Genomic DNA, 115343 nt, shown 5'->3' with positions numbered 1-115343 from the left:
CTAGGTGATGATTGATAATACCGCGCAAATGCTCTTGGTGAATAGTTAAGTCAGTTAACTCAACAATCTCGATTGACTCACCATTAATGCACGAATCTAAATTATTATCTTCATCAAGTACGTAAGCAAAGCCGCCGGTCATACCTGCACCAAAGTTAAGACCAACCTTACCTAGGAAGGTAACGATACCACCAGTCATATATTCACAAGCATGATCACCTGCGCCTTCAATAACTGCATGACAACCTGAGTTACGTACCGCGAAACGCTCGCCTGCACAACCCGCTGCATATAAATGACCGCCAGTCGCGCCGTATAAACAGGTGTTACCCATAATCGGTGTAAGATGCGTTTGGTATGTGACACCTTTTGGTGGCATTATGTTGATAGTACCACCAGCCATACCTTTACCGACGTAATCGTTGGCATCACCAGTTAGGGTAATGTTTAAACCGCCAGCGTTAAAACAGGCAAATGATTGGCCCACAGTACCGGTTAAGTGCAAGTGAATCGGCGCAGACGCCATTCCTTGATTACCGTGCAATAAAGCAATTTGACCAGAGATTAATGCACCTACTGAACGATCAGTATTTTGTGTGCTGAAATGGAATTCACCACCAGACTTATTTGAGATAGCTGTTTGAGTTTCTTTCAATATCTTGTTGTTCAAAACCGCCTTATCAAATGGCTCATTACGTTCACTGTTAAATAATGCAGTGTCATCTGAAGCTTTAACAGGAGCGATAATAGATGATAAATCAAGTTTTTGCTGCTTAGCAGTTATACCTTGTAAAGGCTCTAACAAATCAGTGCGACCGATCAAGTCAGTAAGTTGCTTAACACCTAGCTCTGCCATAATCTCACGCACTTCTTGAGCGACAAAACGGAAGTAATTCATTACTTGTTCAGGTAAACCCTTAAAGTATTCATCACGCAATAATTGATCTTGAGTTGCAATGCCTGTTGCACAGTTGTTTAAGTGACAAATTCTTAAGAATTTACAACCTAAAGCGACCATAGGTGCGGTACCAAAACCGAAGCTTTCAGCTCCTAATATTGCTGCTTTCACAATATCAAGGCCAGTTTTTAAACCACCATCGACCTGTAATCTAACTTTATGACGTAAGCCATTTTCAACAAGTGCTTGATGAGCTTCGGCTAAACCGATTTCCCACGGACAACCTGCATATTTAACCGATGTTAATGGACTCGCACCAGTGCCACCGTCGTAACCAGAAATTGTAATGAAATCAGCGTAAGCTTTCGCGACACCAGAAGCAATAGTACCAACACCTGGGCCACTTACTAATTTAACTGAAACAATACATTTAGGATTGACTTGTTTTAAATCGAAAATTAGCTGGGCTAAATCTTCAATCGAATAAATATCATGATGTGGCGGTGGTGAAATTAAAGTTACACCTGGAACTGAATAGCGAAGTTTAGCAATCAATGGCGTAACTTTATCGCCTGGTAATTGTCCCCCTTCGCCAGGTTTTGCGCCTTGTGCCACCTTAATTTGTAGTACATCAGCATTGACTAAGTAATGTGGTGTAACGCCAAATCGACCAGATGCGATTTGTTTAATTCTTGAGTTTCTAACGGTACCGAAACGGCTTGCATCTTCGCCACCTTCTCCTGAATTTGAACTACCCCCAAGGTGATTCATTGCAATCGCCAGTGCTTCGTGTGCTTCAGGGCTTAATGCACCAATACTCATCGCTGCACTATCAAAACGTTTGTACATTTCACTGCTATCTTCAACATCATCAATATTGATGCCGTCAGTATCAGATTTTAAACCAATCAAGTCACGTAAAGTCGCAGCTGGACGAGTATTTACAGCATCTGCATAAACCTTGTAATCTGCATAAGTTCCTGTTTGCACAGAACGTTGTAGGCTAGACACCACATCTGGATTAAAGCAATGATATTCTTCACCGTGTACATATTTTAATAAACCACCGTGCGTCATTTTTTGATGTGGTAACCACGCTTTACGAGAAAGGTTAATCAGATCTTGTTCAATATCGCTAAAGTTACTACCTTGAATTCGACTAGGAATACCAGGGAAACACAATTCCATAATCTCTTGATTCAAACCGATAACTTCATATAAGCCGGCACATCGATAACTGGCGATAGTCGATATCCCCATTTTCGATAAAATCTTTAGTAAGCCTTTATTAATGGCGTTACGGTAATTTTGTAGTGCTTGTTTAGCTGGTACATCAATTTGTTTGTTTTCCACTAATACTTCGATGGTTTCATAAGCCATAAATGGATATATAGCAGTTGCACCTAAACCGAGTAATACAGCAAACTGATGTGGATCTCTTGCTGAGGCAGTTTCTACAACAATATTAGAATCACAACGTAAGTTAGAATCAACCAATCGTTTTTGCACTGCACCAACAGCCATAGCCGCAGGGATAGGTAATTTGTTCGGAGCAATATCGCGGTCGCTTAAAATTAGAATAACCGTTCCTTGCTCTCGAACCAGCTGTTCCGCTTCATTACATATGCGCATTACGGCTTCTTTCAAGCCTTCGCTAGGTAGGTAATTTAAGCTAATAGTGTCACTACGGTAATGTTCACTATCGAGTTCGCGCAATTGCTTAATACCTGTGTACATTAAGATAGGCGTATCAAATTGAATGCGATCAGCGTGACCTGTGGTCTCATTAAATACGTTATGCTCACGACCAATACAGGTACCCAATGACATAACGTAACGTTCACGTAATGGGTCAATAGGTGGGTTTGTCACTTGTGCAAATTGTTGGCGGAAATAATCAAACAGACTACGAGATTTACTCGATAATACCGCCATTGGCGTATCATCACCCATAGAGCCAGTCGCCTCTTGAGAGTTTTCAGCCATCGCCTTAATTACTTGTTGAATTTCTTCGTAAGAGAAATTAAACATCTTTTGATATTGCGCCATTTCTTGATCATCAAACACACGTTGACCAACCAGTTCAGCGTCAAGTTTTTCGAACGGTACTAAATGTCGAATATTACTATCGAGCCATTTTCGGTACGGATGACGTTTCTTTAATTCGTCATCAATATCTTTTGATTTTAAAAGTTCACCGGTATAGGTATCGACAGAAAGCATCTCACCAGGTCCCACTCGACCTTTTTCAATGACTTCATCTTCACCGTAATCCCAAATGCCAACTTCCGATGCTAGGGTAATAAAACCATCACGGGTACGAACATAACGAGCAGGGCGCAGACCATTTCGGTCCAAGTTACAGGCAACATGACGCCCATTCGTCATTACAATGCCGGCAGGACCATCCCAAGGTTCCATGTGCATAGAGTTAAATTCATAGAACGCTTTTAAGTCGTCATCCATCGCTGGGTTGTTCTGCCATGCCGGCGGCATTAATAAACGCATACCACGGTATAAATCCATACCACCGGCAAGGAATAGCTCTAACATGTTATCTAATGAGGAAGAGTCAGAGCCTGATTCATTTACAAACGGTGCTGCTTCGAGCAAATCTGGTATTAACGGAGTTTTGAAACGGTAAGTTCTTGCACGGCTCCATTGACGATTACCACTAATGGTATTGATTTCACCATTATGAGCTAAATAACGAAATGGTTGTGCTAAGTGCCATTGCGGAGATGTGTTTGTCGAGAAGCGCTGATGGAATACACAAATTGCTGATTGCATACGAATATCAGCTAAATCCAGATAAAAATTTGGTAAATCTTTAGGCATTACCAAGCCTTTATAAATCGTAACTAAACAAGATAAGCTAGCAATGTAAAACTTGCTGTCCTCAATTTTCTTTTCAGCACGGCGTCTTGCCATATATAAGCGGCGTTCAAAATCTTGATTGCGCCAGCCAGACGGGCAATTTACAAATAGGTGTTCAATTTTTGGTAAATTACCCTGAGCTATCGGACCTAACACGTTAGTATTTACAGGTACTTCGCGCCAGCCAACAACCTCTAATGTTTCTTGCTCTAGTTCGTTCTCAAGGATATTTCTAGTTACAGCTGCCAGTTCATCATCTTGGTTTAAAAAGATAGTACCTACAGCATATTTACTACTTAAAACCCAGTTTTTTTCGTCCGCAATAGCGCGAAAAAATCCATCAGGTTTTTGCATTAATAAACCACAACCGTCGCCTGTTTTACCGTCGGAGTTAATACCGCCACGGTGTTGCATACGATCAAGCGCAGAGATTGCCGTTTTTATTAACTTGTGGCTCTTCTCACCTTGCTGATGAGCGATTAAGCCGAAACCACAGTTATCTTTCTGAAAATTTGGGTCAAACAATTGCATTAACTAATTCCTCTTAAATCTCCCCGTGAACCTTTTATTGAAGAATGAAAATCATAAAATAATGAATAATTATCATGGTTTTTAACTAGGGGAATCATCTAACATAAAGATATGTGAATAAAAGGTCAACATAAATTAGAGTTTTTGCTCTTGTTATTTTATCTTGTTTTCAGCAGCGATGCCCAAAAGTAGTGCAATGCTAATTTCAATAGTCCTATATAAGACAATGGCTACAGAGATGTGTAATAAAAAGTGAAAGTTTTTAATTTTCACTACAAACAAGTAGGAATAAATTTTCTAAAAAAATGTAATTTTTAGTGATTACTTAATAATGCACATAATTTTCCAAATAAGTGAATAAAAGATCAGCTGGAATTATTAAAGACAGCTTTAATATGTACATAATTTTATATGGCTATTATGAGTCTATTTTTTGAATGAAAAAAAGACATTAAAAAACCGGCAATTTGAGTTACCGGCTTTTTAAAATAGGATTACAAGGTTGACGATAGGGGTAACTAAGGTTTGTAACCGTTTTCAACGCCTTTTGTCGTTACCGCTACTGCATCATGGGCATGCAATGATTCAAGGTGGTTTATTTTTACCCAAAAGTCATCGTAACCTTCAATTAAATTCATTGCGTGTTGTACGCGACGTGCAGCGTCTTCACAAAACATTAGGTTTTGTCCATTCAAACGAGCAAATTCTTGCTCATCTTCTCGTTTAACCGCTGCTTGTACAGGTGTTTGTAATGCCGCTTCAACTGTATCAACGATATCTGTAATTGGGAAAGTATTAACTAAAGAGTTAAGTTTCACTTTTATTTCGGCGATTGAGCGCTGCGAGTGCGGTGTAGCAACAATCCCTTCTGTTGTCCCCAACCATTGATGAACAACGTCTTTGTCGACAACATCAGCAGCAGCAAATTTGTCACTGAACGATTGCTGAATCAGCTGTCTGGCAAGCGCCGCAGAACATGGACAAGTCGATGAGTAAGCGATATCTACACATAGTTCAATATCAAACTGTCCTTTCTCTAATTTACCAATGATGGTTACTGGGTAGATGCGCCAGCCTTGCTTGCCGCTAATAAGCGCTTCACGACGCATTGGGTAATCAAAATGGAATTTCACATATGCTGTATCACTTAAATCGTGATGAGAACTAATGAACTCATTAAGTAAGGCGACTAATGATTGGTAGTTAAGGGTGTTATTACACGCTAAATCATCAAGCAATAAAAACAAACGAGACATATGAATGCCTTTTGCTTTTGGCTCTTTTAGATTTACAAATGCATCGATATGGGCAGAAACAATACGTTCAGCTTCATCTTTTGCTGCAACCATCACGGGCATTTCAATATTCCCCATACCTACTCTATCTAGAGTTCCCTCGGTTTGAGCCGTGGTGTGGTTGGCGATATCTGGCATTGATGTCGGCATTGTTTCTCCGCTTAATTTTATTTAGTCAAAATGGTCGATTTTCAAGGCGCATATTCTATCGAATTTTGCCGTGTATTTTTACTATTTTTTGCCTTTTTCCTCTGATTTATTACAGCGAATGTAAAGACCTAGTAAAATGGTCGGCTATTCTGAATGAAAAACTTGATAAAATCAATGTTTCATTAGTATTCGAGGCGTAAGCAATAGTTAAGAATTCGTTACCGTTTGATTTGAGTTGTAAATGTCTGGTTAACGCATGGTGGTATTATTGTTTTATCGGCTCTAAATGTAATTTAATTAAGGCACAGGCTGATTTTTCGTGATATGTTTTTCACTTATTCAACGCAGGTCAGATGGCTTTATTTCCGCAAAATTAAAAAGGACAGCACAGTGCCAATACTAAACAAAGCATTGATTGAGCAATATCGAGATGCTTTAGGCAATGACGTGTTTTTAGAAACGATTAATTTATACGTCGAGCAATCAGCGATATATCTTGAGCAGTTAGCACAATCAACTAAAGACAAAGACTATAAATATTGGCAAGAAAGTTGCCACATCTTAAAGTCGGCATCGGGTAATTCAGGTTTAGAGCAAGTCTTTAAAAAAGTGGCAGATTTGGAGTACAGCAAAGAAGAATTTAGCCAATTAGAAAAACAGCTAGCAGAATTGAGCGAGCTTAATGAAATTGGTATTCGAGAAATTAAACAATTTCTTCAACAATAGAATAAATAAAAAGCGCAAATAGAAAGAGGGCTATGTTATTACATAGCCCTCTTTTTTTAGATTGTATATGTTGTTTATTGATACTTAACTAAGCGTTCAATGAACCAACAAAACGGTAACCTTCGCCGTGAATTGTGTTAATAAATTCTGGGCTAGCTGTGTCTGTTTCAAAATGCTTACGTAAGCGACGGATAGTCACGTCAACGGTACGGTCATTTTCACGTAAATCACGACCAGTCATTTCTTGAATTAATTCCTGACGAGTAACAATTTGTCCTGATCTTGCCATTAATAGGCGTAAAGCACGGTACTCACCACGAGGGATTGGGAACGTTTCACCTGCTGGCGAAGTCATACGACGCGAATTAGGGTCCAACTTCCATTCATTGAAGCTGATTAACTCGTTATCAGTTACTTTTTCAGCGCCGTCTGTGTGTTGTACACGTTTCAATAAGTTACGAACACGGATTGTTAATTCACGTGGGTTGAATGGCTTAGTTATGTAGTCGTCTGCACCGATTTCTAGACCTAATACTTTATCTACATCGCTATCGCGACCGGTGATAAAAATTAAACCAGTATCATCTTTCTCTAATAACTCACGTGCTAACAATAGGCCGTTTTTACCTGGTAAGTTGATATCCATTAATACCAAGTCAATATCATTACCTTGTAATTTTTGAGCCATTTGCTCGCCATTAGCTGCAACAAGAGTGTTGTAACCTTCAGCGTCAAATAAATTCTTAAGATTTAAGCGTGTTACTTCTTCGTCTTCAACTATTAAAATGTTAGCTTGGGTTGTCATACGTACCTCTATTAAATTTTGAAGCAAGAGAATTATTCACCTTGCAAAATCTGTAACTATTGAATGGCGATATGTCGTACTCAATAGATGTTTTAAATATATGAAGCATATGATAGAGAAAGTTTAAAACTAAACAATGGTGAAATTGTTGTAAAAATGTAAGCGAAAAAATCTAAAGGAAAGACCTTTCTTTTAAGTTAAGTGGTTGTATTTGCTGTGTTATTTTGTTTTTTGTTGTGAAGTTGTAAAAAAATGGTTTTGCAACAAATTGTAATCAGAGGCTGTTTTTTAGGTTATTTGAACATTAATTTTGCAATTAGGGGGTCAAAATAGGGTTAGTGCAATGTTAATATTAACAGTCAGTAAACATGCGATAAAATACTAGTTTACGTTAGCAACAAACCCTTAATAGAATGTTGGACACCAATTCTAATCGGCAGAGAAAACTACTGCTTTTGACAATGATGAATCGCAAAGCCTTGGCTATTGATGAGTAATTGAGGTTCGGCAATTTCAGCTTTGATGATTGGTGCATAACGTAAAAAATTGTTGGCGACTATTGTCAGGCTTCCGTTTTTAGCAATATGGCCTTTGATGCCCTTTAAGAAACTCTCTGTGGCATGGTAATTGGTCTTTATACCTTGATGAAATGGCGGGTTTGATATGACGGTATTATATTGTCCGCTGACATTGCTTAAGCTGTCCGAGGCAAATACTTTTCCTTCAAGACCATTTAGAGTCAGAGTTCGTTTCGCACTAGCAATCGCTAATGCATTAACATCGAGCATCTCTATATTGGTGCCTTGGTATCGTTTTTTCACATAACTGCCGATTACTCCAGCGCCACAACCAAAATCGAGCACCTTGCCATTAATCGATTTCGGCAGATTCTCAAGCAGCAAACGAGTGCCTTTATCTAACTCACCATTACTAAATACACCGGGTAAGCTTGCTACGGTAATTGTGGTTGCTGCGATTTCTACGGAAAATTGTTCGAACCAGGAATCAAGATTAAATTCTCTGCGCTGATTGTTAAAAATAGCTTCAACTAATAAGCAATGTCTTGCACTGTCTACTTTATCGCAACGTACTACATGCTCTTTACTAAGTTTTGCTGCGGATTTAACACCACCTTTGTTTTCTCCAACAACTAATATAATACCGTTGTCACTGATGATTGGTGTAAGCATTGCCAACAAAAAGTTAAATTCTTTCTTTGATTTTGGAAAGTAAATAATTACTAGATCATGTAATTGAGTTGATTGGTAGTGGGCACTAAACTGGCAATCAAGAGCGGAGAACTTCTTCGATAATGCCTGGTGTTCAGCATAATTAACGTTATAGCAGCTAATATTCTGGTGCGCATTTATTGCAACGAGTTCAGAAATCAATCCACTATCAGGACAATTTACCACAAGTGGTGCATCTGCTTTTAGCAAATCTGCATTGCGTAATAATAGTTGTGTAGGGTTTGATAATGACATATTGGTGATATTCTGTTTTATATATATAACTGTGTATTCTGATAACAAAGCTTAGCTTAGTAAAGTAAATTTACCTATTTGTGATAAATAGTTGTTTTCATGTGTATCTGTGCAGGTTTAAGGCTAAGCTTTAATTGAAAACCACAACATTAAGTGTTTAAATATCGGCACATTTCACCAGTGTTTGAGCTGGATACAAAGATTCATTTTATTGGCGACGAAAGGGTCAATAAATTAATAGAGAATAAAAAATGACAACCGCCCACATCGATATAAATAACTTTGCCCTTTGGACTGCTTTAATTACTCCATTTCATCCGGATGGTAGTGTTGATTATGAATCATTGCAAAAAGTCGTAAAGCAGCAGGAGTCTGCAGGTAACGCAATTTTAATATGTGGCAGTACCGGCGAAGGTTTGGCGATTGAGCAAAATGAGCAGTATGAAATAGTAAAGTTTGTTTGCAACATGCAGCCAAGCGTACCACTAATGGTTGCAATTGCGGGTTCTAATTTACCTGCGCAAAAAGCTTGGATTGAGCAATGTAATGAATTACCTATTCATGCCTACCTTGCTGTATGCCCAATTTATGCCAAACCTGGTGTTATTGGTCAAACCCAATGGTTTGAGACTTTGCTTGATGCATCGCAGCATCCGGTTATGATCTACAACGTGCCTTCTCGCTGTGGAACCGGCATTCCTGTAGAAACGGTTCGAAACATCGGCAACCATAAAAATCTATGGGCGATGAAGGAAGCGAGTGGTGATATCAATGAATTTTTAAAATATGCTGAAGCGGCACCTAAGATGCGTATATACTCTGGTGAAGACCCGTTAATGCCGTATTTAGCCTCAGCAGGTGCTGTTGGTTTAGTCTCTGTCTGCGCCAATGTTTGGCCAAAAGCAACCAATTTATATGTTGAGAAGTCATTAACTGTAAGAAGTTTTGAGCTATTTTCGGTTTGGTATACCGCTACTAATGCTTTATTTGAAGCGGCTAACCCAATTCCAGTCAAGGTATTGATGCACCAGCAGGGAATGATCGCCTCTCCAACTTTGCGCGCACCATTGACGCACTTAGAATTAACCTCAAAAACTGGTATCAATGCGGCAGATGAAGCGATCAGTGAGTGGTATCAACAAAAATCATAAGTAACGGTTATATCGATGAATAAATTTAGTAAGCAACTATTAACTGTCGGAGAAATGGCTAGTGGAGTGTCCTTAACCGTTCCTGTATATCAGTTAAAAGGCAGTGGTAGTGGTCCATCGGTCTATATCCAAGCAAATATTCATGGCGCAGAAGTACAGGGCAATGCGGTAATTTATCAACTGCTAGAGCAATTACAATCGATTGAACTATTTGGTGATATTACATTAGTGCCTTATGCTAATCCGGTAGCGTGTAATCATAAGAATGGCGAATATACTTTAGGCCGGTTTGACCCTATCACCGGGGTTAACTGGAACCGCATGTATCATTTTAATGAATCCTTGATTGATAGTGTTATTGAACAGCATCAAGACAGTGATGTAGATACTATCAAAAAAGCATTTAAACAATGCATGCTTGCAGATATCCAAGATCAGATTGACCACAACAACTATGGTTTAAGCACCGGACGCCGAATTGCTTACCAGTTGCAACAAATGGCTCACAGTGCCGATATTGTACTCGATTTACATACCGGACCAATTTCTTCTAAACACCTTTATTGTCCTGAATATTTAACAGGCAGTGCAAGCCATTTTAATATTCCCCATACAATTTTGATTCCCAACACTTTTGATGGGGCGATGGATGAAGCGTGTTTTTGTCCTTGGTGGTCACTCACACAAAGGTTTCAAAAACTAGGTCGAAATTTAGATTTTAACCAAGAAAGCTTTACTGTTGAATTGGGCTCACAAGAACTAATTGATTTAGATGAAGCCTTGGTCGATGCCAACAGTATTTTATCTTACCTTCAATATAAAAATGTAGTGAATAGCAAGCGGTATGTTGCTGAAAAAATGACTCGTCATGCCTGTTATTTGAAAGACTATAAAGTTTATTATGCGCCTATGGGCGGAATGGTCGATTACTTAGCGACCTTTGGTGAAGAATTAAAAGCAGGTGAACCGTTAGCTCGTATATTACGCATGGATAACTATGGTGATGGAAATGCATTACATTACTTAACTCTAGAACAAGACGTCATCCCAATTTTGCATTTTGCTTCTGCAAGCGTAAATCAAGGCACGCAACTATATAAACTGTTTACTAATTATTTTACCTTATAAGCGCTTGGCTAATTACAAGAAACTGAATTGATAAAATCAAAATGAATAAAAAAACAAATCCAGTCAAGAAACCATAGATGCAGCAGCGGCTGTAGCTGCTAGCATAAAAAAGCCTGGCCAAAACAAAGAACAAACCAAGCTCATTTCCCAAGGTATTCAAAAAGGCATTGAGCTATATAAGAAACAGCAAAAAGAAAAAGCACGAAGCGCAAACAAAGAAAAAAAGAAAATGCAAAAAGCCAAGCAGCAGTTGGTTGAAAGCGAACACGATAATGTACAAGTTAAAAATAATCGCTTACCTTGGGTTTTACTTTCTCTGTCGTGGTTGCTTTTTATAGTATATGTTAGCGTCAACTAGTAATAGAAACGGTATATAAACTTTAAAGGAAGTAGGAATTAATAATGAAACTTGTTATTGCATTTGTTTGGCTAGGTTGTCTGTACAATCTATTTGTTCCATTTGGCGATGGACTCGATGTCATGCTGCACTGGGTCTTAATCGCCTTGCCATTAGCACATTTATTGGAATGTATTATTTTTAGAAAGCGAGTTGAAGCTGCAGAAGGCGATAATATGCACCATTACATTCAGATTTTCTTTTTTGGTGGCATACATTTAATGCATATGACCAAACAAGAAAATAAAAAGAAATAGACAGCTACCATTTTTTACGTGGCAAATATGGATGTTCTTTTTTGCTATCAAGTTGGCGTTTAACTGCAATTTGTTGGTTTTTACCAAGTAATATTTGCAGTTGATACCAGCTTTCTTGCGCCAACATCCATGGACTATTACGCTGCCAATTATTGTTAAATAAAGCTTTCACAGCGCCAACTGTGTCTGGAGAACGTTGACTGCACTCAGAAATTAATTTAGCAGCTCTTGCACCTGCGTCTTTATCTACGCTTGAAATTAATCCTATTTTCTCTGCTTCAACAACATCTATGATTTTACCTGTCATCGCCAACTCTTTAGCTTTATCTATAGCGATAAGTTCTGTTAAAGCCATGTTTGCACCCATATCAGGAATTAACCCCCATTTACTTTCCAGAATTGAAAAGGTTGCATCAGGATAAGCAATTCTAAAGTCAGCGCCCAAGATAATTTGTAGTCCGCCGCCCCAACATTTACCTTGTATTACGGCAACAACAGGTACTGGGATTTTACGCCAATTAGTGGTGACACGTTGCGCTAGGTTGCTATTTCCTGGCCACCACTTAAAAAGTATTCTTAAAATATTGGTCTTTTTCTTCATCATTGCTTTTACATCAAGACCAGTACAAAACTCATTACCAGCGCCCGTCAATAGCACTGCTCTTATGGTTTTATTACGACGTAAATGTTTACTAACATGATCTAATTCATGGAACATTATCAAATCAAGGCAGTTCATTTTTTCCGGCCTGTTTAATTGAACGGTAGCAACATCGTTTTCAATATTAAGAGAAATAGTTGTATATGGCGTCATTAAAATTTGTACCTTCGTATTTAGCTTTTACTTATAGATAAGCAAGAACAGTAATAATTAGCATTGACCATAAGCATAAGCTGGCGACAAAGTATGGAATAAAACGATGGATTACTGTGTTGTAACTACAGTGTATTATGCTATGTATAATACGAGCGACGACAAAGCACCAGGCTAAATATTGTAAACTGGCGTCGATGTTATTGGTAAATATTGCTAGTAGGCATAATACATAGAAGACAATAGGCAGTTCAAAAAGGTTTGCTAAATTATAGGCTGGGCGATTTACAGATTCAGGGATCACTTGCTGCAGTTGCTGAGGTGATTGCAACTCTTGAGCATCAATTCCTTTTGTAAACAAAAAACTTAGCCGCCTTATATACATATAAATCCATACCGACATAGTTAGAAGCAGCAAGGTTAGCATTGGTAAAATTAACGGGTGTTGATTCATCTTGTTATTAATATTTTCAATTAGTTGCGGTGAGTGATTATTAAAACTTTAGCCTAATTTTTAAATACAAGCGAAAGTTACGTTGCCATTCGTGGTTTTTTTATGTGATAATATAACAAAATAACGATTGGGTTCTAGATCAACTACTGGATTGCCAACAAAAAACGAAATTATGAATTTACTAACACGCACTCACCATAACAACAGAATAATCTGTGCAATTGTTTTAACAATTGCACTGCTGTTTGCGCCGTTTGTAAAAGCTACCCATCATCATGAAGATGGTCTTAATCATGGCGTAGAGTGTCAGGTTTGTATGTACTCTGCTATCGATAATGACGATAGTGCTATCGATGCTAAACCGTTTCAAAAATTCAATGCAGTAAGCAATAAAAACATAATGACAAAAAGTCATTATGCTCCTGCTTTTAACTGCTCATTTCACGCCCGTGCACCGCCGCTAACTTTCTTCATTTAATACATCCTTTAGGTCAGTATGTTATGGCCTAAATTTTTACACTTTAAAATTAGAAAGAATTAGAGAAAATTATGAAATTAAGATTTTTGACGTCAGCGATCCTTGCAGTTATCGCTGGCAAACAGGCTGTTGCACAAGATAACGCATCAAATATAAACGTAAGTGCGGTGATTAATGTTGGTTATACCGATAGAGAAGAGTTCTCTGGTATTGCCGGCTATGGCGTAGATGAGCATGCGGCGGGGTTAGATTCTGGCTTTTGGACAGACCATACAGAGCTAGCAATAAGTGCACCAATAGATGATATGTTTTACGGTAAAGTTACCATGGTGCTTGATGAGCATGATGGCGAAACGGAAGTAGAACTAGAAGAAGCATTCGTGCAAACAATGGGTTTAGACTATGACTTGTCGGTTCGCTTTGGTCGCTTTTTGTCAAACGTAGGTTACCTCAACTCGAAACATGCGCATACCGATAGCTTTGCCGATCGCCCATTAGTTTATCGTGCGTTTATGAACGGTCATTATTACGATGATGGCGCAAGACTGTCTTGGTTAGCACCGACAGATACCTATATCGAAATAGGTGCCGAAGCATTTAAAGGCGGCACTCGACCTGCTTACAGTGACGGTGAAGGTATAGGCGTGCACACAGCGTTCATCAAAACAGGTGGCGACTTTAATGTTGAAAATAGTTGGCAGTTAGGATTTTCATACTTAAATGCGCAAAATGATGAAGGTTATTGTGACAGCCATGGCCATGAAGAGCATGAAGAACACGAAGAACATGCGCTAGAAGAAGAGCATGGACATGAAGCGTTTGACGCTTGTGCATTCAGCGGTGAAAAAGATTATTACATTGTAGATGCTACGTGGAAGTGGGCACCTAATGGTAATTATAAGTACCAAAACTTTACGTTATCAGCTGAGTACTTCTTTGTTGAAGAGAAAGGTGAGTTGGCTCATGAAGAAGATCATGATGACCACGAAGAACACGTTTCTATGATGGAAGAGCATCATGATGAAGTCTCTTTAGAACACAACGGCTTTTACGTGAGTGGTGTTTACCAATTTACGCCGAATTGGGCCGCGGGTGTGCGTTATTCTCAAATTGATTTTGATGAACCATATTCAGATGGCTTCAAGCCGAAAGTAACGACGGCAATGGTAGAATATCGCCATTCTCATTTTTCGACTATTAGATTTCAATATAGCCAAGATGAATCAAATGAAGAGTTTACTGACGACCAGATCACTTTACAGTTTTCAATGGCATTAGGAGCACATGGTGCGCATCAATTCTAAACGTATATCAGCAGCATTAATGTCGGCAGCGGTACTCTTATCGTTCCCGGCAACTGCGGCATTAAATATTTTTGCCTGTGAGCCAGAATATGCGGCTCTTGGCAAAGAACTTGCGCTAGATAATGCCAAGATCTCTGCTGCGACCACCGCGTTGCAAGACCCGCATTTTGTGCAAGCGAGACCAAGTCTAATTTCGAAGATGCGCCGCGCAGATCTAGTGATCTGTGCTGGCGCTGATTTAGAAATTGGTTGGCTGCCAATGTTGCAAATGAAGTCAAATAATCGAGATGTACAATCGACGAGTAAAGGTCTATTTTACGCTTCCGATCATATTGAAAATTTGGATATCCCGAAAACTGTAGACCGTTCGATGGGGGATGTTCATGTCGGTGGTAATCCACATCTACACTTAGATCCTGAGCGATTACTGACTGTTGCTGGCGCTTTGACAAAAAAATTACAAGCTCTCGATGCTGATAACAAACAGCAGTATCAACAGAACTATGATGATTTTAGTAAACGCTGGCAAGCCGCTATGGCACAATGGCGTGAGCAAGTGAAACCATTAAATGGTAAAAATATTGCTGCTTATCATTCATCATTCAGGTACTTATTTGAGTTCTCTGGGCTAAAACAGGTTGCAGATCTTGAGCCTAAACCAGGGCTACCGCCAACGACATCACATTTGCTCGAAGTATTAAAAACTGTAGAAAGTGATAACGTCGCTGTGGTTGTTTATACTGGTTATCAGGATGATAAAGCAGCTAAGTGGTTAAGCAGTAAAACGGGTATCAATGCTGTGCAATTGCCGTACACTGTAGGTGGTAATGAAAGCAGTACTGATCTATTTAAACTGATGGACGAACACATCAGATTGCTAACAAGTGCATTTGCGAGCAAATAAATTTTATTTATTAAACGAGTAACCAATTAATATGATTGAGCTATTTGAAATTTTACTGCCGGCGCTAGTCGCAGGATTAATTGTACTGTTAACTCATGTTCCTTTGGGCTTTCAAGTACTAAAGCGCGATATCATATTTATTGACCTGGCGATTGCGCAAATGGCCGGATTAGGTGCCGTTGTGATAGCGAGTACTGATATTGGCCATCATTTGCCTGGGGCGAGTTACATCATGGCGGCAGTATTTGCGTTATCTGGCGCTGCTATTGTTGCCTGTTTTGAAAAGTTTGCACAACACCACTTAGAAGCGCTTATTGGTTGTTTATATGTTTTAGCAGCAACCGGAGCGTTTTTATTGCTCGCTAACGACCCGCATGGCGGTGACTTATTAAAGCAAGTATTGTCGGGGCAAATTCTGTGGGTAACGTTTGCAGATTTATATCTACATATGATTGTCTATGCGCTATTAATTGCGTTAATGTTAATGAAACCTCAGTGGCTAAATGGTAAGGCATTCTATTTTATATTTGCTATCGCGATAACGTCATCGGTACAAATGGTTGGTGTATTCTTAGTATTTAGTACTTTAATTATTCCTGCTTTAGTGACGTTTAAGTTAGCAAAAAACAAGTTTCAACACGCCTATCTGGTAGGCTTTAGCGGCTATGTTTTAGGCCTTATTGCTTCAGCTATGTGGGATTTGCCGAGCGGTGCTACCATTGTTTGGGCATTAGCTGTGTGTGGGCTTGGTTATACGATAATATTCAATACCAAACCTAAATCAGCATAGGTTAATAGTTTTAGTGGCAGCATAAACCCACTAAGATTGAGAAAATTGCAGAGACAAAAAGAGCCGCTATTATGAAGTGACCCCAGAAAGTTGGACACTTTATTAAGCGGCTCTTTTTTTGTTTGCTAGAAACCTAAGACTAACGTTTAAACGTCTTTGGTTTGCCACCTTGGCTTTTATTAGACGCTGGTCGTTTATGCTTATTCAGCGGTTTGTCGCCGCTTGGCTTTTTGCGATCAGCGCTGTTGCCATAAGTTTTTTGTTTTTCTTTTTTAGGTTTAGCTTTTACTACAGGTTTATCTTGTACTCGAATACCGTCTTGCTCTATGGTTATTCTACCGTGCTTAAGCAAATTACCAACAGTCGACTTAAATGCCTTTTTACTGACGCCAAAAGTTTTACTGATCAGTTCCGGTGAGCTCTTGTCATTGATGCTACAAAAGCCGTCATTGTCTTGTAAATATTGTAATAATACAGGAGCAAAATCGTTAACTTTCCCTATGCCGCCACGAGTCAAAATTAAATCAACTCGACCATCGCCACGGACATTCTTAATGTAGCCTTGCATTTTCTTACCGACGCGAAGTGGCTGAAATATTTCGTTGTCGTATAACAAGCCCCAGTTTTTCTCATTGATGATGGCCTTAAAACCTAAGTCAGTTTTGTCGCCAATGGTAAGCTCAACTCTTTCACCGATTTCATAATTAGCTGGCCAGATATCTAAATATTTATCTAATTTGCTTGAAGCAGCAATGCGGTCGGTATGTAAATCGCGGTAAATCTTAACTAAGTAATATTTACCTTCGATCATCTTATGGTGCTGTTGATTATAAGGAACTAGTAGGTCTTTCGATAAACCCCAATCTAAAAAAGCACCCATTTTGTTTACTTGGATACATTTTAAACTAACAAAGTCATCGACTTGGCCTTTGGGTGTTTCAGTAGTCGCAATTAAGCGATCGTTTGAGTCAAAATAAATAAATACAGCAAGATCGCTTCCTTCTTTGCACTCTTCTGGTAAATAACGATTTGGTAATAGAATTTCCCCTAAATCGCCACCATCTAAATATGCGCCAAACTCTGTCAGCTTTACAATATTTAGGTTATTTATTTTGCCTATCTCAGCCATTATTTTTCCTAATAAATCGAAATTGCGCGTAGTGTAACACGGTCGCTACTAACAACTTGTAGTTTTTTTGTTTATAAAGGCTAGTCTGCGGGGTGTTGATTTTGTATTTTTAATTTGCATTGAATATATTCACCGTGGTTTAAGTGTAGCAATTCGGCAATTTTTCGAATGATGTGTTCTTCAATGACATCTAAGTGACCGTCAGCATAGGCAACTTTCCACAATAGTCCGACAATTTTAATGCGATCTTCTAGTGAATAATTATTGTTAATCATTGAAGTATATTGATAAAAATCATTAGCATGATGAGACTCATCTTCAGCTAATGCTAATATGTCGAGCACTTCTGCTTTATCCAGTTCAAAATGTTGTTGTAACAGGCTAACGATTTGTTGTTTTTCTTCTGGTTCAAATTTTTGGTCAGCGCGCATCACTTCAAATAATAATACTGCAGTAGCTATTTCTAAAGATAAGGTATTGTTATGTACATTATCGGTTTGCAAATTGCGTATAAAAACTCTAATTCTTGTAAGCATAATAGGGGATCTTATCGTTGTTTTTTTTGATTGTAGTCGGTTATTCGTTAATAGCAATTTCGGCGCGATTTCGACCGTTATTTTTGGCGGTATATAACGCGTTATCAGCGATGCTCATTGCTTTAATTAAATTCGACTTTTGATTATTATCTTTAGTCGGTCTCATCAAGGTAGCACCTAGGCTAATGGTAACATGATCGGCAATCTCCGATGCAGGGTGGGCAATATTTAAATTGTTAATACTGTCTATGATTTGATCAAGTTTCATCTTCAGGTCTTTAAGTTCAATACCACTAAATAATATAACAAATTCTTCACCGCCATATCTAGCAACAATATCATTGATACGTCTCGCTGATTTTGCCAGCGTAGTTGCGACAGTTTTTAGTGCTTCATCACCTGCAAGGTGACCTAAAGAATCATTATACTTCTTAAAGAAGTCGATATCACACATGACAATCGCAAACGTTATATTATGTCTTTGCAGGTGCGCCCATTCTTTTTCGAAATGTTGCTCAAACGCAAGACGATTTGCGATTTGCGTTAGAGAGTCAGTCATCCCCAACTCTGTTAAACGCATGCGCTGTTTTTCAACCATATCGACTAGTTGGTTAAATTGCTTTTCCATATCATTGATTTCAGCAAAAATAGTATTATTTTCCAGTCTTTGAATTGATGTAATATCGGTCATTTTTTTAATATCTTTGTTGGTGACCACAATGGGTTTAACTACATACTTTTCAACAAGTAAGTAAAAAGCAACCATTATTAAGAATTGTAAAGACAGGGTGATGACCATTGCTTTAGTAATGATAGTGCTATCTACTTCATTTTGATGAGTGATATCAATAACCTTTATCGGAACGCCTTTGTAATCGTCAACAAGTCGTTGGCGGTTTTTACTCGATGAGCGAGCGACATATATATTTTTAATTGCTTGTAAATTTCTATATTGGTCACTGTATGGAATTAGCTTTAATTCAAGCTGTGTTATTGCTGAAATACTATCTAAATCTGCCTGGTTAAATACTCGAAGAAAGATGAGGTGTCCTGCATACTCGCCACTGGTATCGGTTTTAAATATTGGGGTAGCAGTGACGATTACTATATCGTTGTTAAAGTTGATTAATTCAGAGATAGAAATAGGTTTTATATTTTTGCGTTGTAATAAATCCGAGTATTTAAATTTGTTGTTTGTGTTTAGAGCTGAAATATCGATAGGTTTTAACTCTTTAGAGTTAAAACCGTCGGAATAAATTATATTATCTGAGCTGTCAGTGATGATAACCCCTTCAATGTTTAAATTTTTAAAGGTTTCGACAGAGAAGTTGCTCTTTATATAGTCGCTATCTTGGCTATGAATGAAGTTATATGTATCATCCCAAACGGCATAATCGTAATTACTTTTCTCCAAATTCTTCGTATATTCATCAAACGTCTTTGATAAAATTGTTAACTCTTTATTGTATACAGTTTCAATGCTTTCTTCGGCGAGCGGAATTTCCACCAATATCCGATAGCCAATACTGACGATAAACACAATAACCAAAACGATTGTGAAAAATAGATTTAAAAGACTGCTTATTCTAAATTGTTTACTCATAAATAGATGTTATTCATACCTGATATTTTTGGCTATCTTTGACTATCTTTAGGTTGCTTCAATCCGTTTTCTTACGGCTCAAAAGATTATACTCGTTATCCAAATAGCTTAATTTATACAGAGGTTTATGCTATTTTCCATTCTTCAATGAGTATAGGCTAGAAAACTAAATTAGAAAGACTCATATCGAAAAATACAATCAATTTAATTAAAGAGAGTGAATCTTGGAAAAAACAAATCAATCACTAAATCAATCAACTGACGCTAAACCAAAACGCATTCGCTCTCTAGATGCGTTACGCGGGTTTGATATGGTTTGGATTTTGGGCGCTGAAGGATTATTTCTAGCGTTGTTCCTGATAACGGGTTGGTCTGTGTTTAATGTTGCTGACCAACAAATGCAACATTCACAATGGCATGGTTTTACCATGTATGACCTTATCTTTCCACTGTTCATCTTTCTCGCTGGCGTGAGTCTTGGGCTAGCAGCAAAAAATATCAATGTTTATAGTCAGCAACAACGCAGCGAAAAATACAGACATGCATTTAAGCGCTTAGGCTTATTATTTTTACTTGGTATTGTTTATAACCACGGGTGGGGCGGAGGAATTCCTGCCGATTTCGAAAGTATTCGTTATGTTAGCGTGCTTGGCCGTATAGGTCTTGCCTGGTTTGTCGCTGCTATGGTGGTGTGGCATTTTGCAAATAAATATCAAGCTCTAGTAACCTTAGGAATATTACTAAGCTATTGGTTAATACTCGCCTTTGTCAGCATTGGCAATTTTGGCGGCGGTAACTTTGGACCAGATTTCTCAATCAACGCTTGGTTTGACCAAACCTTCTTGTACGGTATTCGTTATCAAAACCTTGCTGTTGACCCTGAAGGTATATTGTCGAACCTAGGGTCAATTGTAAATTGTCTGCTTGGTGTTTTCGCCGGTAGAATGTTGAAACAATTACAAAGTACGCCAAGCAAGTTAATTATTCAATGGGTTATCGCAGGAATTGTTTCAGTAGCTCTGGCTTTAGCGCTTCATCCGATTATGCCTATTAATAAAACGCTTTGGACGCCGACTTTTGTATTACTCACTTCCGGTTTAAGTATTTTATTCCTAACACTATTTTATTGGCTTGTTGATGTGCTGAATTGGCAACGCCTACCACAATTTTTTATCGTCATAGGCATGAATTCTATTGTGATCTATTTAGCAACTTCAATCGTAAAATGGCAGTACATAGTAGATAGTTTATTCGGCGGTGTATTAGCGAGCCTAAGTACACCATGGCAATCATTGTTATCAGTAATATGTTTAGTGGCAGTGCAATGGTTATTTTTAGCTTGGCTATATAAGCATAAGATATTCATCAAGATATAATTTAGTCGTGACCTATAACGTTAAGGTTGGACAATTGTTTCAAATGTAATAAATCGTAACATTTTAACAATATACTTGTTTTAACATCCTGCTAACATTAGCGCTAAGAAGTAAAGTTTAAGGTGATGTTGTGGCGACAAAAAAACAAATTATTATTCCTATTGTAATCGTGGCACTTGGTTTTGGTGGTTTTTCCACTCTTTCTTCGATGAAGAAACCACCACAAGAGAAAGCTAAAGTGGATACGGTTCCGCTCGTGTCAGTTAATGAAGTTGAATTACAATCACTTAACTTAGATGTAGAATCTTACGGGGTTATTAATCCAAAATATCAAACAGAACTAATTGCGCAAGTAAGCGGTGAAATAGTTTCTCTTTCTGAACATTTTGTTAAAGGCGGCTTTATTAAAAAAGGTCAACTGCTTGCAACAATCGACCCGAATGATTATGAGGCTGCGCTAATTGAAGCTGAATCTTCTCTTGCCTCAGCTCGTTCATCTTTAGAATTAGAAAAAGCCCAGGGTAAAGTTGCAGAACGCGAATGGCAACGAATTAAAGATACCACACCGTCAGAATTGAGTTTACGTAAACCGCAGCTTGCTCAAGAGATGGCAAGAGTAGACGCTGCTGAAGCAATGGTTAAACGTGCGAGACGTAACTTAGAGCGTACTAAAATAGTGGCGCCATATGATGCAATGATCAGTGGCCGTCAAATAGGCCTCGGATCTTATGTAAGTTCAGGTCGAGTTATTGGCGAAATCCTGAATGTTGCCATTGCTGAAGTTCGATTGCCTGTAGCTGATAATCAATTGCAATATCTTATTGATGGTGGTTTAAACTCATCGGTAATTTTAACTAGTAAATACGCTGGATTAGATCACACTTGGAATGCGACCATTGTTCGCTCCGAAGGTGTCATAGATACTGATTCTCGTATGAACTATCTTGTCGCTGAGATTCAAGATCCGTATGGTCTGAAAAGCGGCGATAAAGCATTGCGTTACGGTAGTTATGTAAATGCAATTATCGAAGGGGTAAGTATTCCTGATGTTGCTATGCTACCAAGATATTTGGTTGATAATAATCAAGTCGCAGTGATGGATATAGATAACAAATTACTATTCAAAAACGTCACGATTTATCGTCAACAAGGTAAAAATGTTGTTATTTCTGATGGTCTAGATGCTGGTGATTTAGTTATCACTTCAGCCTTGGATTTTCCTTTGAATGGCATGCAGTTATCTTTAATCGATGATGTTCTGAGCAACGATATAGAAGCTGACACAGAAGTCATTGATTCGCAATTAGCGCTGAAGGACTAGAACTATGATCGATACTAATAAAGGTTTAATCGCTTGGTTTGCGAGAAACCCTGTAGCTGCCAATTTGTTGATGATTATTATCATTGTTGGTGGCTTACTTACCATGGGGACTATCCGTAAACAGTTTTTCCCGCAAATCGAAATCAACTGGTTAGAGTATCGCACTGCTTATCCTGGCGCTGCCCCACAAGAAGTAGAAGAGGGCATCACTATCAAAGTTGAAGAAGCTTTGAAGTCTGTCCAAGGTTTAGAGCGAGTAATCACTTACTCTGGGCGAAATGCTTCCTATGGTTGGTTTCGTGTTTCTGAATCTTACGATCCACAAATTGTATTAGAAGAAGTTAAATCGCAAATTGACTCCATTTCTTCATTCCCTGCTGGTATGGAAAGACCAACAGTTGAACGCATTAAAATGCGTCAGGAAGTTATGTATATCAGCTTGTATGGTGATATGTCGCAAAAGCAACTTAAAGAGCTTGGGCGCAATATACATAACGAGATACAGCAACTTCCGTTGATAAGTATTTCAGATTATTATTCTGGCTTAAATTACGAGATCGGAATTGAAGTAAGTAAGGATAAGTTAAGAGAATATGATCTATCCTTCCAAGACGTTGCTAATGCAATACGTAATTGGTCGCGAAATATGTCGGCAGGGCAAATACGCGCTGAAAATGGCTATATAAATCTGCGTGTAGAAAACCAAGCATACATAGGTCATGAGTTTGAAAACTTACCAATCATTACTCGTGCCGATGGTAGTAAGGTCTATTTAGGTGATTTAGCCACTATCAGCGATGAATTTGAACAAGGTATACAATATTCTAAGTTTAATGGTAAAAATTCAGTAACGTTCTTTGTTGGCGCCGCTAACGATCAAAGTATTACTGATGTTGCAAAAGTAATTAGAGGCTATGTAGATCGAAAAAGTGCTGACTTACCTGAGAATGTCGAGTTAGAGACTTGGGTAGATATGACTGAATATCTACAAGACCGCCTTGATATGATGCTATCAAACTTAATGAGTGGTGCGCTTTTAGTATTCTTAATGCTCGCTATTTTCTTACGTGTCCGCTTGGCATTTTGGGTAATGATGGGGTTACCTGTTTGTTTCCTCGGTACACTGTTATTAATGCCAACATCAATGATTGATGTCACCATCAATATCACCAGTTTATTCGCCTTTATACTTGTCCTTGGTATCGTCGTTGATGATGCCATTGTGATGGGTGAAAGTGCCCACAGTGAAGTCGAAAATAAAGGTCACAGCATTGATAATGTCATTCGTGGTGTTAAGCGTGTGGCGATGCCTGCAACGTTTGGTGTATTAACAACGATTGCAGCGTTTTTGCCGTTTACTTTAGGTGATGGTCCATCGGCTGCTTTCGGTCAGGCTATAGGTTTTGTCGTTGTTCTTTGTCTAATTTTCTCATTAATTGAATCTAAGTTAATTTTACCTGCGCATTTGGCGCGAATGAAAGTGAAGACATTTAATCCTCGAAATCCACTAGATCGACTGCGCCGTCTTATCGATACTGGCTTGAAAGGTTTTATTGAGAATAAATATCGTCCAGCATTAAAAAAAGCAGTAAATTATCGATACTCTATCGTGTGTTTGTTTGTTGCCATTATATTAGTGTGTGCAGGTTTATTCGAAGCAGGGTTTGCTCGTTATGTTGGACAACCCAAAATACCTCACGATTTCCCTCGCATTCAATTAGAAATGAACTTAGATACATCGGAGCAAGCTACCTTATCTGCGGTAAAAGAGATAGCTCGTTCTTTGTATGAAGTGGATGATGCTATTGAGCAAGAGTTTGGATTAAGAACGATATCAGATATGCAGGTAGATTTACGTTCTCGTACATCAGCCCGCGTTATGGTTAAGCTTATTGATCCTGAAATTCGTCCGTTAAATACTTTTGAAATAGCAGAGCGATGGCGCGCTAATATGCCAATGATTGCGGGCATGAAGAGCTTGAATACTCAGGATAGTCTGTTTGGTAATGACCGAGATGACGGTGATATCAGTTTCCGTCTAGAAAGTACTGATGATCAGCAACTACTGTTAGCCTCGCGTGATTTAAAGAAAAAACTTAACTCACTACTCGGTGTCAGTGATGTGAATGATTCAAGCATGAACAGCGCTAAAGAAGTACAGTTTGACTTGAAGCCTGTTGCTTATTCAATGGGGTTAACCCTAGCGGATGTTGCTCGTCAAGTCGGTTACAGTTTCTATGGTATTGAAGCACAACGTATCTTGCGTAATGGCGAAGAGATTAAAGTTATGGTGCGTTACCCATTAGAGCAGCGAAGTTCAATAGGACATGTTGATGATGTCATGATTCAAGCACCAAATGGTGCTGAGATCCCATTATCGGAAGTCGCAGACATTCGCGTAACGGATGGGGTAACGCAAATTCGTCGTGAAAACGGTAATCGTACCATTAATGTTTGGGCAAAAGTTGATGCGGAGCAGGCTGAGCCGTTCAAGATTGCGGAAGATATTAAAGAAAATTATATCCCGCAATTGTTAAAGCAATATCCGCTGGTTAAGAGTGAAGTAGCTGGTCGTATTCAAGAAGAAATTGAAAGTGCCAACACTCAAATGCGTGACTTTATCATTTCGCTATTGATAATCTACAGCTTGTTAGCAATACCATTGAAGTCTTACTCTCAACCTTTAATTATCATGTCAGTGATTCCATTTGGTGTTATTGGTGCGGTGGTTGGACATATGGTACTTGGAATGGATTTAAGCGTATTATCAATATTTGGTATTATTGCCGCAGCCGGGGTTGTGGTGAACGACTCCCTTGTTATGATTGATTATGTTAATAAGGCACGATCGGCAGGCATTAGTAAAATGCAAGCTGTGGTTGATGCAGGGTGTAATCGTTTCAGAGCAATATTGTTAACTTCATTGACGACATTTATTGGTTTAGTACCAGTTATGCTTGAGACCAGTTTGCAGGCTAAACTTGTAGTACCGATGGCGGTATCGTTAGGTTACGGTGTTCTTTTTGCAACCGTTGTGACCCTAGTCCTTATCCCTTGTTTGTATATTGTCATTGAAGATATAAAGACTTTAATCAAAAGGTTTATAAGATTTTTCAGAACGACCTATTTGGGTCATATCGAGCCGGAGTTAGACGTTGACCTGGTTAATGACGCTATCGTAGATAATGATTTGGCCAAAGATAACTAAGCGTTAAACGCAAAAAACGGGACTGAAAAGTCCCTTTTTTATAAGTAATTTTTACCTAGCGACTATTTACGCTCATACACTTTAAAGTTGTACCCATGAGGGTTTTTCTCATCGGCCAAATGCGGTTCTTCACTTACACAGTGCCAGTCATTATTCGCGTTGTAGTTTGGAAAACATGTATCTCCATCAACGTCTAGATCTATCTCGGTAATATAAAGGCGTTGTGCAGCCTTTAAGCAATGTTCGTATATGCTACCACCACCAATCACCATGATCTCTTCAACGTCGGTAACCATTGCCAATGCATCGTCGACAGAGGTAACGGTTTCAATACCTTCTGCTTGGTAATCAGCACTGCGACTTATTACAATATTTCTTCTTCCAGGTAATGGAAAACCTATAGATTCAAAGGTCTTGCGACCCATAATTACCGGCTTTTTCATAGTTGTTTGTTTGAAGTATTTTAGGTCTGCAGGCATATGCCAAGGCATTTGATTGTCTTTGCCAATTACGCGGTTATCAGCGTGGGCAACAATCATAGATAAGATAGTCATGGAAACACTCTAATTAATGTTATGTATTTTTATTAAACGCAGAATAGCATAACAACAAAAAGGTCACTAATCATAATTCAGCCTTAGATTAAATTTATATACTAAGTATTTCAGCAAAAATAATCACAATAAAGACAAGGTCAACTCAGATGGAAAAATACGGTAGTACACTAAAAAATATGGCGTTGATTTTGTGCGGGAGTTTGATTACTTTGCTCATATTAGCAGTCGCTGACAGACAAATTACAACCAATATGAATGATCAGCGGCCTGTATATTTAGTCGGTGCAGCAACCATTACTGATTACAGTCGCTTGCCTGAATATCGGAAAATAGCTGAGCCTCTGGCTCGCAAAGGAGGTTATGAAGTCATTGCTGCTGCTAATGTTGATACTAGTAAAGGCGTATTATTAGAAGGTGAATGGCCTGCTCAAGGACTATTTTTTATCGAACGATACGAGTCAATGGAAAAACTACAATCTTTCGTCAACTCAGAAGAATTTCAACAAGCGAAACTGCTGCGGGATCAAGTTGCTGATGTACACTTTATGTTTGCACTTGAACAGGGCGAGAACATGGGGCACTAAATAGGTCTAAGACAAAAAAACCAGAATGATATTCTGGCTTTTTATAGGTTCGTCATGTAACTAAAATAGAATGACACTGTTATAGGCTTAGATGATTACTTGCGGTACTCAACTTCTACGTCGTAATCGTCTTCGTCCCAATCTTCATCATCCAGATCATCGTCGTAATTATAATTATCAACGGTTTCCTGGTGGTAAGTATCCCATTTAAATTCAACATTTTCTTCTTCCGCTTCTTCTTCAAAGGTTTGCTCTGGAAGCGACTCGATAAATGTCATAACATCTTGTGTTAAATCTTTTGTGCCTTCACGGTTGAACGCTGAAATACTGCGTACTTCACCTTCCCAACCAAGTGCATCGATTACTCGTTGTTTCACTTCTTCAGCTTCATCATCAAGTAATAAATCTAGCTTGTTAAATACTAACCAACGAGGCTTTCCAGCAAGCTTTTCTGAGTATTTCTCCAGCTCTTTGGTAATGGTTAATGCATTTTCTGCTGGATCAGATTGATCAGCAGGTAATACATCAACTAGATGAATCAGAATACGACAACGCTCTAAATGCTTTAGGAATCGAATCCCTAAACCAGTTCCTTCAGACGCGCCAGAGATAAGCCCTGGGATGTCGGCAATAACAAAGCTGCGCTGTGAATTTAAACGAACTACACCTAAGTTTGGTACCAATGTTGTGAAAGGGTAATCAGCTACTTTAGGTTTAGCGGCTGAAACACTGCGGATTAATGTAGATTTACCAGCATTTGGTAGACCTAATAAACCAACATCAGCCAATAGCATTAACTCAAGCTTTAAGTTACGAACTTCACCTGGTGTACCAAGAGTTTTTTGACGTGGAGCTCGGTTTGTACTGCTTTTAAAGCGAGTGTTACCTAAACCGTGCCATCCGCCTTTAGCAACTAACAGTTTTTGTTTGTGCTTAGTAAGATCACCAATTTGTTCGCCAGTATCAACATCCATCACGCGCGTACCAACAGGCACCTTTAAGGTACAATCTTTACCGCCACGACCGGTACAGTTACGACCTTTTCCGTTTTCACCACGCTGAGCGTTATGGAAACGTTCAAAACGATAGTCAATCAGAGTGTTAAGGCTTTCGTCGGCGATTAGATATACTTCACCACCATCACCGCCGTCACCACCATCTGGTCCACCGAATTCGATGTACTTTTCACGACGGAAACTTACACAACCGCTACCACCGTCACCGGCTTCTACGCGTATTTCAACTTCATCTACAAATTTCATTAGCTTTAATTAAGCTCCAAACATAAATATATGTATTTATTAAATAATACAGTGAGTACTAAATTATAGACCAAATGTACATTTAATGGCGTAAGATTTGTTATAAATCTTACGCATAAAAAAACTCGCTAAGAAGCGAGTTTTTTATGATTCTGTCGCTTATTGCTATTATTCAGCAATAATAGATACGAACTTACGGTTTTGAGGACCTTTAACGTCGAACTGAACTTTACCGTCAGTTAGAGCGAATAATGTGTGGTCTTTACCAATACCCATGTTAGTACCTGCGTGGAACTTAGTACCACGTTGACGAACGATAATGTTACCCGCTAATACAGATTCACCACCGAAACGCTTAACACCTAATCGTTTCGCTTCTGAATCACGACCGTTACGAGTACTACCTGCTGCCTTCTTATGTGCCATCGTTAATTACTCCTATTAACCGTTGATGCCAGTAATCTTCACTTCAGTAAACCACTGACGGTGGCCTTGCTGCTTACGTGAATGCTTACGACGTTTAAATTTAACGATTTTAACTTTGTCACCACGACCTTGGCTTACAACTTCCGCTGTAACTTTGCCACCAGCAACGTAAGGTGCACCTACGTTGATGTCATCGCCATTAGCAACCATTAAAACATTTTCGAATTCTACTGTTGAACCAATTTCTAGTTCTAGTTTCTCTAAGCGAACAGTTTGACCTTCGCTTACACGGTGTTGTTTACCACCGCTTTGGAATACAGCGTACATTTGCTACTCCGTACCGCGCCACTTATTAAGGACGCACAAATTAAAATAATAGGTCGCGGATTCTACGCGAAGAATTTGACCTTAGCAAGTGTAAATACAAAAAATCATGTAATTATTTATGAAAATAAAGTTACTTAATCGTACATAGCTGCTTTTTGATACAAAACTGCAAGAAAACCGAACTTTGATGGCGTTTATTTTACCGTTAATTAGCTAAGATATCTTATGTTTTTCTTAAAATAGTGTAAAATCAGCAACAATAAGTTATAACTAACTCAAACACGCTCATAAGTATTTGATAAACAAATAAAAGCTCGTATAAATATGAATATCACTCAGATCCAGGAACTTGCCAGCAAAGACATGCAAGCTGTCAACGAACTTATCTACGGACAATTAGACTCCGATGTTGCCTTAATTAATCAATTGGGTATGTATATCGTTAATGCTGGTGGAAAGCGCATGCGTCCTCTATTAACAGTGTTAGCTGCAAGAGCGATGGGTTATAACGGTGATAAGCATATTTGTTTAGCTGCGATTATTGAGTTTATTCATACCGCAACATTATTGCACGATGACGTTGTTGATGAATCTGCACTGCGTCGTGGGCGAGAAACCGCCAACGCATTGTTTGGCAATAGTGCTAGTGTATTAGTCGGTGACTTCTTATATACCCGTTCGTTTCAAATGATGGTAACGCTTAATGACATGTCGATTATGCGCGTACTTTCAAATGCTACAAATGTCATTGCTGAAGGTGAGGTCTTACAATTAATGAATTGTAATGATCCAGACACCACCGTCGATAGTTATATGCAGGTAATTTATTGTAAAACTGCGAAGTTATTTGAAGCAGCAACACGACTTGCTGCGGTAGTGACTGATCAAGATGAAACTATGGTTAAAGCAATGACTGCATATGGCATGCACCTTGGCACTGCGTTCCAATTAATTGATGATTTACTCGATTATACAGCTGACGCCGATGAAATGGGTAAAAATGTCGGTGACGATTTAGCCGAAGGTAAACCAACGTTACCGTTATTGCATGCCATGCACAATGGTACAGAGCAGCAGGCTGCGATGATCCGAGATGCCATCGAACATGGTAATGGTATGGACCATTTAGATGATGTATTACAAGCAATGCGTGATACCGGTGCGTTAGAACTTACTCAACAAATGGCAGAGCAAGAAGCGGAAAAAGCGATTTCTGCACTAACTATTTTACCTGAATCAGATTATAAGAAGTCATTGGTCGCTTTGGCGCATTTATCAGTAGACAGAAACGCCTAATTATTTATTTCAAGCTCTTGAGCAAGTACTTGCTCAAGTTCTTGTAAAAGCGCTTCTGCGTTAGGTAAAATTCGTGATAATCGAAAACGAAAATGACCAATTCTATTTTGATGGCGCTTGATAAATCTAAGTAGCTGTTGCGATTTGTAGTCATCACCTTTATAGCTATCCATATAAACACCTAAATTACCTTCGCCATCATCCTTTATTTTATAATTAAATAGTCGCCAAGCCAATTCAGTATCGGCTTGGCGAGTGATTTCGTTGTTAGTTATTTGAATAAGCTCTTTAACACGTGGTAATGAATAGTCGTAATGAAATACTAGTCGTGAGCGTAACTCGTCATTTTGGACTTTTTCAATACCTGATGATTTTAATGCGTCAAATGCACCGCGATTATAACTAAATAAATAAGCTACAGTGCTGTCGGACAATAGTTGGTCAAGCTTTTGTTGAGTAGCCTGTTCTAATTGAACTGCTTGGTCGCTAGCCAATAGTTTGATTATTTGCTTAATTGCCTGATCACCAGCAGTTACTCTTTGGTCTAGCATTTTAAACGTCACGATATCGTCTTTAAGGTTTAAATAGATTTCATGAAGCATGATTCGTTCAAACTGTTTGGCTTTGCGTGTTTCATTCCATGTATTAATTTGCAAAGCGATTAATATGCCAATGACCACAAGCACGATTTCACCTAAGGCGTATCGGAAATAATTACCAGCCTTATTCTTGAGCACTATATTCATCCTTATTTTTCTAAATAATCCAAGCATTTAGATATCCTGTCAGTGGTGTGTCGTTAGTCGTTTGTTAATAGCATTGATTAATTATTAGCACATATCTTCAGCAATAAACAATTGCGTTGCCATTAACGTTTCTTAAATAATTTAAAAGAAGAGAAATTAAATTCTTACTAACCGGTCTTATTTGCATCTTTTACTCAATTGTTGAATTTTAATGACCCCATTACATTTACGAATAGTATTGATATTGGTCGCTATATCTACCACTTTACTTGGTCTTAGCATGCTGCTGATTGGGCCGCACCGACATATCACTTTAACCACGGACTTTTATCGGCTGACAGACTTGTTGCCGGCAAATACTTCTAACATTATTGCCGCAGTGGCTTTTTTAGGCTGCGCTGTCTTGTCAATAATCGCAATTAAAAAAATAAATCTTCGCCCTTGGTTAGGATACTTGCTGATGGTCATAAGCCTTGTACCGCTTGGGTCATTGTTTGCAAGTACAATGTGGATAGAAGCACTAGGAGGGTTTCCTGTTATCGGTTCAGGGCAAGGAGTGATTAAATACTTCGCATTGTTCTCCATTGCTTGGTTTTTAATTAAACCAAATTTGAGTGGTTATCAAGCTGCTTATATAAGTTTATTCCCGGTACTATTAGTTTTGCTGTGGATAGGCGGCATGAAGTTTACTTTGTTCGAAGCACAAGGCATAGAAGGCTTAGTAAACAGTTCACCATTGATGAGTTGGATGTATAGTCTTTGGGAATTACAGACGGTATCTAATCTTATCGGTGTTTATGATCTTGTGGCGGTTCTTTTATTGATCGTTGCCATATATAGACGAGAACTACTTTATCCTGCAATGTTAATGTCTGGGGCGGTTTTTATTGTGACTCAAACATTTTTGCTTAGCTTTTCTAGCTCACTTTCTGGCACTACATTATTGTCGACAACAGGGCATTTCTTAGTGAAGGATTTATGGTTTTTGGCAAATCTGATTTGTTTTTATGCAGTGGCTCAAACATTAACTTCGAAACAACGAATTGAACATATTGAAGAAAACATTTCTTTTCCAAAGTAAGTAACAATCTGCTATGTCAAAATTAGCTCGGTAAAAAGCTAATTACAAAAAAGCCGATCATAAGATCGGCTTTTTTATGCACTCTTATCAATTATTGATTGATAAAATCGATACCTTCTTGGATATCTTTATTAAGTGTCGCTAACATTTCTTCTTTAGCGTTTTGCTCATATGCACTTAATTCACCGTAAGGTAGGTATTCTTCAACACCATTCTTACCAAGAAGGACTGGTTGTGCAAAGTACTCTGCATCACCTGTGTTGCCTTGAACGTATGCGTAATCGATAACGCCTTCTTCGCCCTGTAAACCTTTAACTAAAGATAGACAAAAACGAGCTGCAGCAGCGCCCATTGAAAGAGTTGCAGAACCGCCACCAGCTTTTGCCATAACAACTTCAGTACCAGCATTTTGGATACGAGGAGTTAAAGCATCAACTTCTTCTTGTGTGAACTCAACACCTTCAACTTGTGAAAGTAGAGGAAGAATTGTTGTACCTGAGTGACCACCAATAACTGGAACAGCAACGTCTGATGTAGACTTACCTTTCAGTTCAGCTACGAAAGTTTCTGAGCGAATAACATCAAGAGTTGTTACACCAAATACACGGTTAGCTTCGTAAGTTCCTGCTTTTTTGAATACTTCAGCAACAATTGGAACAGTGCCGTTAACTGGGTTAGTGATAACACCAACTAAAGCTTTAGGACAGTTAGCAACAATGCCTTCTGCCAATGTTTTAATGATACCAGCGTTAACTGCAAAAAGGTCAGCACGGTCCATACCAGGCTTACGAGGCATACCGGCTGGGATGATTACTACGTCACAACCAGTTAAAGCGCCTGCTAAGTCGTCAGCACCAAAACCTTTAACAGTTACGTCAGTAGGGATGTGAGATAAATCTACAGCAACACCTGGAACAACTGGTGCAACATCGTATAAAGATAACTCAGAACCAGCTGGTAATTGAGTTTTTAGTAGTAATGATAATGCTTGACCGATACCACCGGCAGCACCTAAAACAGCAACTTTCATGGACTCTCTCCAAATTTGTAGTTATATAAGCAACTAAATAAACGAAATTATCTTAACGATAAAATGTTGAGTAATTACTTTAGAAATTAATAAACGCCCAAAAGATACAGAATTAGGGCTTAAAATACAATCAATTTTGTCATATGACCGCATAAGTTCTTACATCTTTTCTCAGATAATGTAATATAATCAAACCATTGAAGAGCAATTAACACAATAAGACAAAAGTATGAGCCTACAACAAAAGCAAGAAGCGTTAGTTAATGCATTTAAAGAGTTATTAAAGCAGGAACAATTTGGTTCGCAAGGCGATATCGTCGATGCCCTGAAAAACCAAGGTTTTGATAATGTAAGCCAATCAAAAGTTTCTCGTATGCTAAGCAAATATGGTGCAGTACGTACTCGTAATGCTAGACAAGAAATGGTTTATTGTTTGCCAGCTGAGCTTGGTGTTCCAACCGCTAAAAGCCCTCTTAAACAATTGGTGTTGGATATTGAGAGTAATGAAGTGATGCTTATTATTCGCACTAGCCCAGGCGCGGCGCAACTTATTGCTCGTCTATTGGATTCATTAGGAAGTGCAGACGGTGTGCTAGGAACAATTGCTGGCGATGATACTATCTTTATCGCACCGTCTTCAGTTGCAGAGATTGAGTCGACTAAAGAAAAGCTTCATTTGTTATTTCAAAAGATGTAATAAAAGAGGTTTATGGCCTCGTTTGAGCTATTTTTTGTCGCTCACGTCCCTACAAAATTTAGATAAAGAGCACCGCCATTGTTTCTATTATTGCTTAAAGTATCTGGCTGAAAGTGGCACTGAGTAGTCAACAGAACTATCTTAAAACGGAAAGAAAACCCACAAAAAAAGCGACCATACGGTCGCTATTTTAATGTCTATATTATCGGAAACGGTCAGCGCTTAATTTGTTGCTGGCGTTAACCCTTTGTTGATAGCGGTAATATCTGCTTCCGAGATTGTACCGGCTGCTTCTTTAAGACGTAACATATTAATAATGTATTGGTAACGTGTTTGCGAAAGGTTTCGTTTGGCATTATATAAGTTACGAGTACTATCAAGTACTTCTACTACCGTACGGATACCCACTTCAAAACCCGCTTCAGTTGCTTTTAATGCAGATTCTGCTGAAACAACCGATTGTTCTAATGCCTTGATACCAGATACTGTAGCAGTAATAGTGTTATAAGCATTACGAGATTCACGAACAATACCACGATAAGTGATCTGCATATCTTGACTTGCTGCTACGTAATTTTCTTGCGCTGCTCTAACTTGTGAGCTTGTATTACCACCAGAGTAAATTGGTACATTTAACGTAATACCAATAGATTGAGTATCCTGTTCAATACCCGTGACGTCAGTGATGTTGTCGTCAACTTCAGATTGCTTAATCTGACCTGATAACGTCAATGTCGGTAAATGACCTGCTGACTGAATATCGATGGTTTCTTTGGCAATATCCATACTAATTTTTTCAGAAATCAAACGCAGGTTTTTCGCTTCTGCAAGTTTTTGCCATTCATCAGGGTTGTTAGGTGTAGGCAATACTGGGCTGAAGCGAGTAGTATTAAGAATACTTAGATTATTTGGATAAATACCAGTAATTTCACGAAGAATTTCTTCCGCTGTAAAAACTGCGTTTTGTGCGCCAATTTCTTGAGTAATCGCATTATCATATAACGCTTGTGCTTCATGTACTTCAGTGATTGCGGTTAAGCCAACTTGGAAGCGCTGTTTAGTTTGCTCTAATTGACGAGAGATCGCTTTTTTCTCTGCAACAGAGAACTCAAGGCTATCGTATGCGGCTAAAACATTAAAATAAGCTTCGGTCACACGAGTAACCATTTGTTGTTTAACAAATTGATAATTGATGTCACTTTGGTGGGCTTGTTTTTTTGCTACATCAAGACCTAACCAACTGTTGTGATGATACAACTGCATGCTTAAATTAAGAGCTAATTCACTTCCTTCAGCATCAATATCCGTAGTACCTTCAGTTTCTCTTTCTTGTGCAGAGTAAGAAGCTGTTGCGTTTAATTGTGGCAATAATACCGAGCGTGCTTGCTCAATATTTTCTTGTGCCGCTCTGTATTGCGCACCGGCTTTTAATACAGTCGGATCATTGTTTAATGCTAATTGATAAATTTCTTCTAAGTTTTGCGCATTGACTACTGAACTCGTGCTAGCTAATGCTACACCAATAAATAATGCGTTTAATTTTTTGCTCATGAGTTGTTTCCTTTGTTTGCACCCACTTCAACAATTTGTGCAAGTGTACCTCTAATTAATGCTATGCTGAACAGTAATAAATCATTTCAACCTGATTAAAGTGTAACAGAAAGTTATGCTAACGCGTTGTTATCTTTACTAAGTATTACAAATTATGGGCCTAAATAACAATTTTAAACAGTTTTATCCACGTGACGTTGAAATTAAGGCACGTGATATTAAGTATCAGGGATTTTTCCGTATTGATCAGTATCAACTAAAGCATAGATTATTTAGTGGTAACTGGAGTAATTTTTTTTATAGAGAAATTTTCGAGCGAGGCGATGCGGTAATTTTGGTTCCTTTCGACTCAAAGAGTCAGCAAGTGCTGTTAATTCAACAGTTTAGAGCTGGAGCTGTGCGAACCGAAGATAACCCATGGTGTATTGAGTTTATCGCCGGCATGTTTGAAGAAAATGAAAGTCCGATAGAAGTTGCGATAAGAGAAGCTCAAGAAGAAGCGGAATTAGACATAAAGCGCGAAGATATTACTCATGTGATGAATTACTTGTCGAGTCCTGGTGGTACAAGCGAAAAGCTTTATATGTATATCGCAGACATAGATTTAACCAACGTTAAATCAGGTACTGTTGCTGGCCTTGACGATGAAAATGAAGATATTAAAAGTTATAAAGTGAGTTTAGACGTTGCCTTACAATGGTTGGCAGATGGTAAGATTAACAATGCCTCTACGATAATTGGGCTGCAATGGCTGGCGATCAATGCTAATAAATTGGCTGAAACGCCTGACCAGGAATAGCGGACATAACTATCTCTTTCTATAAAGGGAAAGAGAAAGACAAAGAGAAAGAATTAACCAAGATGAAAAAATATCGCCCGAGCCTAAAAGGACTGATAAGTAGTTGTGAGAATAATTACATGCTGTTATTGCGCTTATTAGCCAATATAGACGATGTTGATAGTGAAAGGCAGTTTTTTATCAATGATCACCTTTGTTATTCTATTACCATAATCGAGAAATCTAAATATACTCATGTAGTTGAATTTAAGCAGTTAGTAGCAGAATCAGAATCATTGGCTTCTAAAGTACACTTACCTAAGCCAAGTATGCTTATTCGTTTATACCATGATGCGCGCTTGGCTGAAGTGATCAGCAGTCAAAATATCAGACAAGTAAAACCACGTTATGATTACCCAAATAGTGATATGCATTTACCAGATGAGAAGCAACAAATTCAACATTTTTTAGGCGAGTGGTTGCAACTTTGTTTACGTGATGGGCGAGCGAATATCATTTTAAGTTATGACAACAGTTGATTAATCACTGCTTAATTAATATCAACCTTACTAACTAAGAATCAAAATTAAATACAGATAATCTATGCCTTCAATTACCATTGCACAATTTTCAGATAGTCACTTATTTGCCTTGCCTGAGCAACGTCATTATGGGGCTAATGTGTTGCAAAACCTAAATCATATATTGCAGCATATCAATCAAAATCAACAGGTAGAGCATGTCATATTTACCGGTGATTTAAGTCAGGATCATAGTCTGGAATCTTATCAGCAGTTTAATCAGTCTATTGCTAATTTTTTAACTAAGCCTTTGGCATATATTGCAGGCAACCATGATGATTTACCTGCACTATCAAACGAATTGACCGCCACAACCATATCCCATGACGCACAACTTGCTTTAGGTAAGTGGCAGATACTGTTATTAAACTCTAAAAGTAATACACCGGCAGGATTGGTCGCAGAGTCCGAGCTTGAACGTATTGTTGAAGGCGCTTCAAATTCGGCCAATCAATTGCTATTTATGCACCATCACCCAAGAGATGTGGGATATTTTATTGACCGCCATGGACTGGAAAATAAGCAACAATTTTGGTCGGCAATCGATCAAAATAACAGGATTAAGTTAATTTGCTGCGGTCATGTACATCGAGCGGAAAAAATTGCGGGCGACAACCGTTATAAAGTCGACGTACTAACTTGCCCGGCGACGTCGATTCAATTTGATCCTAAAGTAGACGGCGTCGCCGCATTGCCAATAGGACCAGGGTATCGTTTAATTACATTGCATGACGATGGCAGTTATGACACTGAAACCGTATTTTTAACAGCACAATGATGCGAAGCAATTAATCAGAAGACACTCAACACCAAAGATAAAAAACAAAAAACTAAACACAAAAACTAAATACAAAAGATTAAACGCAAGCCAATTGCGCTAAAGAAACACTAAGCTAATTTCATCGACAGGTCTTTTAAATAATGAAACAAAAAGTATTAGTACTGCATGGATTTAACAGCTCTCCGCTGTCGTTCAAAGCACAATTATTAATAGATTATATTAACGCTAACTTCCCCAATGTTGATGTTGTTTGTCCACAGCTAATGTCAGACCCAATTAATGCGATTGAGCAAATTACCGACATTATCGAACAAGACAAAAATTGCTCTTGGTACGTTACCGGCTCATCACTGGGTGGATATTTTGCAAATTACTTGGTTGATAAATTTAAAATTCCCGCTGTTTTGATAAACCCTGCAGTAAAACCTTATGAAATATTAACCGATGTAATAGGGCCACAAACCAATCCATATACTGATGAACATTACATTGTCACCGAGCAACATCTGCAACAATTGAAAGAATTTGAACGTGATGTGGCAATAGATGATCGTTATTTGGTGCTTGTACAAACTGGTGATGAAGTTTTGGATTACAGGCAAGCGGTTGAAAAATATGAAAATTATGATGTTATTGTGCAGCGAGGGGGCGATCACAGCTTTATAGATTTTGATAAAATGCTGCCAGATATTGTGAAATTTTTCCAATTAGAGAATAATGGTGTTAGTAGTCATTGAAATTTGCTCAAATAGTCGGGCGTAAGCTCGTAAGAAAAAGCAATGAAATGCAATCATCAGTGAAACAATAATAATAACGCTATAGAAGTTAGCGAGAGTATTCATGACAGACCAATATAATTCCGAATCCATTGAAGTATTAAGCGGCCTTGATCCGGTGCGACGTCGCCCGGGTATGTACACAGATACAATCCGTCCCAACCACTTAGGCCAAGAAGTAATCGACAACTCTGTCGATGAAGCATTGGCTGGACACGCACAAAATATTCAAGTTATTTTGCATGAAGACCAATCCCTTGAAATTATCGATGACGGTCGAGGAATGCCTACCGACATTCACCCTGAAGAAGGGGTATCAGGTGTGGAACTTATCTTCTGTAAATTACATGCTGGCGGTAAGTTCTCCAATAAAAACTATCAATTTTCTGGTGGTTTGCATGGGGTTGGTATTTCCGTTGTAAACGCTCTATCGACACGTGTTGACGTTACTGTTAAACGCGATCAAAAAGTTTATGAGATGGCGTTTGAAAACGGTGAAAAAGTTCAAGAGTTAACGGTTGTTGGCGAAGTTGGTAAACGCAATACAGGCTCTCGAGTGCGTTTCTGGCCAGATGCAAGTTACTTTGATTCATTTAAGTTTTCAGTAAGTAAACTTAAACACATATTAAAAGCAAAAGCCGTCCTTTGTCCTGGTCTTAATATAAAATTCAATGACAAAGTTGGTGGTGAAAAACACCAGTGGTGTTATCAAAATGGACTTAAAGATTATCTAACGGAAGCACTTGATGGCTATGTTAAATTGCCGGAAGAGCCATTTATTGGCGACTTTTCTGCGACCAATGAAGCGGTCGATTGGGCAGTATGTTGGTTGACCGAAGGCGGCGAAAGCGTTGGCGAAAGTTACGTGAATCTTATTCCCACCATTCAAGGTGGAACTCATGTAAATGGTTTACGTCAAGGTTTACTCGATTCGATGCGTGAATTTTGTGAGTTTAGAAATTTAGTGCCTCGTGGTGTAAAACTTACACCAGATGATATTTGGGATAAGTGTTCTTATATTCTTTCGGTGAAGATTCAAGATCCTCAGTTCGCTGGACAAACAAAAGAACGTTTATCGTCTCGTCAGTGTGCCGCATTTGTTTCCGGTGTGGTAAAAGATTCATTTAGTTTGTGGCTGAACGAACACACTGAAATCGCTGAAGCATTGGCAGAGTTTTGTATTTCAAATGCCCAACGCCGTATGCGTGCTAGCAAAAAAGTCGTGCGTAAAAAAATTACTCAAGGGCCCGCTTTACCAGGCAAGTTAACCGATTGTGGCTCGCAGGATCTATCTCGAACTGAACTGTTTTTGGTAGAGGGTGACTCAGCCGGTGGTAGTGCGAAACAGGCAAGGGATAGAGATATTCAGGCAATTATGCCGCTACGAGGAAAAATCCTAAATTCTTGGGAAGTTGAGTCAGGGCAAATTCTCGCATCACAAGAAATTCATGACATATCTGTTGCTTTGGGAATAGATCCAGACTCTGAAGACTTATCAGATTTACGTTACGGTAAAATTTGTATACTTGCCGATGCCGATTCCGATGGTTTGCATATAGCGACGCTTTTATGTGCTTTATTCACCCAGCATTTCTTACCTCTAGTACAGGCGGGTCATGTCTTTGTCGCCATGCCACCACTTTATCGAATTGATGTTGGCAAAGAAGTCTTCTACGCCTTAGATGAGCAAGAAAAAGATGGTATTTTAGATCGCATTGAAGCTGAGAAAAAACGCGGTAAAGTTAATGTACAACGATTTAAAGGTTTGGGTGAAATGAATCCATTACAGCTTCGAGAAACAACCATGGATCCAAATACACGACGATTAGTACAACTAACCGTTGATGAATTTGATACGACAATGGAAATGATGGATATGCTGTTATCTAAAAAACGTTCTGGTGATCGTAAAGAATGGCTGCAAGATAAAGGCAACTTAGTTGAGTTAGATTAGTTGAGTTAGATTAGCTGAGCCAGAGTAGCCGCAGAGAATACGAATATTAAATAACAGCAAAAATAGCAATCGCCACTTTAAGTGGCGATTTTTGCATTTAATCTTTAACAAAAGTGATTATTTATGTTGAAAATAGCACACTCGGTAACTGCTCTTATCCAGAGAATTAAATGGTTAAGTCTAACTTCAGCCGCACACAGAGAATGTGCTGAAACCGCAATCGAAACGAAAAAATCAATAGCAAACTATGAAAAAATTGAAGTGTTTGAGCAGTCGATTTATGCAGTTTGTGAATCAGTTGAAGTAAAAAACCTCACTATAGTAAGCGACTCAGTTGAATCTAGTTCAGGTCACAATAATGCTCAGTTGGTAAAGTCAGCGATACGATTTTTGAAATCTAAAGTTTCACTGTTTAGCGCACAATATTCTAGTGATTATCTAGGGCCAGAATATAGAAAACAATTTATTGAGTATATCAATAAAGTAAGAATTGAATTTGACCAATTCAATTATGATCCTGATGGCGTTGGAGCAGGAACCATCACTGATGTCGTGTTTCGACTAAAAGAGTTAAGCGATTAACGCCTTGTTAAAAACGACGCACAGTTATTAGCTTTCAGTGGTTACCTTTTATTTGTTTCTGTTGTGCCTCATTACAAAAGATTACAAATCTAAACTGTTTACATACAGCTAACATTTTTTTAACGGCTATACTGGAGCTAAGTAACTGAAAACATACTTTTTAATGATTTTAATATTAACTAAACAAAAATAACTAGGTGACGTATGAAAAAATTATTTATCGCTTTTTTAACTGTCGTTTTAACTGCGTGTTCAGCAACTGGTGAAAATCCAGAAGAGCAGCGTGCTGCAATAGCTCAAATGAATCAGCAAGTACTTGCTGATGTTGAAAAAGCAAGCCCTGGTGCGATGGCCCAAATTAAATCTGCACCAGGATATGCGACATTTAGTAATGCCCAAATTAACTTGATATTCATTGCCGCAGGTGGTGGTTATGGCGCAGTTCACAATAACGCTACAGGAGAAGTCACTTATATGGATATGTATGAAGGCGGTGTTGGTTTTGGTTTAGGTGCAAAAGATTTTAGAGCTGTATTTGTTTTTAATACTGCAGAAGCATTAAATAACTTTACCGAACACGGTTGGGCATTTGGTGGTGAAGCCGATGCTGCAGCAAAAGCTGATGAAAAAGGTGGTGAAGTAGGTGGCGGTGTGACTATTGGTGATATCACTGTATACCAACTTACTGAAACTGGATTAGCATTACAGGCGACACTAAAAGGTACCAAGTATGTTAAGAATGAAAAGTTAAACTAAGTATTTCACAGGCAGTATAGGCTAAGTAATAGTCTTTACTGCCATATTCGTATATCATCCCCGCCATAGATATCAAACATACAGCTAGTCGCGTATAATTTAATAAGTTTGTTTGATAATTCATCGTTATATTTAGCCAAGGTATTAAAAGACATGAGAAAAGTTCTGTTATCGTTAATTGTTGTCCTAATCGCTAGTTGTTCTTCACACGAAGAAACTCGCATGTCGGTTGCTACTGAGCATATGAGTATTTTATCAGAGATCGAATCTAGAGAGCCAGGCACGATGATGATGGTAAACGATGCGCCTGGTTTTGCTATTTTTAGTAAGTCTGAAATAAACTTAGTTTTGATTTCTACTGGCTCAGGTATTGGTACCGTATATAATAACCAAACCGGTGAAAGAACCTATATGGATGTATTTGAAACTGGCGTTGGCGTAGGCCTTGGTGGAACAGACATCAATTATTTGATTGTATTTAACGATGAAGAGTCGATGACTCGATTTGTGACAGAAGGTTGGACCTTTAGATCGCAATCAGATGCAACAATGATCATCAATGATGATAAAAGTGTCACAATTGACGGTATGAGAGTGTTCGAACATACAGAAGCTGGCGTCGATTTGCACCTGATGCTAAGCGGAATTCGATTTAGCAAAAACCCAGATCTTAATTAGTTCTATTTAACTTTATTTGGTTCAATAGAGTTAACTATCAGAACATTTCTCCGGTTTTTTTATAGATAGATTTCAAGCCAATGCTTTAATGTGAAGCGTTGGTTTTTTTTATCAATTAAATTTTCATTTAAACCATAGGTTCTAACAATGTTTGGTTCTTGCGGCAATTTCAGCTATTATTTTATTAATGAGACAAAAGTGTTTTTTAATAATAAAAATAATAGGTTAGATTATGAAGGTTTTCTTTTGTTTGGTGCTATCAGTCATGCTTTTTGCATGTTCAAGTGACGTAGCCCAACCAACCCATCAACGTGCAGACTTGCGAAACCTCAGAGATAAAGTAGTCATCAACATTGAACAAAACAACCCAGATTTATGGCATAAAATTAACCGTTCCAAAGGATATGCAGTGTTCTCTAATGGTGCTACCCAGACCATTACGCCGCCAAATGGTTTGGGGGTTGGTGTAATCCATAACAATGTTAATGGTGAAAATCATTATTTAATAATGGAAAGTGATCTACTTAATTCTAACAGTCAAATTGTGGTATTGTTCGCCAAAAAAAAACAACTAGAACGATTTGTCGAATATGCGAAAATAATTCAATATAAAACGGATATAGAAAAGCATCCTATTTATGATTTTTCACAGATTGATGTCGAATCCTATTATTTAATCGATGATCAATATATAGAACAAGTAGATCTTGAATCGGCAAAGTTTTGGCAATCAAAGCAATTGAGTTCATTTGACTAACGTTTTATTCACCTAAGAGTATATTTCAATGCTTCAGCAACATGACAAAACCATTTGCCATTTGTCGATTGGTACAAATCAATTTGAATTGGCCGTTAAATTTTACGATACGGTATTGGCGACATTAGAAATTTCAAGAGTTGCCGAGCATGACCATGCAATCGCTTATGGTAAAGGTTATCCAACGTTTTGGGTCCAGCAACCTTTTGATAAACAACCCGCGACAGTTGGCAATGGATCACACATAGGTTTTATGGCAACCAGTAAACAACAAGTGGATGATTTTTATCGCGTTGCAATTGCTAATGGCGGCATATGTAATGGTAAGCCAGGTGCGCGACCTGATTATGGTGAACCATATTATGGCTGCTTCATTATAGATCTTGATGGACATCGTATTGAAGCAAGCTTTTGGGATGTTGAGCTAGCCGCCAAAATTTACGCAAAATAACTGACTTTCCATACACATTTTTTAAGCTACTCGGCTTAATATCAATTAATAAATGTAAATAGCGCCGCAAGACGCTATTTACACTTTTTTAATGTTTCATTTTCCGCTAGAGTAAAGCTATTAAAATAAAAATAAACCGTTAGTGCCTACTAAGGGAAGATAATATATGTCTGACGCAATAGAAATGAGTCTCGATGGTGTAGAACAGTTGCCAATGCGACGTTTTACCGAAGAAGCCTACCTAAATTATTCCATGTACGTAATTATGGACCGTGCCTTACCTCATATAGGTGATGGATTAAAGCCGGTACAACGACGTATTATTTATGCGATGAGTGAACTTGGTTTAAATGCAAGTTCAAAATATAAAAAATCAGCACGTACTGTTGGTGATGTATTAGGTAAGTTTCACCCTCATGGCGACTCCGCATGTTACGAAGCAATGGTATTAATGGCGCAACCGTTTTCTTATCGTTACCCTTTGGTTGATGGTCAAGGTAACTGGGGTGCTCCCGATGATCCAAAATCCTTCGCAGCGATGCGTTATACAGAAGCTAAATTATCTAAGTTTTCAGAAGTTCTTTTATCTGAGTTAGGGCAAGGTACCGCAGACTGGTTACCAAACTTTGACGGCACGATGAAAGAGCCAAAAACATTACCAGCACGATTACCTCATATTTTATTAAACGGTATCACCGGTATTGCAGTTGGTATGGCAACGGATATTCCACCGCACAATGTACGTGAACTAGCGGCAGCATGTGTTCAGTTAATTGAATCGCCTAAAACTGAATTAAATGAATTACTCGAACATGTAAAAGGCCCTGATTATCCAACTGATGCAGAAATCATCACCTCTAAAACTGATATTGAAAAAATCTACCAAACTGGACGCGGCAGCATTAAAATGCGCGCTGTTTACGATATTGAACATGGTGATGTTGTAATTACAGCTTTACCGCATCAAGCATCCGGCGGTAAGATCCTAGAGCAAATAGCAGCTCAAATGACGGCAAAGAAATTGCCAATGGTTGTCGATCTACGTGATGAATCAGACCACGAAAACCCTACACGATTAGTTGTTGTTCCGCGTTCAAATCGCGTCGACATTGAACAACTGATGGCGCATTTGTTTGCGACCACAGATTTAGAAAAAAATTATCGCGTTAACTTGAATATGCTAGGTCTTGATGGGCGACCTGCAGTGAAAAATCTAAAACAGATCCTTGCCGAGTGGTTAGAGTTTCGCCGTGAAACGATTCGTCGTCGCTTACAATATAGACTGGATAAGATCTTAGCAAGACTGCATATTCTTGACGGTTTATTAGTTGCCTATTTAAACATTGATGAAGTTATTCGTATCATCCGTGAATATGATGATCCGAAAACGGAGTTGATGGAACGCTTTGAGTTAAGTAAAACTCAAGCAGAAGCTATTTTAGAGATTAAACTTCGTCAGTTAGCAAAACTTGAAGAAATAAAAATTAGAGCTGAGCAGGACGAGCTAGCGAAAGAGCGCGATTCAATACAACAAACCTTAGGTTCAAAAGCGCGCATGGGCACGCTAATGAAAAAAGAAATCCTTGCGGCAGCTAAAGAGTACGGTGATGAGCGACGTTGTCAGTTAGTTGAACGTGGTGAAGCCAAAGCGCTTAATGAAAAAGATCTGATGCCATCTGAGCCAGTTACCGTTGTGGTTTCTGATAAAGGTTGGGCACGAGCAGCCAAAGGCCATGATATTGATGCACAAGGACTTAGTTACAAAGCCGGTGATAGTTATCTATGTAGCGCTAAAGGTCGTTCAAACAACCCTGTAGTATTTATTGATAGTTCCGGTAGAGCATTTGCTACCGATGCGCATACATTACCGTCAGCGCGGAGTCAGGGCGAACCATTAACCGGGCGATTTAATTTGGCGGTTGGGGTAAATATTTGCCAATCAATAATGGCCGATGACGAGCAGAAGTTCTTACTTGCAAGCGATAGTGGTTACGGATTTATCGGTAGCTTTGCCGATATGGTGAGTCGCAATAAGAATGGTAAAGCATTATTGAGTTTACCTGTTGCGGCAGAGGTACTAGCACCAAGTGCTGTTAACGATATTGAAAAAGAACTGTGTTTGGCAATCACTACCGAAGGTCGGATGTTGCTATTCCCAATTCAAGATTTACCGCAATTGAGTAAAGGTAAGGGTAATAAGATAATCGGAATTCCGACGGCTCGAGCTAAAGCTAGAGAAGAGTATGTCACGATTCTTGCTGTAGTCGCCGAAGATCAACCGGTAACCTTGTTTGCTGGTAAACGTAAACTAACACTCAAGCCAGCTGACTTAGCGCATTATCGCGGTGAACGTGGCCGTCGCGGTAATAAACTGCCTCGTGGTTTACAGCGAGTAGAATCAATAAAAGTTGGTGATCTAGAAGAGAGCTAAGCGTTTATTTATTTAACCAAATCAAAACCCGATATTTTGTTAATATCGGGTTTTATTGTTTTTGTACTTTATCGGTATTTTAAACGTCAAAACGTTAATGTATCGAAGATTTTTAAAACTGTGTATAATTGCCGCCGTTATTCTTAGATTTGGGGTTATTTGTGTTAGCTGCTGTTCGTATTATTCTTGTTGCCATTTTATTAACTATCATATGTACATTATCGATTTTGATGTGTGCGATTATTCCGTTAAATCGTAATAAAGCTTACTATACTGCTAAGTATGTGGGTAAGTTAGCGATCTTATTTGGTATTGATGTAGAAATTAGAAAGCCAAAAGGTCATGACGATAATGGACCTGCTGTTTATGTGGCGAACCACCAAAACAGCTACGATATTTTTACCGTCAGTGCGGCATTACCAAGAAAAACCGTTAGTGTAGGTAAAAAGAGTCTGCGTCTGATCCCATTTTTTGGCCAAATGTATTGGTTTACCGGCAACATATTGCTTGATCGTGGCAACCGTTCAAAAGCACATGGCACAATATCAGCGACTGCAGATAAAGTAAAAGAACGCAAAATTTCAGTATGGTTATTCCCTGAGGGTACCCGCAGTTATGGTAAAGGCTTATTACCGTTTAAAACAGGTGCGTTCCATACCGCAAAACAGGCAGGCGTTCCTATCATTCCTGTTTGTGTGAGTAATACTCACGATATGGTTGATCTAAACCGCTGGGATAATGGAAAAATGATTATCGAGTATTTGCCGCCAATCACAGTTGAAGATAGTACTCGCGAATATATTCGTCATTTCGCTAATAATACTCATGAGCTGATGTTAGCAAAAATTAAAGAACTGAGTATTGAAGCAAACAATGAATTGGTTGATGCCTCACAAGATAAAACTGTTAAAGCAGGGTAAATGATAATGACTGAATTAAACGATGCGCAAACGCAAGAACTTCAAGAATGGTATGCTCATACTGATGCACTAATTGATGAACTTGCAGAAGACGGTTCAAACCCTGAAGTGATGCATACCATAGAGCATCACTTTGCCAGCAGTAATTTTGAAACCTTAGAAAACGCTGCTATCGCTGCTTTTAAACTTGGTTTAGAGGTTGAAGAGCCTGAAGAAGCCGTATTAGAAAATGGCGCTCGAGTATTTGCATTTGATATTACCACGGAACAATATTTAATCGCAGAAGACTTGAAAGCAGAAACTAAAGAGATGTTTGAATTCGCAATTAAATGCAATGTCGACTACGATGGTTGGGGAACCTATTTCGAAGAATAATAAGTAAATAGTAATTTGCTCGTATTTTGAGGAAAGTAGTTTGAGGAACGCATTTTGAGGAATATATTATGAGTTGGTTATCAAGTGTTATGCGACCTGAAGTCTTAGCACTATTAATTCCGGTTATTGCAGTTATTGCAGTGTTTGGTAATAAGGCATTGAAATCACATCATCAGCATATTGAGCGCATGGAAAAGATACGCAACGGCATCGACCCTGACGCGAATAAAGAAGAGAAATAAAAGACAATCAACGTCGTTTTATTGAAGAAATAAAAAAGAGCTGCAACAGCAGCTCTTTTTTTGACTAAATTTCAAATCAGAGTTCTGATTTAGAATGAATATTTCAATCCAACGACAAATAAAACATCCGTCTTCTCAGGGATTTCATCATTTTCATCGGCAATAGGCTCTTTAACATGGTCAATTATTGTTTTCAGTTCAATATCGAAATCTTTAATCACTTCTATTTCAATACCAGTCTCTAAATTATGAACCACACTTCCTGACTCTTCTGATACAAACTTAGCTCTATAGTCAAAATAAAATTCAATATCATTGGTAATATCGCGTTCGTAATGGGTTCCTAATATAATAACCGGCGAGGTATCATCTTCATCTTCACCTACCGCAACTTGTTCAAATTCAGTGTATTGTACTGAAGGACCAGCAAACACATCCCATTTAAAACCTGATTCATCGGCAATTAGATAACCGGCAGCAACACCGATGGTGGCTTGGTTAGCAATATTTTTAAATTCATCGGTATAATACTCAACCTGAGGCATTCTAAAAAACACCTTACGAGAATAGAACCAATCATAAGATGCCAATATTCGGTGGTTTTCTTCAGTTTTTACGTTTTCTTCAGTATCAGGATCTTCAACTTCCGAGAATAAGCCAGTGTATGAAAATAATATCCTATCGGTTGATGTCAATCGGCGAGCATTGAGTTGTGCAGTGTAATCAAAGCGCTCCGAATTACCTGATTTAAAGTTCAAACCAATACTCAAGTCGCCGTCCCAGAGTCCTTGATCACTTTTTTCAGATGGGGCAATTGATAACAACATCGAGCGTGGAATTTTTACGCCAGGTTGATCTGCAAAATGCACGGTATCTTGAGTAATAATTAACTGTCCATCGAGAACTGTATTGTCATCTTGTCTGATACTCATCACATTTTTAGTTCGTATTTGGCGGACATCCTCTAAATCTATTTTTAACAGGCCAGCTTCTTCACTATCAAATTCAACAGTATCTTGATACATCGACACTAATTCGCCCGCTAAAATTTCACCTTTTTTTGTTAGTAACCAATCGTATTTTGTTGGCACTTCAGGTACTTCCATCGGCCATGAACCCACTTTAGAGTCGGCTGCTAAAGCACTAAAAGTGGTCACCGAGGCTAGAATTGCCGTTAAAACAGTCATGGCAACTTTAGACTTAAAATTCATACTACTTACCTATATTATTAATCTGTATCTACTATACATAAAAATTTAACAAAAAAAAGCCAGAAAATCTCTGGCTTGATTATAATTGACTACCTATTTAAATTGTATTGATTGTTACAAATTCGAGATAGTTTGTTTCTGCTCTAATAACTTATCAAGAAGAGATTCTGCTTCACTAAGCTTCTCTTTTTCTTTGTTAATGACCGCCTCAGGTGCTTTACCTACAAAGTTTTCGTTGCTCAGTTTGCCACGTGTGCGTTGTACATCTTTTTCAAGCTTTTCGATAGCTTTAGTGATACGAGCTAATTCAGCTTCAACATCGATTAAGCCAGCCATTGGAATTAATACGCTCATTTCACCAATAACGGCAGTCGCAGATACTGGACCATTATCTTCATCGCTGAGAATATCAATGCTTTCTAATTTCGCTAGTGAGCTTAAAAATGCACTATTTTGCTCTAGACGACGCGCATCTTCAGCACCCACATTTTTCAAAAACACCGGTAATGGTTTACTTGGAGCAATATCCATTTCACCACGAATGTTACGAATAGCAACGATGAAATTTTTCACCCATTCCAAATCGCTTATCGCTGTTTGATCTACTTGTGATTGATCAAATTGCGGGAAGCTTTGCGTCATGATGCTATCACCATTTACGCTGGCATTGGTCAGTGATACCACGCGTTGCCAAATAGTCTCGGTGATATATGGCATAATTGGGTGCATTAAGCGTAATAGTTGCTCTAAAATTGTCACTAAAGTATGACGTGTGCCACGTTGCTGCGCTTCGTTACCTTTAAATAATACCGGCTTAGTAAGCTCAAGGTACCAATCACAGAACTGGTTCCAAGTGAACTCATACAAAGCTTGTGATGCAAGATCAAAACGGAAGGTATCAAACGCTTCATGAACATTTTGTACTGTTTGTTGGAATTGCCCAATGATCCAACGATCAGCAAGTGAAAGCTCCATATCACCGCCATTGAGACCACAATCATGCTCTTCTGTATTCATTAATACATAGCGACTTGCATTCCACAGTTTATTGGTGAAATTACGGTAACCTTCTAAACGTTTCATGTCCCAGTTAATATCTCGGCCGGTTGACGCTACCGCAGATAAAGTAAAACGCAATGCGTCTGTACCGTGCGCTTCAATACCATTTGGGAATTCTTTTTTAGTAAGTTTAGTGATTTTGTTTGCAAGCTTTGGCTGCATCATATTACCTGTGCGCTTTTGCAATAAATCTTCGAGAGAAATACCGTCAATCATATCCAATGGATCGATAACGTTACCTTTAGATTTACTCATCTTATCACCGTGATCATCACGAATAAGCCCAGTCACATAAACTTTCTTAAATGGTACTTGCGCGGTACCATCTTCATTTTTTACAAAGTGCATGGTCATCATGATCATGCGTGCTACCCAGAAAAAGATAATATCGAAACCGGTAACTAACACATCGGTCGAGTGGAACTTCTTAAGAGCATCAGTATTTTCTGGCCAACCTAATGTAGAGAATGTCCAAAGCGCTGATGAAAACCAAGTATCTAGAACATCGCTATCTTGATTTAATACAACATTAGCATCAAGATTATTGTTTGTGCGCACTTCTTCTTCACTGCGCCCAACATAAACTTTACCGGTATTGTCATACCATGCTGGAATACGATGTCCCCACCAAAGTTGACGAGATACACACCAGTCTTGAATGTCACGCATCCAAGCAAAGTACATGTTTTCGTATTGCTTCGGTACGAATTCAATGTCGCCATTTTCAACTGCCTTGATTGCAGGCTGCGCTAATGTTTCAGCGCGTACGTACCATTGGTCAGTAAGTAGAGGTTCAATAACAACACCAGAGCGATCGCCATAAGGCACGGTTAAATCGTGATCTTTTACTTCATCTAAGAGACCAATTTCTTCGAATTTAGCAACGATAGCTTTACGCGCTGCAAATCTGTCCATACCTGCAAATTCTTGCGGTAAGGCTGGACTGTAAACATCGCTCACTTCACCGTTAACATCAAAAATTTGTGCTGCTGACAGTATTTCGGCATTGTTGGTTAGGATGTTTATCATCGGTAAGTTATGACGCTTACCAACTTCATTATCATTAAAGTCGTGAGCAGGCGTGATCTTTACACAACCGGTACCTTTATCCATATCTGCATGTTCGTCACCAACAATTGGAATTAAACGATTTACTAATGGCAATAGGATATTTTTACCAATAAGCGCTTTATAACGCTCATCTTCAGGGTTCACAGCAACACCGGTATCACCTAACATGGTTTCAGGACGAGTGGTAGCTACGACGATATAATCTTTACCATCAGCTGTTTTTACGCCATCAGCAAGTGGATAGCGGAAGTGCCACATGTGACCTTTCTTGTCTTTATTTTCTACTTCTAAATCAGAGATAGCAGTATGAAGTTTAGGATCCCAGTTTACTAAACGTTTGCCACGATACAGTAAATCATCTTCAAACAAACGAACGAATACTTCTTGTACGGCATTACTCATGCCATCATCCATGGTAAAGCGTTCACGTGACCAATCGATAGAGTTACCTAATCGACGCATTTGTTTGCCAATGGTACCGCCGGATTCTTCCTTCCATTGCCAGATTTTATCGATGAAAGCATCACGGCCGTAATCATGGCGAGATTTTTCTTCTTCAGCAGCAATTTTTCGCTCAACAACCATTTGTGTTGCGATACCCGCATGGTCAGTACCAACTTGCCACAAAGTATCTTTGCCTTGCATACGCTGATAACGAATTAGGGTATCCATAATAGTTTGCTGGAACGCATGCCCCATATGTAGGCTACCTGTCACATTCGGTGGTGGAATGGCGATACAGTAACCGTCACCTTCACCGGTAGGACTAAAATAACCTTTTTCTTCCCAAGAAGAATAAAGAGCTTGTTCAATTGCTGAGGGATTAAATGTTTTTTCCATGATATTACTTTTTAATTACGCTAGTTGACCAATTTGCTCAGTGCTTACTTGTAAGCCAAGTTGCTGATATCCGCGATAACGCAGACGAGCTAACTTTTTAAGAGTTTCATCGTTTGGTACAAAATCATATGTCTTGTTAAATTGACCGGCAAAGTTTGGAACTTCGCTGGCCAAGTTTATTAATACATTTCGCAGATTCGTTGGCGCTTGCCAACTAATCTCTACAGGTGAGCCTTTAAATTGGCCTTCACCGGGTAAGTTATGTGGAACAAAGCTGTCGCTATCAAATGACCATAACATTTCATCGATTTTATGAGCCATCTGCTGGTCATCACAAAAAATAAATACCCGTTGATTGTTACGATAAAAATCAGCCGACAGCTGACAGGCAAGCATCAGGTGATCTTGTTCACTATCGAGTAAATTAAAGATTACCTGTTTTGCCATTTTATTCGCCTTGTTCCTGACCACTACGGTTTAATAAGAATTGCGTTAACATGCTCACTGGACGACCGGTAGAACCTTTATTTGCGCCACCACGCCATGCAGTGCCAGCAATATCAAGGTGAGCCCAATGATACTTCTTAGTGAATTTAGATAGGAATATACCAGCAGTGATTGTACCTGCCGCACGACCACCTAAGTTAGTAAAGTCAGCAAAAGGACTTTCAAGTTGGTCTGCATAGTCGTCCCATAAAGGTAAACGCCATGCGCGATCACCTGATTGATCAGAGGCATTAAGGAGTTCATGTGCTAACGGATTGTGAGAGCTCAATAAACCAGTCGCATGAGCGCCGAGTGCGATAACACAAGCACCAGTTAAGGTTGCAACGTCAATAACTAACTCAGGATCAAAACGTTCGACATACGTTAGTGCATCACATAGTACTAATCGACCTTCGGCATCGGTATTTAAAACTTCAACCGTTTGTCCTGACATGGTGGTTAAGATATCACCTGGACGATATGCATTAGCATCGGGCATGTTTTCACAGCCAGCTAAAACGCCAATAACGTTTATTGGAAGTTGTAGTTCAGCAAGTGAATGCATGGCGCCAAGAACACCTGCAGCACCACCCATATCGTATTTCATCTCATCCATGGCTTCACCAGGCTTAAGCGATATACCACCTGAGTCAAAGGTTAATCCCTTACCAACGAATACCACTGGTTTTGAATCATCACCTGCGCCGTTGTATGTGATTACGCTCATTAGTGATTCATTTACACTACCGCGACCAACCGCTAGGTATGAACCCATGCCCAATTCTTCCATTTCTTTTTCATTAACAATATGTGTTTCGATGTTGTCATATTGCTCGGCAAGTTGATTTGCACGATCAGCAAGATAAGCAGGGTTACAAATGTTTGGTGGAAGGTTTGCGACATCTTTACATTCTTTGATACCTGCCGCTACGCCTAAACCATGGCTGATAGCGCGCTCGCCCATAGGTAATTCACGTCGTGTTGGTACGTTAAATACGATTTTACGTAGCGGACGGCGAGGTTCTTCTTTGCGAGTTTTTAAGCTGTTAAAGCTGTACAAACAATCTTGTGTTGCTTCTACTGCTTGACGCACTTTCCAATAAGTGTCGCGGCCTTTAACGTGCAATTCAGACAAGAAACAAACGGCTTCCATCGAACCTGTTTCGTTTAATGTATTGATTGTCTTACTGATGATTTGACGATACTGACGTTCATCAAGTTCACGTTCTTTACCACAACCAACAAGCAAAACACGTTCGCTTAAAATGTTTGGTACTTGATGTAATAACAACATCTGGCCAGATTTACCTTCTAAGTCACCACGACGAAGCAGGTTAGAAATATAACCACCACTAATTTCGTCAAGTTGCTCAGCTACAGCTGACAAACGACGAGGCTCATATACACCAACGACGATACATGCACTGCGTTGCTTTTCTGGGCTGCCACTTTTTACACTGAACTCCATGAACACTCCTATTTAATGCTTAATTACTTGTTTTTGGCTAAATTTGTTCGTTTGAACTTGCTAAAATAAGGTTCAAGACGATAGACTAAATAATACAAATTTTGTCGCGTTAGGCTATTATTATAGCTAGATTCAGCGGCAAAGCATTGTTGCTTGTATTCTTGCCAAAATTTAATTGATTTATGAAAACGGTAAGTTTACTTAAAAATTCGTCTGTTGTCAGATAAAAACTAGGTTTTTTGGATAAAATCATTGATTATTTTTCGTTATTTGTTAAATGAAGTAGGTCGTACCCAGTTAGGGGTTTTCGTTGTCTTAATGACCATCTTTATTAGCCAAAAATTTGTTCGAATTCTGGGGGATGCATCCGATGGCGACTTCCCTGCAGAAATGGTATTTACCTTTATGGGACTTACTATTCCTCACCTTATGGGCATAATGCTGCCATTAAGCTTGTTTTTGGGTATTTTACTCGCTTATGGTCGGATATACGCCGAGAATGAAATGACCGTGCTCCATGCTTGTGGCGTTAGTGAGTGGTATGTCGTTCGTGTTACTTTAATTGCAGCGATTTTTACGGCAATTCTTACCGGTTTTTTTACCTTGTATTTATCTCCATGGGCTGCAGAACGGGAGTATCAAGTAAAGGAAAAACTCTCCAAAGATGTTGGCATTTCAGCGCTAATTGCCGGAAGATTCCAAAAAACCAGTAACAGCGATGCCGTGGTCTATGTACAAAGTAAAAACCAAGACCAAGAATTGGAAAATATATTCGTCGCTCAATTACCGAAGAAAAATGCAGATTCAAAACACGATAAAGTCAACGTGATTTACGCCAAAAAAGGCAAAGTAATTGAAGATGACAATGGCTCACAGCGGTTGATCATGGATATGGGCAATCGATACGAGAAAAATAAAAAGACCAATGAATTTCAAATAATGAGTTTTGCTAACTATGAGCTGCAAATTCAGGATCAAGAAATTGAAGAGCGTCGCCGAAAAATGACGGCAATATCTACCTTCGAGCTGTTGAATGACCCGTCACATGAAGCGGCAACTGAAATTCAATGGCGATTATCATTTCCATTATCAGTCATTATATTAACTTTGATTGCTGTGCCGCTGTCTGTCGTAAATCCAAGGCAAGGTAAGTTCGCAAAAATGTTCCCTGCATTATTACTATTTCTTGGTTATTTCTTGTTATTAACCAGTGCTCGTTCTGCGATGGATGATGGCAAAATAGCGACTTCGGTAGGTTTGTGGCCAATTCATTTAACGGCATTATTTGTTGGTTGGAGCTTTCTACTTAAAAGTAGAGGCAGCGGTAAACGCTTTAAAGCAAAACTTTCGAGAGGCAAAAGTTAATGCGCATTCTCGATATATATATTGGTAAAGTCATTGCCACTACAACGTTTTTAACGCTTGCTGTGTTAGTCAGCTTAAGTGGAATTATCAAGTTTGTTGAGCAAATGAAAGCCGTCGGACGGGGCAGTTATGATGTGTTAGATGCAGCCTTATTTGCCTTTTATTCCATCCCTCGTGATTTGGAAATATTCTTTCCTATGGCTGCTTTAGTTGGAGGTTTAATTGGCTTGGGGATGATGGCAAATAATAGTGAACTTGTGGTGATGCAAGCCGCTGGATTATCTAAGTTAAAAATTATTCAATCGGTAATGAAAACTGCGGTTATATTAATTTTGTTAAGCATGGCGGTCGGCGAGTGGCTGGCGCCAGAAGGTGAAAGAACGGCCAGGGAACTTCGTGCACAAGCTATTTCAAGTGGTAGCTTGATATCATCGAGTTCCGGCGTCTGGGCTAAAGATGGCGAATTTATCGTTCATATTAAAGAGGTTGAAGATACTGGAACATTAAAAGAAATATCGCTGTATAAATTTGATGAAGAGTTAACTATGCAAACTTGGTTAACCGCCAAGTATGGAAAGTGGCAAGGTGGTGAGTGGTTATTAACTGATATCGAAACCTCTGAGTTTACACCTAAATTGATTTCGACTACGACAGAAAATAGTAGGCTTTGGACGTCATCTTTGACACCTGACAAACTTGGTGTTGTAACGGTAAAACCAGAGTCGTTATCTGTTCAAGGTTTAATTAGTTATTTAGATTACCTTGAAGAAAATAAGCAAGATACAAGTCGCTATGAACTGGCATTTTGGCGCAAAATTATGCAGCCAATTACGGTGGCAGTGATGCTATTAGTGGCAATGTCATACATTTTCGGGCCATTGAGATCTACTTCGATGGGGGCTCGGATTATGATGGGTATAGGTACCGGTATCACCTACGACTTCGTCAATCGAATGTTTGGTTCAATGAGTCAAACTTTTGAGTTGCCGCCAATTCTTGGGGCAATATTACCCAGTGTATTGTTTGTCTCAGTAGCGATATTTTTCCTCAGCCGGAAAAATTAGTGAACTAGTTACTGAACTAATTATTGGAGCAAATAAGTGCTTCAGATGAAAAAGGCATGCATTGCAGGCCTTTTTCATCTAAATTTGGAAATTTATCCCATAGCGGCGCGATTTTCTTCAATCGTTAATACCACTACTTCCGTTTTAGTCATTCTATCTTGTAATGATAATTTGTTTTTTCTATCAAAAATCACCAGTAAATTTCCTAAACCAAATAAAGAAAATACTAATCGGGTTAAGCCTGTGGTTGCAGAAATTCGAGTGCCATCTTGATTTTGTACGCGCAAGCGCCAGGCGCGCATACTAATAGTTTGGCCGCTTTTCACCCAAAAATAGACAAAGAAAAAACCAACCCAAAATAAGTTCCAACCGTAGATCAAGAAAGAATATAACAATGAATGTTGAAGTAAATCAGTAGCGTGCTCAAACCCTTGATTGTTGATTGCTCCTTCGTTAAACAAATAACCAAAGACTGCAAATGACAAAAAACCGGCACACATATATACAGCTATCGCTAAAAGAAAATCGTATAAATAAGAGCCCATACGGCGACGAAAACCGGCTCTAGGGAATGATTCCATGGATTTAATAACTCAATAATAATAATTTCTCGAAGTTTATCACTACTAAAATGAAAAGCCTATATCACAGTTTGTTTCGTCGTCAGCTATAGTTATTAAGCCGCGGTTGAAGAACTCTATGGATATAAAGCAGTTAAATTATCATCAAGAATATTCTTTGGAGTCACTCATGCTTATTGATTAAAAGTTTCAGCGTACAGGTGTGCTTTGTTGCAAATGATAATAAGGTTAGAATACTCAACATTGAGTTAACATTTTATTGAAAGGATGTATATTTTGAATGTTGTCGAGTTTATTCGCGAACGAAAGGAACAGTTTCATCAGCGAAATAATGATTTTAAGGCCAAATTAACGCCTAAGTTTCGCAATATTTCAGAACTGTTTAGTGACAAGATCACTAAACCGCTTTCTAATACCTTGAATAACCCTTGGCTTTCCAAATTTAGCCTTAGCGAGTCTGATGAATTAGCTAAAAGTGATGTTGTCGTGCAGACACCTGAAGCCGAAAAAGCTTACAATGAATTGTTAGAAAAACTTGGCCAAGAAACCCATTTAGGTGAATGGTTTACTCTGGAACAAGAGTGTATCAATCAATTTGCTAAAGTCACGCACGATGAACAGTGGATCCATACTGAACCAGAGCGCGCAGCCAAAGAGTCCCCGTTTAAATCGACAATAGCCCATGGATTCTTAACCTTATCTCTGATTCCTAAGCTTACTGACACAGTAAACCCCGATAATAATATTTATCCGGATGCTCGAATGGTAATTAACTTTGGTTTAAATCAAGTTCGATTCCCATTTCCAGTGAAAGCAGGTGCCAGAGTTCGAGCTCGCACTAAACTGATTGAACTAAAACCAATGAAAAAGAGTATTGAAGTGGTCAATGAAATTAGCATAGAAGTCGAGAACTCGAAACGTTTAGGTTGTGTTGCCGAAACCGTTTTTAGACTTTATTACTAAGATTTCCCCTGACTTGAACAATTAGTTGTATCGTAGCTGCTGCAGACATTACTTCAAAAAACAAATAACACTTAATGTTTAAGTTGGGTTTTCATGAAGCAAAAAAAAGCCTCACTAAGGAGTGAGGCAAAAAAGTATTTCAGGGAGGAAAACTATGAAAGTTAACTGTGATTAATAATAAACTTTCCTGAAAAAATAGCTGTTAACCAATTGTAAAACAGTGCAATAGTTTGTTGTAAAATAATCGTTAATATCTCCCTCCAACATGTTATTGTTATTCAAATAGCTCAAGTTCAAAGTAATACCAAACCGCAATGCTCGATCAATTTTTATTATTCTTCGTTAGTTTAATCGCCAATACATTATCTTCTTTAGCGGGAGGTGGTGCTGGTTTGTTGCAGTTACCTGCTCTTATATTTCTGGGTTTACCCTTTACGACAGCGCTTGCCACTCACAAGATCGCTTCAGTAGCACTCGGAGTTGGTGCTTCGATTAAGCATTTGTCGGTGAATAAGTTTCGCTGGCCTTTAGTGTTTATTATGATTGCCAGCGCATTGCCAGGCGTTATTATTGGCGCCAATGTTATTTTGTTAATCCCTGAAAGCATTGCCATGGTTTGTTTAGGGATATTAACTTTTTCATTAGGCCTATACTCGATTAAAAAACCTGAATTGGGACTCAATGAAACGTTAAGGAACCTAGATCTTAGAGGCTACATTATAGGCAGTATAGGCTTGTTTTTGTTAGGCGTACTTAATGGTTCACTTACCTCTGGTACAGGTTTATTTGTTACTATTTGGTTAGTCTACTGGTTCGGTATAAGCTACACCAAAGCAGTATCATACACTTTAGTTCTAGTAGGTATTTTATGGAATGGCACTGGTGCGATAACATTTGCGCTCATCGGCAACATTCAATGGTCATGGATGGCGGTATTAATTCTTGGCTCACTAATTGGAGGTTATTTAGGGGCCCATTTAGCTCTTACTAAAGGTAATAGATTAGTCAAAAGAGTATTTGAATCGATGACGATTTTAACAGGCATTGCTCTGATCACTAAAGCCTTCGCTTGAATTTTATACAGACAGTAAAATAAACCAATAAAAATGCTTGCGCGACAATATAACTGCTCTATAATGCAAACCATCAACGCAAGTTGACAGTGTGCCGGTGTGGTGAAATTGGTATACACGACGGATTCAAAATCCGATGTCTTTTGATAAAACTCTTATTTTATATGAGCGTTAATCAAAAGATAAAAATGTAAAAACGTTGCCAGCGTGATGAAATTGGTAGACATAGGGGATTCAAAATCCCCCGTTAGAAATAACGTGCCGGTTCGAGTCCGGCCGCTGGTACCATCTATTTCTTGTTACATCACAAGCAAGAAATTAAAGAGTTTGGTCACTCTTTAAATTGGAAAAAATCTCTTAATACTGCGGTTATCCTTTAACTAATATGTGCAAATATGTGCACTAAGGGTAACAACATGGCAGCAATCCAAACAATCAACCGTAAAAACGGTAAGCGTTATCGTGTGCAAGTTATGCGCAATGGACGTCGAGTCGGTAAAGTATTCGATAAAAAGAAAGACGCAGAAATATTCTTATCCCAATTAACAATTAACGATGATTTTGCGAATAGCTTAACTCATAGTGCACTTACACAATTAACTCTAAACGATGCTTGTATTGAATATTTAAATCAATATAAAGGCAAAGATCAAAGCCAAGCTCAAAGGCTAAGACATTGGCAAAATGAATTTGGTGAGAAACCTGTCGGTAAAGTCACTAAGTTTGATATACGAAAAACGTTAAAATCACTATCCTTAAATAACTATGCCCCTGCAACAGTTAACAGATATAAATCAAGCATTAGTGCGGTATTTTCGTATTTAGCTGAAGAATACGATACAGATCACAATCCAGCTCGTGAAGTTAAACAATTAAAAGAAGATAATGCTCGAACTCGTTTTTTAACCGATGCAGAAATATCCAAACTTTTACATTCAGCAAAAAAATCTAAATGGGATAGGCTTTATCTTTTAATATTGCTAGCGCTAACTACAGGGGCTAGAAGAACAGAAATGCTGTCTCTAAAATGGTCTGATATAGACTTTTTAAACCGTTCGGCGAGCCTAGATATTACAAAAAATGGACAAGCTAGAATTCTACCTCTAACTTTAGAAGTAGTAGATGAGCTAATGAAGTTTAGACAAGTCGGTTCTGGTTATGTATTTCCACATAAATCACATCTAAATAAGTATTACCGAAATTTTGATAAACATTGGCAGGCTTGTTTAAAAACAGCGTCGATAAACGATTTTAGATTCCATGATCTTCGCCATAGTGCAGCATCTTTGCTGGCGAAAAGTGGAGCGTCTCTTTTAGAAATATCTGAAGTATTAGGGCATAAATCTATCACTATGACGCAACGATATGCGCATTTATGTATAAAACATAAAGCGTCTTTAATTGATAATGTGATGGGAAGAATAGGAAATGAACTTTAGAAACTTAGCCATTTGGATGATCTATGACTGTGAGCAAGAGAAACAAGATTACAATGAATATTTTGCGACATTTATTTTAGAGTTTATATCTTTATCTTTACCCGATAAATTTAATGATACTTTAGAGATTTTAGAAAAATTAAAATTAGAGTTTCAAAAGTTAGTTGAAAGAAAAAGTAGAGTTAAAAAACGAGGAGCACCAAAAATTAGTGACCGAGTTTTTGAATATACTTGGGCACTGGCATATACAACAAGTATAAATTCCGCGGCTAAACAACTAGGTATGGATCGTCAGAGCATTAAATATAGAATTAATGAGCTAATTAGTCGCACAAATAATAATTATACCTACGACCAAATCATGAATAGAAATAATAACTTCATGTGGCTCAGCGCGAAGTCGATTCTAGCTCAAAAAGAAATGGCACCAGCTAAAATTTCCTTTAACTTTAAACTTACTGTACCTAATGAATAATTTAGTTATATTTTGTGCTGATATAGGCTCAATTAAAGCCAATAAATTTGGCTGGGCAGCCAAATATTTAAATAGTAATCAAACGCTAACGGGAACAGATATAGAAGTTTTTGTAGATGAAATATCTAAAGCACTTGATGATGAGTATAAAGTAGCCATTGGTTTTGAGTGTCCTTTATTCGTGCCGATACGAAGTAACCCTATATATGTTAACTCAGCTCGAAACGGCGAAGGAAATCGAAGTTGGAGTGCAGGTGCTGGAACTGGAGCACTAGCTACTGGGCTAGTAGAGGTTCTTTGGGTATTCAATAAGTTATCAGATATTAGAAGAACTGTATCATCAATAGAATTTGACTGGGACAAGTTTATTAATCATAAGGCATCAGATCTCATTTTTTTGTGGGAGGCCTTTGTTACAAATAGTGCAAAGGGAAATTCGCACACGGATGATGCAGTAATAGCAATCGATAAATTTGTGAGTGGCTTACCAAACGTAAATTCTATTAATGCAATTAAAGAGAAAGAAGTATTGTCATTAGCAGGTGCTGCTGCACTAAGAGCTGGTTTAACAAAAGATGCAGGTATCTTGGCTAAACCTTGCTTAGTTATAAAAGCGTAGTTTATCGAAGGAGGTGAAATGAGTCAGTTAGCCATAGGAAATATTGATATAAAAGAATCTGTAGAAGAGTTCTTTAAAGCCCATGACAACCCGTATGTCGAGTTTATTATAGATGACAAAGTTGACTTTGAAGCTATTCAGGGAATATTTAAGTTTATTAGTGACGAAGCTGTATTGAAATACACGCCCAATGTAAAAAAAATATTTAAAGCTTCTCAGTATGATTATGTAAATAGCCAGAACCTTTTAGACAGTGAGCTTTATATGGAGCTAGCAGAGCAAGATTTAGTTAATGATAGCTTTGATATGAAGTTACAAGATTCAAAGCTTAAAATTACTGAATTGAAATCTTTTATTGAACAGTACTCATCGAAATTAGACGAATCTTATATCGCAGAAATACAAGAATTACTTGATGGCTGTGATAGAGCTTTAGCGCTGATACCAAAAAAAGTAGTGATTAGTTGCATTGCAGGACTAATTTTAACCCAAATGGGTATTAATGACGGCCGCAAGCAGACTAAGTTGATATGGGGAGTTAGTTGTTCGGATGAGGAAGATCCGGTTCATGCATTGAATTATGGAAAAGAATTCACGCTAAAAAGTGCTATGAAATCAGGCTTAGGAATTAGGTATGATTGTAATTGTCAGATAAAGTTTATTAAAACGTCCGATGAAAATATAATTGTACTTAAGACATTAGATTCGCTTGTACCTAAAGCTGTTGAGAAAAATAAAAGCAAGCAAATGGCTAATAAAGTATCGACTAGTAAATCGAGTAATACAATAGTTATCATTGCAGGGTTGTTAATTTGCGTTGCTTTGATAATGGTATTGTTAAAAAACTCATAAAGATCAATTTTTCATATATTAAGGGCTCATTTTTGAGCCTTTTTTTGTGCCCATTAAAATAAATATTAATTTTTCCCCATGGGGGAAAAATGTTTTTAATATTTCCCCAATTTTAGAAAAAACAAAAATATATAAAGATTAAGTTGACCTGGACAAACCGCAATTACTAAGAGACTAATTGAAATGAAAGACTTAACTAAATATACAACCGATTTAAGCAACTGGGTTCCTAGTTGTGAGATCCATACTCAGTTCCCTCAATTTAAACCATCTCAACTTAAACACTTGTTTTGGAAACGTGAAGAACATGTTGGGCTAGCTAAATGCTGCAAATTAGTAGGAAAACGACTCTACGTCTGTGTACCTGTATTTGGACTGTGGCTAGCTGGCGAATTTACGACTGACAAATAAAACACATGCTATTTGCATTAATACGCAAAGGGGTTAATAAAAATCTAAACATATAGCTATGCATGGTTTGCATAGCAATTTAAAGAAAGTAAAGCACCGCTTAGTTTTGCAGACCAGAGCGATGCTTTAAAGGATTACTATATGAACTATACCAAAGATTTAAATGTGCCGGCAAATATTAATTTATATGAGCGTCGCATTGAATTAGAACAAGCGATATTGGGTTGCTTAATGATTGATAATGGAATTTTGCCGATAGTTAGAAAAGCAGTTAAACCAGAATGCTTTTATCATTCAAGTAATCGTAATATCTTCAAGGCAATTTGCAATGCAATCGATGAGGATATTGCCGTTGATCTAACTACGATAGAAACAGTACTAAATGATGCAGAGGTTATAGTTGATAATCCAATAGCTTATCTTGGCAGTATAATGAAACGAGTATATGTTGCTAATATCGAATCATATTCCAAATTACTATTTAAGTACTATGCTGACGAACGAAAGCGAACTGATTTACTGTGTGCCGCTGATGGCGATGAAAAAGCACTTAAAAGGATTAGGAGTGGATTTCATGACCAACTTGATTATCAGTCTGGCGGTATCAAATATGCAGCAAGCTTTGAAGGCTACGATGCCAAGGTAGATTACCTTATTAAAAAGGTGATCCCCGCTGATGCTTTTGGGATGCTTTATAGCGGTCCCGGTGAATTCAAATCATTTTTGGCTATATCATGGGCTTGCCATGTAGCTACTGGAATAAAATGGAATGGGCTAAAGGTTAATCAGTCTGGTGTTCTTTATATTGCTGGAGAAGGAGGTGTTGGTATACCCAGAAGAATCAAGGCATGGTCAGATCAATATTATCAAGGTAATGAAATTCCTAACCTATTTCGAATCAACCAAGCAGTGCATCTGGCTGATGGTGATCAATCATTTGAATTGCTCCAAGTTATAGAGCGAATCAAAATCGATACTGGCGTAGATATAAAATTTATTATTGTTGATACGTTGGCTAGATGTTTTGTAGGTGAGGAGAATAGCGCTACTCAAATGGGAGCATTTATTAGAGGGTGTGATCATGTAAAGCAAAAAACTGGTGCTACATTTTTAATTGTGCATCATACGGGTAAGGATGAAACTAAGGGCGCTAGAGGCAGTAGTTCATTAAAAGGTGCATGTGATTATGAATTTAAAATAAAGCGTCCTAATAAAGATTCTGGCGGTATGGCGATAAACCTATCCAACCCCAAAATGAAAGATGATGAAACTAACGAAACCGTTGGATTCACATTGACAAAATCTCATTTATATTTTGACGAAGAAGATGATGAAATCTCTAGCTTAGTTCTAAATGATAAAAGTCATGAACCTGTGCACGAAAATGAAATAGATGACTCTCTCACATCGAACCAGCGAATTATGATGAACACAATTAAATCCAATCTCGATGATAACGAGGAAGTATATTATAAAACAATACGAGAACAGCTTAAAAGCGATGATATTCCACACTCTATTTATCACAATGCAAAACGTCTAATAAATAATCTTTGTGAGAATGATTTTATAGAATACAACCATGAAACAGGGCGTATTAAACTCGCTAAAACTCATTGAGTACTCAATGAGTTTTAGTGAGTTGATGATTATTATCACTCAACTCATGCGTATAGGTATGAGTTGAGTGAGGAACTCTATTATTAAGAAAGAAATGTGCTAGTGACGAATCGGATATTAAATCATATGTAGCTAGTTGATATTTTAATGTTAATTATAAAATATGTGCATGTTGATGTGTAAAACCGAATGTACTGTCTAGTTCTTCGAGTTTTAGCTAGTAATTATCAGGTGAGAAAATGACGACCCAAAGAGATAATAAAGGTAGGTTGATAAAAGGCAGCAGTTTAAACCCTAAAGGGCGTCCCAAAAAAACGTCCAAGTCATTACCATTATCGTTAACGAAATCTGCAATAAAACAATTGGAAAGTGCTCTGAATAATGGAGAAGAGTGGGCTATCAAAGAAGTATTAAAACGTTCAATACCAACACTCAAGCCTATCGACAACTCAGAATTAGAAAGCCTTAAAACGGACCTAGCAAGACTTGAGTTAATTTCCTTACAAAATTCCATTCGAATATTAGAAAGTATTGGTGATGAATATGAGTAGTAAAAAACAAGAGCCTTTAACTTTAGAAATTTTTGGTTTTGTTTTTACGGAAGAGGAGCTTGATGAAATTATGAATGAAGTAGATATAGAACATCAAAAACGATTAGAACATGACCAAGCTCAATGGTATGCAGAGCATATTAATAAGGAAGTTGCATATAGTACATACGAAAGCGGCTACAACTATGAATCTAAAATTTATGAGATAGCGAGAGAAAAGTCGCATAAGGATGTGGAAATAATTAAAAAGCTTTTAGATGACTGGGGTTACTATGGTAAAGCTAAATTCTATATTGGTTTACCAATAGGCGATTACATGATGTTTAGTTATTTTTTAGAAGCTAGACAACCAAACGCTTCTTCCAAAGCCATTTTAAATAAGGCTATTAGCGGGGATTTGAATGGTGCATTGAGTGATTTAACAGCTAGCAATAAATCTATTAGAAAAGGGAGTCAAGATGAAAGATTTTGTAAACACCTAGGTAAGTTAAAAGTAAAGGGCGTGAAAAATTTAGATCCAATAAAATTGATTCGTGATTTAGCAATAGCAACTAGAAATAAAAGTGTATTGAACAAACTAAAAAATTACAGCTACTAATTCAGAATAGAGAAGGGGACTAAAACTTAAACTAAGCCTACGTACTTTAAGCCGTTCATAAATGCGTAGTGACCATTTATGACATTATACCTAAATACTTGATTCCAACCAGCCCACATTGCATTAACACGCTCGTTTGGTGTTCCATGGTGGTTAGGACTGTTAAAATTCTCATCTCCAATTTCGTAAAGAGAATTGGCTAAAGCTTTTATGTTAAAGCTTCTACCACCGGAAGCCTTTATTGCTAATAACCATCCTGCAACGAAATCACTATGTAACTCCTGCTGTTTTCCATCAACGTTGATGCCCATTTTAAATTGCTTTATATGAGCCCATTCATGTGCCATAATCCCTACAATTGCAGTGCTCCATTGAGCTATATTTTTCCCTCTTTTATTGACTTGATCCCATAATAAATTTTTACCAAATATCACAGTACCATCTCCTCCGCCTAACAACTTTTCTGGAGTGGCAAAAGCATTCGGAGAGCTACCATCATCAAAAAATGCAAACTTAGGATTTACTCCGATAAAATCGCGCATAACATTAGTTTCAAAACGCATCATTCTGTCTACGTCCGAATTACCAGAAGAGTTAACTATTTTAATCTGGTCTCTAAATTCTGATGATTCAGCACCCTTTAAGGCACACCCCACTTTTTTATTTAGAAAATCATTCGTTTTTGAGATAGTTGGCGATGGCCAGCTCGCATCTCCAATTAAAGAAGGATCAACATATTCTCCTTTATTAGATTTTCCGGTCACACCTTTTTGGGGCCATCCACTTTCACTGGCAAAGCATCTGTGACAAATAGCAGTACTAGCCAAGTAAGAATAAACCAGTTTTACAAAAATCCTTCTGTTCATACCAAGATCACTTATAATTAATTTTTCTTTGGTTCAAAATCAAACTTAAAAACCAATTCGTAAGAGTTTTTTCTTGTTGATAACTCATAACCGTATGCATTTACACTAATTTTATTTTTTGATTCTTTCTGAAAATTCTCTTCGATTGTCTTTTTATTCTTTTTATATTTTGAAATATTAAGTGTATAGTTTAGTTCTTCATTCCCCACTACACACATATCAATCATGCTACCAAAGTCATATAATGTTTCTTGTGCATTTTTTGCTGATCCAAAGAGCCATTTACAGCGGTACGACTTTTCAATTAAAGGTGCATTTTTTAACTCGTCAAAATTTTCATATTGACCTTCAACGTCTATTGAATATTTACATTCTTTCGCGTTTGGTAATTTGAATACTGTATCTCTTGATTGACTTGTTTTGTCTTTTCTTGAGCTACTCAATGAACGATAACTATACTCTTTTTCATTTATATATTTATTGCCATTTTCGTTTCCTAGTCCATTAAGTAAAGCATATTCATTATCGATTAGATTATTGAGAACAGTTTTAATTGGTCCGCAATAATTGCTGTCTATTTTTCTCTGTTGAGTCCATTGTTCTATATTATATTTAGAAGCATATTGCTTTGAACCAAAATTTATTTCTTTTTTAACAACAATTTCAGGGCTATACATTGATCTATACTTTCCCGAAATTATTGAAATAGCAGGAATGGTACGGCCATTGTTAGTGTTTTTTAAAAACTCCAAACTAGGTATGTATTTTTTATTTCTTAACAACACATATAAGTCATCGTCGCTTCGATCTTCGAATGTAAAGTTTTCACACTGATTTTTTGAAATACTAGATTTAATTTTTTGAATCTGTATATCAGTTAACATCGGGCAATCTATGTTTTGTCTAAAATTTATTAATTTAACCCCTAAAGGGTTATTGATATTAAGTTCACTTTCTATAGACAAATTACATTTAAGATCTATAGCTTTGAACTTAACTTCTTTATTCATTCTCTTATAGCCTTGACTGAAAAAATTTGTTGTTAACTTTTCTGATTCGTTAACTAACATGTCAAAATCTTTACAAACTCCATTACCGAATGAAACCTTGGTTATGAAAATAGTACAAAGAAAACAAAATTTTAATTTTGAACTCATACACATAATTCCTTTTAAATTTCAAAACTTTCTAATGAAAAATATAAAAAGTAGCTACCTCTGATATCTATAATTTTTACTCTAATAGAGTGATCTCTAGTTGTGCCTCTTTGGATGTATTCAATTCGTTCATAAGTAAAATCGAAATACTTCTCAGGCTCATCATTTGTATTGAGTTCGATGATATTTAGTGCTTGATTATTAATTGCTGCTCGCTCTGTCAGTTTGCCTTCAAAAACATCTTGAGCAAGAACTTCAAACTTTTTTCTAATAGAATAGCTTCCACGTCCAACATAGTTGTCTACGTCCCACACACCTTGAAAAGTACTTTTGCATTTTCCTATTGTTTGCATTAAATTAAAGTAACCGGCTACTGCTTGTTCGAAATTATCCCCGTAATCCCATTCACATTCGAATTCATTACTTTCTTTACTAATATCAATGAGGCATTCACTTGCACCTGGCAATATTATTTTTGAAATGTACTCCTTTGATGAACCATACCCGTAATGAGTTGATATCTTTGATAAATCTGTTTCGGTTTTAGAGCTGATTTTCTGAAAATTAGACCAAGAATCTTTAAGGATATGAGTTATATATTCACAACTATTTTGTTTTCCAGCACAGCTAAAGCTGATAAATAAAAATATAAAGGAGTATAGTCGAGTCATTTTCTAATTCCTTATTGAAAACAATCTTAATCCAAATACTACGTATTTTTAGACTTTCGGTTAGTTATGGTTGAAATTTATACAGTGAAGCTTAGTCAAGTTTGAATATATATCAAATTTAATGCTCGTTTCTATAAAACTACGATTAACAACCAGCATTACTGCAATAGACATTAAACGAACTTGTTTAATGTCTTACTAATGATGAATAAATTGCATCAATAATATGGACTGTTGTTAGTTTGGAGTTGGATTAGTTGAACTTTCGAAGGGCGACGGACAAACAATCCGACGTAGCTTTCAGCTATTATTGGGTAATTGAATGCATATGTGTAAATAAAAGTGCAATATTCTTGTTTACTCCCTAATTTTCTCATAAGCTCTATTTAATCATATTTAGAGCTTATCTCATGACCGATCAAATTCAGACGCTCCAAGAAGTTGCGGAGTATTTAAAGTTAACTGAAAAAACGGCGTACCGTTTAGTCGCTGAAGGCAAACTGCCAGGCTTTAAAGTTGGTGGTGCATGGCGTTTCAAACGCGAAGACCTTGAGGCTTGGATTGAAGCTCAAAAGAACAATAACTAGAGACTGTCAAATGAAATTAAAACTTACCCTATCGCGTCTTGAAAATCTTCTCCTTACAGCATGTGACGATCTACGTGGAAGTATGGACGCCACTGAATATAAAGAATATATTTTTGGTATGCTTTTTCTAAAACGGGCAAGCGATTTATTCGATCAACGAAGAGCTGAAATAAAAGCAGAAAAAGAAGCACAAGGGATGTCTGGTGATGATATTGAGATTGAACTCAATGACCCAGATAATTACGCAGGCAAGTATTTCTTTGTTCCACCACGAGCACGTTGGAATGAAGGTTGGGACGAAGAAGTCACCAAAGATGGTATCAGTATCATCGAACATCGCCCCGCTTTAAAACATACTAAAGAGAATGTAGGTACTACATTAAACAAAGCCTTAGAAGCAATTGAGGATGCAAACATAGAAGCACTGCAAGATGTACTTAAAGGTATTAATTTTAACCGTAAGATTGGTTCTCGAACATTAGACGACGACACTCTTGCCGATTTTGTACAGAACTTTGAAAAAATCCCACTTAAAGATGAAGATTTTGAATTCCCTGATTTGCTTGGTGCTGCTTATGAATGGTTGATAAAGCACTTCGCTGATTCCGCAGGAAAAAAAGCAGGTGAATTCTACACTCCAGCTGAGGTTGTTCGTCTTTGCGTTGAAATATGTGACCCCCAAGAAGGAATGAGAGTTTACGATCCTACAGTTGGTTCTGGTGGTATGCTGATTCAAATGCGAGATTACTTACGAGAAAACGGTTCAGACTCTGAAGAATTAGAACTATACGGGCAAGAGAAAATTGGAACGACTTGGTCAATTTGCAAAATGAACATGCTATTACATGGAATTTCACATGCAGATATTCGTCAGGAAGATACATTAAGGAAGCCGCAACACTTTGACGAAGATAATGAATTAAAACGATTTCATCGCGTCGTAGCCAATCCACCGTTTAGTCAAAATTATATTAAGAAAGATATAGAAAATCCTGGACGCTTCAATGTTTGGTTACCTGAAAAGGGAAAAAAGGCAGACTTAATGTTTGTTCAGCATATGCTTTCTGTACTCAAGCATGATGGGCGATTAGCAACAGTTATGCCACATGGCGTGTTATTCAGAGGTGCTGAAGAGCGCGATGCTCGCAAGCATTTTATTACTAATGGCTATTTAGAAGCAATTATTGGATTACCTGGTAACTTATTTTATGGTACTGGTATTCCTGCATGTATTTTAGTTATGAATAAAGCGGGAGCCGCGAGTCGTGATCATATTTTATTTATTAATGCAGACCGCGAATTTCGAGAAGGAAAAGCACAGAATCATTTGCGACCTGAAGATATTGATAAAATCATCCATGCTTATCGTTCAAATAGTAATATCCATGCTTACGCGCGACTTGTACCTCATACTGAGATTGCTCAAGAAGACTATAACTGTAATATTCGCCGTTACGTAGATAATGCTCCTGCACCTGAACCACATGATGTAAGTGCTCATTTGAGTGGAGGTATTCCAATTACGGAGATTAATAACTTAGAACACTATTGGATGAATTATCCACAAATACGTGATGATGCATTTATACCGAGAGATGACATGTATGTCGATTTAGCGCCAGTTATTGCAGACAAGAGTAGCATCACTGGCTTCGTAACAACTCACCAAAGTGTCATCTCACGGCATGAACAATTAATTCAACAAATTAAATTATGGTGGAAATCCAATTTACCCATCGTTGAAGCATTGGCCCCTGATCCTGAAAACCAAAACGACAGGCATGGTAACAATGTTTATGTTATGCGCAGCCAGTTGCTTGCCAGTATTGAAAAAGAATTAGCAGACCAAGATTTATTAACCTCATCACAAGTACGGGGTGCTTTTGCCAATTATGTTGATGGACTCAAAGCTGATTTTAAATCTATCGCAGCAAGTGGTTGGGGCTCAGAATTGATTCCAGAGCAAGATATATTACAGAGTCAATTTCCGGAGGTATTGAAAGAGCTTGAACAATCTCAAAAACGACTAGCTGAATTACAAACCCTTTTTTCAGCTGCAAACGAAGAAGACTTTGAGGATTCAGAAGATACAGGCGTTATGCCTTCTGATGAAGTAAAAGCTATGAAGGCAGAATTAAAGGAATTAAATGCAGAATGGAAAATCCACCTTAAAAGGTTAAAAGCGTTAATTACAAATACCTTTATCGAAATTCAAACAGCCAATTCTTTGCCTCAAGGGGCCAAAAAAGCTTTTTATTGTGTAGAAGGACTTGGACAAAAAGATCCTCAGTTTGAAAATGGCCATCGCATTGTTAATTTAGCGACCCAAATACAGTTTGAATCAGAATATTTGAATCCTATACTGGAATGTATAAAACAAGGGAAACTAGCCCTTGAGCGAAGTCAGGTAATTGATTTGACTCTTTCACGTCAAAAATTGCTAGAAGATGAAGTAAAAAGCATTAACGCGAGTATTAAAAAAATTGAAGAAAAACGCGATGACTTGGTTGAAAGTGCTCGAAGAAAAATTTCTGATGACGAAGCTCGTATTGTAATCATTAATCGGTTAGAAAACACTTTAATAAATACATACAAAAAATACTTTTTAGCTGACCAACGCGCATGTGTACAAGCTATTGAAAATTTGTGGTCAAAATATGCTTTAACAGCAAAGTTCATTGAGGATGAACGTGATTTAGCAACGGAGCAACTGCAAGCATTCTTAACGGAGTTAGGTTATGAATAAAGGTTGGACTAAGCGTAAAGTTAAAGATTTGATATCACACCATATGTCAGGGCCAAGTCCTACTTGTGAAGAAAGACAGATGGCAAGTCATAGTGAATGGGGACTTCTTAAAACTACTGCTGTTGTTTGGAATGGATGGAATCCTAACGCTCATAAAGTACCTCCTAAAATTTTTTGGAACGATAAATCGATCCAAGTTAAGGATAAAGATGTATTAATCACAAAGGCAGGACCAAGAAGCCGTGTGGGGGTTGTCGTTTATGTAGACGAAACTCCGCCACATTTAATGGTAAGTGGTAAAATGATAGGACTTCGTCCTGATCAGAGACTTGTTGATTATAGAGTGTTAGCGGCTGCACTTTCTTCTGAGAAAGTCCAGAGATATATTGATTCTCTGACAACAGGAATGGCTGAGTCTCAACTTAATTTTACAAATCAGGTATTGCTAAATACCGAAGTTGAACTCCCTCCAATAGATCAACATGAAAAGTTTGGTACATTCATTGAGCAAATCGACAAACAAATAAAATCAACTCAATCATTGATAATTAAATATCAAAATATTCAAACAGGAATAATGCAAGATTTACTTTCAAGAGGAATAGATTCTTCTTTGAAATTACGACCAGATATTAAAGTTGCCCCAGATCTTTATCAAAAAACGTCATTTACATGGCTGCCAAAATGTTGGCATAAAACGACTCTTGGTGATATTACTCAGGATAATCATCCTATTTGTTACGGCTTAGTTCAGCCTGGTGCTCATGACTGGGGTGGCGTTCCGATTATCGCAATACATAACTTGAAAGGAAATTACGATAAATTACATCGTTCATCTCACTCGATTGAAAAAAAATATGTGAGGAGCCGAATAAAAGAAGGGGATGTTTTACTTTCAGTTAAAGCTACAGTTGGGCGAGTTGACGTTGCCCCAAAAGGCTTTGTAGGAAACGTCAGTAGAGATGTTGCTAAAATAAGGCCTATTGAAGGTGTTCGAAGTAAATTTTTGAAGTATTTAATTCAAAGTGAATATATGCAAAAAGAGTTAATGAAAATAGTAGTTGGCTCTACAAGGATGGAACTCTCAATAAACAGGTTAAAAGAAGTACCAATATACATTCCATCCACTGAAGAACAAAAATTGATAGAGAGTAGAATCGATTCGATAACCAGGATAATTCACATTGAAGAAGAAAAGCTTGTAAAATTCAGGAAAATTAAAATTGGACTTATGAGTGAACTTTTTCCTTATGAAGAGATAAGTAATGTCTGAATATACGGAAGTTGAGCAGCCATTCCTTCAGCAATTAGCTGAGCTTGATTGGACGAGTATAGATCAAGGCGAAGGTATACCTCAAGACCCAAAGAAAAGCTTGCGCTATAACTTTCGTCAATGGTTATTACCTGACGTCTTTTCTAAAGCAGTTTCAACCATTAATACAACCAGTTCAGGCAAATCTTGGTTAACCGATAAACAGATACAAGACCTACAAGATCAGATATCTCGCCAACCAAATAGAACTTTACTTGAAGCGAATGAAGCGATTCAAAAATTGCTCTTTAAATCTCAGGTAGATGTTAATGAGGTGACGGGCGAACAAGATCCGATAGTTAAGTTGATTGATTTTATTAACCCTGAAAAAAACACCTTTCATGCAATTAATCAATTTCGTATTGATACCCCTGGTTGTGTAAAACAATTCATCATTCCTGATATCGTTTTGTTTGTTAATGGCATTCCACTAATTGTGGTTGAATGCAAAAAAGGTGGACCAACTTGCGCCAACCCTATGGCAGAAGCCTTTGAACAGCTTCAGCGCTATATGAATAAGCGTAAAGCGACACATGAACATGGTTTAAAAGAAGGTGAACCCAAGTTATTTCACACTTCAATGATGCTTATACGCACTAGCGGTGTCGAAGCTGACTACGGCACTATCACATCAGGTGATGAACATTACTACCCGTGGAAAGCTCAATGGCCACAAAAAGACGAAGTTGCTGAGGGATGGAATCAGCAACAACAGCTTATTAATAGCATGCTCAACAAAACGAACCTGCTGAACATGCTAAGAACTTGTTCAGTGTTTATGGATACTGACGGTGGTCCACGTATTAAAGTGGTTTGTCGTTATCAGCAATTTAGAGCTGCTAACAAAATTATTGGTCGTTTGCGGGATGGTAAAACAGTTGAAGATAAAAGTGGCGTTGTTTGGCATACCCAAGGTTCAGGTAAAAGCTTAACTATGGTATTTGTTGCTCGTATGCTTCGAGCTTCACGTGACTTAAACGATTATAAAATATTACTCATAAATGACCGAGTAGATCTTGAAGATCAGTTAGCGGTTACCGCAACGATTATTGGTGGTCGTGTAAATACCATAGACAGTAATAAAACATTACGCGAGCACCTTTCAACTGATAGTTCTGACATTAATATGGTAATGGTACACAAATTTCAGTTGCGAGATGAAACCTTGCCTAATTCTGTGGCAGAGGCTTTAGGCACGTATCAAGCAATACCCACGAAACAATCATTTGGTGTTGTAAATAATTCATCGCGTATTGTTTTAATGATTGATGAGGCTCATCGTACTCAAGGTTCAGATCTAGGCGATAATATATTTGAAGCCTTTCCTAACGCCGCCCGTATTGCGTTTACCGGTACGCCGCTAATCACAGAGCGCCATGGTTCAAAGAAAACCCATAAACGCTTTGGCTCATACATTGATGAATATAAGTTAATGGATGCAGTTAAAGATGGCACAACTTTGCAAATTTTATATGAAGGCCGTACCTCTGATGATGCTTTAAATGATAAGCACGGCTTTGAAACACGTTTTGAAAACCTGTTTAAAGATCGTACTGATGAAGAGTTATTAGCCATTAAGAAAAAGTATGGTGCAACGGGTGATATTCAGGAAGCCGAAAACCGAATAAATGCTATTGCTAAGGATATAGTTAAACATTACTTAGAGCATATTTATCCTAATCAATTTAAAGCACAAGTCGTATGTTTTTCAAAGCTAGCGGCTATTCGATATCAAGAAGCAATTCATGCAGCATTAAAAGCACATGTTGAGAAATTAAAAGCTGAAACTACACCAGACCTTGAACAAATTAAACGAGTTGAATTTTTAAAGGCCGCTGTTGTTATTTCTGGTGACGGTACTAATGAGGCCGCTTATATAACGAGTGCTAGAAAACAAGCACGCGAATGGAATGCTGTAGATAACTTTTGTAAATCGTTTGATATGAAAGACCCTGATAAAGCTAATACAGGGATAGCATTCTTAATAGTTTGTGACATGTTGCTTACGGGTTTCGATGCTCCTATCGAACAAGTGATGTATATCGACAAAAAACTCAGTGAACATACATTGCTGCAAGCAATAGCTCGTACAAACCGAGTTAAGAAAGGAAAGAGTCGAGGCTATGTTGTTGACTACATAGGTTTAACAGAAAACCTAACCGATGCTTTAACATTGTATGCTGCGGCAGATGAGCAACAGGAGCTGACAGATAGTTTAAAAAGTATTACTTCTGAAATGCCTGTTTTGGAAGAGAGATACCAACGCATTTTACAATTATTTGCTCAGCATAAAGTACAAGAAGTACGTGAGTTTATTGAAGGCGAATTACCCAATATTGAAGCTGATGCTGCGGTAGTTCATGAAGCTGTTAAATTACTTAAAGACGAAAAAATACGTGCTGATTTCGATGTTTATTTGAAAAAATTCTTAATGAGTTTAGACATTATTTTACCTCACCAAGTTGCGCATAAATATCGTGTCCCAGCTAAACGTTTAGGTTACATATTGCGTGTAACTAAAGAGCGTTATAAAGATACTAGCCTTAATTTAGGTGATGCAGGTGCTAAGGTAAAAGACCTAATCAATGAGCATTTAGTGAACTTAGGCATTAACCCAAAGGTTGATCCTGTTGAGTTGTTTTCTGAAAGCTTTATTGAAAACCTTAATAAAAACTCTGGGGGCAATGCTGAAGCTAAAGCTAGTGAGATGGAACATGCTATTCGTAAGCACTGTACTATTCATCATGAAGAAGACCCTGGCTTTTATAAGAGTCTTTCGGAGAAAGTTGAGAACTTGATAGACCAATATCAAGATCAGTGGGAAAAGCTTGCTGAAGAGCTTGAGAAGTTGCGCACTGAGGCTATGGAAGGTCGTAAGCAAGGCGAAGAAGGTATGAGCAAAGAAGCAACTACCTTTTATGAGCATATTGCCAATGAAGCCTTTGAAGGTGGCAAGGTGCCTTCTGACTCTAAAGCTAAAATGAAAGTATTGATGGAGGCTATTGTTGATACATTGCAAACAAGCATTGGTAGCATCGACTTTTGGAACAATCCCAATAAACAAAAGAAAACACGTAGTGAAATAAAAACAGCATTAACGCTAACGGGTATTCAAGAGCTTAAACACAATCGAGAACGGGTTGCTATTGAGATCATGAAGTTGGCCAAGAATAGACATGATGCTTTAATTAAAGGTCCCAATGGAGGTAATGAATTATGAACGCTAGAAGAGTTCGAGATATTGATTATCAATTAATGCCTGGTGCAGACAGAAAAACTACTGATATTGTTATTGAGCGTAATGGCGTTGTCGCTGTTCGTCCACCTAATAATTACACTCCCCAGCAAGTTGATGCAGTTGTTGAAAGTAAGCGCATGTGGATTTATAGAAACTTAGCCGAGTGGCGTGATTTAAATGCTACAGCTGTTGTACGCGAATGGGTTAATGGTGAGACATTCCTTTATCTAGGTCGTTCTTATCGTCTGTCATTAATCGCTGAACAGAAAGAGTCATTAAAGCTCAAAGAAGGCCGTTTTTGTTTAAATCGAAAGTTGATTGATAAAGGTGGAACTGAAGCCGCGCAAAAAGCGTTTGAAGCTTATTACTCAGATAAAGGCATAAAACGTATTAGTGAGCGGGTTAAATACTATGCGCCTAAGGTGGGCGTCACAGCATCATCAATTAAAGTAAAAGATATGAGCTTTCGCTGGGCTAGTTGTAGTAAGTTAGGTGCTCTAAATTTTCATTGGAAGTGCATAATGGCACCACCAAAGATTATAGACTACATCATTGTTCATGAACTATGCCACATGCATCATCGTAATCATTCTGATGCTTTTTGGAATGAAGTGGATAAGGTAATGCCTGACTATCGTGAGCGTAAAGAGTGGTTAAGGAAGAATGGCGCAGGTCTGAGCTTGTAGCCTAAGCCTGTTACGCTGTTAGTTGTACAAAAGGAATTTAAATGAGAGAAATATCACGGAGTCAGTTTAACGCATACTGCTATGCCAGACAGCCTCACGTCAGGGTTATAAGTAATGAAATAAAGTGGTATGAAGCTGGAAACAAAAAAGTACTTGCCACACTTATTTTAGATAAAGCAGATCAAGATTATAATTTTGTTATCTTGGTTAGAGATGCCCGAAAGCTTTTTCGCGCTTGGAATATATCCTGTAATCACCCGACTATAGAAGATGCGGAGCAAAAGCTTGTTCAAGAGATGGCGCTTCTTGTTAACGACGGCAATGATGTATATGAACAGGGAGATGAAACTACTCCACCTCATGATATTTTGGCATCAGTTGTGTCACAGGATAAACAGCACGAATACTTCAAAGTACTTGCCAATGAGCAACGAATGGAAGCAGCGCGTAATTTAATCATTGAAGCTGTATATAGTTATGTTGATGTGGATGGTAATTACATTAAAGAATTTCAAACCCATGGTTTTGACGCTCGACTATGGGAGCTCTTCCTATATATATTTTTGTACGATGCTGGGTTTGAATTTAATCAAGATTACAACGCTCCAGATTATTTAGTGTCTTATTTTGGTAAGGAAGTTTGCGTAGAAGCCGTTACCGTTAACCCAAGCAGAAATCCAGATAGGCCTGATCCTCCACCTCCTCAGACTAATGAGGAAATGCAGGAATTGTGTAATGACTATATGCCTATAAAATTCGGCAGTAGTTTATATTCGAAACTTCAGAAAAAATATTGGGAAAAGCCACATGTTCAGGGTAAGCCCCTAATCATCGCAATTCATGATTATCATATGCCTGGCTCAATGACCTGGTCTAGAAACGCGCTCGTTGAATACTTATATGGGACTAGAGCAAGAGTTAGAGAAGAAGACGGGCAGAAAACTGCATATGAGGAAGTGATCTCACAACACACATGGCAAGGGAAAACGATACCTTCAAATTTCTTCAATACAGAGAATGCTGAAAATATTAGCGCTGTATTGTTTACGAATACAGCCACTATTACGAAATTTAATCGTATGGGGAAATTGGCCGGATTGGGCGGAGATAATATTAAAATGATGCGCTTTGGTATGAAATTACATCCTGATCCAGAGTCCCTTGTACCTCTTCAGTTTACAACTGATGTAGATGACCCTGATTATGAGGAGGATTGGTCTGAAAGCGTCATCATGTACCATAACCCTAATGCCTTGCACCCAGTCGATATAAATTGTTTCAATACAATAAATCATTTATGGATAGATAAAAATTCTGGAAGTTTAGTCGGTATTCAGCGCGATGGTGATATTTTGAATTCGATAACACATGTTCTACAAGTCACTGATTCAGTAACTTGAGAAATAAATTTTAAAAATGTGTGCAATGATGTGCAAACCTGTATTCATTCGCTTTGATTTAGTTAAACTCGATTTGCTTGAAAACTATGTCTTTAGGCGGTACTATGCCGCTTTAAACCGTAGTTTTCAGATTCAAAATCCGTTGCCTCACGGCGTGGCGGTTCGAGTCCGCCCACCGGTACCATTTCTTACTCCTCACCACGAGTAAGAAAACATTAAACCAGCTTATTAGCTGGTTTTTTTGTGCTTCTAATTCGGGGTTACAAATTAATACAAATAAGGACAGATAATAACCAGTCGAGAAGTTAAGTTATATATATAGACAACTTAATTGGAAAAAAAATGGCTGATAATATTTTGAACGCATTTAAATCTGGCGTACCAGTGAAATTTAAACCAATGAACATGACTGAATTTTCAGAGCTTTTAAAACAATTAAGAGCACAGGAGTCGCACTAATCTAGATATTTCAATTTTGAAATTCTAAATACCCCCTATCTTATAAACCGGCATTTGCTGGTTTTTTTGTTTAAGTCGTCAGAAGAACTAAATTAATCAACTAGCTGAAGTATTCAACATGGCTATTCGCTTTTTCCTTTGATAAGTTATTAATGTTTAAACGTTTAGCTAACGAATTTCGAAAATTTTCTACGTACAGAGGATAATAGATATGGTTGCACGATTTAATTATAAATGTGATGCCTGTGGTCATTCTGCATTTTCGGCGAGTGGCTTTGCGAATGATATGCCAATAGGACTTAGCGAAGATGAATGGAAATTTCAATTAGTGTTCGTCTGTAAAAATTGCTCTCAAGAGGTCACTAATGTGATCAGTAAAGCGAATGGTAAAATTGCCTTGAAAATGAAATTAGATACTTAGATTCAGGAACTTAAATCTAGGTACTAGGATTAAGTCTTGATTTAAAACTGACTAAATACCTTAAAAATATACAAGTAGTCACGTTAGGGTAGAAACAATGAGAAAATAATAGTCGGATTAGATATTTTAATATTTAGTTTTGTTGGTGTGAGCTATATACAGTTGCTTGAGCCACGTGACTTTGCTAAAAAATTGAACGCTGTGATAAATATTTTTCACTATTACCCTGTACAGGTTATCTTTTCCACTAATCTAAAGTCGTAGATTCTTACACCACGGTAAACGACAGAAAGAAAATCGAAGCAATGCTAAAAAATTGTTATATTGATGAGTCCATAGCGACATTAGTCGATGTACATAATGAATTTAAAGCCTATGTTGTCACCTTAGAATATGAGATATATGTCACCACTGCGGAGTATCAGCAAAATTGATGAATAATATAAAACAATTAGTAAAAGTGCTTTTCATTGTGTCGTTGTCTTCGGTTGCGCTGATTTCATCTGTTAACGCCAAAGACAATGTTGTTGATAAGTTTGATGATTGCACTTTAGGACTGGAAAAGTATAAACAAAAACTTCAGACATCAAACAAGGCTGAAACCAATAAATTCGGGACTTTAATTGCCGAGTCTACGCACCCGAAATTAGCGGGTTCTGGTTTTAATCACATCTTCCAAGGTTGGGCTAACGATGTTGAACCTGATCTTCTCATATTGGAAACAGCAGTCATTAAAGAAGGTAATAAAGACTACTTTATGCGCGTAGTTTATCCTCAAAACCTGCGTGAACAAGTAGTACAAGAAACTAATCTTCTGGCGGAAATTTTAATACTCAATATTGACTCAAAAAAACAAACTATTAATGAAGAACTGTTGTTTGGCGATTGTATGCTCGAGTCCCTCAATGTTTCATATAAAATGACTGAAGATAGTATTCTTTTTCTAGAACATAGGTATCAAACAGAACAGCAATAAAATCTAGAGTTTTGCAGTGCACAGTTTAAAGTATGTATTGCTTATGCATTTTCAACTCGTTTTATTTGCTTTTCCACATCACTTAAGTGACCTGTTTTGAGCCAAATTTTTGCGCCTTCTTTACCTGCTTTAAGTTTTAACTTTTGACCTATCGGAATTCTCGCCCAGCTATGCAAACCTAATTGATCTTGCTGTTCGGTGATGTCGCCGGCGAGTACAAATAGCTCTGCACCGCCCCCAGCTTTGAACTCAAGCTCAGCGTAGGCATCAAAATGGAGTAGTGATACCTCTTCGATATGATCTTTGAATAATGGCGTTGTATAAACACCAGTTGCGTTCGGGATTGCAACTTTTGCCATAGCATTCATTTGCAAGCGAACATGGGTTCTATCTTCGGGCTGAAATTGCCAAAGTTTAACTAAAATAATACAACCGTTATCCGACCTTGGAGTGTGGCTTGATTGCGGAGGATTTCGAATATAAGAGCCAACAGGAAAGTCACCATGTTCATCCTGAAATATGCCTTCAAGCACGATAAACTCTTCGCCACCAGTATGTACATGCGGTGAAAAATTGCTACCTGGCGCATAACGAACAATGCTTGTTGCTCTTGCAACTTCGCCGCCAACACGATCCAATATTCTTCTATCAACACCGGGCATTGGTGAGGGCACCCAAGGTACAGTATTAGTGTGTACTATTTCTCGATTATTAAATTCTGCAGCTACTTTCATTGTTAGTTCCATGATTTATATTAAGTTCGAACGTCGTATTTAGTATTGGTTAACTCAGTTTAGTTTAATTTGTTCAATAACTTTGCTTACTGCACAAACTGCGCCTTCTAAATAACCTGCATCGATATCAGAAAATTCACTACCCGCTAAATATAAATTTTTACTTCTAAGCTCTTTTTCATGGTTTTCTATAGCAAAATTTGGGTGTTGTGCAGGCTCTTTAATATCGAGTTCTGATGTTGAATATCCGTCTGTAGCCCAATCTTTTAGAAAAGTAGATTCTGTTCGTGTTGCTTGCTCACCGTAAATCTTATGCAATTGTGCTAAACAAGCTTGCTCTATTTGTTCGTCGGAAAATTGTGCTCGGTAGTTCGCAGGGAGCCCAATAAAACCAAACAACGCATAAGGTGGAACATCATCGGCACTAGCGTCATGCATTTCTTGCATCGGCCCTTGTTGACTGAATAGTTGTCCTGAAAGGCCTTGTTCGCGCCAGAATGGATGCTTATAAGTGGCGATAAATTTCGCTTGTGCCGCCATCCATGTTGGTACTTGTTCTAGTGCGCTAAATAGTTCTTTTGAAGCCCATTCTTGAGCGTTCAAATGCTTTGTTATCATTCTTGGTGGTAATGCCAAAATGAGATTTTTAGTTTCAATATTAAGTTCTTTGTTATGATGCATAAAGGTGATATGCCATTTTCCATCCCTTCTAGTGGCATTTGTAACTACAGACTGATTTTTTATTTTGCCGGCGTCTAAACACTGAATAAGATTTTCTATGATTTGTGTCATACCTCCTTGCACGCGATAACTTTCCATAGCACCAGCACCTTCAGTTTTGAATATTCCTTGTTCACCTTGTTTTTCAAACAACGCTGGACCTTGGGTGTATTGATTAAAGTAGGGGATATTCATTTGCTTTAACAACTGCTGAATGTGTCGTTGATGTGGAAAAATCCAAGTGGGTCCTAAGTCATGATAATGATTCTTTTTTTGACTTTGACATTGGTTTTGACTGGTTTCTTTATCTTCAATCCCAAAAATTCGGCCGCCAAGTTCAGCTTTCGCTTCTAACAGAGAATAGGGTAATCCAATCTGTTCTAGCTGACTCGCACATAACAAGCCTGAGATACCTCCACCGATAATCAAGTTTTCAACGTACATCTAGTTTCCATAATAAAGTTTTGGGTTTAGCTATTTATCGTCATAGTTTAAGCGTTAGATAAAACGTTAGCTAAACATTAGTCAAGAATGTATAACGAAATCATTATATATGTCTTAATAACATCTTAAAGTTAAAGTTTGTTACTCCTATACCTTTGATTAGCGGCGATACATTCTTCTAATCACTAAGATGAACTGGTATTCTCAATAATATCATTAGTTTGGAGTATGCTATGCATCAATTTAAAAAGCTCACGTTAATCCCTATTATCTTCTTTGGGGTAGTTAGTCTTTCGGCTACGGCCAATAATGAGATGAGCAATGGTCCAGTGTTTAAAGATTATGGTCCAAATTTTATTGTTGAAGGCGGGTTATCAAATCCTAAAACACAAAAATTTAAAGTCGCTTTTGATATTGCCGAGCAGGGGAGCAAGAACAAGGTTAATCGCCGTATTGAATCATTAGCTCGGTTTATAAACATGCATGTGCGTGCAGGCGTACCACAAAAAAATATAGAATTAGCGCTGGTTATTCATGGTAAAGCTGGCTTTGATATTCTCAATGATAAAGCATATCAAGCTAAATATTCGAGTCCAAATCCGAACACCGAGTTGCTAAATTTATTAGCGGAAAATAATGTAAAAATAGTGCTCTGCGGACAATCAGCGGCTTACATGAAAATATCGCAATCTGATATTAATAATAATGTGAAAATCGCGCTTTCAGCAATGACTGCACACGCTATTTTACAGCAGCAAGGATATTCATTAAATCCTTTCTAGAACAAATGATTATTGTTTATTTGCTGGCTGAAAAATAAACAGAGTTTGGCGAAAAATTAATAAAATGTGATCCCTTTCAAAATCATCCTCGTAGAAAACACTGCAACGTAATTTCAGAGAGGATAAAAAAATGAAAGGGATCAATAAGATTATATTACCCTTAATGATGGCTTCTGTCATCACCGCATGTGGCAGCGATAGCGATAACGATATTAGTGATGACGTCGTACAAGGTGCTGCTATGGACACCACCATTGTTGATGCAGCAGTAGATAATGGTAATTTTACAACGCTAGTCGCGGCGTTAGAAGCAACAGGGCTTGATGCCGTGCTTGATGATCCCGACAGTACATATACTGTTTTCGCACCCACAGATGCAGCATTTGCATTGTTAGGTGATGAAGCAATTAACAATCTTCTTGATGATCCTGATAAATTATCAGACATCCTGTTATACCATGTTATTCCTGGTGAAGTACCTGCATCGGCTGCTATTTCAAGCGCTGGTTCAACTGTTCAAACAGCGAATGAAGATTTTATTGGTTTGTCGTTAGATGGCGATTCACTATTGGTTAATACCGTGACGGTGACCGCCACGGACATCATGACCGACAATGGTATCATTCACGTAATTGATGCGGTATTAATTCCACCAGAAGATATGGTGGAGCCTACAGCAAATATTGTTGATACTGCTGTAGCTGCCGGTAGCTTTACTACGCTTGTAGCTGCATTGCAGGCGACAGGTTTAGATGCCGTTTTATCGGATGAAAGCGCTACATATACTGTTTTCGCACCGACAGATGATGCATTTGCATTGATAGGTGATGAGACAATCGACACACTTCTTGCTAATACCGACGTACTATCAGATATATTATTGCAACACGTAGTAAGCGGTGCAGCGGTAAATTCAATCACGGCTTATTCACTCAATGGTACCATGGTAGATACAGCTTCTCCTGCGAAAGTAAACCTTAAAATAAACAGCGTTACTGACATGCTAATGTTCGGTGGAGCAAATATTGTAATGAAGGATATCTACACCACCAATGGTGTAATTCATGTTATTGATGCAGTCGTCATTGGCGATGTTGATGTACCAGCCCCTGCAATGAGTCTTGTCGATGTAGCCGTTGATAATGGAAACTTCACGGTACTTGCCACTGCGCTTCAAGCCACTGGTTTAGACCAAGTATTAGCAGACCTTGATACAGATTATACTGTCTTTGCTCCAACGGATGCTGCGTTTGCTAAATTGCCTGAAGGCGAAGTTGAGAGACTATTAAATGATGCTGAAGCTTTATCGAATATTCTTCTTTACCACGTTTTATCAGGTGAAGTAATGTCAGATGGTGCGATTAGTGTTGCGCAATCTATGGATAATCAAGTGACTATGGCTAATGGCGATAAAGTAGCCCTTTCTTTCGCTGATTCAATGCTGTTCGTTAATGGTGCTAAAATTTCTGCGGCAGACGTAATGGCTGACAATGGTGTTATTCACGTCATTGATAATGTAATTTTACCTCCTGAGATGAAAGACATGCCTGATATGAGCATTGTTGAAGTGGCTTTAGCAGACGAAAACTTCTCAACCTTAGTTGCTGCATTAACTGCTGCCAACTTAGTTGACACCTTGGCTAATGAAGAAGCAACTTTTACTGTGTTTGCTCCAACTAATGATGCATTCGCAAAAATCGATGCAGATGTATTAGACCAAATCTTAGGTGACACAGACGCGCTTTCAGCCTTGTTACTACAACATGTTGTCGCGGGTGCCGAGATTGACTCAGTTTCAGCATACGCTGAAAATGGAAAAATGTTACCCACCGTTTCGGAAGCGAAAATTGACGTGATGATCGATGCTGATACCGGTATGTTAATGATTGGTGGTGCTAATGTAGTAAAGAAAGATATTTATACAACTAACGGTGTAATTCATGTAATCGACACTGTTATCGTTGGTGACTTAGATATTCCTGAACCACGAATGAGCCTGGTAGATGTTGCCGTTGCCAATGGTAACTTCACTACTTTGGTTGCAGCGCTTAAAGCAACTGGCCTAGATATGGTGCTTGACGACTTAGATACAGATTACACCGTATTTGCACCTACAGATGCTGCTTTTGCAAAACTACCTGAAGGTAAAGTTGATGAGCTTCTAGCTGATATCCCTGCATTAACAGATATTCTTTTATATCATGTTCTTGCTAACGAAGTAATGGCTAGCGATGCAATCACTACCGCTCAATCTATATCAAATACTGTAATGACGGCAAACGGTGATAAGGTAGCGCTGTCATATATGGATCCATCTTTGTACGTAAACAACGCAATGGTAACCGCAGCCGACGTTGGTGCAGATAATGGTGTTATACATGTTGTCGATACCGTAATTATGCCGCCAAAAATGAAAGGTATGCCAACTGACAGCATTGCTGACATCGCAGTTGCAACAGATGAACTATCAACTCTCGTAACAGCTCTTGCCGCTGCTAATTTAGTCGAGACGTTAGATAATGATGATGCAATGTTTACGGTATTTGCGCCAACCAACGCTGCATTTGCTGCCATTGATCCGCAAGCGCTAGCAGACTTACTTGAAGATACTGATGCTCTAACAAGCGTGTTATTAACTCACGTTGTTGCTGATGCAGAAATTGACTCAGTATCTGCTTATGCTGCTAACGGTGAAGATGTAACGACAGTAAATAATAAGAAAGTATCTGTTGCTATAGATTCGGATACTCGATTGCTTACCATCGGCGGCGCGAATGTGGTTATTAAAGATATATACGCAACCAATGGTGTCGTTCATGTGATCGATACAGTGATTCTGAACTAACTATCGAGCTTCCTTTGCATTCTTCGATGCCATACTCGAAGGTGTTAGCCTCTAGCGATTGCTAGAGGCTTTTTTATTAATTTCGTCTATTCGCGACTAACAAAGTGATCAATAACAACAGTTATTTCGTATTAGATACAAACAACTGACTAAGAAGTATTATGCAGATCCCAATTTTTCCATTACCGATCTTTCTTTTACCTGGTGGTGTAACAAGGCTTAGAATATTCGAGCAACGTTACATCAATATGATAAAAAATTGTCAGCAAACAAAAGGTTTTGCTATTTCAATTAATCAAAGCACCAAGAAGCAACATTGGGCTAGCTGGGTCGAACTCATTGATTTTGAGTTAGGTGACGATGGCATATTGATAGTCGATGTACGCTGTCACCAGCTGCTATCCATAAACAGTCGCAGTGTGCAAGAAGATGGCTTAATTGTCGCTGAGGTAAGTTCCCATCCACATTGGCAACCATTAGGCCGTAATGAAAAAACAGCAGAATTGACTTCTCAGTTACAAATGTTTTTTAGAAAAAATGAAGATTTATCTAGCCTGTATAAAGATAACTTTATTGATGACCCTAATTGGGTATGCGCGCGTTGGCTTGAGTTGTTACCGATAAATAATACGGCTAAGGAATGTTTTATTGCTGAGAGTTCAGCAGTACAAGCTTTAGATTTTTTAAATATGGTTATTTTGGAAAAACAAAGTGAAATTGAATTGCCGATAAAATAAATTTAATATTTTTTCAAAATAAGTGATCCAAAGTTAAAAGTTGTTCGTATCACAAATTAATAAAGTCAAACCTGGGGATATAAATGTTGCAAAGTCAGTCGCCAACATTGCATTCAAGCGAAAAACCTATTAATACTAGGGTTATGAATACAAATAACGATGTTGACCATCAACAATTAGCAAACTGGTTAAAGTCCGTTGCTGAAAACCGAGATAAGCAAGCATTCACCTGTTTGTTTAAGTTTTTTGCCGGGCGGATTCAAAATATTGCTAGCAAGAAATACAACAACCCTTCATTGGCCAGTGAAATTGTTCAAGAAACAATGACCAATGTGTGGCGTAAAGCTCATCTGTTTAATGCAGAAAAAGGCGCGCCGACTACCTGGGTTTATACTGTAATGCGCAATGCCAGTTTTGACTTGATGAGAAAAATTCAGTCGACCAAAGAAGATAATTACAGTGACGATATTTGGCCGATGGTAGAAAGTGCAGATGTCGAGGAGCATCAATTTGAAGACCACTTTGAAAATAAACACATTGAAAAGTATCTTGACAAATTACCAGAAAATCAACGTCAGGTTGTCAAAGGATTCTACTTTTTAGAAATGTCTCAGGAGCAGTTAGCCGAACATCTTGGCTTGCCCCTGGGCACCGTAAAATCAAGGTTAAGATTAGCCTTATCGAAATTGAAAGAACAAATGCAGTCGAAGTTAGGAGAGCAGCATGATTAAACATCACCCAAGTATTGAGTTACTTACGGCTTTTTCAGTAGGTGATCTACCAGCTTCTTTGTCTGCAGCAGTGGCTATGCACAATGACTTTTGTCCAACATGTAAGCAAAAATCAGCGCAGTTAAATGAACGAAATGCAGAACAGCTATTTGAAGCGGGAGAAGAGCAATTAAACGAAAAAGATTTTGATGCAGCAAGTATTAATATTGACGAGTTGATCGCATCAATAACGAGCAATGACGACATAGATGTTAGTGAACCAAACATTGCTAAAACCATTAACATCAAAGGTAAGGAATATCGTTTACCTAGAGCAATTATGAATATGCCGATGTCAAACCCGACCAGCTTTGGTCAATTAACTCGAGCCCGAATGGATCTTGGAGAAGGTGAAATTCACTCATCATTGTTGGAAATTGCACCTGGTGGTTCAGTACCAGAACATACACACAAAGGCTATGAAGTAACTTTATTGCTAGAAGGTCATTTTAATGATGAGTTAGGTGATTATGTGCCAGGAGATTTCATTATGCTAGATGGTGAACACACGCACAATCCAATGACTAAAGATGGCTGTTTGTGTTTTACTGTAGCCAGTGACGCTTTACACTTTACTAAAGGGATTAACAAATTACTTAACCCTATTGCAAGTTTTATATACTAACTTCAAGCCCTTCGAGGACCTTAGGTCTATTAACGCATGTTAATAGACCTTTTCTATGCCCCTTAAAAACTTCGAAAATATTTATAAATAAGTGATCCTTACCGAGCTTTATCTCGTAAAACTATTAAACAATATAGAATTCGAGGTTAGTATGGCTACGCCTATCACAATTGGAATCAGCGCTTGTTTGGTTGGTCAAAATGTTCGTTATGATGCAAGCTCAAAAACATCACATTTTTGTGTAAAAGAGTTAGGAGAGCATGTGCAATACCGTTCTTTTTGTCCTGAAGTAGCTATTGGCTTACCTGTTCCAAGACCGACTATTCGCCAAATCAAAAAGCAGGATATGATTTTAGTATCACGTCCTGACGGCAGTGGCGAGGTCACCGAAGCGTTGGCTGAATATGGTAAACGTGTGGCAAAAATAGCTGAAAAATTTAGCGGTTATATTTTTTGTGCAAAAAGCCCTAGTTGCGGCATGGAACGAGTCAAGGTTTACAGTGAAGACGGTAAAGGCTCTACCTCTGACGGTATTGGCGTATTTGCGGAGCAAATAATGAAAGCGAATCCAATATTACCGTGTGAAGAAAATGGTCGGTTGAACGATCAAGTTATTCGCGAAAACTTTGTTGCACGGGTTTTTGCTTACAGGAATTGGCAACAACTTGTTGCTTCAGGCATCACTAAACACAAGCTAATGACTTTTCACAGTCAATATAAATATACTGTAATGAGTCATGACTTAGTTGCTTATAAATCTTTAGGTAGATTGCTCGCGCAAGCAAACTTAGATGTAAATGACATGGCAGAGCAATATATCACTGGTTTAATGACGGCGTTAAAGGTTAAAGCTACTCGTAAGAAACATGCCAATACATTGCAACATTTACAAGGCTATTTCTCTCGCCAGCTAAATCCGATGCAAAGACAAGAGTTAGTAGAACAAATTTCGGCTTACCGTACAGGACTAGTTCCTCTTGTTGTGCCATTAACATTGATTAAGCATTATCTAATGACATTTCCAAACAAGTATTTAAACAGGCAGAGTTACTTGAATCCTTATCCTGAAGAATTAAAACTTCGTTACGGTTATTAGAGAAAAAACTTACAATAGATTTGATGAAAATAAAGATGTAGTCAATTTAACTGTTTACTTCCATTTTGGTCAGGCTGTTGTAGCCTGACTTTTTTTAGTCTAATTTTTGTTGTATCGCTAACGTACAAATTATCGCCATTACCTTTGAAGTACTGTATCAATATAATAAAGGCATCTATATGATTCTTTGGTTTCGAAATGATTTACGAGTTCACGATAATGAAGCCCTTGAGCAAGCGCTGAATCATGGTGTTAGCGAAGCTATATATTTAGCCACACCAAAACAATGGTTAGAACATCACCAAGCACCTATTCAAATTGACTTTATTCTGCGCCACCTTACTTTGTTGGAGAAACAACTTAATGACCTTGGTGTACAATTAAACATTATTGATGTACAAGACTTTGATGGACAACAAGAATTTATTAAAAAGCACTTTATCAATGCTGACACTAGCGCTAACACCAGCATAAAAACAAATACTAGAATATTTGCCAATTATGAAGTTGAACTAAATGAGCGCCAACGTGACCAGCAATTAATCGAACTTGGTTGCAATCTATCGCTTTATAACTCCGATGTTATTGTTCCCTTTGGCAAAGTTTTAAATTTGAATGAAGAGATGTATAAAGTGTTCACTCCGTTCAAAAAAGCGTGGCTAAAACAAGTTAATCGCCAAGGATTTAACTATATCAATCGATATGTGACAGACCAATCAAAGCCGGCGAATAAAACACTTGCTAATAATAATGACATTATCAGTGCCTTGGCTACACAATATGGCACAACAAGTTCAGCGGCTTGGCCGCTAGTAGAACAGCTAGAGTATTCCGTTATTCCAGAGTTTCTTTCAGACAAAGTCGCCGAGTATCATAAATTTAGAGATATTCCATCGGTAAAAGGTACATCAGGTTTTTCGCCCTATTTAGCCATTGGCGCATTAAGTCCACGTTACCTTTTGGTGTTATTGCAACAACGTTTTCCCGATATCTTATTCAGCAGCGATAGCCCTTCATTTTCCTGGTTAAATGAACTTATTTGGAGAGAATTTTATCGCCACTTAATATTTCATTTCCCCAATTTATGTAAGGGAGAAAACTTTAATAACAAATACAACAATCTACCTTGGCAGAACAACCAAGTATGGTTCAAGGCTTGGTGTGAAGGGCAGACAGGCTATCCAATCGTTGATGCAGCGATGAAGCAACTTAACGCAACCGGGTGGATGCACAACAGGTTGCGGATGATAGTGGCAAGTTTTTTAGCTAAACATCTATTGATTGATTGGCGTTGGGGAGAACAATATTTTAGAGAACACTTAATTGATGGAGATTTCGCTGCGAATAATGGCGGCTGGCAATGGTCTGCAGGCACAGGTTGTGATGCCCAGCCTTACTTTCGAGTATTTAATCCGATAACTCAAAGCACTAGATTTGATCCAAATGGAGATTTCATTCGTAAATATATACCAGAGCTTGAGGAAATTCCGGATAAAGAAATCCACTTTCCTCACAAATACATTAAACAAAATAATTTGAACTGTTACTGGTCGCCGTTGGTAGAACATAAAACTGCCCGTCTAGATGCGCTAAGTTTTTACAAATCAAATATTTAAAATAACTTTGGTGAAATTAATTACTCTATTTATGTTGATTTTTAGGCTAAAGTATTAAAATGAGGAATTTAACTAGTGGCTACTGTGAAGCTAAAACAATCAGTCCCAAACAGTGCTCATGAAGAGCCAATGCTTAAAGCAACCAATACTGGTATTCGTGAGTTAACACAGCCAGCTTGGTTGGTTAATTTTTGTGATATTTATCAACAGCTAAATACAAAGAACTTGTTGATGATAAAAGATATTTATAGCGTAGACATCGAATTTTCAGATCCAATGCATACGATAAAGGGCCTTGATCATTTGCTGCAATATTTCGATCAGCTCTACACCAACCTACAGAGCTGCAGCTTTGTCATTGACAATGCTATTCATAACGAAAATTCTGCGGCAATTTATTGGACTATGGAGTTTGTTCATCCGCAATTAAACCGCGGTAGAGTCGTCATTGTAGAAGGCAGCTCTTTGCTAAAAGCTAAAGACGGAAAAGTTTGTTTTCATCGAGACTATTTGGACGTTGGAGCAATGCTCTATGAGCACGTGCCTGTGGTCGGAAGAATAATCAAAGCGATTAAATCTCGAGCTGTAACATGAGTAGCGTATTAATTACCGGGGCAACATCCGGTATCGGTGAGGCACTTGCTCATGCCTATGCAAGTAAACAACATCAGGTGTTCGCTTGCGGTCGTAATGAAGAAAAATTAACGTCATTGTCGACCAAAATAAGTAGCCTTGACCTAACCGAGCCTGATTTTGAGACTAACAACTTTAAAACGCTGGCATTTGATATAACTAATGTGGAGCAGATTAAGCTGGCAGCGGCTCAAATTGATATCTTAGATACGATTATTTTGAACGCCGGTGATTGTGAGTACATAGACGATGCTGTTGGTTTTGATAACAAATTATTTCAACGTGTCATTAACGTCAACTTAGTAGCCATTGGTCACTTGTTACATTACTTATTACCTAAGTTATCAAATGGTGGCCAACTGGTTTTAGTCAGTTCTAGTGTCACCATTTTACCTTTGCCACGAGCTGAAGCTTATGGTGCTTCAAAGGCTGGGTTGGATTACTTAGCCAATACCCTTCGTCTTGATTTAGCCAAGCATAATATTGGCGTAACTTTAATTCATCCAGGCTTTGTTAAGACGCCACTGACTGATAAAAATGATTTTGCTATGCCGTTTAGAATAACTAGCGAAGAAGCGGCTGATCGTATTTATAAAGCTGAGCGTAATAAACGTTCCTATGCACATTTCCCTAAACGCTTTACTTACCTTTTAAAACTAATGGCGTTAATCCCAAAACCGTTATGGCAGAAATTGCTAACTTGGAGAACATCATAATGAAAAATATCGCAGTTATTGGTGCTGGCGTATCAGGTTTAACAACGGCTTATTTGCTTTCTCAAAAACATAAAGTACAGGTATTTGAAAAGAACGATTATATCGGCGGTCATACTGCTACTGTCGATGTTGAACATGCTGGAAAACAGCATGTTATTGATACTGGCTTTATTGTTTTTAATGACAAAACCTATCCAAATTTTCTTAAATTATTAGATAACATAGGCATTAAAAAACAAGAAACTGAAATGAGTTTCTCTGTTCATAATTGTCAAACTGGACTTGAATACAATGGTCACAATTTAGATACCTTATTTGCTCAGCGACGAAATATTTTTCGACCAAAATTTTGGCGTTTAATCAGTCAAATCTTGCGTTTTAATAAGTTGTGTAAGGCTGCATATTCGGCCAACGATTTTGATCTGGATTTAACTCTTGGCGAATTTTTACATTCAAATAGTTTTGATGATTACTTTTCTGAACATTATATTTTACCTATGGGGGCGGCAATTTGGTCGAGCTCATTGGAACAAATGCAAGGCTTTCAGTTTAAGTTTTTCGTTCAGTTTTTCAATAACCATGGTTTGTTAAATATTGCCGATAGACCGCAATGGTACGTGATCCCTAAAGGTTCTCGTTCGTACATTGCTCCACTCATCGAAGGCTTCAAAGACAATATCGAATTAAACTCTTCAATAAGTAAAGTGACTCGTGCAGTCGACGGGGTGCAGTTGCACTTTGGCGATAAAAGAGTAATGGACTTTGATGAAGTAGTTTTCGCTTGTCATTCTGATCAAGCCCTTGCCTTACTTGGCGATGCAACAGACGATGAAAAATCGATATTAGGTGCAATTGAATACAGCGCCAATGATGTTGTGTTACACACCGATATTAGTTTATTACCAAAGCGTAGAAAAGCTTGGGCAAGTTGGAATTATCAGTTAAGTGATAATCGCAGCAAGCCTGCGAGCGTCACCTATAATATGAATATATTGCAAGGTCTAAAGGAAGAGACAACGTTTTGTGTCACATTAAATCAAAATGAAGACATAGCCCCTGCAAAAGTCTTACGAAAATACGTTTACCATCACCCAATATTCAATGTAGCTAGCTTGAACGCTCAGCAGTTACGAAACACCATTTGCGGTTTAAATAACACGCATTTTGTCGGTGCTTATTGGTACAACGGCTTCCATGAAGATGGTGTAAAAAGTGCTGTTGATGTGGGTCAGCGTTTTTCTTGTTCGCTTTAATGGGTTGCTATTTATGACACCGGACAATATCGAGCAAATTAAAAGTAGGTTATATCGTGGCAATGTTCGTCATCGCCGCTACTCGCCTAAACTACATAGTTTTAACTACTCGTTATACATGCTTTGTCTTGATGTGAAAGAAGTGATGGCTGATAAGCTACCTGGTCCGATATTTGGCAAGCGTTGGTTCAATCCTATTCGATTTTGTGAAAAAGATTACCTGAAAAGTGAACCTGGAACTTTATTAGAGCGTATTCAAAACAAAGTGAAGCAGCTTGGTGGCGATTGGCAAGGTTCAAACGTCTCTATGTTAGTCCAAGGACGTTGTTTTGGGCTTTATTTTAGCCCTGCCAATTTTTATTTTTGTTTTGACGAGAAAAATGAAAATAAATGTCGCTACATGTTGGCTGAGGTGAGTAATACGCCGTGGAATCAAAGGCATTATTACTTAGTCGATTTAGAAGATGTGCAAATAACGGAGAAGGCTTTTCATGTTTCACCCTTTATGGATTTAAACATGAAATATCATTGGCAGGTGAAGCCGCCAGTGCAAGATAAATCGAGACTCTTAGTGCACATTGAAAACCATCGATTGAAGAAGCTTAATCAAGATTGTGGCCAACAAGGTGAGAATAAAATATTTGATGCCACTTTGGCACTGAAGAAACATCCTTTTACCAAGAAGGCGATATTTAATATTTGGTTATCATTGCCGATTATGACGTTGAAAATTTTTGCCGGTATTTATGTGCAAGCACTAAAGTTGTTTTTGAAACGAATACCTTTTGTGTCATATCAAAGCAAAAAGAGTCATAAAAAAGAAAGTCTAGGCTGACAGGTTCATAGCGATGATTATTATCGAACAATAGTCCGCTAAAATTATTATAAAACAGTTTTATATCGCATTTTTTATATGGCACTTATAGAAGCTGTTTGAGTTACAAAATTAAATACTTTCAGGAGAAAAATGTGGAAAACATTACTTCGTATTCACAACATAAAATTACTTGGCTTGCCAGTCGTTGTCGTATCCTTGTTTTTTCAGTTTTAGGAAAGTTAGAAGACGGTATCGTCGACGTTGTTGAAGGTGAACACACAACGACATTCGGAAAACTTGCTAATGGCGATAAAGCGTTTCTTCAAGGTAAAGTGATTATTCACGACCCTAGCGCCTATATTGATTTCGTTAAAGGTGGAAGTATTGGCGCGGCAGAGGCATTTATTGATAATAAATGGTCGAGCCCAGATTTAACTACGGTGATACGAATTTTTGCCAAAGCACAAGATGCGACCGACAGCTTAGATTCTAAAACAACCATGTTAAATAAAATCAAAAACAAGTTTTTTCATTACTTAAATCGCAATAGTCATTCTGGCTCGAAGAAGAATATTCTTGCCCATTACGATTTAGGCAACGAACTCTACACTCGCTTCTTAGATAAAGAGATGATGTATTCATCTGCTATCTATCCTTCAGACGATGCCACTCTAGAGCAAGCACAGTTGTATAAATTAGACAAGATATGCCAGCGCTTGCAGTTAAAAGAGAGCGATCATTTATTAGAAATCGGCACAGGGTGGGGTGGATTAGCAATTTACGCTGCGACTCATTACGGCTGTAAAGTAACAACGACAACAATTTCTGATGCCCAGTTTGGCTATGCCGAGCAACGTGTTAAGAAATTAGGCTTAGAAGATAAAATCACGTTATTGAAAGATGATTACCGAGACTTGACTGGTCAGTACGACAAAGTTGTTTCTATCGAAATGATAGAAGCCGTGGGTTATCAGTATATGGAAAGTTTTTTTAAACAATGTAACGATCGATTAAAGCCAGGTGGACGTTTATTAATTCAAGCGATAACCATTGCCGATCAACGTTTTGAACACTACTCGAATAATGTCGATTTTATACAGCGTTACATCTTCCCTGGCGGTTTTTTGCCTTCAATAACCTTAATGAACAATATGCTTACGGAACATACTAATTGTGTTGTTGAAGAGCTGCACGATATCGGATTAGATTATGCTCGGACATTAAGTGATTGGCGTACTCGCTTCTTACATTCGTTTGAAGAACTAAAACAACATGGTTATGACGAACGATTTAAGCGTTTATGGATATATTATTTGGGCTATTGTGAAGGTGCATTTTTACAGAAGAGTATTTCTACAGTGCATTATATTGCCAATAAACGTTAATGCTTTAAGGAAATTGCAATAATAGAACTAAAAAAGGAGGCTTAGTCTCCTTTTTAACTTAATTGCTATTACTCTTTTAAAGCATGACCATCGGGTAATTGTTTATGGATCCAAAGTGCGAGCTTATGCTTCATGCTCAATAAGTCTTCTTTATCTTCAGGCAAAGGATGAATGTGCTTGTCATTAACAAGCAAGCGGTAAAGCGCCTCTATTTTTTCTTTTGCGGCATCGGTGGCACCAAAGCTTTTATAACCACGGTTTATTGCGTAGGTTTCGCCTACTTTAAGGGCTGCTTTTAATAACGCTTTTTCATTTTTCAGTTTTGACATAATAATGCTTCACTATAAGTTTAAATTTGTATTTTAAATTTTGTTAAATTGCTAAGGAAATGTAGGGCAAAATGCCGCTTATTTAAGGTGCCTACCACCATCTAAATGTAACGTATGCCCAGTAATATAACTAGAGTTTAATAAATACTTGACCGCCTCAACTCCTTCAATCGCCCCTGGGCACAATTGCATTAGCGATTTTTTCAACGCTTTTTGTTTGTATTCATCACCGTCATCATCGTTAAACATTAATAACGCAGGTGCAATTGAGTTTACTTTAACCTTAGGTGCTAACAGTGCTGAAAACGATAACGTTAGGTTGGCAAGTGCCGCTTTACTTGCTGCATAAGCAATATGTTTTTTACTGCCTTTATCTACAACATAGTCGGTTAAATGGATGATATCCGCGGCTTGTTCTGCTTCTTGATTATAAGCAATTAATAAGTGTTGTAAGGCAATATTTAATTGGTATGGTGCTTGTACATGCACTTGCAACATTGGTTGCATGGTATCAGCTGGACTAAGGTCATCGCTTTCAGCTAACCAGCTAGACGCATTATGAATAATCGCTTTGAGACTACTGCAATTTTGTAGAACATAATCGCTAAAGCCCTCTATGCCTTTATCGCTAGAAAAATCAGCTTGGATGCAAGTGATACCGAGGGCGGTTAGCTGTTTTAATTCAGCGCGTGAAGTACGATAACTAATGATCACTGGTGTATCTTCGCTGTGTAGCGCTTTAGCCAGTTCAAATCCCAATCGTTGTCCACCACCGGTAATTATAATTGCTGAGCGTTTCATTTTATTGTCTTGCTGCTTTTAGGGTTAGCGAAACTGAGTCGGCAAACCTTAATGCATGTGGTTTTTCAACGGTGACTTTTGCATTGCTCACTAATTCAGATTCCATTGCAATACTTAGCAGATCAGCCGTTAGCTTTTCTAATAACTTAAACTGCCCATCTTCAACGTGAGTGATCATCTTTTTGGTAATAGTTTTGTAATTAAGAGCTTGAGATTCTTCGTCACTAGAACAGGCTTTGCCTGCTGGGTAGTTAATTTCGGCGTTGATGATAATATCTTGCTGCTTACTTTGCTCTTCCGGGTTAAAGCCGATAAAAGTTCGTAATCTTAAGTTGATAATTTTGATTGTTGCTTCTTGAATCGTTGGTTGTATCGCCATTACTTTTTTTGCTTCTATTCGATGTTTGACTAGTTATTAATTTTTAGTATACCAAGTTAAGTTTCAATTCCTATAGGTAATCAAACATTTGATTTAGAGAGAATCGAAACATTTAGTTGGCAATTGAAATTTCTTATGTATAATACTAAAAAAAAGATGTTTAGACGTCTAAACATCTAATTAACATTTTTAGGCAGCACTGATGCGTTTATTTGATATTTTAGGGGTTCTATACGAACCAATCAATGCACTTGATAATCACGAACACTTATTCTCTTATATAGAGCCTAAGTTAAATGAAGATGGCACCTGTCCGATTTATAAAGAGCCAGGCAACACCTACGATCTATTACAATACGTTGATAGTGCAGAACAGAAAGAAAACCTACAAGATTTGCTCGCTCGCCTTAATCGCTTGGTTCGTTACATTCACAATAAGACAGGCGTAGACTGGTTTGGTATTTACCTTCGTCATGGTGATAAATTAGTGAAGTATGTTTACAACGGAGAAATGTCTAAAGCTGAGTTTCCAATCTCTGAATATTACCTAGATAAATCTATTAATACTCGAGTGATAATGGAAAAACGTCCGTACTATATCCCCGATGTTGAAGCTCACGATGGCCCGTATTATCGCTGTGATGCAAAAGTTATGTCTGAATTGTGTTGTCCAATTTTTGCGCCAGATGGCAGGGTTATCGGTATTTTTGATAGTGAAGATCATCGTAAAAACTTCTTTGATGACCGAATCGACTTTATTTCAAATAAAGTTAAAAAAGCGATAGAAATATTTTTGGAAGATCACCCATACATCACTAATTCTAAAAGCTTTGATATACAAGAAGACGACTATTCTCAAAGTATTTAAGTCGTTAATAATAAATTTAAATTATAAGGGCATTTGGTTTAAAACAATGTAAATCTTTGGTTACAATTAAACACAGTTAATTGTGCCAAGTTGGTCTAATATTGTAGTTATCAAAATTATTGATTTTGTCGTTATTTAAGACTCAGTTAATAGTAAGAAATTTATTCTATTGGACATCCGATTTATGACCTTTAATACCGCCTCTACTGCAGAATTTTCTTCCATTATGGTGGTTGAAGATGACAAAGTATTGTCATCATTAATGAAGTCATTTTTGGAAAAGTCTAACTATATTGTTCATCAAGTTTTTCGCGGCGATCAAGCTGCACGAGCACAAATTAAAGTTCAACCTGATTTGATCGTTTTAGATGTAGGTTTACCGGGCAAAGATGGCTACAATGTTTGTCATGAATTACGAGCTACCTATCAAGGTCCTATAATTTTTCTTACCTCCCATTCTAGTGAAGCGGAACATTTAACAGGTTTTAATGTTGGTGCAGATGCCTATATGGTTAAGCCTGTAAGTCCGCAGCTGGTGCTAGCACAAATCGATGCTCTTCTGCGCAGAACAAAGCAACAACAAGCAACTCACCAAAGCAAAAAAATTACAGTAGGTGAAATCACCTTAACCTTAAGCGAACAAAAGTGTGAAGTTAATGGCAGCGAAATTTCTTTAAGTGTGTTTGAATTTGAATTGCTTTCATTGCTTATGTTCAATGCTGGTAAAGTGCTGACTCGAGATGATATTTATAAATTACTTTTAGGTCGTGAATATGATGGTTCTGAGCGTTCTGTTGATGTTCGTTTATCACGATTACGCGAAAAATTAGTCAATCAAGGCGTGACTAAAACTGAAATAAAAACCATTTGGGGTAAAGGTTACTTGCTATCAGCGGAATAACACTTTGCTGCCCCGTAAGCTATATAGGCTCAATAATTTATTTTCTTAATTAAATAAAAATCTATAGCAAATTCATCAGCTTATTCTATAGTTAATATTAATACTAACCAATATTAGGAATTAATATGGCAATTGCGAAGCGAGTTGGTGAACCTGAAGCTGGTGTTGATATGACTCCGATGCTAGATATAGTTTTTATCATGTTAATCTTTTTTATTGTGACCACGTCATTTGTTAAAGAGTCTGGTCTTGATGTGCAAAGACCCTTAGCGACTTCACAAAACAATTCTCCCACTTCACCACCTATTGCTATACGAATCGATGAAATTGGCAATATTATTATTAATAGCCGACTGGTTGATGTCGAGCGTGTAGCGGCTACTATTGAATTTATGTTGGCTGAGAATCCGACTGATAAAGTTGTGTTAATGGCTAGTGACGATACAAGTCATCAACAAGTTGTTGGTGTTGTTGATCAGGTAAAAGAAATATCAGGATTATCGTTATCCATTGTGTCTAATCGATAACAATTATAGTTGCACGGTTTGGCTGATGTTTAGTTCTCAGTTACAGAGTTTTTACTGAGTTTATGCGCTTCAATATCGAGCGGAATTAATATCAGTAGAGTGAGTATTAAGGTAACAATAAAACTGATGTTATAGCTAAACGGCAGAGTAATCGCCCCTGTAATGTTACTGATACTCCAAAGGCAGAATGTAAGTGAATATAGTAATAAAAACAAAACTGATGCATACAGATATGGCGATTCATTGAATCGCTTACTTTCTTCTGTTTTTAAGTTTCTGTATAACATCATTATATTTCGATTAGATTTATTGCTTTAATTTAGATATTGCCAGTAAATTACAAATTGACGTTGCTCTGTACGAGTTGGATACATATTACTGTAAAATTGTAACTAATCAGAGTGTTTGTAACATTCAAGCAAGGGCTGTTAAAAATTTGTATCGAAGACTTCAACTAAAAAGCTAGCTACCTAGGTAGCTAGCTTTGTTGTTTATATCAGTCGTTCTAGAATTGGTAAGAAGTGCTTACAAAGAATGATCTGCCGATAACGTCATAGACACTTGGTACGGTATTCATATCATTACCATTCGGAACTTCTTCAGGCTCTTGGTCTAGTAGATTTTTCACGCCACCATTTACTGACCAATTGTCACTTAAGAAATAAGATGCTGAAACATTGTGATAAACCACGTCGTCAGTTTTAAATGGTGTACCCCATGCATTACCTTCCATACCTTGGATAAATTGGGCACTGTATTGTAAATTCAAATCATCGCTAAGCGCTGCGTTTACAGTTAACATCGATTTAAGTTCTGAGTAGCCGCCAATATTACCGTCAATTTTACCCGTATAATCAATACCGTCTTGTTCAAACTCTAATAAGTAGGTTGTATCTAACATAACTTTGAAAATATCGAAACTATAACTAATATTCCAATCTATGCCACTGGTCTTTTGCTCACCAATATTGGTTAGTGCAGCAGTCATATTAGATAAGTCGCCTTCTGGAGTGATATTAATCACGTTACATGCTTCGATATCGCCAGCATGACAATTATCCATGTTAGCTTGCACGTCGACACGTGAGATAGCATCGTCGATATTAAACTTCCAGTAGTCTACCGTTGTTGATAGCCCTTCAGTTACTTCCCATACAGCACCAAATGTAAATGATTCACTTTCTTCAGGTTGTAAGTCTTCATCACTGGTGTAATTTACAAGTTTTTGTTGATCTTGCTCGCTAATATCTAACCATGGCGACGTTAGATAATCATATGAGCCTGTGTTACCGCCGTATAACTCACTAACACTTGGCGCTCTGAAACCAGTAGCAGCCACACTTCGAAGCATAAATGTATCGGTAAAGCTGTATGTTGCACCCAATTTCCATGTCGTTGCGCCACCAAATGTAGAGTAGTCGTCGTAACGAAGAGCTGCTTCAACAGCAAGCTGTTCAGTCACCGGAACAGATATTTCAGAGTATACAGAGTTTACTGTGTAGTCGCCGTCTGTTTTATCTTGTTGCGCTGCTGTACTGTCACCTTGTTGAGTAACCAAATCTGGTGTGTAGTAGCCGCTTTCATATCGAGATTCAACACCGAAAGCGTAACCAATATCGTTTTCTGCAATACCTGAATAACCAGCAGTTAATGTAAGTTGTTCATTACCTCCTTTGTTTTTCTCGGTATATAAAATATCATTTGCTTGTAAAAAGGCTTGGTCCACTTCTTCTGGAGAAAACCAAATATCTTTATTCGCCATGTCCGAAATACTATTGGTCATGTTTGTGCCGTGAACAGAATTTGCAACTTCGTCTTTAGACTCATTACGACCGTAAGTTGCTGAGATGTCCCAAGAGTCATCGTTTTCTAAGTAACCAGATAGCGCCGCAGAAACACGTAAAGTGTCTGTTTCTTGGCTATATACGCGCGGCCCTGCACCAGTCATTCGACGTTTATATTGTAGCTTGCCGTTGGTATATTCTTTTTCTTCAAATTGATCTGTTATTGATGAGTCTAAGGCATCGCCTTCAATCCAAACATTTGCAGGTTGTGGTGCCATTTGTTGATCTGATTCACGGCGTGTGTACATCGCATCAACACTCAATTCTGTATCGTCTGCAACCTCTTTATTGAAAGATGTGAATAGGCTGTATAAGTCATTTGGTGTTTGGGCATAACTGTCTTTGGTGTAGTCATAGCCGTTAAAGTCATATTTATCACCGAAATTACCATCGGCATCAGGAGCTCGATTTCCTAATGTTCCACCTGGAATATATGACGACTGACCTGCAGGTACAAAATCACGATCTGATTGAATTACATCCCCACGAGTTGAAAATTGTAAGCCAACTACCAAATTACCACCGGCTACTTCACGGCCATGCAAAATACTTACGCCGGCTGTCTCACCGTCACCTTCACCTGTGATACCGGCATCAAGTGTTAGTTCAGTACCTTCATAATCTGTTTTAGTTATAATATTTACAACACCGGCAATGGCATCTGAGCCATAAACTGCCGAAGCACCGTCTTTAAGGATTTCAATGTTTTTAATCATTGAAACAGGAATAGTGTTTAAGTCAACTGAAGAGTCTGCACCTGTTCCTGAGGCAACCATACGGCGACCGTTTAATAAAACTAAGGTTCTTTGCACACCCATACCACGAAGGTTCACTGTTGCTTTACCACCTGAACCATTATTTGAGGTAGCACCTAAGCTCATTCCTGCCGCTGTTGGTTGTACATTTAAAATTTCTTGTACCGACTGAAAGCCGCCACGTTTAATATCATCTGCAGAAATAACAGTTACTGGAGATGCGGTTTCCATATCTGTGCGGTTAATACGAGAGCCTGTAACTTCGATGCGTTCTACATCAGAATCAGCTATTGAGTCAGCGGCAAGGGCTAAAGGAGAAGTCGTTGTTGTTGCCATAACGATTGCGATTGCGATTGTATTTTTCTTAAACATAATTTTATTCCCAAGTAACTTTTTGTGTTGTTTTAGTTATTGCTAACTTGGGTTCATCTTAAGGAAAGAATGTAATGTGATGGAACAATAGGTAACAATTGCGATACCGGTGTTAATTGTATGTGAGCTAACCTTTTATTTAGTTATAAGTTGTTGATTTATAAGGTTAATGATGAGGATGGTGTTAATGGTAGATTAATACCTTAATGCGGTTGAAAATCTTGTTGTTGCGAGCCACTAAAAAAATGCTTTAGTAAAACTTATTTAAATCAGAGGTTTAGCGTTTTGGCAGGCTTTTTTAGCAATTAAACTAAGATTTTTGAGTAAATTAAGGGAATGGTTAAAACGAATACAGAATGTTACATCTTTTTGATTAATTGAATGGCTAATTCACTGCTATAAATGTGCTTTAAGCATTGTTTTGGGCTTCTTAGTGGTATTAAAAAGCCCGAAAAATCGGGCTTTTTATGTAGGTAAGAGTAATAGAGACTAATTAATATTTAGAATCTTTTTTATCATAAGTTGGTTTAGTGTGGTGTTTACCAACTTTCTCAGCGACTTCTTTTGGCATGTATTCTTCATCATGTTTTGCCAATACTTCGGTGGCTTCAATTGTTGTTGGGTCAATTAGAATACCTTGCGCAACAATCCCTTGCCCTTCACGAAATAGATCCGGCAATATGCCATCATATTTAACCGTTACTAATGGCCCAGTATCGACTAACTTAAATGCTACCTTTAAGCTTTCTTGATCTCGTTTTACAGTACCTGTAACGACAAGACCACCGACACGAATGCGCTGACCTACTTGCGGTTTAAGACCCGTTTTTTCATGACCTTCAACAATTTCAGTTGGCGTATAAAATACATCTACTGTTTGTTCTAATGCATATAGGGTCATGCCAATAACAGCAACGACACCAGTTAAAATTGAAATAACAACGGTTAATCGTTTTTTACGACGAGGATTCATACTACTTTCCTTCTTTACGTTTAAGAGCAGCTTGTTTTAACTTCTCTTCGCGTTGTGAACGCTTTCTAACTTTCTTTAATACTTTGGCTTCCATGGATAGTGAGTTTATCGTCAAGACAATCAATAAAGTGGCGGTAAAGCCATAGGATAACCAAACAAAAAAACCGTAACCGCCCATGGCGATAAATTCTGCGAATGATGAAAATGCCATTACTTAGCTCCTTGTTTATTGGCGATTGCTTTAACCCAAGGTCGCATCGAATTTCTTGCTAATATCTCAGCTTTGAAGCGATAACAGAATAAAGAAGCAACCATAAACGCAAAACCAAAAAAGCAAATAACAAAAGGGATCAACATATCGGTAGACATTGACGGCTTTTCAAACTTTGAAATGGTCGCACCCTGATGCAGAGTATTCCACCATTCTACGCTGTAATGAATAATTGGTAAGTTGACTACACCGACTAGAGCTAAAACACTTGCGGCTTTTCCGGCTAAGGCTTTGTCTTCAAATGCATTTTGCAATGCAATTACGCCTAAATATAAAAACAATAAAATTAATTCAGAGGTAAGACGAGCATCCCAAATCCACCAGGTTCCCCACATAGGTTTACCCCAGGCAGCACCTGTAAATAATGCAATGGCAGTAAATACTGCGCCAATTGGTGCTAACGCCGAAATTGAGGCTTCTGCCAGTTTTAATTGCCAAACTAAAGCAGATAGTGCAGCAATAGCCATACCTAAATAAATACCCATGCTAAGCATGGCCGCAGGGACGTGTAGATAAAATATTCGAACACTTTCGCCTTGTTGGTAATCCGATGGCGAATAGGCAAGAGCAAAAAACAACCCAGTGATTAGTAATAAAGCACTAATGACATTAAACCAAGGGATCAATTTACCGCTAAAGTGATAAGACACTTCTGGGTTTGCGTATGGATGAAGCCATTTCCACATATTAATTTGTACTCACTTTTAAAGCTGAACTAACGGCAAAAGGTGCCAAAGTTAATGAACCAAAAAACAATGCTGCGATTATAGCAAGTTGACCATTGTAAGGCATATTCATACTTGCTGAATCCACGGCGCTGGTCGCAAATATTAATACTGGTATATATAAAGGCAGTACGAGTAAACTCAATAGCACGCCACCTTTTTTCAAGCCAACAGTTAATGCCACGCCAATTGCACCTAACAGACTTAATATTGGTGTGCCCAATAATAAAGTTAACATTAAGGCTAAATAACTGTCTTGATGTAGATTAAGTAATACACCTAACAGCGGGGCAATAATAATTAATGGTAACCCAGTAATTAGCCAGTGTGCGAAAATCTTAGCTAGCACTAAAATAAAGGTCGGGCATGGACTCAACAACATTTGCTCTAAAGAGCCATCCTGATGGTCATTCTTAAACAATCGCTCAAGCGACAATAATGTTGATAATAGTGCGGCTACCCAAATAACCCCTGGTGCGATTTTCATCAATGTGTTTGATGCTGGACCTATACCTAAAGGAAATAATGACACAACGATAATAAAAAATAGCAAAGGATTAACGATGTCGTCGCGGTGGCGAATGGCGATGGTTAAATCGCGTTTAAGTATGGTTAGAAATGCTTGTCGGTAAGAAATAGCCATAACAGACCCTAAACAAACTGGTGTTCAAGTACGATTTTTTCGAAATCAGTACTGTTTAGTGAAAGATCTTGGTGGGTTGTAAGAATTATGGCGCCACCGTTTTTTACATGCCTTAAAAACAATTGTTCAAGCTTTTTTACACCAGTTTTATCAATAGCAGTAAATGGCTCATCAAGGATCCAAATTTTTGCCTTCGACTCAAATAACCGAGCAAGAGCGATGCGACGATGTTGACCTGCACTTAAGTGACCTGCCATAGCGTCTTCAAAACCGTATAGGTCAACTTCAGATAATGTCTTTTCGCAGTCATCAATATTTAAGCCATGCAGTTTAAAATAGAAATCTAAATTCTCGCTACTGGTCATTTCACCTTTAACGCCAGGTAAATGACCGAGAAAAAGTAAATCACTGTGAAATTCTTCGCTGCATTTATTGATAGCAATGCCGTTATAGTGAATATCGCCACTGTATGGCTGAGTTAAACCCGCTAAAATACGTAATAAACTCGTTTTACCACTGCCATTTGCACCTTCAATTTGTAATATGTCACCGGCGCTAATTGAAAACGACAAATCATCAAACAATAACCTGTCTTCTCGAATACACGTGAGTTGCTGTGCCGATAATAATGCAGTGCTATCTGTAGCCAATCTTTTGCCTATATTAGGATGATAATTGATGTCGATTCTACTTGTTTGTTTGGTTAATAAAAAGTAAAAGCGTTATTTTTCTGAAATATTTTAACTGCTTTTTCAACAGAATTAATATTTTCGGCTCTTTGGCTAAATTAAATGAAGATAGATGAATGAAATGTAAAAATTTTTGTTTCTGTTATCTGTGGTATCTGGGTATACTATGTGCCATTAAAAGTAGACTATTATTTGCCAGTTTTTATTAATATAAATTGGCCTCGGAGCGTTTAATGATCCCTGAGTTAGGACATCTGGCACTAATCATAGCCATGGCATTTTCTGTATGTTTGTCGGTTATACCACTAGTGGGTGTTTATAGCCAAAACCAAAGGTTAATCGGTTTTGCCAAGCCGCTGACTTCTGGCATGTTTGTATTCACCAGTATTAGCCTTTTAATACTGGCTTATAGCTTTGTCGTTGATGATTTTTCAGTGTCTTATATCGCCGGTCACTCTAACTCACATTTGCCTTGGTATTTTAAAATCAGCGCCGTTTGGGGCGGTCATGAAGGTTCGTTACTGCTCTGGGTCTTTTCTTTAACAGCGTGGACTATGGCTGTTGCGATGTTCTCAAAACATGTTGATCAAGCCTTTGTTGCTCGAGTATTAGCGGTAATGGGCATGATAGCTGTTGGTTTTATGGCTTTTACCTTGCTAACGTCTAATCCATTCGACCGTTTACTATTAAATACGCCGATTGAAGGACGCGATTTAAATCCTCTATTACAAGATGTTGGATTAATTATTCATCCCCCTATGCTGTACATGGGCTATGTTGGATTTTCGGTAGCGTTTGCTTTTGCAATTGCGGCATTATTATGTGGCAAAATGGACGCTGCTTGGGCACGTTGGTCTCGCCCTTGGACTTTAGCTGCATGGATGTTTTTGACCGTTGGTATCGCACTCGGCAGTTGGTGGGCATACTACGAATTAGGCTGGGGCGGCTGGTGGTTTTGGGACCCAGTAGAAAATGCTTCCTTTATGCCATGGCTAGTTGGAACTGCACTAATTCATTCATTGGCGGTTACTGAAAAACGCGGAGCGTTTCGAAATTGGACTGTATTGTTAGCCATATTTACCTTTAGTTTAAGTTTACTCGGCACTTTTATTGTTCGTTCAGGCGTATTAACGTCAGTTCATTCATTTGCCGCTGATCCAACTCGTGGTGCATTTATTTTAATGCTACTGGCCATTGCCGTAGGTTGTTCATTATTGCTTTATGCGATTCGTGGTTCAAACGTAGGTAGCTTTTCACGCTTTAATTTAGTGTCGAGAGAAACCGCGATTTTAATTTGTAATGTGGTATTAGTAGCTGCGGCGGTTACTGTATTACTCGGTACGTTATATCCGTTAGTGGTTGATGCGCTCAACATGGGCAAAATATCTGTAGGGCCTCCGTATTTTAATGCGGTATTCGTACCAATTATGAGTATTTTGTTTGTATTTATGGGTATTGGGCCGTTGATCCGTTGGAAAAAAGCCAAAAAAGGCGAGTTGTCTAGGCAGTTGTCTGTAATCACTGTGGTATCAATTGTATTTGGTTTGGTTTTTCCGCTTTTATACGCTGGTAGTTTCGATTGGTTAGTTGCTTTTGGTATGGGGCTTGCCTGTTGGGTGGCACTCGTTGCAGCTAAAGATGTTAGAAACCAGATAAAACCAAGTAATGGGCCTGCAGTAGGTTTCGCTAAATTAAGCTTAAGTCACCTTGGAATGGCAGTTGCTCATACTGGTATCGCGGTGACCATCGTTGGCGTCACTCTAGTTTCAACTTATGAATCAGAAACCAATATCCGTATGGATGTTGGTTCACGCGTTGAAGTTGCTGGATTTCAAATAGAGTTCAATGGTATTAAAGCTGTTGAAGGACCAAACTACAGTGCCGAACAAGGCCAACTTGCTCTTTACGATGGTGATGAGTTTATTACCAACTTGCAGCCTGAGCGTCGAAGTTATCTGGTACAAACGATGGGCATGACCGAAGCGGCAATTGATCCTGGCTTATTCAGAGATGTTTACGTCGCATTAGGTGACCCATTAGAAGATGGTGCCTGGGCAATTCGTGTGCATTATAAACCATTTGTAAGATGGATCTGGTTAGGCGCTATCTTTATGGCAATAGGCGCTATTTTTGCGATGCTTGATAAACGTTATCGCCGCCGTAAAACGGCTAAGCAGTCTATAGCAGAGCAAACTCACTCAACCTCTAAATTAACAGATAGTGACGGCGAACGTGCGCCATCGTTAAGCTAAGGTAAAGCCATGAAAGTTATCATTCGACTAATTCCACTTATTCTTTTTGTGTTGCTGGGGGTGTTGTTGTATCGCGGTTTATCGTTAGATCCACAAAAAATGCCTTCGGCTCTAGAGGGTAAACAATTCCCTGCGTTTAGCTTAACCAAACTGTCTAATGAGCAACAAATACTGACCAACAATGACGTTAAATCGGGAATTAAATTATTCAACGTTTGGGCAACTTGGTGCCCTGGTTGTAAGTACGAACATCCGTTTCTAGTGGAGCTAAGTACAGACAAACGCTTTACATTGTATGGCGTTAATTATCAAGATGACCGCGCAGCTGCTAACTTGTGGTTGCAACAATATAAAGACCCCTATGTTTGGTCGGCATTTGATGATAAGGGTAAATTAGCCATGGATCTTGGGGTATTTGGTGCCCCTGAAACGTTTGTTGTTGATCACAACAATGTTATTCGCAAACGTTTTGCTGGTATTTTAGATAAAGCCGTATGGCAACGTCAGTTTTTACCATTGATTATAAAAATTGAAGAAGAAATGGCTGCTGAGTCAGCTGCAGGGCAATAGGGAAAAATTATGTTAAAACGATTAACCCAACTTTGTTCATTATCAATTCTTTGGAGCGTCATGTTTTTTGCTAATGCTAGTCCAATTGATACCTATGAATTTCCAGATGAAGTAACCAAGAAGCGGTTCGCATCACTCACCTATGAGCTTCGTTGTCCAAAGTGTCAGAATCAAAATTTGGCCGATTCTAACTCACAAATCGCCGTCGATTTGCGTAAAGAAGTTTACGATATGCTGCTTGAAGGTCGAACAGATACCGAAATTATGAACTTTATGGTCGAGCGTTATGGAGAGTTTGTGTTATATCGACCAAGAGTAAGTGAAATGACCTATGTACTTTGGTATGGGCCGATTGCCTTCATTATTATTGGTGGTTTTGTGGTGTTTTTGTTTGTTCGTAAAAAGAAAGAAAAGCCACAAGCATTAAACTCTGAGCAGCAGCAACAACTTAAAGACATTTTAAAGGATGACTAGCAGATGCTAGTTTTCTAGGAACGATTAACATGACAACACTTTGGATTTTTAGCGCTTTATTAGGTTTGCTCGCTTTAGTATTTATTTGGCGACACTTTTTAAAAACATCCTTGTACCAAGCGAATCAGGCGAATATGCGTGGCCAAACTAACAAAGATCTTTATTATGAACATCTGCGCGAGCTTGAAAAGGATTATGCTGAAGGTGGTATTGATAAAGAAAACTTTGAATATTTAAAAGAAGAGCTAGATCATAGTTTGTTGCTAGACATGCAGGCATCAAACAAAGAGCAACAGGCGAAAGATAAGAAAACGTCACTTATCTGGCCGGCAGCTATGTCTGCGTTTATCATTATTTTTAGTGCGGTTTTTTATTACCAAAGCGGTGCTTATGGGGAATTAGAATTAGCTCAAATGCACCACTCAGATGCTGTGCAAGGTGATATGTCTGAATCGGGAAAGATCATCGCACAGTTAAAACTATTACATGAAGAAGTTAAGAAAAACCCTAAAAATTCAGATGCTTGGTTTCGTTTAGGACAGATATTAACCAATGTTGGTGAATTTGATAGCGCAGTAATAGCGTTTGATAAAGTAATGGAAGTTGAAGGTGAGCAAGCAGATATCTATGCGATGCAAGCGCAAGCACTCTATTACAAAAACAATCAACAACGTAATGCTGAAATTGACTCGTTAATTGAACGTGCGTTGGCTATTGATGAAAAAGACGCAGCAACGTTAATGCTTGTCGGTATGGATCATTACCAAAATCAGCGCTTTGCCCAGGCAGCAGAGTCATGGCAAATTATTTTAGATAATAATCCTAATAGTGAAAATTCTGCTGCATTACTTGATGCTATAAATACCGCTCGGTCTCAAGCTAATATGGAGTCATTATCAACGCAACAGCCGCAGAGATCAGCAGAAACAATTACTATTGAAGTATCATTGTCAGAAGATGTCATCGCAACCTTAACCGATGATAAGGTTGTGTTTATCTATGCACTTGCCAACGATGGCGTTAGAGCGCCGCTTGCTGCTGTTAAATTAATGGCAAGTGATCTGCCTACCGTTATCACCTTAGATGACAGCAATGCAATGATGCCTCAGCGTACTATTTCCTCAGTTGAAACGGTGAGTTTGCAGGCTGTGCTATCTCAAGCGGGAACGCCTGGCCAAAAAGCGGGTGACTATAAAGCGCAAGTCAATAATATTAAAGTAAAAAATAATCAACAAACAGTGAACTTAGTAATCGATACACTCGTAGAATAATAGTAATTAATTTCTATCTGTAGAAATAAGCGAATATTAAAAAGGGTGAAACCATGTTTAACACATTAACTAGCGCAGCTAGATCGTTAGATAAAAATAAGATTAAGATTTGTTTGACAATAATGCTTTTAGCATTTGCCAACACTAGCATGGCAAACGAAGCGGTAGCGGTTGATGTACAATCTGAAGCTAGGGTAAAGGATGAAGTGACTTGCCCTGCATTTCTAAAGCATAATTTGCGAAAATTAAACTCGAGCAAGAGCGTTGATATTTGTGAGCAGTACGCAGGTAAAACATTCTTGATTGTAAATACCGCCAGCCATTGTGGCTACACACCGCAATTCAAAGGTTTGGAAGCGCTACATAAGAAATATCAAAAGCAAGGCTTGGTGGTACTAGGTTTTCCATCGGATGATTTCTTTCAAGAAGAAGATGAAGAAAAAGATGCCGCTGACATATGTTTTGTTAACTATGGTGTGACCTTTGATGTATTTGCGACAAGTGCGGTTCGCGGATCTGATGTAAATCCTGTATTTGCTTATTTAAATGAACAAACAGCGTCGCCGTATTGGAATTTTTATAAATACCTAGTGAGCGCCGACGGTTCGCGCATTCAACGATTTTCTTCAAAAGTAGAGCCACAATCTGCAGAATTGACCAGCGCAATAGAAAAACAGCTAGCCAAGTCTTCAGGTGCTGTTAATGTCGAAGAGAAAAGCACTGTGAAAGGGGCTGAATAATTTAATGTCACGTTTTATCGCTAACAATAAGAATCTTCACGCAGAAAACTTACAACAAGGTCCTGCGAATACTGGCAAGGTTAAAACAGGTATTTTGCTGACCAACCTAGGCACACCTGATGAGCCTAACGCGGCGGCATTGAGAACCTATTTACGTGAGTTTTTAAGCGATCCGCGTGTTGTTGAAATTCCTAGACTCGTTTGGATGATTATTTTACACGGCATTATTTTGCGTGTGCGTCCAAAGAAATCGGCCAAGCTATATCAAAGCATCTGGACTGAAGAAGGCTCGCCGTTATTGGCTTACGCTAAAAAACAGCAAGCTAAAGTTGCGGCTCAGCTGGCGCAGCAATATGGTGATAATGTTGAAGTAGCAATTGCGATGCGATATGGAAATCCAAATCTGAAGCAAGCATTAAAGCAACTGCAACATAAAGGCGTAAACAAGATTATTGTTTTACCTTTATACCCACAATATGCGGGTCCGACAACAGGTTCAACATTTGATGCGGTAAGCAAAGAATTGCAAAGCTGGCGTTGGGTTCCGTCATTACATTTTATTTCGAGCTATCATGACAATGATAATTACATTACTGCACTAGCGAACAGCATAAAACAACATATTGAACAATATGGTAAGCCAGATAAACTATTGCTTTCATATCATGGTATGCCGAAATTGTTTCACACTGCCGGCGATCCATATTTTTGTTTTTGTCATAAAACCACACGTTTAGTTATTGAAAAACTTGCTTTTGAAAAGGACGATTTTCAAATTTCTTTTCAATCGAGATTCGGTAAAGCTGAATGGTTAAAACCTTATACAGACAGCTGTCTGGAAGATTACGCTAAACAAGGTTTAAAGCATGTTGCAGTGATCAGTCCAGCTTTTAGTGTGGATTGTTTAGAAACCCTTGAAGAGTTAGAAGTGGAAAGTCGCAAAGTATTTATGTCTAACGGCGGCGAAACGTTCCATTACATTCCTGCGTTAAATGACAATGACGACCATATTGAAATGATCATGTCTTTATTGAAGCCTCATATTTAATTGTCTGAATTTACTCTTTAAATAGCCAATTTTATATCCTTAAGCCCTCGGCTTAATTCGTCATCGAAACTTGGCTAAATGTAGAGTTTCGTTGACAAAATAGACATTTATCTTTAACATTCGCCCCCTCATTTTTTGTCACTGGTGAATTGCCATTAATACGGTTTCAGTCTCTGGTGATGCAAATATTTTTTAAGGTATTCTTTGAGCCTTAATACAACCTTTATCACAAACGTGAGTTAAATAGATGTTCGAATTACACGCAAGTAAAGTAACTAGCCTAAAGAATGATGTTCTTTCTGGTTTAACTGTTGCATTAGCTTTAGTGCCTGAAGCGGTAGCATTTGCCTTTGTTGCAGGTGTTGACCCACTCGTTGGTTTATATGCAGCCTTCATGGTTGGTTTAATTACATCTGCATTTGGTGGCCGCCCTGGAATGATTTCTGGTGCAACCGGTGCAATGGCAGTTGTAATGGTGGCTTTAGTTGCTTCCCATGGTGTGCAATATTTGTTTGCCGCGGTGCTCTTAACCGGCTTGATACAAGTACTCGCCGGTATATTTAAACTGGGTAAGTTTATCCGTTTAGTACCACATCCAGTAATGCTTGGTTTTGTTAATGGCTTAGCGATTGTAATTTTCCTTGCTCAGCTTGGTCAGTTTAAAGTATTAAACTCTGAAGGCGAGCTTGAATGGATGACTGGCAGTGCAATGTATACGATGGCTGGTTTGATTATCTTAACCATGGCAATCATTCATTTCTTACCTAAATTAACCAAAGCGGTGCCATCATCGCTTGTGGCGATCATTACCGTTACGTTAATTGTAATGTTTATGGACTTAGACGCTCGTACGGTAATCGATTACGTGCGTGATATGACTGGTGATGCATCACGCACATTAGAAGGTGGCTTACCAACGTTTAACATTCCACAAGTACCATTTAACTTAGATACATTAATGGTTATTTTACCGTACGCTTTAGTACTAGCTGCGATTGGTTTAATTGAATCATTACTAACGTTAAGTCTTATTGATGAGCTTACAGAGACTCATGGCCAAGCAAACCGTGAGTGTGTCGCACAAGGTGCAGCCAACACAGTTAACGGTTTCTTTGGTGGTATGGGTGGTTGTGCGATGATTGGACAATCAATGATTAACGTTAACTCTGGTGGTCGCGGCCGTGCGTCTGGTATTACTGCCGCATTAGCATTACTTGGTTTTATCTTATTCGCCTCAGGTTTAATTGAAATCATCCCATTAGCAGCGCTTGTTGGTGTTATGTTTATCGTTGTTATTGGTACCTTCGAATGGTCAAGTTTACGTATCTTTAGAAAGATACCGAAAGCGGATGCGTTCGTTATTGTATTAGTTTCAGGCGTTACCGTTATTTCTGATTTAGCGGTTGCTGTAATCGTGGGTGTTATTGTTTCGGCATTAGTATTTGCTTGGCAGCATGCAAAACACGTTATTGTTACCCGCTCAACCGATGAGAATGGTTGGACTGTATACGAAGTTAACGGCCCATTATTCTTTGGCGCAGTCAGCAGCTTCTTAGAGCAATTCGATATGAACGGTGATAGCAAAGATGTTGTTGTTGAATTCAAGAATTCTCGAGTAGTAGATCACTCGGCTATCGAAGCAATTGATACGCTAGCAGAACGTTATAAGAGTCGCGGCAAGAAATTACACTTACGCCACTTATCACCAGATTGTCAGGTGTTATTAACCAAGGCAGGCGATTTGGTTGAAGTAAATTATTATGAAGATCCACAATACCATGTTGCATCAGATAAATTAGATTAAAATTCCAATTTCATCAATTAGGTATAGTTATCTATAATTAAAGAGGGCTAGTAAGCCCTCTTTTTGTTTTTAGTTACGCTCTGAACATTTTTACTTGATTAGAATTTAATGGTATAAGAATTGACTTCAATGTATTTTATTATAAGTACAATGTTCTACAGACTAAGGTAGTGATGCAAGACTTTCAGCTTGATTTTTTTGATGTTCCAAGCCCATGCAGAGGGGTGTGCAAATCTGACAATCGTGGTTATTGTCAGGGATGTTTTCGTACCCGCGATGAGCGCTTTAATTGGAAAGAACTCAATAATCAAGAAAAGCAAAAAGTCATCAAGCTCTGTCTGCAAAGAGAAAAGCGTAAGCTTGCACAACCCAAACCAAAGAAGGAAGAACTGGATATTAAAGCAATACAACCATCATTGCTTGATCCAAAGCCAGCAGATCAAATTATAGATACTGATCTATGTCATACAGATTTTGACGACTTTGAGTTGTAATTGCAGTTAATTCAAGCAATCTAAGCTAAATAAAAGACTAATTGTCGCTTTAATAAGCAGGTGTGTTTTTTATACTATATTTTGCTTGCGTCGCTAGTTAATGCACTATATTATTACGCCACTTCAACGAATTTCGTTGTAAGCCTCGATAGCTCAGTCGGTAGAGCAGGGGATTGAAAATCCCCGTGTCCCTGGTTCGATTCCGGGTCGAGGCACCATATTTCGAAAGCCCGCTATTAATAGCGGGCTTTTTTGTGCCTCCCCCTCCATCGAACAAGTTCGATGAATGAAAACCATCCTTGGTTTTCACCCTTCGAGTCGCTGCGCGCTTCAATTTTTTTCCTGAAAAAATTGTTCGGGTCGAGGCACCATATTATGAAAGCCTGTAGTTATTAAAGTAGCTACAGGCTTTTTGCTTTCTAGATAATTAAATGCCCCTCCATCGAACAAGTTCGATGAATGAAAACCCTCCTGACTTTATACTCTTGCAACACTACTGCCGTAAATTAGCGTAAATTTGACCCTAACCACTTGAAAAGGTTAAGGTCTATATAAGCCCTAACTTGACGATAAACTTGCAAGGAAGAACGTACTAAATGAAGCACCGGTTGCATAGGATTTTTACTTTATCACTTGGTATTGTTGTTACCTATTTGGCCGTCGATAAATATACCAGTTATAGCTCTTTGCATAATGAATGGACTGTATTTTATCCAGATGAAGATAGGGTCTTTGTAGAATCTAGAGTTAACTTATTTAAGTTAAGAAAATTAATTGCTGAAGAAGATGTCACTTTAAAAGAAGCTGCATTCAAATTAATGTCTGATAATATCGTTAGTTTTCCTGATGAGCTTAAGAATTGTTATTTAGATAAGACTTTAGGGAACCTAGAATATGGAATACTTGCTCAGGTGTATTGTGATGGATTACCTACAACCAATAATAATGAGTCATAAACAGACTTCGAAAATTGTTTGTAGTAGGTTTATCTTATGAGCATGACTCGAATTGAAGCACTTATTCAAATCATACAGTTTGGTCCAAACCGTGATACCGCATACATGGAACTGTTGAAACTTGGTTATGACAGTGATGTAGAATTATATGAGGTAACCAAATCGGATTTAGCCACAGTGTTAAAACTGTACCTTTGTGAAAAGTTATCCAATGATGAACTCGAAGAATGGGCTAACTTCATAGAGTGTAGAGATGACTTGAATTATGAAGCTATCGAAGGATATATTTATGCTCTTGCAAATCCATATTTAGATGATGAAATAACCATCGCTAAAGCAGCTAAAATGTTAGACCTGTTGGACGCTTAGCTTATCTGAAGTTTTGACCCAATTGATAAAGTAAATTAAGGTCTATAAAGAGCGATTAAGGGACATAAACAATAATAAGAATATGAAAGTAAATGATTTTGTCGACCATGTAAAAAGCTACCTAGCATACTTGTTTTTTGGAGGCGTTTTCTTGTTTTTGACGGCACCAGATTTGTACAACCTATATAATAAAGGGGCTATCTATACTGGTACGGTTATTGAGGTCAAAAAAGTCGCTCCAGTCCGAAAGAAAATATCCCAAAGAGGATGGAGAGAAGTTTCTGTTGTTGATGTAGGAGGTAAGTATCCTATACACCTGAACGGTAAACTTGATATTGGAAAAGAATACACTTTCAGGTTATATGGTAATTACCCAAACCGAACGCAATCAATATATGCAGTCAGCCATGCTTTACGGCTAATTGAATTTCACGTCTTAATATCTATTGTATTACTTCTTAAAGGGATAAGCGGAATCTATAAGGCTAGAAAAAAGTTCAACAGAGTTATTACATAACAAGTCTATCAACGGCAGTTAATGGCACAAAAGCGACATTCGATCCGCCCCGTAATAGATGTAGGACGCTGCCCAAAGTATAGTGTGGTCTCGGTGCT

111 protein-coding genes and 2 tRNA genes (1 of these 113 running past the window's edge) are annotated in these 115343 nt (G+C 38.1%); 78 read left to right on the top strand and 35 right to left on the bottom strand.

The genetic code is table 11. The features are described from left to right. Positions 1-4306 carry the 5' portion of a glutamate synthase large subunit gene (gltB, locus tag LT090_RS14030; RefSeq protein ID WP_068545852.1) on the bottom strand. It extends 155 nt beyond the left edge of the window, so the window shows 4306 of its 4461 coding nt (coding positions 1-4306); the start codon lies at positions 4304-4306; its stop codon lies beyond the left edge, outside the window. Between the two features lie 518 nt (positions 4307-4824). Further along, positions 4825-5751 carry a GTP cyclohydrolase FolE2 gene (folE2, locus tag LT090_RS14025; RefSeq protein WP_068545853.1) on the bottom strand — a complete coding sequence of 309 codons (927 nt, stop codon included), beginning with the start codon at positions 5749-5751 and terminating at the stop codon, positions 4825-4827. A 390-nt stretch (positions 5752-6141) separates the two neighbouring features. On the opposite strand from folE2, the gene LT090_RS14020 reads away from it, so the two are divergent. Next, a complete protein-coding gene (locus LT090_RS14020) occupies positions 6142-6477 on the top strand; it encodes an Hpt domain-containing protein (RefSeq protein ID WP_068545854.1) in 336 nt (111 codons plus the stop codon). 88 nt (positions 6478-6565) lie between these two features. Here the strand turns inward: LT090_RS14020 and arcA are convergent, their stop codons facing one another. Then, positions 6566-7282, bottom strand: a complete 717-nt coding sequence (gene arcA, locus LT090_RS14015) for a two-component system response regulator ArcA (RefSeq protein ID WP_068545855.1) — start codon at positions 7280-7282, stop codon at positions 6566-6568. Between the two features lie 446 nt (positions 7283-7728). After that, on the bottom strand, positions 7729-8766 hold the full coding sequence (locus tag LT090_RS14010; protein WP_068545856.1) for a methyltransferase: 1038 nt from the start codon (positions 8764-8766) through the stop codon (positions 7729-7731). 251 nt (positions 8767-9017) lie between these two features. Here LT090_RS14010 and dapA point away from each other — a divergent pair, with 251 nt between their 5' ends. The 4 genes from dapA (at position 9018) to LT090_RS13990 (ending at position 11699) form a co-directional block, all read left to right on the top strand. Further along, positions 9018-9917, top strand: a complete 900-nt coding sequence (dapA, locus tag LT090_RS14005; protein ID WP_068545857.1) for a 4-hydroxy-tetrahydrodipicolinate synthase — start codon at positions 9018-9020, stop codon at positions 9915-9917. Positions 9918-9932: 15 nt separating this feature from the next. Next, positions 9933-11045, top strand: a complete 1113-nt coding sequence (locus LT090_RS14000) for a succinylglutamate desuccinylase/aspartoacylase family protein (RefSeq protein WP_068545858.1) — start codon at positions 9933-9935, stop codon at positions 11043-11045. 73 nt (positions 11046-11118) lie between these two features. Beyond that, positions 11119-11403 (top strand): DUF2956 family protein, encoded by a 285-nt coding sequence (locus tag LT090_RS13995; protein ID WP_068545859.1) that lies wholly within the window; start codon positions 11119-11121, stop codon positions 11401-11403. Between the two features lie 44 nt (positions 11404-11447). Then, positions 11448-11699 (top strand): DUF1145 domain-containing protein, encoded by a 252-nt coding sequence (locus LT090_RS13990; RefSeq protein WP_068545860.1) that lies wholly within the window; start codon positions 11448-11450, stop codon positions 11697-11699. Positions 11700-11703: 4 nt separating this feature from the next. Here LT090_RS13990 and LT090_RS13985 read toward each other — a convergent pair whose 3' ends face one another. After that, positions 11704-12513, bottom strand: coding sequence for a crotonase/enoyl-CoA hydratase family protein (locus LT090_RS13985; protein ID WP_068545861.1), 810 nt, complete (start codon positions 12511-12513; stop codon positions 11704-11706). Between the two features lie 31 nt (positions 12514-12544). Next, complete coding sequence (locus LT090_RS13980; protein WP_226996585.1) at positions 12545-12940, bottom strand: MAPEG family protein; 396 nt, start codon at positions 12938-12940, stop codon at positions 12545-12547. A 199-nt stretch (positions 12941-13139) separates the two neighbouring features. Between LT090_RS13980 and LT090_RS13975 the strand changes: the two genes are divergently transcribed. The 4 genes from LT090_RS13975 to LT090_RS13960 all read left to right on the top strand — a co-directional run bounded on the left by LT090_RS13975 (position 13140) and on the right by LT090_RS13960 (position 16443). Further along, on the top strand, positions 13140-13445 hold the full coding sequence (locus LT090_RS13975) for a hypothetical protein (RefSeq protein WP_068545863.1): 306 nt from the start codon (positions 13140-13142) through the stop codon (positions 13443-13445). A gap of 71 nt (positions 13446-13516) precedes the next feature. Beyond that, entirely contained in the window at positions 13517-14749 is a 1233-nt protein-coding gene (locus tag LT090_RS13970) for a hypothetical protein (RefSeq protein WP_068545864.1), read from the top strand. Beyond that, a complete protein-coding gene (locus tag LT090_RS13965; RefSeq protein WP_068545998.1) occupies positions 14733-15653 on the top strand; it encodes a metal ABC transporter solute-binding protein, Zn/Mn family in 921 nt (306 codons plus the stop codon). The genes LT090_RS13970 and LT090_RS13965 overlap by 17 nt, the downstream gene beginning before the upstream one ends. 31 nt (positions 15654-15684) lie before the next feature. Continuing rightward, the gene (locus LT090_RS13960) at positions 15685-16443 is read left to right on the top strand and encodes a metal ABC transporter permease (protein ID WP_068545865.1); all 759 of its coding nucleotides are present in this window, start codon (positions 15685-15687) and stop codon (positions 16441-16443) included. Between the two features lie 139 nt (positions 16444-16582). On the opposite strand, the gene LT090_RS13955 is transcribed toward LT090_RS13960, so the two are convergent. The 3 genes from LT090_RS13955 to LT090_RS13945 all read right to left on the bottom strand — a co-directional run bounded on the left by LT090_RS13955 (position 16583) and on the right by LT090_RS13945 (position 19711). Further along, positions 16583-17572: a CvfB family protein gene (locus LT090_RS13955; protein WP_068545866.1), complete on the bottom strand. Its 990-nt coding sequence runs from the start codon at positions 17570-17572 to the stop codon at positions 16583-16585. 80 nt (positions 17573-17652) lie between these two features. Continuing rightward, positions 17653-18108, bottom strand: coding sequence for a tellurite resistance TerB family protein (locus tag LT090_RS13950; RefSeq protein WP_068545867.1), 456 nt, complete (start codon positions 18106-18108; stop codon positions 17653-17655). A 40-nt stretch (positions 18109-18148) separates the two neighbouring features. Beyond that, entirely contained in the window at positions 18149-19711 is a 1563-nt protein-coding gene (locus LT090_RS13945; protein ID WP_070795998.1) for a sensor domain-containing diguanylate cyclase, read from the bottom strand. A 224-nt stretch (positions 19712-19935) separates the two neighbouring features. Between LT090_RS13945 and nagX the strand changes: the two genes are divergently transcribed. The 3 genes from nagX to LT090_RS13930 all read left to right on the top strand — a co-directional run bounded on the left by nagX (position 19936) and on the right by LT090_RS13930 (position 25616). Further along, positions 19936-21087 carry a transmembrane glucosamine N-acetyltransferase NagX gene (gene nagX, locus LT090_RS13940; RefSeq protein ID WP_068545869.1) on the top strand — a complete coding sequence of 384 codons (1152 nt, stop codon included), beginning with the start codon at positions 19936-19938 and terminating at the stop codon, positions 21085-21087. A gap of 130 nt (positions 21088-21217) precedes the next feature. After that, the gene (locus LT090_RS13935) at positions 21218-22408 is read left to right on the top strand and encodes an efflux RND transporter periplasmic adaptor subunit (protein ID WP_068545870.1); all 1191 of its coding nucleotides are present in this window, start codon (positions 21218-21220) and stop codon (positions 22406-22408) included. 4 nt (positions 22409-22412) lie between these two features. Next, positions 22413-25616 carry an efflux RND transporter permease subunit gene (locus tag LT090_RS13930; protein ID WP_082897117.1) on the top strand — a complete coding sequence of 1068 codons (3204 nt, stop codon included), beginning with the start codon at positions 22413-22415 and terminating at the stop codon, positions 25614-25616. A gap of 62 nt (positions 25617-25678) precedes the next feature. On the opposite strand, the gene folA is transcribed toward LT090_RS13930, so the two are convergent. Continuing rightward, positions 25679-26170 (bottom strand): type 3 dihydrofolate reductase, encoded by a 492-nt coding sequence (gene folA / locus LT090_RS13925; RefSeq protein ID WP_068545871.1) that lies wholly within the window; start codon positions 26168-26170, stop codon positions 25679-25681. 212 nt (positions 26171-26382) lie between these two features. On the opposite strand from folA, the gene LT090_RS13920 reads away from it, so the two are divergent. Continuing rightward, positions 26383-26757: a DUF1330 domain-containing protein gene (locus LT090_RS13920; protein ID WP_157726608.1), complete on the top strand. Its 375-nt coding sequence runs from the start codon at positions 26383-26385 to the stop codon at positions 26755-26757. Positions 26758-26852: 95 nt separating this feature from the next. On the opposite strand, the gene cgtA is transcribed toward LT090_RS13920, so the two are convergent. The 3 genes from cgtA to rplU all read right to left on the bottom strand — a co-directional run bounded on the left by cgtA (position 26853) and on the right by rplU (position 28772). Further along, positions 26853-28019, bottom strand: coding sequence for an Obg family GTPase CgtA (gene cgtA / locus LT090_RS13915; RefSeq protein WP_068545873.1), 1167 nt, complete (start codon positions 28017-28019; stop codon positions 26853-26855). Between the two features lie 168 nt (positions 28020-28187). Then, positions 28188-28445, bottom strand: coding sequence for a 50S ribosomal protein L27 (gene rpmA, locus LT090_RS13910; protein ID WP_068545874.1), 258 nt, complete (start codon positions 28443-28445; stop codon positions 28188-28190). A 15-nt stretch (positions 28446-28460) separates the two neighbouring features. Then, the gene (gene rplU, locus LT090_RS13905; RefSeq protein WP_033076088.1) at positions 28461-28772 is read right to left on the bottom strand and encodes a 50S ribosomal protein L21; all 312 of its coding nucleotides are present in this window, start codon (positions 28770-28772) and stop codon (positions 28461-28463) included. Between the two features lie 324 nt (positions 28773-29096). Between rplU and ispB the strand changes: the two genes are divergently transcribed. Further along, complete coding sequence (ispB, locus tag LT090_RS13900; RefSeq protein ID WP_068545875.1) at positions 29097-30068, top strand: octaprenyl diphosphate synthase; 972 nt, start codon at positions 29097-29099, stop codon at positions 30066-30068. Here ispB and LT090_RS13895 read toward each other — a convergent pair. Next, positions 30065-30805, bottom strand: a complete 741-nt coding sequence (locus LT090_RS13895; RefSeq protein WP_157726609.1) for a DUF6090 family protein — start codon at positions 30803-30805, stop codon at positions 30065-30067. The two genes, ispB and LT090_RS13895, sit on opposite strands and share 4 nt — an antisense overlap. Positions 30806-31025: 220 nt before the next feature. On the opposite strand from LT090_RS13895, the gene LT090_RS13890 reads away from it, so the two are divergent. After that, the gene (locus LT090_RS13890) at positions 31026-31895 is read left to right on the top strand and encodes a DUF417 family protein (RefSeq protein WP_068545877.1); all 870 of its coding nucleotides are present in this window, start codon (positions 31026-31028) and stop codon (positions 31893-31895) included. Positions 31896-31986: 91 nt separating this feature from the next. On the opposite strand, the gene mdh is transcribed toward LT090_RS13890, so the two are convergent. Then, positions 31987-32925, bottom strand: coding sequence for a malate dehydrogenase (gene mdh, locus LT090_RS13885; protein WP_068545878.1), 939 nt, complete (start codon positions 32923-32925; stop codon positions 31987-31989). 229 nt (positions 32926-33154) lie between these two features. On the opposite strand from mdh, the gene argR reads away from it, so the two are divergent. Next, positions 33155-33622, top strand: coding sequence for a transcriptional regulator ArgR (gene argR / locus LT090_RS13880; protein WP_068545879.1), 468 nt, complete (start codon positions 33155-33157; stop codon positions 33620-33622). Positions 33623-33844: 222 nt separating this feature from the next. Here the strand turns inward: argR and tolC are convergent, their stop codons facing one another. After that, on the bottom strand, positions 33845-35173 hold the full coding sequence (tolC, locus tag LT090_RS13875) for an outer membrane channel protein TolC (RefSeq protein ID WP_068545880.1): 1329 nt from the start codon (positions 35171-35173) through the stop codon (positions 33845-33847). A 154-nt stretch (positions 35174-35327) separates the two neighbouring features. Here tolC and LT090_RS13870 point away from each other — a divergent pair, with 154 nt between their 5' ends. The 14 genes from LT090_RS13870 (at position 35328) to LT090_RS17035 (ending at position 47235) form a co-directional block, all read left to right on the top strand. Next, positions 35328-35972, top strand: coding sequence for an NUDIX domain-containing protein (locus tag LT090_RS13870; protein ID WP_068545881.1), 645 nt, complete (start codon positions 35328-35330; stop codon positions 35970-35972). Between the two features lie 62 nt (positions 35973-36034). After that, positions 36035-36490, top strand: coding sequence for a DUF1249 domain-containing protein (locus tag LT090_RS13865; protein WP_068545882.1), 456 nt, complete (start codon positions 36035-36037; stop codon positions 36488-36490). Positions 36491-36554: 64 nt separating this feature from the next. After that, positions 36555-37310 (top strand): metallophosphoesterase, encoded by a 756-nt coding sequence (locus tag LT090_RS13860; protein ID WP_068545883.1) that lies wholly within the window; start codon positions 36555-36557, stop codon positions 37308-37310. A gap of 143 nt (positions 37311-37453) precedes the next feature. After that, complete coding sequence (locus LT090_RS13855) at positions 37454-38050, top strand: YqiA/YcfP family alpha/beta fold hydrolase (RefSeq protein ID WP_068545884.1); 597 nt, start codon at positions 37454-37456, stop codon at positions 38048-38050. Between the two features lie 103 nt (positions 38051-38153). Then, positions 38154-40043, top strand: a complete 1890-nt coding sequence (gene parE, locus LT090_RS13850; protein WP_068545885.1) for a DNA topoisomerase IV subunit B — start codon at positions 38154-38156, stop codon at positions 40041-40043. 123 nt (positions 40044-40166) lie between these two features. Beyond that, positions 40167-40625: a hypothetical protein gene (locus LT090_RS13845; protein WP_068545886.1), complete on the top strand. Its 459-nt coding sequence runs from the start codon at positions 40167-40169 to the stop codon at positions 40623-40625. Positions 40626-40829: 204 nt separating this feature from the next. Further along, on the top strand, positions 40830-41381 hold the full coding sequence (locus LT090_RS13840; protein WP_068545887.1) for a lipid-binding SYLF domain-containing protein: 552 nt from the start codon (positions 40830-40832) through the stop codon (positions 41379-41381). Positions 41382-41534: 153 nt separating this feature from the next. Then, positions 41535-42059 (top strand): lipid-binding SYLF domain-containing protein, encoded by a 525-nt coding sequence (locus LT090_RS13830; RefSeq protein ID WP_068545888.1) that lies wholly within the window; start codon positions 41535-41537, stop codon positions 42057-42059. Between the two features lie 232 nt (positions 42060-42291). Then, positions 42292-42816: a lipid-binding SYLF domain-containing protein gene (locus tag LT090_RS13825; protein WP_068545889.1), complete on the top strand. Its 525-nt coding sequence runs from the start codon at positions 42292-42294 to the stop codon at positions 42814-42816. A 28-nt stretch (positions 42817-42844) separates the two neighbouring features. After that, positions 42845-43267 carry a VOC family protein gene (locus LT090_RS13820; protein WP_068545890.1) on the top strand — a complete coding sequence of 141 codons (423 nt, stop codon included), beginning with the start codon at positions 42845-42847 and terminating at the stop codon, positions 43265-43267. Positions 43268-43433: 166 nt separating this feature from the next. Further along, positions 43434-45698, top strand: a complete 2265-nt coding sequence (parC, locus tag LT090_RS13815) for a DNA topoisomerase IV subunit A (protein ID WP_068545891.1) — start codon at positions 43434-43436, stop codon at positions 45696-45698. Between the two features lie 161 nt (positions 45699-45859). After that, positions 45860-46618, top strand: a complete 759-nt coding sequence (locus LT090_RS13810) for a 1-acylglycerol-3-phosphate O-acyltransferase (RefSeq protein ID WP_068545892.1) — start codon at positions 45860-45862, stop codon at positions 46616-46618. Between the two features lie 6 nt (positions 46619-46624). After that, positions 46625-46993 carry a ribonuclease E inhibitor RraB gene (rraB, locus tag LT090_RS13805; protein WP_068545999.1) on the top strand — a complete coding sequence of 123 codons (369 nt, stop codon included), beginning with the start codon at positions 46625-46627 and terminating at the stop codon, positions 46991-46993. Between the two features lie 68 nt (positions 46994-47061). After that, complete coding sequence (locus LT090_RS17035) at positions 47062-47235, top strand: hypothetical protein (protein WP_157726610.1); 174 nt, start codon at positions 47062-47064, stop codon at positions 47233-47235. An 89-nt stretch (positions 47236-47324) separates the two neighbouring features. Here LT090_RS17035 and LT090_RS13800 read toward each other — a convergent pair whose 3' ends face one another. From LT090_RS13800 to pepA, 4 genes are all read right to left on the bottom strand, one after another. Then, positions 47325-48446 carry a DUF481 domain-containing protein gene (locus LT090_RS13800; protein WP_068545893.1) on the bottom strand — a complete coding sequence of 374 codons (1122 nt, stop codon included), beginning with the start codon at positions 48444-48446 and terminating at the stop codon, positions 47325-47327. Positions 48447-48560: 114 nt separating this feature from the next. Continuing rightward, complete coding sequence (locus tag LT090_RS13795) at positions 48561-51416, bottom strand: valine--tRNA ligase (RefSeq protein ID WP_068545894.1); 2856 nt, start codon at positions 51414-51416, stop codon at positions 48561-48563. A 15-nt stretch (positions 51417-51431) separates the two neighbouring features. After that, a complete protein-coding gene (locus tag LT090_RS13790; RefSeq protein ID WP_068545895.1) occupies positions 51432-51863 on the bottom strand; it encodes a DNA polymerase III subunit chi in 432 nt (143 codons plus the stop codon). Position 51864: 1 nt separating this feature from the next. Then, the gene (pepA, locus tag LT090_RS13785; protein ID WP_068545896.1) at positions 51865-53370 is read right to left on the bottom strand and encodes a leucyl aminopeptidase; all 1506 of its coding nucleotides are present in this window, start codon (positions 53368-53370) and stop codon (positions 51865-51867) included. A gap of 252 nt (positions 53371-53622) precedes the next feature. On the opposite strand from pepA, the gene lptF reads away from it, so the two are divergent. Next, entirely contained in the window at positions 53623-54735 is a 1113-nt protein-coding gene (gene lptF, locus LT090_RS13780; protein WP_068545897.1) for an LPS export ABC transporter permease LptF, read from the top strand. Next, positions 54735-55799, top strand: a complete 1065-nt coding sequence (lptG, locus tag LT090_RS13775; RefSeq protein ID WP_068545898.1) for an LPS export ABC transporter permease LptG — start codon at positions 54735-54737, stop codon at positions 55797-55799. Before lptF ends, lptG begins: the two co-directional genes overlap by 1 nt. Positions 55800-55891: 92 nt before the next feature. On the opposite strand, the gene LT090_RS13770 is transcribed toward lptG, so the two are convergent. Continuing rightward, positions 55892-56380, bottom strand: coding sequence for an RDD family protein (locus LT090_RS13770; RefSeq protein ID WP_068545899.1), 489 nt, complete (start codon positions 56378-56380; stop codon positions 55892-55894). A gap of 276 nt (positions 56381-56656) precedes the next feature. Between LT090_RS13770 and LT090_RS13765 the strand changes: the two genes are divergently transcribed. From LT090_RS13765 to LT090_RS13715, 10 genes are all read left to right on the top strand, one after another. Further along, entirely contained in the window at positions 56657-57343 is a 687-nt protein-coding gene (locus LT090_RS13765) for a MaoC family dehydratase (RefSeq protein WP_082897125.1), read from the top strand. Positions 57344-57657: 314 nt separating this feature from the next. Further along, the gene (locus tag LT090_RS13760; RefSeq protein ID WP_068545901.1) at positions 57658-58416 is read left to right on the top strand and encodes a sulfite exporter TauE/SafE family protein; all 759 of its coding nucleotides are present in this window, start codon (positions 57658-57660) and stop codon (positions 58414-58416) included. A gap of 201 nt (positions 58417-58617) precedes the next feature. Continuing rightward, positions 58618-58704 (top strand) — tRNA-Leu (locus LT090_RS13755). 128 nt (positions 58705-58832) lie between these two features. Further along, complete coding sequence (locus tag LT090_RS13750) at positions 58833-59855, top strand: tyrosine-type recombinase/integrase (protein WP_068545902.1); 1023 nt, start codon at positions 58833-58835, stop codon at positions 59853-59855. Continuing rightward, complete coding sequence (locus tag LT090_RS13745) at positions 59845-60330, top strand: hypothetical protein (RefSeq protein WP_068545903.1); 486 nt, start codon at positions 59845-59847, stop codon at positions 60328-60330. The genes LT090_RS13750 and LT090_RS13745 overlap by 11 nt, the downstream gene beginning before the upstream one ends. Then, positions 60323-60949 carry a hypothetical protein gene (locus tag LT090_RS13740; protein WP_068545904.1) on the top strand — a complete coding sequence of 209 codons (627 nt, stop codon included), beginning with the start codon at positions 60323-60325 and terminating at the stop codon, positions 60947-60949. The genes LT090_RS13745 and LT090_RS13740 overlap by 8 nt, the downstream gene beginning before the upstream one ends. A gap of 18 nt (positions 60950-60967) precedes the next feature. Continuing rightward, positions 60968-61801, top strand: coding sequence for a hypothetical protein (locus tag LT090_RS13735; protein ID WP_068545905.1), 834 nt, complete (start codon positions 60968-60970; stop codon positions 61799-61801). Between the two features lie 552 nt (positions 61802-62353). Then, positions 62354-63832 carry an AAA family ATPase gene (locus tag LT090_RS13725; protein WP_068545907.1) on the top strand — a complete coding sequence of 493 codons (1479 nt, stop codon included), beginning with the start codon at positions 62354-62356 and terminating at the stop codon, positions 63830-63832. A 239-nt stretch (positions 63833-64071) separates the two neighbouring features. Next, positions 64072-64383, top strand: coding sequence for a hypothetical protein (locus LT090_RS13720; protein WP_068545908.1), 312 nt, complete (start codon positions 64072-64074; stop codon positions 64381-64383). Next, a complete protein-coding gene (locus LT090_RS13715) occupies positions 64376-64981 on the top strand; it encodes a hypothetical protein (protein WP_070795989.1) in 606 nt (201 codons plus the stop codon). Before LT090_RS13720 ends, LT090_RS13715 begins: the two co-directional genes overlap by 8 nt. Before the next feature lie 26 nt (positions 64982-65007). On the opposite strand, the gene LT090_RS13710 is transcribed toward LT090_RS13715, so the two are convergent. From LT090_RS13710 to LT090_RS13700, 3 genes are read right to left on the bottom strand one after another with little or no spacing between them, the layout of a single operon-like run. Next, the gene (locus LT090_RS13710; RefSeq protein ID WP_068545910.1) at positions 65008-65847 is read right to left on the bottom strand and encodes a hypothetical protein; all 840 of its coding nucleotides are present in this window, start codon (positions 65845-65847) and stop codon (positions 65008-65010) included. A gap of 17 nt (positions 65848-65864) precedes the next feature. Beyond that, positions 65865-67004 carry a hypothetical protein gene (locus LT090_RS13705; protein WP_068545911.1) on the bottom strand — a complete coding sequence of 380 codons (1140 nt, stop codon included), beginning with the start codon at positions 67002-67004 and terminating at the stop codon, positions 65865-65867. 14 nt (positions 67005-67018) lie between these two features. Beyond that, on the bottom strand, positions 67019-67675 hold the full coding sequence (locus LT090_RS13700) for a hypothetical protein (protein WP_068545912.1): 657 nt from the start codon (positions 67673-67675) through the stop codon (positions 67019-67021). Positions 67676-68085: 410 nt separating this feature from the next. On the opposite strand from LT090_RS13700, the gene mads1 reads away from it, so the two are divergent. The 9 genes from mads1 to LT090_RS13660 all read left to right on the top strand — a co-directional run bounded on the left by mads1 (position 68086) and on the right by LT090_RS13660 (position 79500). Further along, positions 68086-68262 carry a methylation-associated defense system helix-turn-helix domain-containing protein MAD1 gene (gene mads1 / locus LT090_RS13695; protein WP_068545913.1) on the top strand — a complete coding sequence of 59 codons (177 nt, stop codon included), beginning with the start codon at positions 68086-68088 and terminating at the stop codon, positions 68260-68262. 10 nt (positions 68263-68272) lie between these two features. After that, the gene (locus LT090_RS13690; RefSeq protein ID WP_068545914.1) at positions 68273-71008 is read left to right on the top strand and encodes a type I restriction-modification system subunit M; all 2736 of its coding nucleotides are present in this window, start codon (positions 68273-68275) and stop codon (positions 71006-71008) included. After that, on the top strand, positions 71001-72281 hold the full coding sequence (locus LT090_RS13685; protein WP_068545915.1) for a restriction endonuclease subunit S: 1281 nt from the start codon (positions 71001-71003) through the stop codon (positions 72279-72281). Before LT090_RS13690 ends, LT090_RS13685 begins: the two co-directional genes overlap by 8 nt. Beyond that, complete coding sequence (locus LT090_RS13680) at positions 72274-75540, top strand: type I restriction endonuclease subunit R (RefSeq protein WP_068545916.1); 3267 nt, start codon at positions 72274-72276, stop codon at positions 75538-75540. Before LT090_RS13685 ends, LT090_RS13680 begins: the two co-directional genes overlap by 8 nt. Then, positions 75537-76244, top strand: coding sequence for a M48 family metallopeptidase (locus tag LT090_RS13675; RefSeq protein WP_068545917.1), 708 nt, complete (start codon positions 75537-75539; stop codon positions 76242-76244). Before LT090_RS13680 ends, LT090_RS13675 begins: the two co-directional genes overlap by 4 nt. A 41-nt stretch (positions 76245-76285) precedes the next feature. Further along, positions 76286-77644 (top strand): hypothetical protein, encoded by a 1359-nt coding sequence (locus LT090_RS13670; protein WP_082897118.1) that lies wholly within the window; start codon positions 76286-76288, stop codon positions 77642-77644. A 670-nt stretch (positions 77645-78314) separates the two neighbouring features. Further along, positions 78315-78524: a hypothetical protein gene (locus LT090_RS13665; RefSeq protein WP_068545918.1), complete on the top strand. Its 210-nt coding sequence runs from the start codon at positions 78315-78317 to the stop codon at positions 78522-78524. A gap of 305 nt (positions 78525-78829) precedes the next feature. Continuing rightward, positions 78830-78958, top strand: a complete 129-nt coding sequence (locus LT090_RS17220; protein ID WP_257785271.1) for a hypothetical protein — start codon at positions 78830-78832, stop codon at positions 78956-78958. After that, positions 78958-79500: a hypothetical protein gene (locus LT090_RS13660; protein WP_068545919.1), complete on the top strand. Its 543-nt coding sequence runs from the start codon at positions 78958-78960 to the stop codon at positions 79498-79500. The genes LT090_RS17220 and LT090_RS13660 overlap by 1 nt, the downstream gene beginning before the upstream one ends. A 41-nt stretch (positions 79501-79541) precedes the next feature. Here LT090_RS13660 and LT090_RS13655 read toward each other — a convergent pair whose 3' ends face one another. Beyond that, entirely contained in the window at positions 79542-80234 is a 693-nt protein-coding gene (locus tag LT090_RS13655) for a cupin domain-containing protein (protein WP_082897119.1), read from the bottom strand. A 54-nt stretch (positions 80235-80288) separates the two neighbouring features. Further along, positions 80289-81398 (bottom strand): flavin monoamine oxidase family protein, encoded by a 1110-nt coding sequence (locus LT090_RS13650; protein WP_068545920.1) that lies wholly within the window; start codon positions 81396-81398, stop codon positions 80289-80291. Between the two features lie 233 nt (positions 81399-81631). Here LT090_RS13650 and LT090_RS13645 point away from each other — a divergent pair, with 233 nt between their 5' ends. The 12 genes from LT090_RS13645 (at position 81632) to LT090_RS13590 (ending at position 94673) form a co-directional block, all read left to right on the top strand. Next, a complete protein-coding gene (locus LT090_RS13645; RefSeq protein WP_068545921.1) occupies positions 81632-82180 on the top strand; it encodes a DsrE family protein in 549 nt (182 codons plus the stop codon). Between the two features lie 130 nt (positions 82181-82310). Next, positions 82311-85025, top strand: a complete 2715-nt coding sequence (locus LT090_RS16855; protein ID WP_082897120.1) for a fasciclin domain-containing protein — start codon at positions 82311-82313, stop codon at positions 85023-85025. Between the two features lie 161 nt (positions 85026-85186). Next, complete coding sequence (locus LT090_RS13635; protein WP_068545922.1) at positions 85187-85762, top strand: LON peptidase substrate-binding domain-containing protein; 576 nt, start codon at positions 85187-85189, stop codon at positions 85760-85762. 83 nt (positions 85763-85845) lie between these two features. Next, complete coding sequence (locus tag LT090_RS13630) at positions 85846-86493, top strand: sigma-70 family RNA polymerase sigma factor (RefSeq protein WP_068545923.1); 648 nt, start codon at positions 85846-85848, stop codon at positions 86491-86493. Next, entirely contained in the window at positions 86486-87157 is a 672-nt protein-coding gene (locus LT090_RS13625; protein WP_068545924.1) for a ChrR family anti-sigma-E factor, read from the top strand. Before LT090_RS13630 ends, LT090_RS13625 begins: the two co-directional genes overlap by 8 nt. 151 nt (positions 87158-87308) lie before the next feature. Beyond that, complete coding sequence (locus tag LT090_RS13620) at positions 87309-88253, top strand: YbgA family protein (protein ID WP_068545925.1); 945 nt, start codon at positions 87309-87311, stop codon at positions 88251-88253. Positions 88254-88432: 179 nt separating this feature from the next. Further along, positions 88433-89869: a deoxyribodipyrimidine photo-lyase gene (gene phrB / locus LT090_RS13615; protein ID WP_068545926.1), complete on the top strand. Its 1437-nt coding sequence runs from the start codon at positions 88433-88435 to the stop codon at positions 89867-89869. A gap of 75 nt (positions 89870-89944) precedes the next feature. Further along, complete coding sequence (locus tag LT090_RS13610) at positions 89945-90463, top strand: nuclear transport factor 2 family protein (RefSeq protein WP_226996485.1); 519 nt, start codon at positions 89945-89947, stop codon at positions 90461-90463. Further along, positions 90460-91218, top strand: a complete 759-nt coding sequence (locus LT090_RS13605; protein ID WP_068545927.1) for an SDR family NAD(P)-dependent oxidoreductase — start codon at positions 90460-90462, stop codon at positions 91216-91218. The genes LT090_RS13610 and LT090_RS13605 overlap by 4 nt, the downstream gene beginning before the upstream one ends. Further along, entirely contained in the window at positions 91218-92471 is a 1254-nt protein-coding gene (locus LT090_RS13600; protein ID WP_082897121.1) for an NAD(P)/FAD-dependent oxidoreductase, read from the top strand. The genes LT090_RS13605 and LT090_RS13600 overlap by 1 nt, the downstream gene beginning before the upstream one ends. 13 nt (positions 92472-92484) lie before the next feature. Next, a complete protein-coding gene (locus tag LT090_RS13595; RefSeq protein WP_068546005.1) occupies positions 92485-93306 on the top strand; it encodes a DUF1365 domain-containing protein in 822 nt (273 codons plus the stop codon). Positions 93307-93440: 134 nt separating this feature from the next. After that, complete coding sequence (locus LT090_RS13590) at positions 93441-94673, top strand: class I SAM-dependent methyltransferase (RefSeq protein ID WP_068545928.1); 1233 nt, start codon at positions 93441-93443, stop codon at positions 94671-94673. Between the two features lie 68 nt (positions 94674-94741). Here LT090_RS13590 and LT090_RS13585 read toward each other — a convergent pair whose 3' ends face one another. From LT090_RS13585 to folX, 3 genes are all read right to left on the bottom strand, one after another. Next, positions 94742-95002 (bottom strand): DUF5062 family protein, encoded by a 261-nt coding sequence (locus LT090_RS13585; protein ID WP_068545929.1) that lies wholly within the window; start codon positions 95000-95002, stop codon positions 94742-94744. 78 nt (positions 95003-95080) lie between these two features. Continuing rightward, positions 95081-95803, bottom strand: a complete 723-nt coding sequence (gene folM / locus LT090_RS13580; RefSeq protein WP_068545930.1) for a dihydromonapterin reductase — start codon at positions 95801-95803, stop codon at positions 95081-95083. A 1-nt stretch (position 95804) separates the two neighbouring features. Then, positions 95805-96164 (bottom strand): dihydroneopterin triphosphate 2'-epimerase, encoded by a 360-nt coding sequence (gene folX / locus LT090_RS13575; RefSeq protein ID WP_068546006.1) that lies wholly within the window; start codon positions 96162-96164, stop codon positions 95805-95807. 220 nt (positions 96165-96384) lie between these two features. Between folX and LT090_RS13570 the strand changes: the two genes are divergently transcribed. From LT090_RS13570 to LT090_RS13560, 3 genes are all read left to right on the top strand, one after another. Next, positions 96385-97050: a GAF domain-containing protein gene (locus tag LT090_RS13570; RefSeq protein WP_068545931.1), complete on the top strand. Its 666-nt coding sequence runs from the start codon at positions 96385-96387 to the stop codon at positions 97048-97050. A 184-nt stretch (positions 97051-97234) separates the two neighbouring features. Continuing rightward, positions 97235-97951 carry a response regulator transcription factor gene (locus LT090_RS13565; RefSeq protein ID WP_068545932.1) on the top strand — a complete coding sequence of 239 codons (717 nt, stop codon included), beginning with the start codon at positions 97235-97237 and terminating at the stop codon, positions 97949-97951. Between the two features lie 125 nt (positions 97952-98076). Continuing rightward, the gene (locus tag LT090_RS13560; RefSeq protein WP_068545933.1) at positions 98077-98478 is read left to right on the top strand and encodes an ExbD/TolR family protein; all 402 of its coding nucleotides are present in this window, start codon (positions 98077-98079) and stop codon (positions 98476-98478) included. 505 nt (positions 98479-98983) lie between these two features. On the opposite strand, the gene LT090_RS13555 is transcribed toward LT090_RS13560, so the two are convergent. The 6 genes from LT090_RS13555 to ccmA form a co-directional block, all read right to left on the bottom strand. Continuing rightward, on the bottom strand, positions 98984-101449 hold the full coding sequence (locus LT090_RS13555; RefSeq protein WP_068545934.1) for a TonB-dependent receptor plug domain-containing protein: 2466 nt from the start codon (positions 101447-101449) through the stop codon (positions 98984-98986). 493 nt (positions 101450-101942) lie between these two features. Then, positions 101943-102422 (bottom strand): cytochrome c maturation protein CcmE, encoded by a 480-nt coding sequence (gene ccmE / locus LT090_RS13550; RefSeq protein ID WP_068545935.1) that lies wholly within the window; start codon positions 102420-102422, stop codon positions 101943-101945. 1 nt (position 102423) lies between these two features. After that, a complete protein-coding gene (gene ccmD / locus LT090_RS13545; protein ID WP_068545936.1) occupies positions 102424-102633 on the bottom strand; it encodes a heme exporter protein CcmD in 210 nt (69 codons plus the stop codon). Then, on the bottom strand, positions 102633-103379 hold the full coding sequence (locus LT090_RS13540) for a heme ABC transporter permease (RefSeq protein WP_068545937.1): 747 nt from the start codon (positions 103377-103379) through the stop codon (positions 102633-102635). Before LT090_RS13540 ends, ccmD begins: the two co-directional genes overlap by 1 nt. Before the next feature lies 1 nt (position 103380). Beyond that, positions 103381-104061, bottom strand: coding sequence for a heme exporter protein CcmB (ccmB, locus tag LT090_RS13535; protein WP_068545938.1), 681 nt, complete (start codon positions 104059-104061; stop codon positions 103381-103383). 8 nt (positions 104062-104069) lie between these two features. Further along, positions 104070-104711: a cytochrome c biogenesis heme-transporting ATPase CcmA gene (gene ccmA / locus LT090_RS13530; RefSeq protein ID WP_068545939.1), complete on the bottom strand. Its 642-nt coding sequence runs from the start codon at positions 104709-104711 to the stop codon at positions 104070-104072. Positions 104712-104983: 272 nt separating this feature from the next. Between ccmA and LT090_RS13525 the strand changes: the two genes are divergently transcribed. From LT090_RS13525 to LT090_RS13470, 12 genes are all read left to right on the top strand, one after another. Further along, positions 104984-107002, top strand: coding sequence for a heme lyase CcmF/NrfE family subunit (locus tag LT090_RS13525; protein WP_068545940.1), 2019 nt, complete (start codon positions 104984-104986; stop codon positions 107000-107002). Between the two features lie 9 nt (positions 107003-107011). Continuing rightward, entirely contained in the window at positions 107012-107572 is a 561-nt protein-coding gene (locus LT090_RS13520; protein ID WP_068545941.1) for a DsbE family thiol:disulfide interchange protein, read from the top strand. A gap of 9 nt (positions 107573-107581) precedes the next feature. Further along, a complete protein-coding gene (locus LT090_RS13515; RefSeq protein WP_068545942.1) occupies positions 107582-108046 on the top strand; it encodes a cytochrome c-type biogenesis protein in 465 nt (154 codons plus the stop codon). Between the two features lie 29 nt (positions 108047-108075). Beyond that, complete coding sequence (gene ccmI / locus LT090_RS13510) at positions 108076-109317, top strand: c-type cytochrome biogenesis protein CcmI (RefSeq protein WP_068545943.1); 1242 nt, start codon at positions 108076-108078, stop codon at positions 109315-109317. A gap of 149 nt (positions 109318-109466) precedes the next feature. After that, on the top strand, positions 109467-110057 hold the full coding sequence (locus LT090_RS13505; RefSeq protein ID WP_068546007.1) for a glutathione peroxidase: 591 nt from the start codon (positions 109467-109469) through the stop codon (positions 110055-110057). Between the two features lie 4 nt (positions 110058-110061). Next, positions 110062-111105 (top strand): ferrochelatase, encoded by a 1044-nt coding sequence (gene hemH, locus LT090_RS13500; RefSeq protein ID WP_068545944.1) that lies wholly within the window; start codon positions 110062-110064, stop codon positions 111103-111105. A 247-nt stretch (positions 111106-111352) separates the two neighbouring features. Beyond that, positions 111353-112909, top strand: coding sequence for a SulP family inorganic anion transporter (locus tag LT090_RS13495; RefSeq protein WP_068545945.1), 1557 nt, complete (start codon positions 111353-111355; stop codon positions 112907-112909). A gap of 173 nt (positions 112910-113082) precedes the next feature. Next, complete coding sequence (locus LT090_RS13490; protein WP_068545946.1) at positions 113083-113403, top strand: DUF1289 domain-containing protein; 321 nt, start codon at positions 113083-113085, stop codon at positions 113401-113403. 142 nt (positions 113404-113545) lie between these two features. Then, positions 113546-113621 (top strand) — tRNA-Phe (locus LT090_RS13485). Positions 113622-113999: 378 nt separating this feature from the next. Then, positions 114000-114359, top strand: coding sequence for a hypothetical protein (locus LT090_RS13480; protein WP_068545947.1), 360 nt, complete (start codon positions 114000-114002; stop codon positions 114357-114359). Between the two features lie 36 nt (positions 114360-114395). Next, positions 114396-114728, top strand: a complete 333-nt coding sequence (locus LT090_RS13475) for a hypothetical protein (RefSeq protein ID WP_082897123.1) — start codon at positions 114396-114398, stop codon at positions 114726-114728. Between the two features lie 82 nt (positions 114729-114810). Then, positions 114811-115245, top strand: coding sequence for a hypothetical protein (locus LT090_RS13470; RefSeq protein WP_068545948.1), 435 nt, complete (start codon positions 114811-114813; stop codon positions 115243-115245). The last annotated feature ends 98 nt before the right edge of the window (positions 115246-115343 follow it).

The organism is Thalassotalea crassostreae (assembly GCF_001831495.1).
In the GTDB taxonomy this organism is placed as follows: Bacteria; Pseudomonadota; Gammaproteobacteria; order Enterobacterales; family Alteromonadaceae; genus Thalassotalea_A; species Thalassotalea_A crassostreae.
The sequence above is the reverse complement of the archived record's forward strand: the minus strand, read 5'-3'. Positions and strand labels throughout refer to the sequence as shown.

Bases quoted from the DNA above. Each gene is read 5' to 3' on its own strand.
- LT090_RS13700 (WP_068545912.1), bottom strand. From the start codon at position 67,675: ATGACTCGACTATACTCCTTTATATTTTTATTTATCAGCTTTAGCTGT.
- LT090_RS13975 (WP_068545863.1), top strand. From the start codon at position 13,140: ATGAATTTACTAACACGCACTCACCATAACAACAGAATAATCTGTGCA.
- LT090_RS13820 (WP_068545890.1), top strand. From the start codon at position 42,845: ATGCTTCAGCAACATGACAAAACCATTTGCCATTTGTCGATTGGTACA.
- LT090_RS13825 (WP_068545889.1), top strand. From the start codon at position 42,292: ATGAAGGTTTTCTTTTGTTTGGTGCTATCAGTCATGCTTTTTGCATGT.
- LT090_RS14010 (WP_068545856.1), bottom strand. From the start codon at position 8,766: ATGTCATTATCAAACCCTACACAACTATTATTACGCAATGCAGATTTG.
- LT090_RS13665 (WP_068545918.1), top strand. From the start codon at position 78,315: ATGGTTGCACGATTTAATTATAAATGTGATGCCTGTGGTCATTCTGCA.
- ispB (WP_068545875.1), top strand. From the start codon at position 29,097: ATGAATATCACTCAGATCCAGGAACTTGCCAGCAAAGACATGCAAGCT.
- LT090_RS13680 (WP_068545916.1), top strand. From the start codon at position 72,274: ATGTCTGAATATACGGAAGTTGAGCAGCCATTCCTTCAGCAATTAGCT.
- LT090_RS13645 (WP_068545921.1), top strand. From the start codon at position 81,632: ATGCATCAATTTAAAAAGCTCACGTTAATCCCTATTATCTTCTTTGGG.
- LT090_RS13565 (WP_068545932.1), top strand. From the start codon at position 97,235: ATGACCTTTAATACCGCCTCTACTGCAGAATTTTCTTCCATTATGGTG.
- LT090_RS13720 (WP_068545908.1), top strand. From the start codon at position 64,072: ATGACGACCCAAAGAGATAATAAAGGTAGGTTGATAAAAGGCAGCAGT.
- LT090_RS13585 (WP_068545929.1), bottom strand. From the start codon at position 95,002: ATGTCAAAACTGAAAAATGAAAAAGCGTTATTAAAAGCAGCCCTTAAA.
- LT090_RS13840 (WP_068545887.1), top strand. From the start codon at position 40,830: ATGAAAAAATTATTTATCGCTTTTTTAACTGTCGTTTTAACTGCGTGT.
- ccmE (WP_068545935.1), bottom strand. From the start codon at position 102,422: ATGAATCCTCGTCGTAAAAAACGATTAACCGTTGTTATTTCAATTTTA.
- LT090_RS13650 (WP_068545920.1), bottom strand. From the start codon at position 81,398: ATGTACGTTGAAAACTTGATTATCGGTGGAGGTATCTCAGGCTTGTTA.
- LT090_RS13515 (WP_068545942.1), top strand. From the start codon at position 107,582: ATGTTAAAACGATTAACCCAACTTTGTTCATTATCAATTCTTTGGAGC.
- LT090_RS13710 (WP_068545910.1), bottom strand. From the start codon at position 65,847: ATGAACAGAAGGATTTTTGTAAAACTGGTTTATTCTTACTTGGCTAGT.
- LT090_RS17220 (WP_257785271.1), top strand. From the start codon at position 78,830: ATGCTAAAAAATTGTTATATTGATGAGTCCATAGCGACATTAGTCGAT.
- LT090_RS13670 (WP_082897118.1), top strand. From the start codon at position 76,286: ATGAGAGAAATATCACGGAGTCAGTTTAACGCATACTGCTATGCCAGA.
- LT090_RS13560 (WP_068545933.1), top strand. From the start codon at position 98,077: ATGGCAATTGCGAAGCGAGTTGGTGAACCTGAAGCTGGTGTTGATATG.
- LT090_RS13495 (WP_068545945.1), top strand. From the start codon at position 111,353: ATGTTCGAATTACACGCAAGTAAAGTAACTAGCCTAAAGAATGATGTT.
- LT090_RS13470 (WP_068545948.1), top strand. From the start codon at position 114,811: ATGAAAGTAAATGATTTTGTCGACCATGTAAAAAGCTACCTAGCATAC.
- LT090_RS13950 (WP_068545867.1), bottom strand. From the start codon at position 18,108: ATGCTTACAAGAATTAGAGTTTTTATACGCAATTTGCAAACCGATAAT.
- hemH (WP_068545944.1), top strand. From the start codon at position 110,062: ATGTCACGTTTTATCGCTAACAATAAGAATCTTCACGCAGAAAACTTA.
- tolC (WP_068545880.1), bottom strand. From the start codon at position 35,173: ATGAGCAAAAAATTAAACGCATTATTTATTGGTGTAGCATTAGCTAGC.
- LT090_RS13605 (WP_068545927.1), top strand. From the start codon at position 90,460: ATGAGTAGCGTATTAATTACCGGGGCAACATCCGGTATCGGTGAGGCA.
- LT090_RS13990 (WP_068545860.1), top strand. From the start codon at position 11,448: ATGAAACTTGTTATTGCATTTGTTTGGCTAGGTTGTCTGTACAATCTA.
- LT090_RS13570 (WP_068545931.1), top strand. From the start codon at position 96,385: ATGCGTTTATTTGATATTTTAGGGGTTCTATACGAACCAATCAATGCA.
- LT090_RS13830 (WP_068545888.1), top strand. From the start codon at position 41,535: ATGAGAAAAGTTCTGTTATCGTTAATTGTTGTCCTAATCGCTAGTTGT.
- LT090_RS13705 (WP_068545911.1), bottom strand. From the start codon at position 67,004: ATGAGTTCAAAATTAAAATTTTGTTTTCTTTGTACTATTTTCATAACC.
- ccmB (WP_068545938.1), bottom strand. From the start codon at position 104,061: ATGGCTATTTCTTACCGACAAGCATTTCTAACCATACTTAAACGCGAT.
- phrB (WP_068545926.1), top strand. From the start codon at position 88,433: ATGATTCTTTGGTTTCGAAATGATTTACGAGTTCACGATAATGAAGCC.
- ccmD (WP_068545936.1), bottom strand. From the start codon at position 102,633: ATGGCATTTTCATCATTCGCAGAATTTATCGCCATGGGCGGTTACGGT.
- LT090_RS13620 (WP_068545925.1), top strand. From the start codon at position 87,309: ATGGCTACGCCTATCACAATTGGAATCAGCGCTTGTTTGGTTGGTCAA.
- LT090_RS13930 (WP_082897117.1), top strand. From the start codon at position 22,413: ATGATCGATACTAATAAAGGTTTAATCGCTTGGTTTGCGAGAAACCCT.
- LT090_RS13795 (WP_068545894.1), bottom strand. From the start codon at position 51,416: ATGGAAAAAACATTTAATCCCTCAGCAATTGAACAAGCTCTTTATTCT.
- LT090_RS13860 (WP_068545883.1), top strand. From the start codon at position 36,555: ATGCCTTCAATTACCATTGCACAATTTTCAGATAGTCACTTATTTGCC.
- LT090_RS13520 (WP_068545941.1), top strand. From the start codon at position 107,012: ATGAAAGTTATCATTCGACTAATTCCACTTATTCTTTTTGTGTTGCTG.
- LT090_RS17035 (WP_157726610.1), top strand. From the start codon at position 47,062: ATGAGTTGGTTATCAAGTGTTATGCGACCTGAAGTCTTAGCACTATTA.
- LT090_RS13870 (WP_068545881.1), top strand. From the start codon at position 35,328: ATGGGCCTAAATAACAATTTTAAACAGTTTTATCCACGTGACGTTGAA.
- arcA (WP_068545855.1), bottom strand. From the start codon at position 7,282: ATGACAACCCAAGCTAACATTTTAATAGTTGAAGACGAAGAAGTAACA.
- LT090_RS13985 (WP_068545861.1), bottom strand. From the start codon at position 12,513: ATGACGCCATATACAACTATTTCTCTTAATATTGAAAACGATGTTGCT.
- lptG (WP_068545898.1), top strand. From the start codon at position 54,735: ATGCGCATTCTCGATATATATATTGGTAAAGTCATTGCCACTACAACG.
- pepA (WP_068545896.1), bottom strand. From the start codon at position 53,370: ATGGAGTTCAGTGTAAAAAGTGGCAGCCCAGAAAAGCAACGCAGTGCA.
- LT090_RS13675 (WP_068545917.1), top strand. From the start codon at position 75,537: ATGAACGCTAGAAGAGTTCGAGATATTGATTATCAATTAATGCCTGGT.
- LT090_RS13735 (WP_068545905.1), top strand. From the start codon at position 60,968: ATGAGTCAGTTAGCCATAGGAAATATTGATATAAAAGAATCTGTAGAA.
- rraB (WP_068545999.1), top strand. From the start codon at position 46,625: ATGACTGAATTAAACGATGCGCAAACGCAAGAACTTCAAGAATGGTAT.
- LT090_RS13970 (WP_068545864.1), top strand. From the start codon at position 13,517: ATGAAATTAAGATTTTTGACGTCAGCGATCCTTGCAGTTATCGCTGGC.
- LT090_RS13845 (WP_068545886.1), top strand. From the start codon at position 40,167: ATGTTGAAAATAGCACACTCGGTAACTGCTCTTATCCAGAGAATTAAA.
- LT090_RS13745 (WP_068545903.1), top strand. From the start codon at position 59,845: ATGAACTTTAGAAACTTAGCCATTTGGATGATCTATGACTGTGAGCAA.
- parE (WP_068545885.1), top strand. From the start codon at position 38,154: ATGACAGACCAATATAATTCCGAATCCATTGAAGTATTAAGCGGCCTT.
- ccmI (WP_068545943.1), top strand. From the start codon at position 108,076: ATGACAACACTTTGGATTTTTAGCGCTTTATTAGGTTTGCTCGCTTTA.
- LT090_RS13890 (WP_068545877.1), top strand. From the start codon at position 31,026: ATGACCCCATTACATTTACGAATAGTATTGATATTGGTCGCTATATCT.
- LT090_RS16855 (WP_082897120.1), top strand. From the start codon at position 82,311: ATGAAAGGGATCAATAAGATTATATTACCCTTAATGATGGCTTCTGTC.
- argR (WP_068545879.1), top strand. From the start codon at position 33,155: ATGAGCCTACAACAAAAGCAAGAAGCGTTAGTTAATGCATTTAAAGAG.
- LT090_RS13690 (WP_068545914.1), top strand. From the start codon at position 68,273: ATGAAATTAAAACTTACCCTATCGCGTCTTGAAAATCTTCTCCTTACA.
- LT090_RS13960 (WP_068545865.1), top strand. From the start codon at position 15,685: ATGATTGAGCTATTTGAAATTTTACTGCCGGCGCTAGTCGCAGGATTA.
- folA (WP_068545871.1), bottom strand. From the start codon at position 26,170: ATGACTATCTTATCTATGATTGTTGCCCACGCTGATAACCGCGTAATT.
- rpmA (WP_068545874.1), bottom strand. From the start codon at position 28,445: ATGGCACATAAGAAGGCAGCAGGTAGTACTCGTAACGGTCGTGATTCA.
- LT090_RS13955 (WP_068545866.1), bottom strand. From the start codon at position 17,572: ATGGCTGAGATAGGCAAAATAAATAACCTAAATATTGTAAAGCTGACA.
- LT090_RS13490 (WP_068545946.1), top strand. From the start codon at position 113,083: ATGCAAGACTTTCAGCTTGATTTTTTTGATGTTCCAAGCCCATGCAGA.
- LT090_RS13740 (WP_068545904.1), top strand. From the start codon at position 60,323: ATGAATAATTTAGTTATATTTTGTGCTGATATAGGCTCAATTAAAGCC.
- LT090_RS13855 (WP_068545884.1), top strand. From the start codon at position 37,454: ATGAAACAAAAAGTATTAGTACTGCATGGATTTAACAGCTCTCCGCTG.
- LT090_RS13790 (WP_068545895.1), bottom strand. From the start codon at position 51,863: ATGGCAAAACAGGTAATCTTTAATTTACTCGATAGTGAACAAGATCAC.
- LT090_RS13655 (WP_082897119.1), bottom strand. From the start codon at position 80,234: ATGAAAGTAGCTGCAGAATTTAATAATCGAGAAATAGTACACACTAAT.
- LT090_RS13945 (WP_070795998.1), bottom strand. From the start codon at position 19,711: ATGAGTAAACAATTTAGAATAAGCAGTCTTTTAAATCTATTTTTCACA.
- LT090_RS13660 (WP_068545919.1), top strand. From the start codon at position 78,958: ATGAATAATATAAAACAATTAGTAAAAGTGCTTTTCATTGTGTCGTTG.
- LT090_RS14000 (WP_068545858.1), top strand. From the start codon at position 9,933: ATGAATAAATTTAGTAAGCAACTATTAACTGTCGGAGAAATGGCTAGT.
- folE2 (WP_068545853.1), bottom strand. From the start codon at position 5,751: ATGCCGACATCAATGCCAGATATCGCCAACCACACCACGGCTCAAACC.
- mads1 (WP_068545913.1), top strand. From the start codon at position 68,086: ATGACCGATCAAATTCAGACGCTCCAAGAAGTTGCGGAGTATTTAAAG.
- LT090_RS13770 (WP_068545899.1), bottom strand. From the start codon at position 56,380: ATGGAATCATTCCCTAGAGCCGGTTTTCGTCGCCGTATGGGCTCTTAT.
- parC (WP_068545891.1), top strand. From the start codon at position 43,434: ATGTCTGACGCAATAGAAATGAGTCTCGATGGTGTAGAACAGTTGCCA.
- LT090_RS13555 (WP_068545934.1), bottom strand. From the start codon at position 101,449: ATGTTTAAGAAAAATACAATCGCAATCGCAATCGTTATGGCAACAACA.
- cgtA (WP_068545873.1), bottom strand. From the start codon at position 28,019: ATGAAATTTGTAGATGAAGTTGAAATACGCGTAGAAGCCGGTGACGGT.
- LT090_RS13540 (WP_068545937.1), bottom strand. From the start codon at position 103,379: ATGTGGAAATGGCTTCATCCATACGCAAACCCAGAAGTGTCTTATCAC.
- LT090_RS13475 (WP_082897123.1), top strand. From the start codon at position 114,396: ATGAGCATGACTCGAATTGAAGCACTTATTCAAATCATACAGTTTGGT.
- LT090_RS13600 (WP_082897121.1), top strand. From the start codon at position 91,218: ATGAAAAATATCGCAGTTATTGGTGCTGGCGTATCAGGTTTAACAACG.
- LT090_RS13760 (WP_068545901.1), top strand. From the start codon at position 57,658: ATGCTCGATCAATTTTTATTATTCTTCGTTAGTTTAATCGCCAATACA.
- folM (WP_068545930.1), bottom strand. From the start codon at position 95,803: ATGAAACGCTCAGCAATTATAATTACCGGTGGTGGACAACGATTGGGA.
- LT090_RS13625 (WP_068545924.1), top strand. From the start codon at position 86,486: ATGATTAAACATCACCCAAGTATTGAGTTACTTACGGCTTTTTCAGTA.
- rplU (WP_033076088.1), bottom strand. From the start codon at position 28,772: ATGTACGCTGTATTCCAAAGCGGTGGTAAACAACACCGTGTAAGCGAA.
- LT090_RS13480 (WP_068545947.1), top strand. From the start codon at position 114,000: ATGAAGCACCGGTTGCATAGGATTTTTACTTTATCACTTGGTATTGTT.
- LT090_RS13525 (WP_068545940.1), top strand. From the start codon at position 104,984: ATGATCCCTGAGTTAGGACATCTGGCACTAATCATAGCCATGGCATTT.
- LT090_RS13505 (WP_068546007.1), top strand. From the start codon at position 109,467: ATGGCAAACGAAGCGGTAGCGGTTGATGTACAATCTGAAGCTAGGGTA.
- LT090_RS13630 (WP_068545923.1), top strand. From the start codon at position 85,846: ATGTTGCAAAGTCAGTCGCCAACATTGCATTCAAGCGAAAAACCTATT.
- LT090_RS13865 (WP_068545882.1), top strand. From the start codon at position 36,035: ATGAAAAAATATCGCCCGAGCCTAAAAGGACTGATAAGTAGTTGTGAG.
- LT090_RS13685 (WP_068545915.1), top strand. From the start codon at position 71,001: ATGAATAAAGGTTGGACTAAGCGTAAAGTTAAAGATTTGATATCACAC.
- dapA (WP_068545857.1), top strand. From the start codon at position 9,018: ATGACAACCGCCCACATCGATATAAATAACTTTGCCCTTTGGACTGCT.
- LT090_RS13595 (WP_068546005.1), top strand. From the start codon at position 92,485: ATGACACCGGACAATATCGAGCAAATTAAAAGTAGGTTATATCGTGGC.
- LT090_RS13800 (WP_068545893.1), bottom strand. From the start codon at position 48,446: ATGAATTTTAAGTCTAAAGTTGCCATGACTGTTTTAACGGCAATTCTA.
- mdh (WP_068545878.1), bottom strand. From the start codon at position 32,925: ATGAAAGTTGCTGTTTTAGGTGCTGCCGGTGGTATCGGTCAAGCATTA.
- LT090_RS13725 (WP_068545907.1), top strand. From the start codon at position 62,354: ATGAACTATACCAAAGATTTAAATGTGCCGGCAAATATTAATTTATAT.
- LT090_RS13980 (WP_226996585.1), bottom strand. From the start codon at position 12,940: ATGCTAACCTTGCTGCTTCTAACTATGTCGGTATGGATTTATATGTAT.
- LT090_RS13715 (WP_070795989.1), top strand. From the start codon at position 64,376: ATGAGTAGTAAAAAACAAGAGCCTTTAACTTTAGAAATTTTTGGTTTT.
- LT090_RS13635 (WP_068545922.1), top strand. From the start codon at position 85,187: ATGCAGATCCCAATTTTTCCATTACCGATCTTTCTTTTACCTGGTGGT.
- LT090_RS13750 (WP_068545902.1), top strand. From the start codon at position 58,833: ATGGCAGCAATCCAAACAATCAACCGTAAAAACGGTAAGCGTTATCGT.